The sequence below is a fragment of the Nonomuraea sp. PA05 genome (assembly GCF_008086045.1).
Taxonomy (GTDB): Bacteria; Actinomycetota; Actinomycetes; order Streptosporangiales; family Streptosporangiaceae; genus Nonomuraea; species Nonomuraea monospora.
Window position 1 is genome coordinate 1 of record NZ_VSEY01000051.1, and the last position, 83,147, is coordinate 83,147.

The window sequence follows — 83,147 nt, forward strand, 5'->3', positions numbered from 1 at the left end:
GGGGGGGGGGGGGGGGGGGGGGGGGGGGGGGGGGGGGGGGGGGGGGGGGGGGGGGGGGGGGGGAGGGGGGCGGGGGGGGGGGGGGGGGGGGGGGGTGGGCGGAGGACAGAACGTGGCAGAGCGCCACAGGAAAGGGACGCGAAAGGCGCCTAACGTCCCCGCCTCAGAGACCAGCCACCCCAGAAGTGACAGGAATCACAGCCAACCCCACCCCTCACGGCCAGGAGCTGTCATCATGCGGATCCCCACCATCAGTGAGCAACCGCAAATCAGCCTCGACCATCATGGCCACCAGCTCATCGAACGAAACCCGAGGCTCCCACCCCAACTGCACCCGAGCCTTCTTGGGATCCGCACAAAGCAGATCCACCTCCGCCGGCCGATGCAACGTCTGGTCCGTGACGACGTACCGCTCCCACTCCAGCCCAGCAGCGCTGAAGGCCGCCTCGACGAGTTCCCTGACCGACTTCATCCGCCCGGTCCCGATCACGTAGTCCTCGGGCTTGGCGGCCTGCAGCATCAGGTGCATCGCCTTCACGTAGTCGCCGGCGAACCCCCAGTCGCGCCGCGCCTCCAGGTTCCCCAGCCGCAGCTCGGTGGCGAGCCCCAGCTTGATGCGGGCCACCCCGAGCGCCACCTTCCTGGTGACGAACTCGGCGCCGCGCCGCGGCGACTCGTGGTTGAACAGGATCCCGGACACCGCGTACATCCCGTACGACTCGCGGTAGTTCTGGGTGAGGAAGTGCCCGTAGGCCTTGGCCACGCCGTACGGGGAGCGCGGGTGGAAGGCGGTGCGCTCGTTCTGGGGGGTCTCGCTGACCTGCCCGAACATCTCGGAGGACGAAGCCTGATAAAAGCGGATCTGTCCGCCCGCGTCAGAAGCGCCGCCCGCGTCAGAAGATCCGCTCGCGCCAGAAGAGCCGCCCGCGTTGGAAGAGCCGCTCGCGTTGGAAGAGCGGCCCGCGCCAGAAGAGCCCGGGGAGACGCCTCGCGACACGCCCGAGCACACCCGGATCGCCTCCAGCATGCGCAGCACGCCCATCCCGGTCACCTCGGCCGTGAGCTCCGCCTGCTCCCACGACATGGGCACGAACGAGATCGCCCCCAGGTTGTACACCTCATCCGGCTGCACCCGCTCGACGGCGGAGATCAGCGACCCCTGGTCCAGCAGATCCCCCCGCACCACGCGGACGTCCGTGAGCAGTTTCCGCATCCGGGACACGCGCGGGTTCGCCTGCCCGCGGGCCAGCCCCCAGACCTCGTACCCCTGCTCCAGCAGGTGCTCCGCGAGATAGGAACCGTCCTGGCCGGTGATGCCGGTGATCAGAGCGCGCCTGGCCAAGGGGTCCTCCAACTATCGCCTGCCCTGTCCCTTTGAGACGGGAATGTACAGCTAAGCACCCCGCAAGGACATCAGGCCACATAGAACACGTTCCACCGAACCACGCTCGGTTACAGCAATGTCGCAGTTCGCACGCCCTGCGACGGACATTGTGAACAATTCCAGCCGACCTACCGAATGGTAGCCTTCTCGGACTAAGGTCATCTTTCACGGTACACGCCCGGCTCCGGGCCCTACCGGCGGAGAAAGGGGTGTCCGTGCGGGAGCGAAGGCTGCGGATCGCGCTTCTGTCCTACCGCAGCAAGCCCACCTGTGGCGGTCAGGGGGTCTACCTCCGCCATCTGAGCCGGGAGCTGATCACGCTCGGGCACCACGTCGAGGTGTTCTCCGGCCAGCCCTACCCCGAGCTGGACGAGGGCGTCATCCTCCGGAAGGTGCCCAGCCTCGACCTCTACCGCGACGAAGACCCGTTCAGAACGCCCAAGCTGCACGAATACCGCGACTGGATCGACTGGCTGGAAGTCGGCACCATGTGGACCGCCGGGTTCCCCGAGCCGCTGACGTTCACGCTGCGGGCCCACCGCGAGCTCAAGAAGCGCGTCGGCGACTTCGACGTCGTGCAGGACAACCAGACCCTCGGGTACGGCCTGCTCGGCATCCAGAAGCTGTTCCCCGTGGTCGGCACCATCCACCACCCGATCAGCGTGGACCGCCGCATCGAGCTGGAGGCCGCCAAGGGCGTCAAGAAGCTCACGATGCGCCGCTGGTACGGCTTCGTGAAGATGCAGTCGCGCGTCGCGCCGAAGCTGAGCCCGATCCTGACCGTCAGCGAGTCGTCGCTGGCCGACATCCACCGCGACTTCAACGTCCCGCAGGCCAACATGCGCCTGATCCCGCTCGGCGTGGACACCCGCTACTTCCACCCGCGGCCTGACAAGCCGCGGCGCAGGGGCTCGATCGTGGCCGTGGCCAGCGCCGACTCCCCCATGAAGGGCGTCGCCACGCTGCTGCGCGCGGTCGCGAAGCTGGCCACCGAGCGCGACGTGAACCTGACCGTCGTCAGCAAGCCCACCCCCGGCGGCCCCACCGAGCAGCTCGTGCAGGAGCTGTCGCTGCAGGACCGGGTGCGTTTCGTGCACGGCATCTCCGACGACGAGCTGGGCGAGCTGATCGCCACCTCGGAGATCTCGGTCGTGCCGTCCCTGTACGAGGGCTTCTCGCTGCCCGCCGTCGAGCACATGGCCTGCGCCACGCCGCTGGTCGCCAGCCGTACGGGCGCGCTGCCCGAGGTCGTCGGCGACGCGGCCGTCCAGGTGCCGCCGGGCGACGCCGAGGAGCTGGCCGCGGTGCTGCGCCGGCTGCACGACTCGCCGGAGGAACGCGAGCGGGTCGGCAAGGCCGGCTACGACCGCGTCATGGAGCGCTACACCTGGCACGTCGTGGCCAAGCGAACCGTCGAGGCGTACCACGAGGCCATCGAGAACCACAAGAGGAGAGGCTGACCAGTGCTGACCGTGGACTTCGCCCGGCTTCCCGTCGGCCCGGGCGTGCGCGTGCTCGACCTGGGCTGCGGCGGCGGCAGGCACGCCTTCGAGGTGCTGCGCCGGGGGGCGGACGTGATCGCGTTCGACATGGACCAGTCCGAGCTGGACGGCGTGTCGAACATGTTCGCGGCCATGGACAAGGCGGGCGAGGTGCCCGACGGCGCCACCGGCGAGACCGTCCAGGGCACCGCGCTGGACATGCCGTTCGAGGACGACAGCTTCGACCGGGTGATCGCTGCGGAGGTGCTGGAGCACATCCCCGACGACATGGCGGCCATGCGCGAGATCTTCCGGGTGCTCAAGCCCGGCGGCACCGCGGCCGTGACCGTGCCGAGCTTCCTGCCCGAGCGCATCTGCTGGGCGCTGGACGAGGACTACCACACCGCTCCCGGCGGCCACGTCCGCATCTACACGCTCGCCGAGCTGTCGGCCAAGCTGAAGTCCATCGGCTTCGTGATCGGCCCCCACCACCACGCTCACGGCCTGCACGCGCCGTACTGGTGGATCAAGTGCGCGGTCGGCGTCAACAACGACGACCACCCGCTCGCCAAGGCGTACCACGAGCTGCTGGTGTGGGACATCATGAAGCGCCCCGCCGCCACCAGGATCGCCGAGGCCGTGCTCAACCCGGTCATCGGCAAGAGCGTGGTCCTGTACGTGCGGAAGCCATGATCTCCCGCGAGGAGGTCGTACGGACGGCCGAGAGCATCGCGGCGATCCAGCAGGACGACGGCGGCGTGCCGTGGCCGGAGGGCCACGTGGACGCCTGGAACCACATCGAGTGCCTCATGGCGATGTCCGTGGCGGGCCTGGCCGAGCCGGTCCGCCGCGGCTACGGCTGGCTGGCCCGCCACCAGCGGGCCGACGGCGCCTGGCCGATGAAGCTCGTGGACGGCGTGCCGACGGAGCCGAACGGCGAGACCAACCACGCCGCCTACATCGCGGTCGGCGTGTGGCACCACCACCTCGTCACCGGCGACCGGCGCTTCACCGAGGAGAGCTGGCCGATGGTCAAGGCCGCGCTCGACTTCGTGGCGGGGCTGCAGACCGAGCGGGGCGAGATCGTCTGGGAGCGCGACGCGCACGGCAGGCCGGGGGCGTACGCGCTGCTGACCGGCTGCTCCTCCATCCACCAGGGGCTGCGCTGCGGCGTGCTGCTCGCCGACCACCTGGGCGACCCGCAGCCGCACTGGGAGCTGGCCGCCGACCGGCTGGCCCACGTGCTGTCGGCGCATCCCGAGGCGTTCGCGGACAAGAGCCGCTTCTCCATGGACTGGTACTACCCGGTGCTGGGCGGGGCGGTGCGCGGGGCGCAGGCGTTGGAGCTGCTGGAGCGCGAGTGGCCGACGTTCGTGGTACCGGGTCTCGGCATCCGGTGCGTCTCCGACCAGCCGTGGGTGACGGGGGCGGAGACGTGCGAGCTGGTGCTGGCGCTCGACGCGCTGGGCGACGGCGAGCGGGCGCGCGCGCTCTTCGCCGACATGCAGCACCTGCGGCACGAGGACGGCTCGTACTGGACGGGCTGGCAGTTCGTCAACCGCAAGCACTATCCGCACGAGCGTTCCGGCTACACCGCCGCCGCGGTCGTCCTGGCGGCCGACGCGCTGCTCGGGCTCTCGCCGGGTGGCGGGCTGTTTCGTGACATCGACGGAACCGCGGTGTTCGATCCGGAGGTGTGCGGGTGCGCGGCCGTGCACACTGAGGGCCTCTGAGAGGCCCGTACAACCGCTTTTGCGGGTTCTTTGCCCGTACGGGCCGGTGCGCCGCCGATGGGTCGCTCAGCGGGCTTACTAGCTTCTGAGTGACGTACGAGGCGTCTTCGGGGGAAGCGTGGGCGACACGGGCACACCATCGTTCTTGGACCAGGTCAGGACCGACCCGACACCGGAGCCTGCACTGTCCGGGGCCAGGGGGCTGCGGCGGTTCCTGGCCAAGGATCCGCTGGAGTCCGATCTGGGCCGGCGCCGATTCCGGCACAGGGGCGGAGCCTCGCGGACGGTCTTCATGAAGTCCGAGCGATCGTACGTCTTCGGTTACAACGCGGTGATGTCACGAGAAGTCGAGAAGGTCGAGGCGATCCCGGACGAGCAGCGTCCCTTCGCCTACGAGGGGGCCGCGGCCGCCTGCACGACGCTCGACCTGCTCACCCTGACCCGGGGCCGGCGCCTTCACGAGCTACTGGCCGGCCCCGCCCAACATCACCGCCACGCCGCCTACCTGGGCGCGGGCCGCGCGTACGCGCTGCTGCGGCTGCGCCCGGTGTGGGGCGCGCGGCGGGCGCACCCGCTGCTGCGGTGGCTGGCCGTGGACGGGTTCGGCTTCCAGTGGAGCCTGTCCAGGGCCGATCGCATGGTGGGCGAGCGCACCATGCCCGACCTGCTCACCAGGGCGCACTGCGCGCTGTTCGACCAGGGGCTGGGGCGGCTGCTCTGGTACCACGAGGGTGGCGCGCCCGACGACGTCTCCGCCAGGATCGGCGGCTTTCCCATCCCGCGGCGGGCCGACCTGTGGAGCGGGGTGGGGTTCGCGGCGGCGTACACGGGCGGCGCCGAGGCGGACGAGCTGTGGTGGCTGACCGAGCGGGCGGGCGCCGACGGCTTCCGCGCGTACCTGGCGCAGGGGTGCGCCTTCGCGCTGGCGGCGCGCCTGCGCTCGGGCGAGCTACCCGGCCACGCGGCGCAGGCGGCGCCGATCCTGGCGGGCGCCGGCGCGGAGGAGGCGGCCTCGTGGACCGACCGGGCGCTGATCGCGCTCGGCCACGAGGCGCACACGCACGAGGACTTCCAGAGCTGGCAGTCGCAGACCCGCCGCTCCTGGACCCGCCGCCACCGCTACTAGACGCCCGGCCCGACCCGCTCCAGGACGCGCAGCGAGCCGGCGACCGCCACCTCCTCGAACGCGCCGGACTCCAGCGCCCGCCGGTAGACCCGGTACGGCGCCTGCCCGCCGTGCGCCGGGTCGGGGAAGACGTCGTGGAAGACCAGCGCCCCGCCCGTCGTCACGTGCGGCGCCCAGCCCTCGTAGTCGCGGGTCACGGGCTCCTCGGAGTGGCCGCCGTCGATGAACAGCATGCCCAGCGGCGAGTTCCACAGCTCGGCGACCCGTTCCGACCTGCCGACGATGGCGATCACCTCCTCCTCCAGCCCGGCGTAGGCGATCGTGGCCCGGAAGGTCGGCAGCGAGTCCATCTTGCCGAACCGGGGATCGACCAGGGTCGGGTCGTGGTGCGCCCAGCCGGGCTGGATCTCCTCGGAGCCCCGGTGGTGGTCCACCGTGACGACCACCGACCCGCTCTGGCGGGCGGCGGCGCCGAGGTAGATGGCCGACTTGCCGCAGTAGGTGCCGATCTCGCAGATGGGACCGAGCTTGCCGTACCGGCAGGCCGTCTCGTACAGGGCCAGCCCCTCTTCTGGAGGCATGAACCCCTTGGCGTGTCTCGCCGCGTGAAGCAGCGCTGACGGCATCGTCATAGGCATGCACCCTAGCCGAACCGAATAACATTCCAACCGACTCTTGCAGGGCCGTTCTGCAACCTGTTCTACTTGGCAGCGTGAATCAGCGCGCTCGCATCGCCATGTCGGACGACGAGGTCACCGCCTTCCTGGAGGGCTCGCGCAAGCTGCAGCTCGCGACCATCAACGCGGACGGCACCCCGCACCTCGTGACCATGTTCTACGGCCTCGACGAGGGCCGGATCGCCTTCTGGACCTACGCCAAGGCGCAGAAGACCCGCAACCTGGGCCGCGACCCCCGGGTGAGCTGTCTCGTGGAGGCCGGCGACGACTACAACGAGCTGCGCGGCGTCCTGGTGTACGGCAAGGCCGTGCAGGTGGACGACCGCGACCGGGTCATCGCCGTCGGCCTGGCGATCGCCCGCCGGATGACCCCGGGCGTATCCGACGACCTGCTGCTCCCGTATGTGGAGAAAACAGGGCGCAAGCGGGTTGCGTACGTCGTCGAGCGCACGAAAGTGGTCTCATGGGACCACAGGAGGCTCACATGAAGGTCAAGGTGGACGAGCTGGTCTGCGAGGCCAACGCCGTGTGCATGGGGCTCGCGCCGGAAGTGTTCGAGGTGGACGACGACGACCAGCTTCACATCCTGCTGCCGGAACCACCCCCAGACATGCAGGACCGCGTCCGCCACGCGGTCAGGTCCTGCCCGAAAGCCGCTCTGTCCCTCGAGGAATAGCCCGCAGGCAACGAGGAGGAACCCCCAATGCGCGCCGCGATCCTGCACGCCGTAGGCAACGACAAGCTCGACATCCGCGACGACGTCACCCTGGCCCCCGTCGGCCCGGCCGACGTGCGCGTCCGGATCAGGGCGACGGGCGTCTGCCACTCCGACCTGTCGGCCATGACCGGCGTGCTGCCCCAGCCCGTGCCGCTCATCCTGGGCCACGAGGGCGCGGGTGAGGTGGTCGAGGTGGGCGAGCACGTCACGTCCGTGAAACCGGGCGACCACGTCGTGATCAGCTGGCGCCCGGCCTGCCAGGAGTGCGAGCTGTGCGTGGGCGGCCAGCCGTTCCTGTGCATGAAGTACGTCATCGAGTCCTTCAGCAAGGGCAACTTCCGGCTCGGCGACGGGACGACGGTGTTCGGCATGGCCGGGTGCGGCACCTGGGCCGAGGAGATCGTCGTGCCGTGGCAGGGCGCGATCAAGATCGACGAGGACGTGTCGTGGGAGGCGGCGGCCCTGATCGGCTGCGGCATCACGACCGGCGTCGGCGCCGCGCTCAACACGGCGAAGGTGCGCCCGGGCTCCACCGTCGCGGTGGTCGGCTGCGGCGGCGTCGGCCTGTCCGTCATCCAGGGCGCCCGTGTCTCCGGCGCCAGGACGATCCTCGCGGTGGACCCGCTGGAGTCCAAGCACGAGCTGGCCAGGAAGGTCGGCGCGACCCACGCGGTCACCCCCGACCAGGCCGCCGACGCGCTGAACGAGCTCACGGGCGGCGGCGGCTTCGACTACGCCTTCGAGGTGGTCGGCAAGTCGGCCACGATCCAGAACACCTGGAAGCTGGCCCGCCAGGGCGGCGACGTCATCATCGTCGGCGCGGGCGCGATGGACGACATGGTCTCCATCTCCGCCTTCAGCCTGCTCTTCGAGGGCAAGAACCTGCTGTCCAGCCTGTACGGCGAGGCGGACGTCCGGCACGACTTCCCCTACTTCGCCAAGCTGCACAAGACCGGCCTGCTCGACCTGGAGTCGATGATCAGCGCCCGCATCCGCCTGACCGACCTGAACGACGCCGTGGCGGCGCTCAAGGGCGGCGAGGTGCTGCGCCAGATCGTCCTCATGGACTGACGCACTGGACTGACGTACGAAGGCGGGGCCGCCCCCGGGGGACGGCCCCGCACAAGGTCTTACTCGGTGGAGAAGGCGGCGTCGAAGGACGTCGCCGGCGGGGTGATGGAGTTGAGCTTGCGGATGTAGCCCAGCGCCTCCTTCGCCCCGTCGAGCCGGTCCATCCCGGCGTCCTCCCACTCGATCGAGATCGGCCCCTCGTACCCGATGGAGTTGAGCGCGCGGAAGCAGTCCTCCCACGGCACGTCGCCGCGGCCGGTGGAGACGAAGTCCCAGCCCCTGCGCATGTCGGCCCACGGCAGGTGCGACGACAGGCGGCCCTTGCGCCCGTCGCCGACCCGCATCCGCGTGTCCTTGCAGTCCACGTGGTAGATGCGGTCCTTGAAGTCGAGGATGAACCCGACCGGGTCGAGGTCCTGCCACACCATGTGGGACGGGTCCCAGTTCAGGCCGAACGCGGGCCGGTGGCCGATGGCCTCCAGGGTGCGCACGGTGGTGTGGTAGTCGTAGGCGATCTCGCTCGGGTGCACCTCGTGGGCGAAGCGCACACCCACCTCGTCGAAGACGTCGAGGATGGGGTTCCAGCGGTCGGCGAAGTCCTGGTAGCCGGCCTCCACCATGCTGGCGGGCACCGGCGGGAACATCGCGACCGCGTGCCAGATCGACGAGCCCGTGAAGCCCACCACCGTGTCCACGCCGAGCAGCGCGGCGGCGCGGGCGGTGTTCTTCATGTCCTCGGCCGCGGCCTGGCGCACCGACTCGGGGTCGCCGTTGCCCCAGACGCGCGCCGGGAGGATGGCCTTGTGGCGCTCGTCGATGGGGTGGTCGCAGATCGCCTGGCCGACGAGGTGGTTGGAGATCGTCCACACCTTCAGGCCGTGCTTGTCGAGCTGGGCGCGCTTCTGCTCCACGTACGAGGGGTCCGCCACGGCCTGGGCCACGTCGAAGTGGTCGCCCGAGCAGGCGATCTCCAGGCCGTCGTAGCCCCATTCCGAGGCCAGCCTGCACACCTCCTCGAACGGCAGATCGGCCCACTGTCCGGTGAACAGCGTGACTGGTCGCATCAGTCCTCCACGTTCGTGTAGCGGCTGCCCTCAGCCGCGCTGCGCTCGACCGCCTCCAGCACCCGCTGCACCCGCAGCCCGTCGGCGAACGACGGCGACGGATCGGCGCCGGTGGCGACCGCCTCCAGGAAGTCCTTGATCTCGTGGGTGAAGGTGTGCTCGTAGCCGAGGCCGTGGCCGGGCGGCCACCAGGCGCCGACATACGGGTGGTCGGGCTCGGTGACCAGGATGCGCTCGAAGCCGCCGCCGCCGGCGCTGAGCCACAGCTCGTTCATGGCCTCGAAGTCGAAGGCGAGGCTGCCGAGCGAGCCGTTGATCTCGATGCGCATGGCGTTCTTGCGCCCGTTGGCGAAGCGGGTGGCCTCGAACGAGGCCAGCGCGCCGCCCGACATCCGGCCGATGAACAGGGCCGCGTCGTCCACCGTCACCTCACCCCTGGCGGTGGAGCCGGTCGCGCCGAGGCCGGCCGACTCGGTCGCCAGCGGGCGTTCCTTGATGAACGTCTCGGTCAGCGCCGACACGCCCACCACGTTCTGCCCGGTGACGAACTGGGCGGCGTCGACGATGTGCGCGCCGATGTCGCCGAGGGCCCCTGAGCCCGCCTTGTCCTTCTGCAGCCGCCAGACCAGCGGGAACTCGGGGTCGACGATCCAGTCTTGCAGGTACTGTGCCCGCACGTGCCTGATCTCGCCGAGCCGGCCCTCCTCGACGTACCGGCGGGCGAGCGCGATCGCGGGCACCCGCCGGTAGTTGAAGGCCACCATGCTCTTGCCCTGCGCGGCGGCGGCCGCCGCCACCATGGCCTCGGCCTCGGCGACGGTGTTGGCAAGCGGTTTCTCGCAGATCACGTGCTTGCCGGCCTGCAACGCGGCGATGGCGATCTCCGCGTGGGAGTCACCGGGCGTGCAGATGTCGACGATCTGCACGTCGTCGCGCTTGACCAGCTCTCTCCAGTCCGTCTCGATGTCGGCCCAGCCGAGTTGCGCCGCGGCGGCCTCGGTGCGCTCCTTGGACCGGCCCGCCAGCACCGCCATGCGCGGCGCCAGCGGCAGGTCGAAGAACGCCCCGACGCTGCGCCAGGCCTGGGAGTGGACGCGGCCCATGAAGGCGTAGCCGACCATGCCCACGCCGATGGTGGTTCTGTCTGACATGCAACCCCCGATCAGGATCAGGATTCGAAGCCGAGTGACAGGTACTGCTCGACGTTATCCTTGGTGATGGTCTCGGACGCGAGCGTGATGGACTGCGGAACCTGCCGTTCCACCAAATCACTCATGCCCTTCGACTGTGCTACCAGACGCGCCAGCTTGATCGCTGAGGAGGCCATGGTCGGCGAGTAGGTGACGGTGGCCTTGAGCACCGAGGTGCCCGACTGGATCTCCTTCATCGCGTTCAGCGACCCTGCGCCGCCGACCATGATGAACTCGTTGCGGTTGGCTTCCTTGATCGCGGCCAGCACGCCGACGCCCTGGTCGTCGTCGTGGTTCCACAGCGCGTCGATCTTCTTGTGCGCCTGGAGCAGCGAGGTGGCGACCTCGTTGCCCGTCTCGACGGTGAACTGGGCGTCCTGCTGCGCCGTGACCTTGAACCCGTAGACCTTGAGCGCGTCGGCGAAGCCCTTGCTGCGGTCCTGCGTCAGCGGCAGCGTGGCGATGCCCTGGATCTCGACGATCACCGGGTTGGCCACGCCCTTGGCCTTGAGGTCCTTGCCGATGTAGTGGCCGGCCGCGACGCCCATGCCGTAGTTGTCGCCGCCCACCCAGGTGCGGTAGGCGAGCTTGTCGGGGAAGATCCGGTCCAGGTTGATGACCGGGATGCCCGCCTCGGTGGCCTGCAACGCGACCTGGTTGAGCTGCTGGCCGTCGTTGGGCAGGATGACCAGCGCGTTCACCTTGGCCGCGATCAGCGACTCGACGGCGGAGATCTGCTGGTTGATGTCGTTGGTCGGCTCGACCGGCTTGAACTCGATGTCGGGGTACTGCTTCGCGGTGGCCTCGGCGTTCTTGGCGATGGCCGCGATCCAGCCGTGGTCGGCCGCCGGCGCGGAGAAGCCGATCACCACCTTCGTGCCGGGCTGGTCGTTGCCGCTGGCCGCCGGAGCGGGCGCGGGCGCGGCACTGGTGGGGCTCGCCGCGGGCTCGTTGCTGGTGCAGCCCGCCGCTAACAGCGCGGCTCCGCCGAGTCCGCCGATGAGGAATCCCCGGCGCGCGACGTTGTCACTCATGGTGCTCTCTCCTTCAGATTCCGCCGCTGGAGAAGGACGGCGACGACGATGATCAGGCCCTTGGCGATCAGCTGGTCGCTGGTGTTGAGCCCGTTGAGGATGAACAGGTTGGTGATGAGGGTGAAGATCAGCAGGCCCAGGATGGAGCCCACGATGGTGCCCCGGCCCCCGGTGAGCAGCGTGCCGCCGATGATCACGGCGGCGATGGCGTCGAGCTCGTACAGGTCGCCGTGGGTGGAGGAGCCCGTGGTGGTGCGAGCCATGATCAGGATGGCCGCGATGCCGCAGCACAGGCCCGACAGCGCGTACAGCAGCATCGTGTGCCTGCGTACGTCGATGCCTGCCAGGCGGGCCGCCTCGGGGTTGCCGCCCACCGCGTACGTGCGCCGCCCGAACGTCGTGCGGTTGAGCACGATCCAGCCCAGCACGACGACCAGCGCGAAGATGTAGACCAGCAGCGGGATGCCGAGCCACCGGGTGGTCGAGAGCTCCACGATCGCGGAGTTCTCCGCCTGGATGAGCTGGGTCTTGCGGTCCGACATGCGCTGCGCGAGCCCTCGTGCGGCCACCAGCATGGCCAGCGTGGCGATGAACGGCACCATCCGCCCGTAGGCGATCAGTAATCCGTTGACCAGCCCCGCTCCGGTGCCGACGAGGAGCGCGCAGACGGCCATCACGACCGGCCCGTACGACTGCGTCGCCAGTGTGGTGGCCCACACGCTGGCCAGCGCCATGATCGCGCCGACCGACAGGTCGATGCCGCCTCCGATGATCACGAACGTCATGCCGACCGTGATGACGCCGATCGTGGCCGCCAGCGACAGGATGCTCACCAGGTTGGACGCCGTGAGGAAGTTGTCCGGCCTGGTCACCAGGCCGACGACGACCAGCAGCGCCAGCGCGCCGACCAGGCCGAGGTGCCGCATCTCGCTGACGCCGCGGATCGACGGCAGCGCCGGTGCGGCCTTCGTCGTGGGTCCCCCCATCACGCCGCCCTCCCATTCATGATCATGTCCAGTACGCGGTGCTCGTCCAGCTCGGCCGCCTCCCCCTCGTGAATGACGGACCCCTCGCGCAGCACCAGCACCCGATCGGCGAGGCCGAGCACCTCGGGCACCTCGCTGGAGACCAGCAGCACGCCGATGCCCTGCTCGGCCAGGTCGTGGATGACCGCGTACAGCTCGGCCCTGGCGCCCACGTCCACGCCGCGGGTCGGCTCGTCGAGCAGCAGCAGCTTGCGCCCGCCGAGCAGCCAGCGGGCGAGCACGGCCTTCTGCTGGTTGCCGCCCGACAGGGTCCTGATCGGGCGTTCCGGGTCGGGTGGGCGGATGTCCAGCATCTCCGACAGCCGCTTGGCCTCGGTCCGCTCCCGCTTGCGGTCGAGCCAGCCGAACCTGGCGAAGCCCGGCAGGCTGCCCAGCGTGATGTTGGCGGTGACGCTCTGGTCGAGGAGCAGGGCCTGAGCCTTGCGTTCCTCGGGGGCCAGGCCCATGCCGTTCCTGACGGTGCCGACCACGCCGCGGCGCACCTGGCGGCCGTCCAGCAGCACCTTGCCGCTCGCGGAGCGGGCGCCGTAGACGGCCTCCAGGATCTCCGAGCGGCCCGAGCCGACGAGCCCGGCCAGGCCGACGATCTCGCCCGCCCGCACGGAGAACGAGACGTCCTTGAAGACCCCCGGCGAGGTCAGGGCCTCGACGCGGAGCACCTCCTCGCCGAGCTTGCGCCCGCCCCTGGGCGGGAAGACGTACTCGACGTTGCGGCCCGTCATGAGCGAAACGATTTGCGTCGTCGGCGTGTCACGGGCGGGCAGGCCGACCGCGACCGTGCGGCCGTCCTTGAGCACCGTGACGCGGTCGCCGATCTCGCGGATCTCCTCCAGGCGGTGGGAGATGTAGACGACGGCCACGCCCTGTGCGGTCAGCTCGCGGATGATGCGGAAGAGGTTGGCCACCTCGTCGTGGGCGAGCGCGGCCGAGGGCTCGTCCATGATGATCAGGCGCGCCTCGTGGGAGAGCGCGCGAGCCATCGAGACGACCTGCTTGGCCGCCGGGGACAGCCGCCCCACCTCGGTCGAGGGGCGGATCTCCGGGTGGCCCAGGCGCTCCAGCACCTCGCGGGTGGCGCGCCGGCCCGCGGCCCTGTTCACGAAGCCGAGGCGGGCGTGCTCGTGGCCGAGAAAGATGTTCTCGGCCACGCTGAGCCCGTCGACCAGGTCGAGCTCCTGGTAGATGGTGGCGAAGCCGAGCTTGATGGCGTCGATGGGGCTGCCGGGGCGCACCTCCGTACCGTTGAACGAGATCGTGCCCTCGTCCGGCTGGTGCACTCCGGCCAGCACTTTGATCAAAGTGGATTTGCCGGCGCCGTTCTGGCCGAGCAGGCAGTGCACCTCGCCCGCCTTGACGTCCAGATCGACCCCGTCCAGCGCGCGCACGCCGGGGAACTGTTTGACGATGCCCTTCATGACCAGCATCGGGAGGTCCCTTTCAGGCGTTGACGATGCGGTTGATGTTGTCGGGTGACAGGTAGTGCTCGATGGCGAGGATCCCCGCGCCGAGTGCGGCGGCGTTGATCCCCGTACGACTGGGGGTGATGGACAGGTGGTGCGTGGCCAGCGGGAGCGACCTGCGGTAGACCGTCTCCCTGATGCCGGCCAGCAGGTGCTCGTGCACCCGTGACAGCGCGCCGCCGATCACGATGACCTCGGGGTTGAAGAAGTTGACCAGGCTCGCCAGCACCTCGCCGATGAGCCGGCCCGCCTCCCTGACCAGGCGCAGCGCCTGGGTGTTGCCCGACTGGACGAGCGCCACCACGTCGGCGCCGGTCTCGGCCGCCAGGCCCAGCTCGGTCAGCCGCCGCGCGATGGCGGCGCCGCCGGCCACGGCCTCCAGGCAGGCGCTGTTGCCGCACCGGCAGCCGGCGTCCTCATGGCCGCTGACCCTGATGTGCCCGATGTCGCCGGCCGAGCCCTGCGCGCCCCTGTGCAGCTTGCCCTCGGCCATGATGCCGCAGCCGATGCCGGTGCCGACCTTGACGAACAGCAGGTGCCTGGTGTCGGCGAAGGCGCCCCGGTGCTCGCCCAGCGCCATCACGTTGACGTCGTTGTCCACCAGGACCTCGACGCCCTCGAAGTACTCGGGGACGGGGTAGTCGTTCCAGCCGGGCATGATCGGCGGGTTGTTCGGCCGTCCGGTGGCGAACTCCACCGGCCCCGGCACGCCGATCCCGATGGCCCGCAGGGCGCCGCGAGGCCGCCCCGCCTGGCCGAGCAACCGGTCGAGCCGCTGGTCCACGTGGGCGAGCACCTTCTCCGGGCCCTCACCGATCAGCAGCCCGTCCTCGCACTCGGCCAGCACGTCGCCCGAGATGTCCATGAGGACGACCCGGCAGTGGGTGGCGCCCAGGTCCACGCCCGCGAAGGCGTGGTCCTCGGTGTGCAGGCGGAGCTGGCGCGGTGGGCGCCCGCCGGTGGACTCGCCGCTCTCGGTCTCCTCGACGAGGCCGCGCTCGATCAGCGCGTCCACGCGCTGGGAGATCGTGGATCTGGCCAGGCCGGTGAGCCTCGCCAGATCGGAACGGGTCGTCGCGGAGCCCGCGCTGATCAGCGTCAGCACGTCGCCGGCGGAGCCCGGCTGGGGGGTCATGCCGCGACAATAAGATCACCGAAGAGGCAAATCAAGAGTGAGGATCGACCAAACTCCCCCAACTTCCGCCGAAGATCGAACAAAGCCCGCTTATTACCCCATTTGTCCTAGAACGCGAAAGCGCCGGCCCCCTTCACCCGGGGACCGGCGCGTCACCTTCCGCCGTCCAGGCCGACTAGAGCATGTTCTTCATGGAGTCGGCAGCCGTCAGCACGTACGGCTGCTCGGTCATCACCGACCCCCAGTTCTCCGCGATCGCCTCGGGCGTCAGGTCGTCGGTCTTCCATCCAGGCCCCTCGGCCACGAACACCCGCGCCACCTTGCCGCCCCCGACCGTGAACACCTCGCCGGTGGCCTCGCACGACTCGTGCACGAGGTAGGCGACCAGCGCGCTGACCCGCTCCGGCGTGAACTTGGCCTCGAACTCGGCCGGCAGCAGCGCCTCGGTCATCCTGGTCCAGGCGACGGGCGCGATGGCGTTGGCCTTGATGCCGTTGCGCGCGCCCTCGATGCCGAGCGTCTTGGTCAGGCCGACCAGGCCCATCTTGGCGGTGGAGTAGTTGGCCTGGCCGAAGTTGCCGAACAGGCCGGCGGGGCTGGAGGTGTTGACGATCCGGCCGTAGCCGGCCGCCTTCATCAGCGGGTAGGCGGCCTGGCTGACGAGGTAGGAGCCGCGTACGTGCACGGCCAGCACCGCGTCGAACTCCTCGACCGTCATCTTGCCGAACGACTTGTCGCGCAGGATGCCGGCGTTGTTGACGACGATGTCGACCCTGCCGAACGCGTCCGCGGCGGCCTGCACGACGGCCTTGGCGCCCTCGGGGGTGGCGATGTTGTCGGCGTTGGCCACGGCCTGGCCGCCGTTCTTGACGATGAGGTCGGCCACCTCGGCCGCCGGGCCCGCCGAGGCGCCCGTGCCGTCGAGCGCGCCGCCGAGGTCGTTGACGACGACCTTGGCGCCCCGTTCGGCCAGCAGGAGCGCGTGCGATCTGCCGAGGCCGTGCCCGGCCCCCGTGATGATCGCGACCCTGTCATCGAACCGAAGCATCGAACCTCCCAGGCGAGGAGAACAACATTCTAGTCCTCGCTACGATAACCGCCCTCAGGGCATATGCCACAGGTCCGGCTCGCCCGCCTCCTTGACCACCCGCCCCTTCGCCTCCAGCCAGACCAGGTGCGCCAGCGTCTCGTTGTTGGCCGAGCGCCGCATGAACGACGGGATCGTCTCCCACGGCCGCGACCACGTCAGCCGGGTCGCCACGTCCCAGCAGGCCACCCCGCCGGCCGCGGCCACCACCTGCTCGATCTCGGCCAGCCGCTCGTCGTGGTGCGCCATCACGGAGTCCACCCGCTCGGTCAGCTCCAGGAACCGGTACTCGTGCGCGGGCAGCACCTCCTCCACCTCCAGCTTGCGCACCGCGTCGAGCGAGTCGAGGTAGTCGGCCAGCGGGTTCGGCGGCGACTGGGGGTGCACGGCCACCATGGGCGTGATCTTCGCCAGTACGTGGTCGCCGGAGAACAGCACCTTGCGTTCCGGCGAGACGAAGCACAGGTGACCGGGTGAGTGGCCGGGCGTCCAGATGGCCCGCAGGTCCCAGCCCGGCAGGTCCAGGTCGTCGCCGTCCTCGACCAGGCGGTCCGGCTTGGCCATCGAGACCATGTGCCTGATCCGCATGGAGGCGCCCGCCAGCTCGTCCAGCGACAGGTCGGGCACGCCGCAGCGGCGCAACAGGTCCCGCTCGCGCTGGACGAGGGAGTCGATGGCCTCGTCGTCGTAGCGCTCGCGGACCAGGCGGGCGTCCGCCGGGTGCAGCGCGATCCAGGCGCCCGAGCTCTCCCTGATGCGGCCCGCCAGGCCGTAGTGGTCGGGGTGGATGTGGGTGACCAGGACGCCCTTGACGTCGGTGATCGCGTACCCGGCCACGCCCAGGCCGGCCACCAGGGCGTCGTAGGCCTCGTCGGTGTTCCAGCCCGCGTCGATGATGACCACCCCGCCGGGCAGTTCGAGGACGTAGACGAGCACGTACCGGAGGGGGTTGATGGGGATCGGCACGGGGACGGACCACAGGCCGGGGCGCACCCGTTCGACGTCGGGGTACGCTCCGCCGACCCACGCCTCCCGCTGCGCCGGGTTCGCGGGGGTCACCACAAATTTCGCCACATGCCCGAATATAGTTCTGCGTCCGAATCATGTTCTACTTGGGTCATGAAGCTGAGCCGCGAGATCTCCGACGATGGCCGCTTCGTCCGGCAGCCGAACCGTTTCACGGATCGGCTCGGCCCTCCCGAGCCCGGCCGCTACCGGGTCTACGCGTCCTACGCCTGTCCGTGGGCGCAGCGCGTACTGATCGTCCGAAAGCTGCTGGGCCTGGAAGACCTGCTGGACGTCACGATCGTCGACCCCATCCGCGACGAGAAGGGCTGGCGCGTCCCCGGCGGCGATCCGGAGTACCTGTCGGAGCTGTACCACGCCACCGATCCCGGATACGCGGGCCGCTACACCGTGCCGTGCGTCTGGGACACCCAGGACAAGCGGATCGTCACCAACGACTTCCCCCAGATCACCCTCGATCTGGAGACGTCATGGGGCACTTCGCCCAACCTCTATCCGGAACGCCTGCGCCCCGACATCGACATCATGAACGACCGCCTCTACCACGGGCTCAACAACGCGGTCTACGAGGCGGGCTTCTCCCGTGACCAGCAGGTCTACGAGGAGGCGGTGGCCCGGGTGTTCACCACCCTCGACTTCCTGGAGGTGCGGCTGGCCGAGTCGGAGTTCCTCTTCGACTCGCTCACCGACAGCGACGTGCGCCTCTACACGACGCTGGCCAGGTTCGACTCCGTCTACTACGCGCACTTCAAGTGCTCGGTGCGGCGGCTGACGGACTATCCGGCGCTGTGGGCGTACGCGCGCCGCCTGTACGCCATCCCGGCCTTCCACGAGACCACCGACTTCGACCAGATCAAGCGCCACTACTACGTCACCCAGACCAACATCAACCCGAGCCGGATCGTGCCGGTAGGGCCTGAGCTGGACTGGAGCCTGTAGGCGCCGGCATCCGCACGAACAGCAGGGCAGAGGCCAGCATCACCACGGCGGCGGCACTCCAGGCGGCGGCGAGGCCCGCCTGGGCGGCCAGCGAGCCGAGTGTGAGATTGGCCACGATTCCCCCTGACTGCAGGGACAGCGAGCTCGTCGAGGTGACCGTGGTCCGCTCGGCCGCGGTCACCGCGTTGTGGGTGATCTCCAGGCACAGCACGGCCGTCACCGCGCCGCCGACGAAGAGGCAGACGTAGGCGAGCCCTGCGCTGACCACCCCGGGCGGCCCGTCCAGGCCCGCCGTCGCGGCCAGCGCGCCGATGGAGAGCGCGGTGAGCACGGTGCCCGCGATCGCGCCCCTGGCCGAGCCCCCTGCCAGCCGCGCGGCGCGGGGCGCGAGCGAGCTGCCCAGCGCGCTGCCCGCGAACCCGAGCGCCGCCACCACCGCGTAGACCAGGCTGCCCTCCTCTGCCGTGCCGGCCAGCTCGGCCAGGCGGCCCGGCGTGAGCAGCTCGATGCTCATCAGCACCAGGCCGGACGCGGCGGAGGCGATCATGAGCCTGCGCAGCACGGCGCCGCCCAGCGACAGCCGGACGCCGCCGATCACGGTTGCGGGCACCTCGCGCAGCACGCCCGCCAGCGAGCGGCGCCCGTGGCCGGGCTCTGGCAGCGCGAACACCACCACGATCAGCAGCACCAGCGCCGCCATCGCGCCTGCCAGGGGCGGCGCGGCCAGCGGGAAGATCAGCGACGGGGGCGCCAGGAGCGGCAGCGCGCCGCCCGCCAGCACCCCGAGGCACAGCGCCACGGACTCCATCGCGCCGCCCCTGGCCAGGCCGGGCCGCAGGTCGGCGTCACGGCCCTCGATGCCGTGCAGCGTGTCGACGTACCAGGAGGTGGCGGGGCCGCTGGACAGCGCCCGGGCGACGCCCTTGAACACGCCGCTCAGCATGAACATCCAGAACGTGGTGGACACGCTCATCAGCGCCAGCCCCGCCACGGTGAACGCGGCGGAGGCGGCCAGCACCATGCGCCTGCCGATCACGTCGGCCAGGCCGCCCGTCGGCAGCTCCAGGGTCACGGTCACCACCGAGAACACGGTCACCACCAGACCGATCTCGGCCAGGCCGAGGCCCCGTCCGGTCATCAGCAGGACCATGCTCGCCATCATGAGCCCCGGCGGCAGCCAGGTCAGGAAGCTGACGAGCATGTAACGCCGTAAGGCCGATCGCGCGGTCATGACTCCTCCCTCCGTTTGCGGGGGAAACCCGCCACCCAGACGTTCACGAGCTGGGTGTCGGCCGCACCCTCGTGGCGGGCGGCCAGCTCGCGCAGGATCTCCTCGGTGCGCGTGGCGAACTCAGCCAGCGCCGCAGGTGGCAGCTCGACGAGGTGGTCGCTCGCGCCCGCGGCCTCCACCCATGCGGGCGACCACTCGCTCTCGTCGAACTCCTCGACGATCCGGCCGAAGAGCCCGGCCTGGAGCGTCCGCATGTACTTGACCGTCTCGCGGCCCTCGGGAGTGACGGACATCTCACGGCTGTTCCACGAGGTGTAGCGGTGCCGGGCCCGCCAGCGCCGCTCCCGGCCGTCGCGCTGCTCGGGGTCCTCCTCGATGAAGCCGAACTTGAACAGCTCGCGCAGGTGGTAGCTGGTCGAGCCGGAGCTCTCACCGACGGCGCGGCCCAGCTCGCTGGCGGTCGCGGGGCCGTCGGAGCGCAGCAGCCCGAGCAGCCGGGCCCGCAAGGGGTGGGTGACGGCCCGCAGCACCCGCGGGTCGCTGATCTCGTATTGCTCCTCCACGCCTCCACCGTAGACCACAAAGACAATTTTGCAAAGGATATTTTGCGGTTCTCGCCCTCCCTAGACTGGGGGAATGCTCGACGACATCTGGGTGGACGACTCCGTCCTCGCACTGCGCCCCGACTTCGCGGTGCTCATCGTGACCGCGCACGGCCTGCGCAACGGCCCCACCGACGACCGCTCCCGCGCCTGGCTGGAGGCCGCCTCGGCGGTGGAGGTCCAGACGGACAAGATCGACGCGTGGAAGGACGCCTACAAGGCGTTCGGCGCCAAGCCGCAGCGCACCCGCCCGTCGGTCGACGCCCTGACCCGGCGCATGCCGCTGCCGGAGATCAACCAGGTCGTCGACGCGTACAACTCGATCAGCGTGAAGCACGCGCTGCCCATCGGCGGCGAGGACCTCGACAAGTACGACGGCCCCGCCCGCCTGGTGCGGGCGACCGGCGAGGAGGCATCGGAGGAGGCGCTCGGGCAGCCGGAGCCCGGCGAGGTGATCTGGCGCGACGACATCGGTGTCACCTGCAGGAGATGGAACTGGCGCCAGGTGGTTCGCACCCGTCTCACCGAGGAGACGACCAACGCGATCTTCCTGCTGGAGCGCCTGGAGCCCATGTCGCTGGAGGAGCTGAAGCAGGCCGGCGAGGAGCTTTGCGACCTCCTGTCCGAGTTGTCACCGGAGGTACGCATCGCAAGCCGCTTGGTGTCCGGCGGGAAATAAACCTCATGTCGAGGTGTTGATACCAAAGAGTAATAATTGCTACAGCACCCCGGATTGACGAGGCGGGCGTGACCTCTTTGCGCGGTCCTGAGAGGATCGTTCGAGGCGGCACGGGTCCTTCGGCGCGCGCTGCCAGTCCGGGCGAGTAGCCTTGGACAGGTTCTCTAACATCAACGCCGATCTGCGGAAGAGGGCGATTTCCGCCGTGTCGTCTGAGTCGTCGCGGACAAACCCGCTGGCAAGCTTTGGTCAGAACGAGTGGCTTGTCGACGAGCTGTACCAGAAGTACCTCCAAGATCCAGAGTCTGTCGACAAGGCCTGGTGGAACTTCTTCGCTGACTACAACCCTGATTACGGACCGGGTCGAACCCCGGTAAGGGAGGCGGCGAACGGTACAGTGACCGCCCCCTCCCCCGCACAGGCCCCCAAGGCGCCACCCAAGGCGCCACCCGCGGCCGAGAAGCCGAAGCAGCCCGCCACTCCGGTGCCCAAGGGCGCCGAAGAGGTCAAGCTGCGCGGCGCGGCGGCCCGCACGGCCGCCAACATGGACCTGTCACTCGCGGTCCCGACCGCGACCAGCGTCCGGGCCATCCCGGCCAAGCTGCTCATCGACAACCGCATCGTGATCAACAATCACCTCAAGCGGGGTCGCGGCGGCAAGATCTCCTTCACGCACCTGATCGGCTACGCGATCGTCAAGGCGCTGAAGGCCATGCCGGAGATGAACTACTCCTACGCCGAGATCGACGGCAAGCCGACGCTCGTCAAGCCCGAGCACGTCGGCTTCGGCCTGGCGATCGACGTGCAGAAGAGCAACGGCGAACGCCAGCTCTTGGTGCCCTCGATCAAGGGCGCGGAGGAGATGGACTTCCGGCAGTTCTGGGTGGCCTACGAAGATGTCGTCCGCAAGGCCCGCGCGGGCAAGCTCGGCGTCGACGACTTCTCCGGCACCACGATCTCCCTGACCAACCCCGGCACGATCGGCACCGTGCACTCCGTGCCGCGCCTCATGCCCGGCCAGGGCACGATCATCGGCGTCGGCGCGATGGAATACCCGGCCGAGTACCAGGGGGCCTCCCCCGACACGCTCTCGCGCCTGGCCGTCTCCAAGGTCATGACGCTGACCAGCACCTACGACCACCGGATCATCCAGGGCGCCCAGTCGGGCGACTTCCTGCGCACGATCCACCGGCTGCTGCTCGGCGAGGACGGCTTCTACGACGAGATCTTCGAGGCGCTGCGGATCCCGTACGAGCCGGTCCGCTGGGTGCAGGACATCTCGGCCACCCACGACGACGACGTGGCCAAGTCCGCGCGCGTGATCGAGCTGATCCACGCCTACCGCGTACGCGGCCACCTGATGGCCGAGACCGACCCACTGGAGTACAAGCAGCGCAAGCACCCCGACCTCGACATCCAGTCGCACGGCCTGACGCTGTGGGACCTGGAGCGCGAGTTCGCGACCGGCGGCTTCGGCGGCAAGCCGCTGATGAAGCTGCGCGACATCCTGGGCGTGCTGCGCGACTCCTACTGCCGCACGGTCGGCATCGAGTACATGCACATCCAGAACCCCGAGGAGCGGGCCTGGATCCAGGCGCGGGTGGAGAAGCCGCACAAGTCGCCCGAGCGCGACGAGCAGCTCAACATCCTGTCCCGGCTCAACACCGCCGAGGCGTTCGAGACGTTCCTGCAGACGAAGTTCGTCGGCCAGAAGCGCTTCTCGCTGGAGGGCGGCGAGTCCCTGATCCCGCTGCTCGACTCGGTGATCAGCGACGCCGCCGACGAGGACCTCGACGAGGTCGTCATCGGCATGGCCCACCGCGGCCGGCTCAACGTGCTGGCCAACATCGTGGGCAAGTCCTACGCGCAGATCTTCGGCGAGTTCGAGGGCAACATCGACCCGCGCACGGCGCACGGCTCCGGCGACGTGAAGTACCACCTCGGCGCGACCGGCACGTTCACCGCGCCGAGCGGCAAGACGATCACCGCCTCCGTGGTCGCCAACCCCTCCCACCTGGAGGCGGTCGACCCGGTGCTGGAGGGCGTCGTCCGCGCCAAGCAGGACCTGCTGGAGCGCGGCGAGGAGGGCTTCACCGTCCTGCCCGTGCTCGTCCACGGTGACGCGGCCTTCGCCGGCCAGGGCGTCGTGGCCGAGACGCTCAACCTGTCGCAGCTGCGCGGCTACCGCACCGGCGGCACCGTGCACGTGGTGGTCAACAACCAGGTCGGCTTCACGACCTCGCCCGCCTCGTCCCGCTCCTCGGTCTACGCGACCGACGTGGCGCGGATGATCCAGGCGCCGATCTTCCACGTCAACGGCGACGACCCCGAGGCCGTGGTGCGCGTGGGCGAGCTGGCCTACGAGTACCGCAGGGCGTTCCGCAAGGACGTCGTCATCGACCTCATCTGCTACCGCCGCCGCGGCCACAACGAGGGCGACAACCCCGCCTTCACCCAGCCGCTGATGTACGACCTGATCGACGCCAAGCGCTCCACGCGCAAGCTCTACACCGAGGCGCTGATCGGCCGGGGCGACATCACGGTCGAGGAGGCCGAGCAGGCGCTGCGCGACTACCAGGCCAAGCTGGAGCAGGCGTTCACCGAGACCCGCGAGGCGGCCAAGAAGCCGGCCGAGGCGGCCGCGATGCGGGTGCCCCCGACCGAGGTCGTCAAGTGGTCGCACGACGACACGCCGACCGGCATCACCCACGAGACGCTCAAGCGCATCGTCGACACCCAGCTCAACCTCCCCGACGGCTTCACACCGCACCCGCGCCTGGCGCCGGTGCTGCAGCGCCGCGGCCAGATGGTCGAGCAGGACGCGATCGACTGGGCGATGGGCGAGACGCTGGCCTTCGGCTCGCTGCTGATGGACGGCCACCCGGTGCGCCTGGTCGGCCAGGACTCCCGGCGCGGCACGTTCACCCAGCGGCACGCCGTGCTGGTCGACCGGATGACCGGCGCCGACCACACGCCGCTGAAGACCTTCAACCAGGGCACCACGAAGTTCTACGTCTACGACTCGCTGCTCAGCGAGTTCGCGGCGCTCGGCTTCGAGTACGGCTACAGCGTCGTACGCCCTGACGCGCTGGTCCTCTGGGAGGCGCAGTTCGGCGACTTCGTCAACGGCGCCCAGACGATCATCGACGAGTTCATCTCGTCGGGCGAGCAGAAGTGGGGCCAGAAGTCCTCGGTCGTGCTGCTGCTGCCGCACGGCTACGAGGGCCAGGGCCCCGACCACTCCTCCGCCCGCATCGAGCGGTTCCTCCAGGTCTGCGCGCTCGACAACATGACGGTCGCGCAGCCCACCACCCCGGCCAACTACTTCCACCTGCTGCGCTGGCAGGTGGAGTCGGAGCGGCACAAGCCGCTGGTGGTCTTCACGCCCAAGTCGCTGCTGCGCCACAAGGCGGCCACGTCGAAGTCGTCCGACTTCACCGCGGGCTCCTTCCAGCCGGTGATCGGCGACACGACGGTCGACCCGGCCAAGGTCACCAGGGTCGTGCTGACGTCCGGCAGGCTCTACTACGACCTGGCGCAGCACCGCGACAAGAGCGGTCGCGACGACGTCGCGATCGTCCGGCTCGAGCGCCTGTACCCGTTCCCGTCCGAGGAGCTCGCCGCCGAGCTGTCCCGGTACGGCGACCAGGTGGAGCTGCTCTGGGCGCAGGACGAGCCGGCCAACATGGGCCCGTGGCCGTACCTCACGCTCAAGCTGGCGGAGGACCCGCAGACCCTGAACGGCCGGGCCATCCGGCGTGTCTCGCGCACGCCGAACAGCTCGCCCGCGACCGGTTCGCACAACTCGCACGACACGGAGCTCGAGGAGATCCAGCACCAGATCTTCGGCTGAGCCACCGTTTGTCGAGCCCCCGGTCCGCCCCGCGCGGCGGCCGGGGGCTCACTGCTGCCCGGGCAGGCTAAAGTGCAGGCCGGACGCCTGCCGCAACTGTGAATGGAGAGCGATGTACTTCACCGATCGGGGGATCGAGGAGCTGGTCGAGCGCCGCGGCGAGGAGGAGGTCAGCATGCTGTGGCTGGGCGAGCGGCTGCGCGAGTTCGTCGATCTCCATCCCGAGTTCGAGGTCCCGGTCGAGCGGCTGGCCACCTGGCTGGCGCGGCTCGACGACGATGACGAGGACGACTGACCGCGGGATATAACGCGATACATCTTGAGTTTCCCGCGAACGCGACATATCGTGAATTGAGGAGCTTTGGTGTCGCCATGAGAGAGGCGGGGGAGCATGCAGCAGTGGACGATCGACGAGCCGGGGCAGCTCACGTTCGGTGATGTGGACGCGCTGGACGTGCGCGTCGTCGCCGGACGGCTGGACGTGCTGGCCAGCGACGGCCCGGCCACCCTGGAGATCGCCGAGATCGAGCCGGGGTCACCGCTCACCATCACCTACGACGACGCCACCAGGTCGCTCGTCATCGCCGACCGCGACCTGACCTGGGAGGGCGTACTCGGCTGGCTGCGCCACGACCGGCGCAGGACGGTGCTGTCCATCACCGTGCCCAAGAGCTGCAAGGTCAAGGCGGGCGTGGTGTCCGCCCCCGCCGTGCTGGCCGGGTTCGAGCGGATGACGCACGTCAAGAGCGTCTCCGGAGACGTCGTGCTCGACGGGGTCAGCGGCGAGATCGCCGCCAACACCGTCTCGGGAGCCGTCGAGAGCCGGGCCCTCGACGGCGACCTGTCGTTCATCAGCGTCTCGGGCGACCTGACGGTGGCCGACGGCACCCCGCACCGGCTGAAGGCCAACACCGTCTCCGGCCGCATCACGGCGGATCTCGCGCTGCGACCCACGGGTCACGTCACGTTCAACAGCGTTTCCGGTGACATCCTGGTCAGGCTGCCGGAGAACGTGGAGGCGGACGTCAGCGTCAGGTCCACCGCGGGAAGGCTGGTCAGCGCGTTCGAGGAATTGTCCAACACGAGCAGTCCCGGCGCGAAGTCGCTGTCGGGACGGCTGGGTGGCGGCATGGCCTCGCTGTCGGCCATCACGGTCTCCGGCGCGGTCACGCTGCTCAAGGGGGAGAAGGAATGAGCCCTGTCTTCGGTCACGGCCGGCTCCGGCTGTACCTGCTCAAGCTGCTGGACGAGAGCCCGCGCCACGGATATGAGGTCATCCGGCTGCTCCAGGACCGCTTCCTCGGCGTCTACTCGCCCTCCCCCGGCACGATCTACCCGCGCCTGGCCCGCCTGGAGGAGGAGGGCCTGGTGACGCACGAGGTGGTCGAGGGCAAGAAGGTGTTCTCGATCACAGACAAGGGCCGCGAGGAGCTGAACGCCCGGCTCGACGAGCTCGACGACCTGGAGCAGGAGATCTCCGCCTCCGTCCGCGACATCGCCCGCGAGGTCAAGGAGGACGTCCGCGACACCGTCAAGTCGCTGCGCGACGAGCTGACCCGGATGGCCAAGGACGTGCGGACCGGCGCGGCCGAGGACGGCAAGCGGCTGCGCGACCAGCAGAAGGAAGACCTCAAGCGGCTGCGCGACCAGCAGAAGCGCCAGTGGATGGAGCACGCCTACCACTGGCAGGACGAGGGCGAGCGGCTCACCCACGAGTGGCGCAAGATCTGGTCGCAGGTCTGGTCCACACTGGGCGGCCCGCCGTCCAGCCGGGCCGAGCTGGACGCCGAGCTGGGCGAGCTGCTGGCCGACTTCGTCGCCAAGGCCCGCGAGGAGGCCTCGAACGCCCGGCTGACGACGGAGAAGCTGGCCGAGCTTCGCACGACGCTGGACGAGACCGCCCGCCGCATCCACGACATCCTCGACCGCTGACCGGCCGGGGAGCGCCACCGCCTCCCCGGCCGGATCGCTTTCCCGCACCGTCACGCACCCCCGACGCGGGCACGCGCTCCTACCCGGGCACGCGCTCCTACCCTGACACGCGCTTCTCCAGGCACGCGCTCTCACCCGGGCACGCGCTTCTACACGGGCATGCGCTAACTACGCGGGCATGCGCTATCTACGCGGGCATGCGATCCATCCCGCGGCGGCGCGCCGAGTTCCGCTCGGCCCTGCGGGCCTGGTACGCGATCGGCATGTACCGCAGCCGCTCCGGCAGCCGCGGCGTCAGCATCGCCACCGCGTGCCCGAGATGCCGCAGCCGCCGCTCGTCCCTGGCGGTCCACCGCAGCCCGAGCTTCTCCCGCACCGCGGGCGGCAGGGTGCCGACGGTGACGAAGTAGTTGAACTCGCCCGCGCCGGCCCCCACCGGCGTCCACAACCGCCGCAGCGGTGCGGGCAGCCGGGGCGGCGCCGGGGTGCCGCGCATCACCGACAGCACGTCGAGGGCGGTCGCGTGCGGCTCCAGCCGATCGCCGACCATCTGCTCGAAGTACCGCCAGAACGCCTCGACGTCCTCGGGCATCTCCCGCTCAGGGACCCGCAGGATGGCGCCGAGCTGCCGCGACTCCGCGTAGAGCCGCCGCTCCTGCTCCCGCGTGAACGGGGTGCCGAAGTGCCGGTTGAGCGCGATGAACCGCTCGAACAGCGACAGGTGCACCCATGCCCACGCCTCGCCGTTCAGCGCGTGGTAGTGCCTGCCCTGCTCGTCCACGCCGCTGATGGGTTTGTGCAGCTCCCTGAGCCGCTGCCCCTCGGCGGGGCCGTCCTCGCCGCCGTAGACCCAGAGCTGCACGGAGGTGAGCGTGCGCTCCAGCCGCCCCCACGGGTCGTCCTTGTACGTGGAGTGCTCGGCGACCGCCGCCCCGACAGCCGGATGCATCGTCTGGAGAACCAGCGCGCTGCCGGCCACGAGCAGGTTGCGGTATTCGCCGGCGGTGTCCCAGTGCATCGAACCTGGGCCGAAGGGCTCAACGTCCATGATGACCGCCTCCCGGGTGATACAACCCAATTCCTTTTGTATCACCCGGGAGGGGCGGAAGTAACCCTTCACTTATTCAGGCGGTAAAGACCACCTTGCCGAAGATCTCCCCTGCGGCCATGGCCGCGAAGCCGTCCCGCGCGTCGGCCAGCGGCAACGCCCTGTCGATCACCGGCCGCAGCCCGGTCTGCTCCAGGAACACCGCCAGCCGCGCCAGTTGCTCCCGCGTCCCCATCGTCGTGCCGATCACGGACAACTGGAGGAAGAAGACCCGGTTCAGATCGGCCGGCGGCACCGCGCCGCTGGTGGCGCCGGAGACGACGACGCACCCGCCGGGCTTGAGCGACTTGAGCGAATGGTCCCAGGTGGCCTGCCCGACCGTCTCCATGACCGCGTCCACCCGCTCGGGCAGCCGCGCGCCCGGCTCGAAGACCTGGTCGGCGCCGAGCGCCCGCGCCCGCTCACGCTTCTCCTCCGAGCGGCTGGTCGCCCACACCCGGTACCCGGCGGCCCGGCCGAGCGCGATCAGCGCGGTCGCGACGCCGCCGCCCGCCCCCTGCACCAGCACGGTGGCGCCGGGCTGCAGCCCGGCCTTGTCGAACAACATCCGGTACGCGGTCAGCCAGGCCGTCGGCAGGCAGGCCGCGTGCTCGAAACTCAGCCCGGCGGGCTTGGGCACCAGGTTCCGGCGCGGCACGGCCACCCGCTCGGCGAACGTGCCGTCGTGCACCTCCGACAGCAGTGAGCGCTTGGGATCGAGCGTCTCGTCGGCCCCGCTGCCGATGACGGCGTGCACGATGACCTCGTTACCGTCCTCGTCCACGCCGGCGGCGTCGCAGCCGAGCACGATCGGCAGCCGGTCCTGCCTGATGCCGACGCCCTTGAGCGTCCACAGGTCGTGGTGGTTGAGCGCGGCAGCCCGTACGGTGACGGTCGTCCACCCTTCGGGCACCTTCGGCTCTGGGTGCTCGCCCAGCGTCAGTCCGGCGAGCGGGTTGTCGGGATCGGTCTGTGTGGCGGTTACGGCGAACATGGCCGCACCTTACTCCGGGCGCCCGCCGCCGGACTTCAGCACGCCCGCTCAGCCTCGCCTACTTCATCGTGACCCGGATGCCGGAGATCGCCTTCGTCCGGAACGACGCCGGCCCGGTGGCGGCGACCAGCACGTCCCCCCGGCACACCATCTCGGCCCGCCGTCCCCGCCCTTCGACCACGCCGGGCATCCTGGCCTGCCGCTCACAGCCGGGCGTGGGCACGAGCGCCACCATCTCCCCGGTCGCGCCCCCGAACCACAACTGCGGCCCGATCGGCTCCCCCTGCGCGTGCTCGCCGGGCTCCCCGAGCCGCACCGCGCCCCGGCCGGTCAGGACCAGGTACCCGTCCTTGGTGACGCGGCCCCTGAGGTTCTCGGCCAGCGCCGTGCGCTGCTCGAACGTCAGCCCCTGCCCCCGGTCGTACATCGCCAGCCGCCACGGCCCGAACGCGAACAGCAGCACCTGCCCGTACAGCCCGCTGCCGGCCTGGCGCGGCCACAACGTCACGTGCGGGGCGTAGTTCCGCAGCGCCCGGCCGCCGCGCGTGATCTCCACCTCTCCCCCGTACGGCGCGACGAACTGCCGGAACATCCCGTCCACCCAACCCGCCCTGAACGGCCGCGACCCCATGCCGGCCAGCCCCAGCCCGGCCGGGTACCGCACCTCGGCCCGCGCGCCGTCGGGGAACACCACCTGGATGACCTCGTCGCCGCCCTTCCTCCTGGCGGGCACGGTCAGCAGGTTGGGCGCGCTCTTGACCGTGGTCAGCGACCTGATGGGCGCGGGCGTCCGGTTCGCGGAGGCGGTCTCGGGCTCGGGGTCCCGGCTCACGAGCAGGCCGACAAGCGGAACCAGCAGGAGCGCCAGAACCACCACCAGGCCGACCCACCGGCGGCGGCCGCGCTCGCCTGCCTCGATGACGTCGAACTGGTCAGCCACGACGTTCCTAGCCGAGTAGTGCCGGCTTGCGCCCTTACGTCTCAGTTCAAAGGAGCGGCGTCCGCCGGCGCAAGCCCTGGAACCCGGCGAACTCCGGGTCGCAGGTCACAACTTCGACATGACGTCACCACGTGGCCACATTGACCTTCCCGTCGCTCACGAGCCGCACCCGCTGCCCCACCAGCTCCCGCTCCTCCGCCTCCGCCAGCAACCCGGCCTCTTCCACCACCGCGTAACCCCTGCCCCCGTCCACGTCCACGACCAGGAACCCCTTCTCGGCGGCCCCGTCGCGCCCGTGCGCCACGGTGTACCCGGCCACCACCCCCGCCCCCGCACAGGCCTCCACCAGCGGAACCTCCTTGCCCACGTGCACGGGGGCGGCGTCCCCGAGCCGCCCGCCAGGCTCGCTGGACCACACCGCGTACGTGTGCTTCGTCAGATGCATCCCCACCCCGGTCACCAGCCCGTGCCCCGACTGCGCCCGCAGCAGCCCCGCCATCGTCGCCGTCGAGTGCAGCACGTAGTCGCTGGCCGGCCCGCCCGCGTACGGCAGCCCGCCGGTCACGGTCAGCCCGCGCGGGTCCATCGGGTCGAGCCCGATCGCGTCGCACGCCTGCCGCAGCGCGATCGCGAAACAGCTGTAGACGTCCAGCGCGTTCATGTCGTCCAGCCCGAGCCCGGCCCGCTCGAAGGCGGCCTCGGCGGCCAGCGCCATGGCGGGCGAGGAGCCGAGCTCGGGCCGCGTGGCCACCTCCCAGGTGTCCTCCGCGTACGCCCATCCACGCAGGTAGACCCGCTGGTCCTGGGGCACCCCCAGCCGGTCGGCCAGCTCGGAGCCGGCCAGGATGACGGCCGCGGCCTGGTCCACCTCCAGCACGGCCACCATGTCGCTGGTGTAGGGCCAGCCGACGAAGCGGTCGCCCAGCTCTCCGGCCGTGCGGGCGGTCCTGCGCCAGGCGTGCGGGTTGGCCGCCGCCACCTCGGTCATCGGCGCCATGATGCGGGCCCGCTCGCGCATCTCCTCCTCGATGGTGAGCCCGGCCGCCGCCCGCCGCGCGGTCTCCATGATCGGGTAGGTGTGCACCGGCAGGAACAGCCCGTGCGCGAGCGCGGACGGGTGCGGCGGCCGCTCCCATCCGTAGGGCGGCTTGGGGTCGGCGGCGTGACTCCACGGCACGTGCTCCCCGGCTTTCCTGTACGCCCTGCGCGTGGCGAGCGCCTCGGCCCCGGCGATGAGGGCGCAGTCCAGCTCACCCGCCGCGATCGAGGCCGCCGCGGCGCCGATGAGCAGGTGCGGAGCCGTACCGCCGACCTTGGAGTAGACCCGGTGGCGCGGTGTGGCGCCGAGGCGCTCGGCGAGGCGGCCGACAGGCTCGTCGTACTGCCAGGAGTCGGTCCAGACGAGCTGGATGGAGTCGAGCCGCTCGACGGGCAGCCGCGCGTCGGCGGCGGCCTCCCGCGCCACGGACTCCCAGAGGTCGAGCGGCTCGGGGCCGGGCTGCTCGCGAATGGTGCGCTGTGCGATACCGATGAGGCAGGGGGTGCGAGGGTTCATGCCACAAGTCAACCAGAACATCGCTCGGTTGATAAGGAGTGGCGTTTGATAATTGGCGTTACCGCTGTGACTCAAGAAATTTCATCTGCGCTCCTACCTGCGGAGATGCCAATCTTGAATACATGCGTTTTTGCTATTTCTATAACGGAATGGAACCGGCTCATGCTTTTTCACGTCGTTTCCTGGCCGCCGGATCCCGCCGTTCATTAACGTTCCGATCGTTTTCCTGGCCCACCGGGGCGCAGTACCCCGCTCTGGGCCGCCGAAAGCTGAGAGGAGCTCCATGTATTCCCGAGCAAGGCGCATCGCGATCCCCCTCGCCGGCCTCGTGGCCATCGGGCTGGCGGCGGGAATGGTCAGCGGCGCCGCGGCCAACGCGACGACCGCACCCTCAGACGTCGTCTCCAAGAACTCGGCCACCCCTGCGGAGCAGGCGGTCCAGTTCTGGACGCCGGACCGCGTCAAGGCGGCCAGCGACCACAACGACGGTCTCGACCTGTCCACCAAGGGCGTCAAGGGCAGCAACGACGCCCCTGACGGGCCGGCCGGCTCAGTCCCGCCGATCGGCGCCGAGAAGACCACGGCCAAGAAGAGCAAGCACGTCAACCTGCCGAACACGGTCGGCCGCGTCTTCTTCACGCTGCCGAAGGCCGACCCCCGCGACCCGAGGAACTGGCGTTACTGCTCCGCCAGCTCGGTGCAGAGCAAGTACCGCAACCTCGTGGCGACCTCCGCCCACTGCGTGTACGACACCAAGAAGAACACCTTCTACGACAACTGGATCTTCATCCCGTCGTACTGGGACGGCGACAAGGTCTGGAACGGCAAGGCTCCCTACGGCATCTACGCCGCCAAGACCTTCAACGCGCACGACGACTTCGTCGTCAAGGAGGACTACGACTACGACTACGCGTTCGTCAACGTCTTCAACGGCATCAAGGTCAACTGGGAGAAGGTCAACGGCCGCTGGCAGTGGACCGTCAAGAACGTGGGCCGTCTCGGCGACAACGTCGGCGGCCAGGGCTTCACCTGGAACCGGAGCACCAAGCTGAACGTGTTCTCGTTCGGCTACCCCGCCGGTGAGCACCCCGACGGCGACAAGCCGTACACCGGCCGGACGATGAAGTACTGCTACGGCAAGACCAAGGCGATGCCCGAGGCCAAGAAGTACAACCTCCAGGAGCACGTCGGCTTCAAGTGCTCCTTCACCGCCGGCGCGAGCGGCGGGCCGTTCATCTACAACTACAAGAGCGCGTCGCGCACCGGCTACCTGGTCGGCGTCAACAGCGTCGCGTGGGACACCGACGGCAACGACCGCTACGACCACATCTCTTCGCCGTACTTCAACACCGACACCTACAAGGTCTACAAGGCCGCCGCCAACCGCTGGACCGGCAACTGGCGGTGATCGATCGGCACCCTTGGCCCCGGTTCCCCTGGGAGCCGGGGCCATCCCCTGGGCGGAATGGAGGGGTGCGGGCGAACGTGGCGTACGCCACTGGAACGAACTAATGCGACCGCGAATGGGCTCGAATTCCGAACCCGCATCTCTCTGCTCATCCTGGCTCTGACCTGCGGCTACGCGGCCCGACTAATGATCATTTACGTGTATCCGCGGCGTTCGGCTGACGGTGTCCTTATGGTTCACGATGCACTCTTGATCAGGTAACGAATCTCTATCCAAGCTGCAATACCGTCTGTACATCTGGAAAAATCCACCCTTACGACCCCAAGAAAGGCATTTCATGATCCCCCGAGCCAGGCACTTCGTGGCCGCTGCCCTCAGCAGCGCGCTGCTGATCGTGCCTGCCTTCACGGGGATCGCCCACGCCACGTCCGCCGCCACGTCTGCCTCTGACAGCAAGGTCTACGCCGTCCCCCTCGCCAAGACCCTCGCGGACGTCAAGCGAGTCGCCGACTACTGGCGCCCGGACCGCCTCCAGAAGACCGACCTGTCCACCCCCGCCACGCCCGGCTCCGGCGCAGCCGCCTCGACCACCTCGTCAGGCGCCGCCGCGGGACCCGCCGCCCCAGCCGCCTCCGCCGCTTCCGCTGCTTCCGTCAAGCGGACGGCGAGCACCGCCGGCGTCTCCCCCACGCTGCCGCGTAAGGGCACCGCCGCCAACACCATGGGCAAGGTCTTCTTCCGCTTCGGGGACAAGGAGTACTGGTGCTCCGCCAGCGCGGTCTCGGCCAAGAACCGCAGCGTGGTGGCCACGGCCGGGCACTGCGCGTACGACTCGCGCACGGCCAAGCCCGCCGACTACTGGATCTTCGTCCCGAACCCGGGCCCCGGCGGCAGCGCGCCCGACGGCATCTACGTCGGCGCCTCGATCAGCCTGCACGAGGACTGGTCGGGCAAGGGTGACTACGACTTCGACTACGCGTTCGTGACCGTGCACCGCGGTTTCACCTGGGTCGCCAAGGACGGCGCGTACGTCATGCAGGACGTCGGCCGCCTCCAGGACAACGTGGGCGGCCTCGGCCTGGAGCTGAATAAGAAGCCGGGCACGTACGCGGTCACCGCGTTCGGCTACCCGGCGGGCCAGCAGCCCGACGGGTCACACCCGTACGACGGCAAGACCCTGCAGAAGTGCCGCCCCGGCGCCACCCGCTACACCGTCGCCCCGGGCCGCGACCTCCAGAAGGGCGTCGAGCTGACGCCGTGCGACTTCAGCCCGGGCGCCAGCGGCGGCCCGTGGGTGATCTCCTACGACGAGACCCGCAGGCTCGGCAGCCTGGCCGGCGTCAACAGCCTGACCTGGAACAGGGACGCCAAGGGCCGCTACGACTCGGTGTCGGCCCCGTACTTCGACACGGTCACCGGAGAGGTGTACCGACGCGCCGCGTCGCTCGGCACCATCACAAATGTGACCTAAGTCATAGCAACCATTCGATCACTACGGGTGATCAGCGGCTTCTCTGTAACGACAAGGTCACGGCCAGCTTTGGAACGCTGACAGGACGTACTGGTAATCCGCACGTCCCGAGTCAAACCTGTAGTTTCCGGGCTGTCCGTTTGCTGAGTTTTGAAGGTGCACAAGGCGCCTCATGTCAGCGCAACCTGGAGTTACCTTGAAGCGAATCCTTCTTCCCGCCGGCGGAGCCCTCCTGGCCACCGGTCTGCTCGCCGCCGGCCTGTCCGGCACCGCGCAGGCCGACGGCGACGTCGCCCACGACCCGATGGCCCGCAACAACTCCGACGCCGTCTCCGTCGCCTCCTTCTGGCTGGCCTCGAACGGAGCCGCACTCCGGTCCGCGACCCAGTACACGTGGGACTCCAAGGAAGTTCGGAAGGTCGTCTCCAAGGGCGGCGCCGACCCCGACGGCCGCCCCGGCACCACGGCCCCGACCGGTGAGACGAAGTCGACCGGCAAGGCCCAGAACGTCAACCTGCCCAAGACCATCGGCAAGGTGTTCTTCGTCGACGGCGGCGGCAAGTTCCGCTGGTGCTCGGCCACCTCCATCCAGTCGGCCAACCGCAACCTGGTCGCCACGGCCGGCCACTGCGTCTACGACACCGACAGCAACTCGGCCACCATGGACAACTGGGTCTTCGTCCCCGGTTACTACCAGGGCAAGACGCCGTGGGGCATCTACGTGGGCAAGCAGGCCTTCACCCACTACGACTTCGACACCTACGAGGACTACGACCGCGACTACGCGTTCGTCACCGTCTTCAACGGCATCCAGTTCAACGGCGTCAAGCAGGTGGACCGCAGGGACTACGAGCGCTTCACCGGCCCGAAGCGCTCCTGGGGCGGCCACTACTACATCCTGCTGTCCAAGGACGCGGGCCGCCTCGGCGACAACGTCGGCGGCCAGGGCTTCGCCTGGAACCAGCCCACGGGCAAGCCCGTGCGCGCCTTCGGCTACCCGGCGGCTCCGCACCCCGACGGCAACAAGCCGTACAGCGGCGTGACGCCGAAGCACTGCTACGGCAACACCACCGCCAAGACGGTCGGCGCCTCCTGGCTGAAGATCGAGGAGCACGTCGGCCTCAAGTGCGCCGTGACCCCGGGCTACGACGGCGGCCCATGGCTGCTGAACTACAGCAACGCCAAGCGCTCCGGCTACGTCAACGGCGTCACCAGCACCTTCGCCGACCAGGACGGCAACGACCGGATCGACTACATCACCTCGCCGTACTTCGACGGTGAGACGGCGTCCGTCTACCGGGCCGCCACCGGCGCACCCTCGGGCAAGATCGTCGGCCCGAACGGGGAGCTGTACAAGTAAGCCCTACCAGGGGAACAGCGAGGGCCTCGGTGATCCGGGGCCCTCGCTTGCTGCCCGAAGATCTTTCTTGGTTCAACTGACAGAACGTGTTTGCCTTGTCACCATGGGCGCATGCGTCGCGAAGATCTAACGGACGCCGAGTGGGATCGAGTGGCCTCCCTCCTCCCTCAGCGCGGCCTCCGCCCCGGCCGGACGACCGACGACCGCACCGTTATCAACGGCCTGCTCTACCAGGCCCGCACCGGCGTCCGCTGGCGCTCCCTGCCCGACCGGTACGGCTGCTGGGTCACCATCTACAAACGGCACAGGCGGTGGCTCGCGGACGGCACCTGGCAACGCCTCTCCCTGGCCCTGCACGCCGCCGACCCCACCCCCCGCCACCCCCACAGAGCCGGCCCCGCCGCCCTGGACCTGGTCCGCAGCCACTCGCTCGACTCCCCCAGCCCGGCCCCGGACCCGTCCCCGCACAAGGACGGAGCGGTACTCGCCGGCCTCCAGGCCCTCCTGGGTGGCTCGGTCAAACCCAAGGGACGCTGACCCTCTTCATGGCCCGCCGACACATCGTCGGCGGGTCTTTTCATGCGCCCGCAGGCCCTACAGATGCGAGCTTCCGAGCGAACCTGAAGATCTCCTGTGAGAAACAGGCGAAGTTAGACGGAGTTGGTTCCAATCTGGTTCCTGTGATCTAAGTCATATTCATGCGACTACGCACAGTATTGAACACCTAACGGCACTTTCGTCCCAGCAGCAACTTCCCCTACATACCCAGCGCAAACGTCACGCGGCGATCACGACGCGCAAATGTCTCTGACAGGTCACGGAAAGGTCACGGCGACAGGGGCGCCTACCAGATCACCCAAAGCGGGTTCCACCTGCGGAGATCACCACGCTATGTTCCTTGCTATCCCTTTACTGACGCATGGGACGCAAGTTGCGACCCACGACAGAGCAAGGAGCAGTTCCCTTGAAGCGCATCCTCATCCCCGCCGGTGGCGCCCTCCTGGCCACCGGCCTTCTGGCCGCCGGCCTCGCCGGCACCGCCCAGGCCGACGACACCGTCGCCAAGGACGCCATGGCGGCGACCGCGGCCAACGCGAAGGCCATCGCCTCGTTCTGGGCGGAGAACAACGGTGCTGCCCTCAAGGCCGCTACCGAGTCGAACGTCTGGGACAAGGCTGACGTCGCCAAGCTGCAGAGCAAGGGTGGTTACAGCTCCGACACCAAGCCGGGCTCCACGGCCCCCACTGGTGAAGAGAAGAAGACCACCTCCAAGGTGCAGAACGTCAACATGCCGAAGACCATCGGCAAGGTGTTCTTCATCAACAGCAAGGGCGAGAAGAAGTGGTGCTCCGCCACTTCGATCCAGTCGCAGTACCGCAACCTGGTCGCCACGGCCGGGCACTGCGTCTACGACACGGCCGCCAACACGGACGTCATGTCCAAGTGGGTCTTCGTCCCCGGTTACTACCAGGGCAAGTCCCCCTGGGGCATCTACGTGGGTAAGCAGGCCTTCACCCACTACGACTTCGACGTCTACGAGGACTACGACCGCGACTACGCGTTCGTGACCGTCTACAACGGCGTCAAGCTCGACGGTGGCAAGGCCACCAAGGTCACGATCAACGAGTTCAAGTCGGCTCAGGCCAAGGGTCAGGTCACTGACATCAAGGCCGCCGAGGTCAGCAAGGACGAGTACGAGTCGGCCATCAAGGACCCGACGAAGTTCCCGTACTACGAGATGAAGCCGGGCGAGGCCAAGAAGGTCACCGGCCCCGACTACCCCGGCGCGGTCGTCGACAAGAAGGAAGTGTCGAAGACCGAGTACGAGGCTGCCAAGGCCAAGGGCAACGGCCGCGGCCAGGGCTTCATCTACGGCGACCCGATCGCCGAGAACGTCGACAAGGCCACGTGGGACAAGTACGACGGCCTCGGCGACAAGGGCACCGGCCCGGACAAGTTCGGCAACTACTACATCACGCACTACTACGTGCAGGAGTGGTACGTCCCGGGCAAGGACGCCAAGTACTACCGGATCGACTACTACGTCATCGAGGACTTCGCCAAGGACGCGGGTCGCCTCGGTGACAACGTGGGCGGTCAGGGCTTCGCCTGGAACCAGCCGACCGGCAAGGCCATCCGCGTGTTCGGCTACCCGGCCGCTCCTCACCCCGACGGCAACAAGAACTACACCGGCGTGACTCCGAAGTGGTGCTACGGCACCACCACGAAGAAGCTCGTGGGTTCGGCTGCCAAGAAGATCGAGGAGCACGTCGCCCTCAAGTGCGCCATGACTGAGGGCGCCGACGGTGGCCCGTGGCTGTACAAGTACAGCAACGCCAAGCGTCTCGGCTACGTGAACGGTGTCACCAGCACCTTCAACGACCAGGACAGCAACGGCCGCGTGGACTACATCTCGTCGCCGTACTTCGACGGCGAGACGAACACCGTCTACAAGGCCGCCGCGGCTTCGTGGTCCGGCAAGATTGTCTAAGTGACGCTTAGCGACTGGGCGTAGCCCGATCGCGCAGCTGTTGCGAGCGAAGGGCCCGGCATCCCGCCGGGCCCTTCTGCTTTCCCGCCCCGAACGTGAGGGGCTTTGGACGCATGGGGCGTCCAGACGGTGCCATCAACCCGATGTGATCTGCATCACACACCCTCGCCGAGCCGAAGCAGGGGGACATCTCAACCCCGCCAGTCACACTGACAACTTCCTTATGTTGATCAGGGCAAACGGCATAGAGGCCAGCTTTACTCAGCTCCTGCGCATCAGCCACTTAAACATCACAGAACGATCACGACCGGCTTGTCCCATCTTTTCATCTCAAAGCGGCTACCCGAGTTCAAGATCGACACTGTATGTTCCTGGCTATCCCTTTACTGACGCATGGGACGCAAGAGGCGTTCCACGACAGCGCAAGGAGTTACCTTGAAGCGCATCCTCCTTCCCGCCGGTGGCGCCATTCTGGCCACCGGTCTGCTGGCCGCTGGTCTGGCCACCACCGCCCAGGCCGACGACACCATCTCCCAGGATGTCCTCGCCGCTGAGGCGAAGGCCATCGAGACCCTGGAGTTCTGGACCGCGTCCAACAACCAGGCTCTCAAGGGAGCTGTGGCCTTCAACCCCGACGCCCTCGAGGTCTCTCAGATCAAGAGCGGTGGCGGCTATAGCTCGGACACCAAGCCGGGCTCCACCGCCCCCATCGGCGAGGAGAAGAAGACCACCGTCAAGGTTCAGAACGTGAACCTGCCGAAGACCATCGGTAAGGTTTTCTTCGAGGGCCGCGACGGCAAGCTGTACTGGTGCTCCGGTACCTCGATCCAGTCGCAGTACCGCAACCTGGTCGCCACGGCCGGTCACTGCGTCTACGACATCGCCGGCAACGACGAGGTCGTCTCCCGCTGGGTCTTCGTGCCGGGTTACTACCAGGGCAAGGCTCCTTGGGGCGTCTACGTGGGTAAGCAGGCCTTCACCCACTACGACTTCGACGTGTACGAGGACTTCGACCGCGACTACGCGTTCGTCACCGTCTACGACGGCATCGGTGGGGCTCTCTACCAGCCCACCAAGGTCACGTACGAGGAGTACAAGGCCGCCACCGCCAAGGGCCAGAAGACCGACATCAAGGCGACCGAGGTCGGCAAGGACGAGTACGAGTCGGCCATCAAGGACCCGACCAAGCTCTCCTACTACGACATCAAGCCTGGCACGGCCAAGAAGGTCACCGGCCCGGACCACCCCGGTGCGGTCGTTGACAAGGTCGAGGTCACCAAGGCGAAGTACGAGGCCCAGAAGGCTGCCAACAAGATTGGCAAGGGCACGGACTTCATCTACGGCGACCCGATCACCGAGCAGGTCGACAAGGCCACGTACGACGCGTACAACGGCCTGGGCGTCAAGAGCAAGGACGCCGCTGGGAACTACCTCATCACGCACTACTACCTGCAGACGTGGTACGTCCCCGGCACGGACACCAAGTACTACCGCCTGGACTTCTACGTGGTCCAGCACGCGCTCAAGAGCGTTGGCCGCCTCGGCGACAACGTTGGCGGGCAGGGCTTCGCGTGGAACCAGCCTTCCGGCAAGTACGTCCGCACCTTCGGCTACCCCTACGGCCCGCACCTGGACGGCAACCGTCCGTTCACCGGTGTGACGCCGAAGTGGTGCTACGGCAAGACCTCCAAGAACGCCCTGCTCATCCCGAGCAAGAAGGTCGAGGAGCAGCAGTCGCTGAAGTGCACCGTGACCGCCGGCTACGACGGTGGCCCGTGGCTGTACAAGTACAGCAACGCCAAGCGTCTCGGCTACGTCAACGGTGTCACCAGCCTCATCGCTGACACCGACAAGAACAACCGCTACGACACGATCACCTCGGCGTACTTCGACGGCGAGACCGCTGCCATCTACAAGGCCGCTGCGGCCGTGTGGTCCGGCAAGCTCGTCAAGTAAGTACCTGACTGATCGTGGACGGCGACTTGTTCGGCGTTCAAGAGCAGTAACCAAAGGGCTCGGCATCCAGCCGGGCCCTTTGGCCTTTCTGCCAGAAATCTGGTTTTCGCCCTTACCAGTGTGACTAGTGAGTCGATAGGGTCTTTACACCCTTTTTGACAACTGTGGAGCCTCCCCTTGAAGCGCCTGCTCATCCCCCTCGCCGCCGTCGGCCTGAGCGCCGCCGTACTCGCCTCTCCCGCCGCCGCCGCCCCTGACTGGGCGCAGGACAACCTGCAGCCGAAGCCGGCCGACGCGTACGGTGCCGCATATTTCTGGCTCGACTCCAACGGAGCAGCCCTCCGCAAGGCCACCCAGTACAACATCGACGCCAAGGACGTGCCCAAGCTCGTCAGCTCGGGTGGTTCGAGCAAGTTCGACGGCAAGCCCGGCATGACCGGCCCGACCACCACCGCCAAGGCCACCGCCAGTAAGAACGTCAACCTGCCCAAGACCATCGGCAAGGTGTTCTTCCTGGACAAGGAAGGCAAGTACCGCTGGTGCACGGCCACGTCCATCCAGTCCAGGAACCGCAACCTGGTCGCCACCGCTGGCCACTGCGTCTTCGCCAACGGCAAGGATGACGTCTTCGACAAGTGGATCTTCGTTCCCGGCTACTACCAGGGCAAGGCCCCCTGGGGCGTCTACGTGGGCGCGTACGCGTTCACGACCTACGACCTCGACACCTACGACGACTACGACGGCGACTTCGCGTTCGTGGCCGTGCACAACGGCTTCGCGCTGGCCGGCCAGAAGGAAGTGTCGTTCAACCAGTTCAAGACGTGGGCCGGCGACAGGTGGGTCAAGCCGCGCCAGATCGACGCGGAAGAGTTCCGCAAGTGCCAGATCAACCTCGGTGACTGCTGGTCCGAGGGCGAGGACAAGCCCGCCGACCTGGTCGGCCCCGACCACCCTGAGGCGGTTCTGGAGAAGGTCGAGGTCGCCAAGGCGACCTACGACGAGGCCAAGACCGGCCGGGGCCAGGGCTTCAAGTTCGGCGACCCGATCGTGGAGCACGTGGATAAGGCCACGTGGCAGGCGTACACGGGCCTTGGAGCCAAGGGCACCGGCCCTGACACCTTCGGCAACTACACCATCACCCACTACTACACCCAGAAGTGGGTCAAGCCCGGCACCGCGCGCAAGTACTACGAGGCGCACTACTACGTCGGCATCGCCAAGGACATGGGCCGCCTCGGCGACGTGGTCGGCGGCCAGGGCTTCGCCTGGAACCAGCCCCTCGGCCAGCAGGTGACCGTCTTCGGCTACCCCAGCGCCCCCCACCCCGACGGCGACCGCCCCTTCACCGGCGTCACCCCCAAGTGGTGCTCCGGCAAGACCGGCACGAAGAGCGTCCAGGTCAACACCTTCAAGGTCGAGACCCACCAGACCCTCAAGTGCTCCATGACCTTCGGCGCCGACGGCGGCCCCTGGCTCATGAAGTACAACAACAGCAAGCGCACCGGCTACGTCAACGGCGTCACCAGCCTGTTCGCCGACAACGACGGCAACGACCGGGTCGACACGATCAGCTCGGCCATCTTCGACGGCGAGACCGCCGACGTCTACAACAAGGCGAACTACGCCGAGACGAAGAAGATCGTCGGCCCGAACGGCGAGCTGCTCAAGTAAGTCGACGATGGGCCCGGGCAGCAGTGCCTGGGCCCATCGCAGGGGTCACACGGCGGTCAGCTCGCGAGTACGCTCCCGCAACGCCGCCACCACCCGCTCATGCTTGTACGGCTCCAACCGCCGCCGAAGATCAGCCGCATAGGACCGGGACCGCACGGACTGAAGCTCAGCGGCCAGCGTCAACGCACTGGCCGCCGCCGAACAGGCTTCCTCCAGCTCCCCGCACTGCAACAGCCCGGCGGCCAGCAGTGAGAGGTTGAACATCCGCCCCCGCACGTACCGGGAGTCCATGTCGAGCGACCGCCGCGCCTGCCGGACGACCCGCTCTCCCTCCCCCAGGTCGCGGAAGCAGTGGGCGAACTTGGCGGACAGGTAGGCCTCGTCGAAGTAGCTGAGCCACTTGGGCTCTTCGGCGGGCTTGCGGGCGTCGAAGGCACACTCGGCCTCGTGCAGGGAGTGGCCGCAGGACCGGGCGTCGCCCAGGCCGGCGTGTGCGTGGGCCTCCAGGACGTGCGCGGAGGCGAGGAGGGTCTTGACCCCGGCCGTGCGGGCCGCCATCTGGGCGGCTCTGGCGAGGTCGAGGGCGTGGGCCGGCTGACCCATGTAGATGGCCTGGTGTGCCATGCCGGCCAGGATCTCGCCGCCCAGCGTCTGGTCGTCGGCGCCTCTGGCCAGGCGGAGTGCCTGGATGAGGTAGCGCTGGGCGAGGCCGTGCTGCTCCATGTCGTAGGCCATCCATCCGGCCAGGCGGGTCAGCTCCGCGGCCGCGGCGGCCAGTTGCCTGCCGGTGGATTCGCCGTACGAGCCGTCCTTGAGCAGGGGGGAGACGGCGGTGTCGAGGTACTTGACGACGGACGAGCGGACGCGCCCGCTGCCGAAGCGGTTGTCGAGCTCACCGAACGAGCGGGTGACCTCGTGGATGGCGGCGATGTCGGCGCGGCCCACCCGCCGCGCCCCGGTGCCGCTCGGGCGCCCCTCAGAGGGCGATGTCAGCCAGCGTACGGCTCCAACAGAGCCTGCTCCTATCGCGAACGTCGAGTCGATCAGGAACCTCCGTCTCTCTACATCGGCCCGCCACAGCGCCGTCACGGTCGCGACCCCCTCCTGCCAGGTGTGCGTGAACTCCTGTCCGAGATCGAGGGGTGTGGTGACGGCCGGCATGCCCAGGTCCTCTGACGAGACGGGTCTGCCGAGCCGGAGTGCGAAGATCTCGGCGAGCAGGCACGGCACCGGGTCGCGCGGCCGCTGGCCTCCGATCCAGCGCAGGACGGAGCTGTGGTCGTACTTCAGGCCCGGCGTGCCACGTGCGGCTCCCAGATCGTTGAGGCGCCTGGCCATCCCCTTGTGGGAAAAACCCGCCTCTGCGATGAGCTGCTGCAGCAGTCGATTCGGCTCGCGTTCCATCGCTCTCCTCGTCACAGGAGTCGGCGCCCACATCATTACAGAGAGCTACTGTTATAGCACCTTGCGTAAAGGGATTATGGCAGTTCCCAAAGGTCACCCAAACTCCATCCCACACCCCAGGCCCGTTCTGCGCGTGATCAGGCGGGCCCTGGCTCCTGGACGGGGATCTCAACTACCCACGAAGCGCCCCCATAACCCAAACCTGGCCCGGGGCAGCAAAAAAGGGGCGGGCGAGGGCCGGAAAGGCCGCTCGCCCGCCCTGTGACGCCTAGACGCGGGCCACGCCGTCAGCCCGCGCCTGGGCCGCCACAGCGGCCGTCACGGCGGGCGCGACGCGCTCGTCGAAGGGGCTCGGGATGATGTACGTGGCCGTGAGGTCGTCGCCGACCACGCCGGCCAGCGCGTTGGCCGCGGCCACCTTCATGTTCTCGGTGATCGCGGTTGCCCGCACGTCGAGGGCCCCCCGGAACACCCCGGGGAAGGCCAGCACGTTGTTGATCTGGTTGGGGAAGTCGCTGCGCCCGGTGGCCACGACCTTGACGTGCTTGGCGGCCACGTCGGGGTGCACCTCGGGCGTCGGGTTGGACAGGGCGAACACGATGCCGTCGGGCGACATGGACGCGATCGCCTGCTCCGACACCGTCGATCCGGACAGCCCGAGGAACAGGTCGGCGCCCTCCAGGGCCTCCTCCGTGGAGCCGGTGTGCTTGCTCCGGTTGGTGTCGCGGGCCAGCGCCTGCTTGACCGGGTTGAGTCCCTCCCTGCCCTCGTAGATCATGCCCTTGGAGTCGGAGACCGCGATGTCGCCGATGCCCGCTTCGAGGAGGATGCGGGTGACGGCGACGCCTGACGCGCCCGCGCCGGCCACCACGGCCCGCAGGTCGCCCAGCTCGCGGCCGGTCAGGCGGGCGGCGTTCTTCAGCGCCGCCAGCGCGACGATCGCGGTGCCGTGCTGGTCGTCGTGGAAGACGGGGATGTCGAGCAGGTCACGCAGCCGGCTCTCGATCTCGAAGCAGCGGGGGGCGCTGATGTCCTCGAGGTTGATGCCGCCGAACGAGGGCGCCAGGCGCACCACGGTCTCGACGAGCCCGTCGACGTCGGTGCAGTCGAGGCAGAGGGGCACGGCGTCGACGCCGGCGAACTCCTTGAACAGCAGCGCCTTGCCCTCCATCACGGGCATGGCGGCGGAGGGGCCGATGTCGCCGAGGCCGAGCACCGCGGTGCCGTCGGAGACGACGGCGACCACGTTGGAGACCCAGGTGTAGTCGTCGGCCAGCGCGGGCTGGTCGGCGATGGCGGTGCAGACCCGGGCGACGCCGGGCGTGTACGCGAGCGACAGGTCGTCGGCGTCGCGGACGGGAACGGTGGAGCGGATCTCGATCTTGCCTCCCCTGTGCAGGGCGAAGGCCGGATCGAGGTCGGGTGTTTCGACGGAAGCAGAAGCGGGCGTGGCAGCCACAGCGACCCCTGTAGTCATCGGTAGCGGAAGAAACCTTCGGCGGACGAGCGCGAGCGGGCTGGCTTCGGTAGCTGCCAGGATCCCCTCGCCATCGTCTGGTGAGGGGGTTCGGGGGTCACCCGTCTCCCCATAGTGCCACATGGTGAGATGGTGTTCGGTGTCAGTGATGACGCCGTTCTGTTGACGCATCGTTAAACGCCGGGTGACAGCCTGGGGTGAAACCCCATTTAAACTGCACAAAACGCAAGTTTCGTGGCATTTCACATCGAGGAGGCCGTACATGGCCCTCAGACCCCTGGGCCGCCGTGGGTACGCCGCCGGCGCGCTCGCTTTGACGGCTGCTCTCGCGCTGACCGCGTGCGGCAGTGACACGGGTTCCGGCTCCACCAGCGCCAGCGCCTCCGCGGGCGCCGGCGGCGGCGTCAAGGTGGTGCAGCCCGGCAAGCTCACGGTCTGCACCAACATTCCGTACGAGCCGTTCCAGTTCAAGGACGACAGCGGCAAGATCGTCGGGTTCGACGTGGACATCGTCGACCTCGCCGCGAAGAAGCTGGGCCTGACCCAGAACATCGTGGACATCGACTTCGCCGTCATCAAGAGTGGCGCCGCCATGGCCGCGGGCAAGTGCGACGTCGCCGCCGCGGGCATGACGATCACCGACGAGCGCAAGCAGAACATCGACTTCTCCGAGCCCTACTTCGACGCCACGCAGGCCCTGCTGGCCAAGAAGGGCACCGGCGCCACCTCGCTGGAGGACGTCAAGGCCAAGGGGCTCAAGCTCGGCGCGCAGGCCAGCACCACCGGCCTCGACTACGTCAAGAAGCAGGGCTTCGACCCCACCGAGTACGCCGACTCCGCCAAGGAGCTGCTGGCCCTCCAGGCCGGCCAGGCCGACGTGATCGTCCAGGACCTGCCCGTCGTCCTCACCTGGCTGAAGAAGCCCGACGTCGCGGCCAAGTTCGAGATGATCGGCAGCCTCGACACCGGCGAGCAGTACGGCATCGGCCTGAAGAAGGGCGCCGACCCGACGCTGCTGAAGACGATCAACGAGGAGATCGCCAAGGCCAAGCAGGACGGCACCTACGAGAAGATCTACGTGAAGTGGTTCGGCAAGAAGCCCGGCGAGCTGGGCTGATCCATGGCCGACCAGCCGAAGACGGCTGAGCCTGGGCGCTCAAGGCTCAGCCCTCGGAAGAAGCAGCGGATCAGCCGGGGCATCCAGTACGTCGTACTGGCCGCGGCGCTCGTCGCCGTCGTACTGTACGCCGACTGGCCCAGCCTCGCGCAGAACTTCGCCAAGATCGACGTGGCGAAGGAGGCGCTGCCCGAGCTCTTCACCATCGCGCTGCGCAACACGATCATCTACACGGTGGGCGGGTTCGTCTTCGCGTTCGTGCTGGGCCTGGTGCTGGCGCTCATGCGGATCTCGCAGGTTCGCCCGTACCGCTGGATCTCGATCATCTACATCGAGATCTTCCGCGGGCTGCCCGCACTGCTGATCTTCCTGCTGATCGTTTTCCTGCCGCTGGCGCTGCCGGGCTTCGAGGTGCCCGGCGGCACGTACGGGCAGGGCATACTCGGGCTCGGCCTGGTCGGCGCGGCCTACCAGGCGGAGATCTTCAGGGCCGGCCTCCAGGCCGTGCCCAAGGGGCAGACGGAGGCCGCCAGGTCGCTCGGCATGTCGGCCACCCGCGCTCAGATCACCGTGGTCATCCCGCAGGCCATCCGGATGGTCATCCCGCCGACCACGAACCAGTTCGTGGCGCTGCTCAAGGACTCGTCGCTGGTGCTGTTCCTCGGCGTGTCCGGCGAGTACGTCGAGCTGGCCAAGTTCGGCAACGACCTGGCCTCCCAGTACGCCAACGCCACGCCCATCATGGTCGCCGGCATCACGTACCTGATCGTGACCATCCCGCTGGGCTACCTCGCGTCCCGGCTTGAGGGGCGCAAGGGGAGGACCCGATGACGACCCACGCCATCGAGCTGCGTGACCTGCACAAGCACTTCGGCAAGAACGAGGTGCTCAAGGGCATCGACATGACGGTGGACCCGGGCCAGGTGGTCTGCGTCATCGGCCCGTCGGGCTCGGGCAAGTCCACCCTGCTGCGCTGCGTGAACCTGCTGGAGACGCCCACCAGGGGCAAGGTGTTCGTGGAGGGCGTCGAGGTCACCGACCCCGACGTGGACATCGACGCCGTACGCCGCCGTATCGGCATGGTCTTCCAGCAGTTCAACCTGTTCCCGCACATGACGGCGCTGGAGAACGTCATGATCGCCCAGCAGCGGGTGCTGAAGCGGAGCAAGCGGGAGGCGGAGGTCGTCGCCCGCGACAACCTCGACAAGGTCGGCGTGGGCGCCAAGTGCGACTCCCTGCCGGGCCAGCTCTCCGGCGGCCAGCAGCAGCGCGTCGCCATCGCCAGGGCGCTGGCCATGAACCCCAGCCTGATGCTCTTCGACGAGCCCACCTCGGCACTCGACCCCGAGCTGGTCGGTGACGTGCTCACCGTCATGCGCAAGCTGGCGGAGGAGGGCATGACCATGCTCGTGGTCACCCACGAGATGGGGTTCGCGCGGCAGGTGGCGGATCGGGTGGTGTTCATGGACGGTGGCGTGGTCGTCGAGGACGGCGCTCCCGCGCAGGTCATCGGCGACCCCCAGCAGGAGCGCACCCGCACGTTCCTGCACCGCGTCCTGCACCCCGAGGACTGACCGTCCGGGACGGCGCGGCTGGGCACGTCCAGAGACCACCTCCCAGCCGCGCCGCCTCTCACCGGAACGACACCCCTCCTTCTGCTGTAATAGACCAGCATGGACCTCACCTCTTACGCCGAGTGGGCGGTCCGGCTGGCCAACGACCCTGACCCGCCGCCCGAGCTGACCCGCCTGCGCGACGAGCTGGCCGCCGTGTTCGACGCCGCCGGCGACGAGCGTGCCGTGGCCGAGCGGCTGAACGCCCTCCTGGTGCGCTATCCCGTACGCCCCCAGCTCTCCGACCACGACGGCCGCCAGTGGCACCTCCACCTGGCCGAGGACCCCGCCGCGACCGCCGTCATGGGCCTGGCCGCGGTCGTCGCCGAGCTGGGCGTGGACCGCCTCGGACGCTGCCGTGAGCCGCGCTGCGGCCTGGCCTTCCTCGACACCTCCTCCAACCGCTCCCGCCGCTACTGCTCGCCCCGCTGCGCGAGCCGCGCCAACGTCGCCGCCTTCCGCGCCCGCCGCAGGAACGGCGCCTGAGCGCCGAGGACGGAGAACACCGAGGACGGAGAACACCGCCACCCAGAACGAGGCTAGCGGCGGCGCAGGAGCGGCCAGTAGCGCAGCACCACACGCCCCACGATGTCGTTCACGGGCCCGAAGTCCCAGCTGTCCCGCCGCCCGCTGGCCCGCTGGTTGTCGCTCTCCAGCCACCACCCGTCGGCCCCGTGCCACTGCGCCCGTTTGACGATGAGCCGAGCGGGATCGCCTGGCAGCCTCGCCACCACGAGGTCGCCGGGGTGCACGGCGGCGCCCCGGCGCACGAGAAGCCAGTCTCCTGGCACCAGCGCGGGCCGCATCGAATCCCCTTCGACACGCACTCTCATCGTCGTTGACCCCCTACTCCGCAGGCATTGGGACCCGAGTAAGGTCGTTGAAGGACCAAGCTGATTCAGCATCCAGGAAGGATTTTCTGATGCTCGCACGACTGCTACGACCCAAGCATGTCGCTTCCGCACACTGCGACCTGCCCTGTGGGGTCTACGACCCCGCTCAGGCCCGTATCGAGGCCGAGTCGGTCAAGGCGATCATGGAGAAGTACGCGGCGAACGAGGACCCGGTCTTCCGCGCCCGCGCCATCAAGATCAAGGAGGAGCGGGCCGAGCTGGTCAAGCACCACCTCTGGGTGCTGTGGACCGACTACTTCAAGCCGCCGCACCTCGAGCAGTACCCTCAGCTCCACCAGCTCTTCTGGGACGCCACGAAGCTCGCTGGCGCCGCGGGTGCCAAGGGCACCGTGGAGGTCGCCAAGGCGGAGGACCTGCTGGGCAAGATCGACGAAATCTCCAAGATCTTCTGGGAGACCAAGGCCGCCTAAAACGGCACATAGGGCTCTGTGCGGTTACCAACCGCACAGAGCCTTTTCCGTAGATGGCGAGTCTGATTCATCCAAGCACCTCTGAAGGGCGGTAAGTTGCAGTCAGCGTCGGATTCGCGAGGAGGAACGTGACCGAGGAAACCGAGACGCGCGCGGAGGGCGTGGCAGGCATCCGTGACGTGGTGAGCATCAGGCTCCCCGCGGCGAGTGCCTACTTGTCTGTGCTGCGTACGGCTACCGCCGGCCTGGCGGCGCGGCTTGACTTCACCCTGGACGAGATCGAGGACCTGCGGATCGCGGTCGACGAGGCCTGCGCCATGCTTCTCAACGAAGCTGTGCCGGGCACCGACCTCACCGCCGAGTTCGAGCTCACCGGGCAGGAGATGCAGGTCAGGGTCGAAGTGGCGACCGTCGGCAGCTCCGCGCCCAAGCGTGACGACTTCGCCTGGATGGTGCTGACCGCCCTGGCCGACGACGTCGACGCGGTGACCGACTCCCCCGATCGCATGGCGATCGTCCTGCGTAAGCGCCGAGGCGCGGCCCGGAGTACGGCAGGGCCGGCGTGACGGAAAGGACTGGAGCCATGGCCACCAGCGAACACGCCGTGCCCGACAGGGTGCGCGCCCGCATGCTCTTCGCCGAGCTGGCCGAGCTGGGCCCCGAGGAGCCGCGCCGCCAGCGCATCAGGGATGAGCTGGTCGAGCTTCACCTTCCCCTGGTCGAATACCTGGCTCGCCGCTTCCGCAACAGGGGCGAGTGGCTCGACGACCTCACCCAGGTCGCCACCATCGGGTTGATCAAATCCATCGACCGGTTCGACCTGAACCGGGGCGTGGAGTTCTCCACCTACGCCACGCCCACGATCGTGGGCGAGATCAAGCGGCACTTCCGCGACAAGGGCTGGGCGGTCCGCGTGCCGCGCAGGCTGCAGGAGCTGAAGCTGTCGCTGACCAAGGCGATAAGCGATCTGTCCCAGCGGGAGGGGCGCGCCCCGACCGTGGCGGAGCTGGCCTCCTACCTCAAGATGACCGAGGAGGAGGTGCTCGAAGGGCTCGAATCGGCGAACGCGTACTCCACCGTCTCGCTGGATGCGCCCGACTCGGGAGACGACGACGCCCCGGCGGTGTCCGACTCGCTCGGCATCGTGGACGAGTCGCTGGAGGGCGTCGAGTACCGCGAGTCGCTCAAGCCGCTGCTCGAACGGCTGCCGCCGCGCGAGAAGCGCATCCTGCTGCTGCGCTTCTTCGGCAACATGACGCAGTCGCAGATCGCCACCGAGCTGGGCATCTCGCAGATGCACGTCTCGCGTCTGCTCGCCCGCACGCTGGCGCAGCTGCGCGAGGGTCTGACCGCCGACGACTGAGGCCCCGGGCTTCCGCGCGTCGCCACCCCTCCCGGGCCGGCGCGCGAACACGGGCCAGCGCGAACACGGGCCAGCGCGAACACGGGCCAGCGCGAACACGGGCCAGCGCGAACACGGGCCAGCGCGAACACGGGCCTGACGCGTGGACGAACGAGGACGGGTTTAACGGCGTGGAGCGTCCGTCGCCTGGTCGTCGCCGTAGAGCGCCCGCGTGGTGGGCGGGGACAGCAGCGTCACGAGCCCCGCCAGGGCCACGACGATCAGCGGGATCCCGAGCTGCGGCAGCCCCGAGGTGATGAGCGTGCCGCCGATGGGCACGAGGAAGATCTGGGTCAGCACGGCCGGCGACCGCCCCCACCGCTCGGTCCTGAACAGCCCGCCGTACGCCACCCACAGCAGACCGGCCCCGATGAGCAGGCCGAAGACCGCTTCCGCGAGGGCGGTGGTGATGTCGTCAGGCGCCCCGGTGAGGGTCTCCACCGCGACGTAGACGCCGAGTCCGAGCGCGACCAGCCCTTCGAGGGCGACGACCCCGGCGGCGATCAGCAGGGTAAGCGGGCGACCGTTCACGTCCGTACCTTACCTCTCGGGCAGGACGGGGCGGAAAATAGGACGTTCGGCCGATAAGTCGGACAAGGCCACCGGCTACGCTGGCGTCATGCGCGCAATGCTGCTGGTCAACCCCAAGGCCACGACCACGAACGCCCGCACCCGGGACGTGCTCATCCGCGCACTCGGCGCGGCGGTCGACCTCTCCGTCGAGGAGACCCGCTACCGCGGTCACGCCGCCTCCCTGGCGGCCACCGCGCGGTCCAAGGGCTACGACGTGGTCGCGGTGCTCGGCGGCGATGGAACGATCAACGAGACCGTCAACGGCCTGCTGAACCCGGTCAACGGCGAGGACCCCGCGTACGGCGACGACCCGAGCGCCGGCCGCCCCGGCCTGATCGTCATCCCTGGCGGCAGCGCGAACGTCTTCGCCCGCGCGCTGGGCCTGCCGAACGACCCCACGGAGTCCACCGGCCAGGTGCTGGAGGCGCTCAGGGAGGACCGGCGCAGGACCGTGGGTTTGGGCCAGGCCCTTTGGGAGGGGCAGAGCCGCTACTTCACCTTCTGCTCGGGGATGGGCTACGACGCAGAGGTTGTACGGGCCGTGGAGGGCCTGCGGGGCACCGGGCGTAAGGCTACCCCTGCACGGTATGTGAACACGGCTCTGAGGCACTATCTGGCCACGGACAAGCGCCATCCCGCGATGACCGTGACCGGCCCCGGCATCCCGTCCGCCGGAGGGGTGTTCATGGCGATCGTCTCCAACACCTCACCATGGACGTACGTGGGCAGCAAGCCGGTCCGCCCCACCCCGTGGGCGAGCTTCGAGACGGGCCTCGATCTCCTCGGGATGCGGCGCATGGGGCCGATGACGCTGGCGAAAGTGATCAGGCACATCCTCACGGAGAGTGACATCCTTCCGTCCGGCCGGCACCTCGTCCAGATGCACGACGAGGCCGAGATCACGCTCACCGCCGACCGCCCCGTGGCCTTCCAGCTGGACGGCGACTACCTGGGAGAACGCGAAACCGTAACATTCCGGTCTACACCGAACGCGTTACAAGTTCTGGTCTAGCCGGTTACATTCGGTCATTGTGTGACGCATCCGACATCCATAACCACCAAAACTTCCCGCCAACCCCCTTGCGTGCACTCTGCGTGGCTGACAGGCTCATTCATGACGTCGGAACGTAGGACCTTTAAACACCCCAGGGTCCTCCGATGATCAGCGGGCGACCCCGGTCCTCACAGGATCCGGGTAATTGTTCGCGCGAGTTAGTGAAACTCTTCACAAAGTAGTAGCCGCACGGAGCCGACCAGAGGCTCCATCTACTAAGGAGTGGACGCATGGACTGGCGCCACCGAGCTGCCTGCCGTGACGTGGACCCCGAGCTGTTCTTCCCGATCGGCAACACCGGCCCGGCACTCATGCAGATCGAGGAGGCCAAGCAGGTCTGTCGTTCCTGCTCGGCCGTCGAGGCCTGTCTGAAGTGGGCGCTGGAGTCCGGCCAGGACGCCGGCGTCTGGGGCGGGCTGAGCGAGGACGAGCGCCGCGCGCTCAAGCGCCGCTCCGCCCGGGCCCGCGCCCGCGCCACCGCCTGACGATTCCCGCACGGAAGACGGCCCGCGACGCAGCAGCGGCGCCGTCGTTCAGCAAGCACTGACGACCTGGCTGAGCGGGACACCTAGCCGGCCGGGAGCGGGATCGACAGCACGACCTCCGTGCCGCCTTCCAGGCGCGGCTCGATGGTGAGCCGCCCGGACAACTCCCCCTCGACCAGCGTACGCACGATCTGCAGCCCCAGACTGGTGGAGCTGTCGAGGTCGAAGCCGCTGGGCAGGCCACGCCCGTCGTCCCAGACGGTCACGTTGAGCCGCTCGTGCGCCGACTCGACCACCACCTGCAGCCGCTTGGGCCGGCCGTGTTGCAGCGCGTTCTGCAACAGCTCGGTCAGCGCCATGGCCAGCGGTGTGGCGATGAGCGAGGGCAGCACCCCGAACGCCCCCGCGCGGCGCGGCGTGACGGCCACCTCCGGCGACGACACCTCGCCCGCCATCGCGATGACCCGATCGGCGATCTCGTCGAAGTCGACGAACTCCTCCGGCGCGTGCGACAGCGTCTCGTGCACGATCGCGATCGATCCGACCCTGCGCACCGCCTCCTCCAGCGCCTCCCGCCCCTCGGGCACCTGCAGCCGTCTGGCCTGGAGCCGCAGCAGTGCGGCCACGGTCTGCAGGTTGTTCTTGACCCGGTGGTGGATCTCGCGGATCGTGGCGTCCTTCGTCATCAGCTCGCGCTCGCGCCGCCGCAGCTCCGTGACGTCCCTGATGAGCACCAGCGCGCCGATGCGGCCGCCGCCGACGATCAGCGGGATGGCCCTGAGCTGCACGATCGTGCCGCCCGACTCGACCTCGGTCTCCTTCGCCGCGCGCCCGCTGGCCACGATCATCAGGTCTTCGTTGATCGGCTCGTCCGAGTAGCACAGCGTCGCGGTGACCCGGCCCAGCTCGGCGCCGACCAGGTCGGCGTGCAGGCCGAGCCGGCGGTAGGCGGACAGCGCGTTCGGGGACGCGTACGTCACGCGCCCGGCCCTGTCGAGCCGCAGCAGGCCGTCGCCGACGCGCGGCGAGCGCACCAGGATCGGCTCCTCGCCGGAGAACGGGAAGCGCCCCTCCGCCACCATCTGCGCCAGGTCGGAGGCGCTCTGCAGGTAGGTCAGCTCCAGGCGGGACGGCGTGCGCGCCGAGGACAGGTTCGTGGAGCGCTGGATGACCGCCAGGAAGCGGCCCTCGCCGCCCTCGACCGCCCGGCGCACGGGGATGGTCTCCTCGCGCACGGGCACGCCGGTGGACCAGTCGGGGTCGCCCTCGCGGCAGATGCGGCGCTCGTTCCAGGCCGTGTCGATGAGGTTGCGCTCGCCCTTGGCCGCCACGGTGCCGACGATGTCGTCGTGGTAGACGGTGGGGCCGGTCGTCGGGCGCATCTGGGCGATCGCGATCCAGCCGCTCTCCCCCAGCAGCGGCGCCCACAGGATGAGGTCGGCGAACGACAGGTCGGCCAGCAGCTGCCAGTCGGAGACGAGCGAGTGCAGCCAGTCGAGGTCCGCCTCGTCGAGCGCTGTGTGGCGGGCTACGAGGTCGCTGAGAGTCGGCACGAGTGCATCATGCGTGCTTTCCCCCGCAACAACCAAACCGACTCCCGGTGGGAGCGAGCAGGGTTGAGCAGATAGCGGACGAGCAGGCAGAGTTCCCGCCAGCGGGGGCATAACACCATACGGTGGAGGGTCAATCTCATATTGTGAGAACCGTCACATGGCCGAAACAGCCGGATCCCAGGATGGGGCGGTGCACGTCGAGCCGGAGGTGATCCACACGGGCAGGTGGTTCTCCCGCGACACGGCGCGTGAACCGGCCTCGGTTACGATCGCGCGCGCCGCTGTGGATATCCTTCACAATCAACCTGAGCTGCCCGGATCCGCGTGTGCTCACACCCGTACGCGCCCGGAGCCCGTGGGCCGCTCCTGCCCGTGGTTGACCGCTCGGGCCGAAGTGAGTTCCGATGATCTCGCGGTGATCAGACACGCCCTCACCGCCGTGGCAGAAGTGAAGGTGAGAGCGTGACAGACGACAGCCCCCGCGTTCCGAAGTACTACGACGTCAAACGGGCCCTGCTCGAGCTCACCAAGACGCTCCCCCCGGGCACGGCCCTGCCTCCTGAACGCACGCTGGCCGTGCGGTTCGAGACCTCCCGCACCACCGTCAGGCAGGCGCTGACCGAACTGGTCGTCGAGGGACGGCTGCTGCGCATCCAGGGCAAGGGCACGTTCGTGGCGCAGCCCAAGGTCGCCCAGGTGCTGCAGCTCACCTCCTACATCGGGGATCTGCGCACGGCGGGCCTGGAGCCGGACACCAAGATACTGGAGATCGGCTACATCACCGCGGACGAGGCGCTCGCGCGGCGCCTGGCCATCAACCCGGGCGGCCGCGTGCTGCGCATCCACCGCCTCAGGCTCGCCAACGGCGAGCCGGTCTCGATAGACACCACCCACCTGTCCGCGCGCCGCTTCCCCCGCCTGCGGCGCGAGCTGGAGGTGCACGCGTCCCTGTACGAGACGCTGCACAACGCCTACAACGTCCGGCTGACCGACGCCGAAGAGATCATCGAGACCGTCCTGGCCACCCCCTACGACGCCAAGGCACTCGGCGTGGACGTCGGCCTGCCGATGCTCCTGCTCACCCGGCACGCCTTCGACGCCGACGGCAACCCCGTCGAGTGGGCGCAGTCGCTCTACCGGGGCGACCGGTACAAGTTCGTCACCCGCCTGCGCCGCCCATGAGCGTCCTCGTCGTCACGGGCACAGGCACCGGCGTGGGCAAGACGGTCGTGACGGCGGCGGTGAGCGCGCTGGCGCTGGGCCGCGGGTCCGCGGCGGCGGTGGTCAAGCCCGCGCAGACCGGCCTGGCCGACGGCGAGCCGGGCGACGTGGACGAGGTCATCCGGCTGTCGGGCGTCACCACCACGTTCGAGCTGGCCCGCTTCCCCGGCCCGCTGCCGCCCGCCGCGGCGGCCAGGGCGGCGGGAGCGCCGCCCGTGTCGCTGTCCACGGCCGCCGGGCTGGTGCGGGAGCTGGCCGAGAGCAACAGGCTCGTCGTCGTGGACGGCACCGGCGGGCTGCTCGACCGCTACGACGAGGAGGGCGGCACCCTCGCCGACCTCGCCCGCGCCCTGCGCGCCCAGGTCCTCGTGGTGGTGCGGCCCGGCCGCGACACCGTCAACCACACCGCGCTCACCCTTGAGTCGCTCGCCCACCACGGCCTCGACCTGGCCGGGATCGTCATCGGACGCTGGCCGGCCGCGCCGGGGCCCGCCGAGCGCCGCGGCGTACCGGATCTGGAGATGCTGGCGGCCAGGCCGCTGGCTGGAGTGCTGCCCGAGGGGATGGGCGGCCTGCGCGGGCGCCGGGAGTTCGCCGAGGCGGCGCGCGCGGGGCTGGGCGTCACGCTGGGCGGCGCGTTCGACCCCGCCGCGTTCAAACAAGGCTGGGGCTGACCCCGGCCGTCAGGCAAGGGTGGGGCTAACCCCACCACGCACCGGCACACCAGACCCATTTCGCGTCCTCGCCACCGGTCAATACCGTTGGGGCATGAAAGTCCCCCGTCCCTGGTCGGCGCGGGCCTGGCTGGACACGGCCCACGTGATGATCGGGTTCCCGGTCGCCGTGCTGCTCGGCGGGCTCACGCTGCTGCTGGCCGTGGTGCCGCCGCTGCTGTGGCGGGCCCTGCCGTGGTTCACCAGGGTGCAGCGCTCGCGGTTGCTCGCCTTCCAGGGCGTGCGCATCCCGCCCGTGCCCTCCCCCGCCGGCTGGCGCGACGCGATGACGTGGCGGCAGATCGGCTACCACCTGCTGTCGCCGGTGGTGGGGGTGGCCGGCGCCGCGCTGGTGGCGCTCGCGTGGGGCGGGGCGGTGGTGGGGCTGATGTCGTTCCTGCCGCCGAGGGTCCAGGACCCGCCGCTGGAGTTCATGTTCGACCTGCGGGACGACCGGGTCGTGGTGGTCTTCACGGTGGTGGGGGTGGGCCTGCTGCTGCTCGCGCCCCTGCTGGCTCGCGGCATGGCCTCGTTCGACCTGTCGGTGGCCCGTACGCTGCTCGGGCCCAGCCGTACGGAGCTGGGCCAGCGCATCGAGACGCTGACGGAGAGCCGCGCCGGCGTGATCGACGCGGCCGACGCCGAGCGCCGCAGGATCGAGCGCGACCTGCACGACGGCGCCCAGCAGCGGCTCGTCTCCCTGGCCATGAACCTGGGCCTGGCCAGGGCCACGCTGACCGACCTGCCGGAGCCGGCCCGCGAGGCCATCGAGCAGGCCCACGAGGAGGCCAAGCAGGCGCTCAAGGAGCTGCGCGACTTCGTTCGCGGCCTGCATCCGGCCGTGCTCAACGACCAGGGCCTGGACGCGGCGCTGTCGGGCGTGGCGGCCCGCGCGCCCTTCCCCGTCAAGCTGCGCGTCGACATCGAGCGGCGCACCACGCCGACCATCGAGGCGGTGGCGTTCTTCACCGTGTCGGAGGCGCTGACCAACATCGCCAAGCACGCGGCGGCCACCAGGGCCGAGGTGAGCGTGCGGCGCGAGCGTGACCGCCTGCACGTGCTCGTCCACGACGACGGGTGCGGCGGTGCCAGGATGGACGGCGGAACAGGGCTGCGCGGCCTGGCCCAGCGCATCGACTCCGTGGACGGGACGCTACGGCTGTCCAGCCCGCTGGGCGGACCGACGACGATCGAGGTGGAGCTGCCGTGCGAGTAGTGCTCGCAGAGGATTCCGTGCTGCTGAGGGAGGGCCTGATCCGGCTCCTGGCCGCCGCGGGCATGGAGGTGGTGGCGGCCGTGGACGAGGCGGAGGGCCTGCTGCGGGCCGCCGAGGAGCACAAACCGGAACTGGTCGTCACCGACGTCAGGATGCCGCCCACGCACACCGACGAGGGGCTGCGGGCCGCGCTCGTGCTGCGCCGCCAGCAGCCGGGCCTGGCCGTGCTGGTGCTGTCGCAGTACGTCGAGGAGCGCTACGCCGCCCAGCTCCTCGCCTCCGCCTCGGCCGGCGGTGTCGGCTACCTGCTCAAGGACCGGGTGGCGGACGTGACCGAGTTCATCGACGCGCTGCGCAGGGTGGCCTCCGGCGGCACCGCCCTCGACCCGGAGGTCGTCGCCCAGCTCCTGCTGCGCGGCAACAGCGACCCCCTGGAACGGCTCACACCGCGCGAGCACGAGGTGCTCAGGCTGATGGCCGAGGGCCGCTCCAACGCGGGCATCGGGCAGTCCCTGGTGCTCAGCGAGGGCGCCGTGGGCAAGCACATCGGCAACATCTTCACCAAGCTCGACCTGCCGCCCGCCGAGGGCGACCACCGGCGGGTGCTCGCCGTCCTGCAGTTCCTCAAGATCCGGAGCTCGCCATGAGGGCCCTCTGGCTGACCGCCGGCGCCGTGGCCACCGTGGTCGCGCTCACCATCGCCACGGTGGGCCTCTGGTACGGCTTCGCCAGGGCCAGGACCCCCACGGACGTCACCATGAGATCCATCCCCTTCGACGGCGCTCAGGTGCGTATCCAGGCGGGCAAGGGCCAGGTGAGCCTGACCGTCCTGCCGGGCCAGGCCGGTGAGCTGCTCATCCAGCGGGCGCTGCGCTGGTCGCGCGACCGCCCCACGATCACCGAGGACTGGGACGCCGCCTCGGCCACGCTGCGGCTCGACGCGGTGTGTCCCGGCTCCGACCAGCCCAGGGGCCCGCTCTGCAAGGCCGACTACATCGTGACCGTGCCGCCCGAGACCGTGCTCGAAGCCCGCACCTCAGGCGGCGAGCTCTCGGCGGGCGAGCTGTTCGGCGACCTGCGCCTGACCACCGTGTCCGGCAACGTCCGCGTCAGCGCCCTGTCCGGCGACCTGTGGGTGCGGACCGGCACGGGCCAGGTGGACGGCGATCGCCTGCGCAGCGACCGTGCCGACGTGGAGGTCGGCTCGGGCGACGTGCGGCTGGACTTCCAGAGCGCGCCGTCCGACGTCAAGGCGGTCGTGCGCACCTCGGGCGACGTCAACCTGTCGGTGCCGCCGAGCCTGTACGACGTCACCGCCGACGGCGCCAACACCACCATCGGCGTCAGGAGGGCGGGAAACGCGTCAAGAAAGATCACCGCAAAGGCCCCCGACGGCGTCGTCACCGTGTGTTGCCGATGAAGGACTGTTTACCTCTGTGACTGGTTGGTAAGTTCCCGGCATGGAGTCTGCGAAGCACGCCGGTGACGCCGCCGTCGCCGTGTCCAAGGCCTATGGTGTCGAGACCATGTTCACCCTGTCGGGAGGGCACGTCTTCCCGCTCTACGACGGCGCGGTGCACGAGGGCATGCGCATCCTCGACGTACGCCACGAGCAGAGCGCGGTCTTCGCCGCCGAGGCGACCGCCAGGCTGACCAGGAAACCGGGCCTGGCCGTGCTGACCGCCGGCCCCGGCATCACCAACGGCGTCAGCGGCGTCGCGACCGCCCACTTCAACGGCTCCCCCGTGGTCGTGCTGGGCGGCCGGGCCCCGCAGTCCCGCTGGGGCAGCGGCGCCCTCCAGGAGATGGACCACCCGCCGCTGCTCGACCCGATCACCAAGCTCGCGTTCACCGCGTCCGGCGCCGACTCCGTCGGCCAGGACGTCGAGGTCGCCTTCCGCACGGCGGTCGCGCCCCACCGCGGCCCTGTGTTCCTCGACTTCTACATGGACCACCTGTTCGCCCCCTCACCGCTGCACGAGGTGAGCACGCAGTCGCCGTCGCCGCTGGAGCCCGACGCCGACGACCTGGCGGGCATCGCGCGGCTGCTGGCCGAGGCGGAGCGGCCGGTCCTGGTGTACGGCTCCGACGTGTGGATGGACCGCGCCGAGGAGGCCGCCCGCGACTTCGCCGAGACGTGGCGGCTGCCGGTCATCCCCAACGGCCAGGGCCGCGGCATCCTGCCCTCCGGCCACGAGCTGCTCGCCACCCGGGCCCGCGGCCTCGCCTTCGCCCAGGCCGACCTGGTGATCGTGGTGGGCACGCCGCTCGACTTCCGCCTCGGCTACGGCTGGTTCGGCGGCAAGGACGGCGCGCCGCTGGCCAAGGTCGTGCACATCGCCGACGCGCCCTCGCAGCTCGCCACCCACATGCAGCCGGCCGCGTCCGCCGCGGGCGACCTGTCCGTGGTGTTCTGGAGCCTCGGCACGGCCTGCGGCGACGCCGGGGTCAAGCCCGACGCGTACGCGTCGTGGGTGTCGAAGCTGTCGGAGGCCGCCGCGGCGGCCATCGCGGGGGACGCCGAGCTGCTGTCCTCGGAGTCCGACCCGATCCACCCCATGCGCGTCTACGGCGAGCTGAACAGGGTCCTCGACGACGACGCCGTGGTGATCGGCGACGGCGGCGACTTCGTCTCCTACGCCGGCAAGTACGTCGAGCCGAAGCAGCCGGGCAACTGGCTCGACCCGGGCCCGTACGGCTGCCTGGGCACCGGCCTGGGCTACTCCATCGCCGCCCGCCTGGCCAGGCCGTCCTCGCAGGTGGTGCTGCTGCTCGGCGACGGCGCCGCGGGCTTCTCGCTGATGGACGTGGACACCCTCGTCCGCCACAACCTGCCGGTCGTGATGGTCTGCGGCAACAACGGCATGTGGGGCCTGGAGAAGCACCCCATGCAGATGCTGTACGGCTACGACGTGGCGGCGGAGCTGCAGCCGCAGTGCCGCTACGACCAGGTCGTGACCGCGCTCGGCGGGGGCGGCGAGCTGGTGACCAAGCCGTCGGAGATCGGGCCCGCGCTGCGCAGGGCGTTCGACTCGGGCGTGCCGTACCTGGTCAACATCGCCACCGACCCGCAGATCGCCTACCCCCGCAACACGACAGGGGTGTGAGCGGCGGCCCCTACGACTTCTTCGGCGTGGGGGTCGGCGTCGGGGTGGGCGTGGGCGAGGCGTCCTCGGGGCAGACGCTGTCGACGACGACCAGCGTGACGGTGGTGCCCTTGGTCACCGGCTTGCCCGCGCCCGGCGTGGTCGCCTTGACCCTGCCGCAGCGCATGCCGTCGGTGGTGGTGGTCTGGTCCTCAGGGTTGGACAGCAGGCCGGCCGCCTCCACCATGCTCACCGCGTCCGGGTAGCGCTTGCCGATCACGTTCGGCATCAGCACCTTGTTGGTGGACACGGTGGGGGTGGGCGACTTCGAGACCGACGGGGTGGAGGAGGGCGTGCTCGACGGCGTCTTCGTCGGCTCCTCGGTCTCCTCGGGAGCCTGGGTGGGCGGCCTCGACGTCCTGACGGTGGGGGGCCTGGTCGTCTCCCTCGTCGGCTCGGGCTCCTCGGGCTTCGACGTGGTGGGCCTGGGCGGCTTGGTGGTCTCCGGATCGGCGGCGTTGGTCATGGTGGTCGTCGGCTCCGGTGAGCCGAGGGGCATGCCCGTCAGCGCGACCGCGGTGGCGCCCGCGCCGAGCACGACCGCCGCCGCGATGCCCGCGATCAGCCCTGTCCTGCGCGGTGCCTTGGCCGCGCGGCGGCTCCCGCCGCGCCGGTCGGAGACCGCCGTGTCCTCGTGCGCCATCCTGGCGCCCGTCTGGTACGGGTTCGGGTCGTGCTGGCCGGGCTGCTGGAACTGACCCGTCTGCTGGTACTGCTGGCCGGTCTGGGCGTACTGCTGGCCCGTCTGCGGGTACTGCTGCTGCTGTTGCGGGGCCTGCTGGTACTGCTGCGATGCCTGCTGCTGCGGCGCCTGGGCCATGGTGGAGCCGGTGGCCAGCTCGGGGACGGCGGGCGTCTGGCCGCTGGCGATGGCCCTGGCTGCCTCGCTCATCGCGCGTGCGCTGGGGTAGCGCCTGGCCGGGTCCTTCGACAGGGCGATCTCGACCAGCGTGCGCACCGGCTGGGGGATGTCCTGGGGCAGCGGCGGCGGGGCCTCGCGGATGTGCTTGAGCGCGATCGTGACCGCGCTGTCGCCGTCGAAGGGCCGCTGGCCGACCAGGCACTCGTAGGCGACCACGCCGAGCGCGTAGATGTCCACGGCGGGCGTCACGGGGGCGCCCTCGGCCTGCTCGGGGGCGCAGTAGGCGGCGGTGCCGAGCACCATGCCGGCGTCGGTGAGCCGGCTGGCGATGTCGGAGCGGGCGATGCCGAAGTCGGTGAGGACGAGTGTGCCGTCGCGCTGCACGAGCAGGTTGCCCGGCTTGACGTCGCGGTGCACGATGCCCTGGTCGTGCACGGCCTGAAGGGCCGAGGCGGCCTGCGCGATGAGCTCCATGGCCGCCTGCGGCGGGATGCGCCCCAGCCTGGCCAGCAGGCGGTCGAGCGGCTCGCCGTCGACGAACTTCATCACCAGGTAGACGGTGTCGCCGCTGACGCCGTAGTCGTAGACGTCCACCACGCCGGAGTGGTTGATCGTGGCCATCGCCCGCGCTTCCCCCTGGAAGCGTGCGACGAACCCGGGGTCCTCCATGCGGCCTGGGAGCAGCACTTTGACGGCGACGGTGCGCGCGAGCACGACGTCCTCGCCTCGCCACACCTCGCCCATGCCACCGGCACCGATGCGGGTATCCAGCCGATACCGCCCCGCCAGTGTCGTCCCTTGGGCCACCATGATTCCCCCGCTACCCCCTACTTCCGTAACCCTCTTACCTCGCCCACCCCGCGGACCTCCAACAAAGCGAAGTTTTGTCGCGGTGAGGTAACACAGTGGTCACGGAACTCAGAGAGTGTACGACTCACCTGACCCACATGCCACTCAAATGCCTCAAGCCGTACAAAGCCTATCCTGGGGCCTTACGACCTCACTTGTCCGCGTTTCCGGTAACTCAGCGGCCTCATGAGAGGCTCGTGACATGACGCTCACGCCTGGTCTCCGTGCCCAACTGCTCATCATGGTCGAGATGGAGGACACCGCGAAGCGGATCGGCAGCGGCGACGTGCCCGTGCTGGCCACGCCCCGGTTGCTCGCGCTGGCGGAGGCGGCGACCGTACGCGCCGTCGAGCGGCACCTCGCGCCCGGCGAGACCTCCGTCGGCACCCGGGTCGAGCTCGAACACCTGGCCGCCAGCCCGCTCGGCGCCCACGTCCAGGTCGGCGTGGAGCTGACCGAGGTGGACGGGCGGCGGCTGGTCTTCGCGTTCGAGGCGCACGACAAGCACACCGTGGTCGGCAAGGGCACCATCGAGCGCGTCGTGGTCGATCGCGCCAAGTTCCTCGCCCGCGCTACTCGATGACGGCGATCAGGTCGCCCTCCTGGACGGTGTCGCCCTCGGCGACCCCGACCCGCGCCACCACGCCGCTCTCCTCGCAGAGCACGGGGATCTCCATCTTCATGGACTCCAGGATGACCAGCGTGTCGCCTTCGGAGACGGTGTCGCCCGCCTGGACGACCACCTTCCTGACACCGGCCACCATCTCGGCAAGCACCTCAGCCACCGGGACTCCCCTCGTTTCACACGCGGCCGCGGTCGATCACCCGGCCCAGCGCCTCGACCGCATGAGGATCGTACGCGCTGCCCGACGACAGCCGGATGCGCTCCAGCGCGGCCCCGCCGCGGTCGCGGTCGGTCGAGGGGCCCACCAGGTCGTCGTAGGCGTTGGCGACCTTGATGATGCGGCTCGACAGCGGCGGGTCGTCGGTGATCGGGTCGCACTGCCTGCTGACCACCTCGGCCACCCGGTCGAGCACGCCCGTCTGCCTGATCACCTCCGCGCCCAGCTCGGCGATGCGACGGGCCTGCTCGGGGTCGGTCAGCACGGTCGCGCCGCCGGGGATCGGGTCGCGCAGCGAGAGCTGGCCGATGTCGTGCATCAGCGCGGCGTACTCCAGCTCCAGCAGCTCGGGCTCGGCCATGCCCAGCTCCCTGCCGATCGCCACGGCCAGGCGGCTCACCCGGCGTGAGTGCCCCGGCTCGACGTAGCCGCCCACCTCGGTGACCCGCGACAGCGCGCGGACGGTCTGCAGGTAGGTGGCCCTGATGCCGGCGTACTTGCGGAAGGCCACCTGCGTGACCAGCAGCGGCGCCGCGAACACCAGCAGCGCCACCAGGTCCATGCTGTGCGTGGCCAGGGCGAGCAGCACGCCCGACGAGGCCACGGCGGCGCCCAGCGGGAAGGCCATGTTGATCTCGTCGCGCACGGCCACCCTGAACGCCGTGCGCACCTGCTCGGCGCGCAGCAGCGCGGCGACCAGCACGTCGATCAGCAGGGTGATCCCTATGAGGGTGACCATCACCACCAGCGCCGGCCACCACGTGCTGGTCGGCGGCTTCGTCATCTCGTACAGCGGGGTCGCCAGCGGCCGGAAGGCGAAGGCCAGCAGCGCGCCGGTGAGCAGCCGCCTGGCCATCGCGTCGAGGCGCGGCGGGCGGCCCACCGCCAGGTGCGGGAGCGCCCCCGCCGTCATGCCCACCGCGATCACGGCCACGACCTGCAGCGCCGAGTGCTCCAGCGGGGTCTGGCTGAGGTCGAGCAGCAGCGTGTAGCCGAGCGCGGCGGCGGCGCCGATCGGCGCGACCTCCCTGTTGCCCGGCATGGTGAGCCTGGCCAGCTCGCCGACCGCGATCAGCGCGCCGAACCCGACCGCGATCTCCGGCCGCTCCAGCCCGACCGCCGCCGTGTGCGCCACGCCCGCCAGCGCGACCAGGCCCGCCGCGCAGATGAGCAGGAGCTGGCCTGAGTCGAGGCGGCGCAGGACCGTGTTGAGCGAGCGGCCCGAGGCGCGCCTGACGCGCTCTGTGGTGATCATGACCCGGTCACGACCTGGATGGGCATAGTCGGGTCGTCGTGGTCCTTGATCGTCGCCTCCGCGGCGTCGGGCGGCGGCTGGTCGACCCGGCGCGGCGGCTGCCACGGCTCGCGCTCCAGCGCGCGGATGAAGGCCGCCACCATCACCGGGTCGAAGTGCGTGCCCGCGCTCTTGCGCAGCTCCTCCACGGCCTCGGGGACGGGCCGGGCGCCGCGGTAGGAACGGTCGGAGGTCATCGAGTCGAACGCGTCGGCCACCGCGATCACCTTGGCGAACTCGGGGATCTCGTCGCCCGCCAGCCCCATCGGGTAGCCGGTGCCGTCGTGCTTCTCGTGGTGGTGCATGATCCCGGCGTACGCCTCGTCCAGGAAGCCGATGCCCCGCACGATCTCCAGCCCGCGCATCGGGTGGAGCTGGATGGCGGCGAACTCCTCCTCGGTCAGCGGCCCGTCCTTCTGCAGGACCTTGGTGGGCACGCCGAGCTTGCCGACGTCGTGCAGCATGCCCGCGTAGCGGATGGCGCGCACGCGCTCCAGGCCCATGCCGACCTCCTGGGCGATCATGGAGGAGGCGTGCGAGACGCGCGTGCAGTGGCCCCTGGTGTAGTAGTCCTTCGTCTCCACGGCCTGGCAGAGGGCGGCGATCGTGGCGTCGTACGAGCGCTGCTGCGCGTGGTACTGCCCGAACGCCCACCGCGCCACGAACAGCGGCAGCAGCACCAGCACCGCCGAGATCGACGCCACCGTGGCCCACAGGCCCGCCACCAGCAGCCCGAACGTCCCGTAACCCAGATAGGACAGCAGGAACTGCGCCATGCCGCGCATCGGCACCTCGGTGGCCCGCACCTGGGTGGCCAGCCCGACCATGGTGAGCGTGAGCGCGATGTTGAGCGGCACGAAGACGGCCGTGGCGGCGGCGTACGGGCCGATCAGGTCGTCGAAGGCGTTCACCTCCGGCACGCCCACCTGGCCCTGCAGCGCCCGGTAGACCTGCCCGGCCACGAAGCCGCAGATGGCGAACTGCGCGCCGTTGAAGAGCCGTTTGATCAGCGGCAGCCCCGGCCGCACGCTGAGCACGGCGGTCATGCCGACCAGCGCCGCGCCCTCGGGGCCGAGCAGCACCACGGCGGCGAGCGAGGCGGAGAAGCTCACCGACACCGCGAACTGCTCCACGTTCAGCAGCGTCGGCATCGACTCGCACACCAGGAACAGCAGGGCGAGCACCAGGAGGATGTCGAGGTCGTCGGTGGCCACGGGCGCACCGGAGACGACCACGCCGCGTACGACGAGAGCGGCCGCCGCGGCGATCACGGCGACCAGATAGACCCTTGCGGGCCACGGCAGTTCACGCATTGCGGCCCCCCACGGCGGTCAGGTCCAGGACACCCCAGGAGGAACCGCTCCACCGATCATCATGATCACCGGGGTGATCAGCACGATGGCCGTGAGCAGCCGGGCGACCGTAACCTTGGACATCCACATGCCTCCACGTCGACTTGTGGACCTACGCTACAGAACATGCGGTGGCCGCAAGGGCGGAGTCGGAAATCGCAAGCAAAGCGTAATCAAGCCACTACGTGGCGCGACGGCCGGCGGCCCACTCGACGGTCTTCTTCACCCCGGTCGACAGGTCGGTGCGCGGCTGCCAGCCGAGACCCTCGTGCGCGGGCACCGGATCGACCGCCATCGCCGGCAGGTCGCCCAGGCGCGGCGGCGCGAAGCCGGGCTTGTCCTGCGCGCCGGCCGCGTCGGCGATCAGCGAGTGCAGCCGCCGGTCGGCCGTCTGGATGCCGGTGCCGAGATTGAAACGGCGGCCGTTGCCGTCGGACCCGCACGCCCTGACGAAGCCGTCCACCACGTCGCCGACGTAGACGTAGTCGCGGGTCTGGGTGCCGTCGCCGTACAGGACCGTGGGCGTGCCCGCGAGCAGGGCGTCGGTGAAGATGGCCACCACGCCCGCCTCGCCCTCGGGCGACTGGCGCGGGCCGTACACGTTCGACAGGACCAGCGTGGTGTACTCGATGCCGTACAGCGCGCGGAAGGTGGCGAGGTAGATCTCGCCGCTGAGCTTGGAGGCGGCGTACGGCGAGCGCGGGTCGGTGGCCGCGTCGCCGGGCACCGGGATCGTCGCGGGCCGGCCGTAGACGGCCACCGAGGAGGCGAACACCACCTTGCGTGTGCGCCCCTCGTGCGCGGCGTTCAGCACGGCCGCCGTGCCCTCGACGTTCAGCCTGGCGTCGTGCGCCGGGTCGGTCACGCTCTTGCGGACGCTGATCTGGGCCGCCAGGTGGCAGACGACCTCCGGCTGCAGCGCGGCCATCAGCCCGACCAGCGCCGGATCCCTGATGTCCAGCTCGTGCAGCCGGAACCGGTCGCTGCGCGCGGCCTCCAGCAGGTTGTCACGCGAGCCGGACGACAGATCGTCCACGACGTGCACCTCGTGCCCGTCGGCCAGGAGGCGATCGACGAGATTCGAACCGATGAAGCCGGCACCCCCGGTGACCAGAACGCGCATGGAGGAGATCCTAGTCCGCCAGCTCGGACCTCACCTGCGCGATCCGCGCCAGCACCTTCGAACGCAGGTCCGCCGGGACCGGGTCACAACCGCAGTGCTTGTGCACCAGAGCCTTGATCGCCTTGTCGAGGTCGTACTCCTTCAGGCACGGGCTGCACTCGTCGAGGTGCACGCGGATCTCCGCGACGTCTCCCTCGGTCAGCTCACCGTCGAGGTAGGTGTACACCTTGTCGAGGACCTCGCGACAGTCGGTGTCGTGCGGGTTGCCACAGCTCATTTCGATCCCTCCGCCGGGACCAGGCCACGCTCGCGAGCATAGTCCTCAAGGAGGCCCCGGAGCTGCCTGCGTCCTCTGTGCAGCCTCGACATAACGGTGCCGATCGGAGTGCCCATGATGTCGGCGATCTCCTTGTAAGGAAAGCCTTCGACGTCAGCCAGGTAGACGGCGATCCTGAACTCCTCGGGCAGAGCGGCCAGCGCCTGCTTGATGTCACCGTCGGGCAGGTGCTCCAGCGCCTCCACCTCGGCGGACTTCAACCCGCTTGAGGTGTGCGACTCGGCGCGCGCGAGCTGCCAGTCCTCGATCTCCTCGGTGCCCGACTGCTTCGGCTCCCGCTGCTTCTTGCGGTAGCTGTTGATGAAGGTGTTGGTCAGGATGCGGTAGAGCCACGCCTTGAGGTTCGTGCCCTGCTGGAACTGGTGGAACGACGCGAACGCCTTGGCGAAGGTCTCCTGAAGCAGGTCCTCCGCGTCCGCGGGATTTCGGGTCATCCGGAGCGCGGCGGAGTAGAGCTGCTCGAGATACGGCATGACGTCGCGCTCGAATCGCTCGCTTCGCTGCTCCAGCGTCTCCGCGCCTGTCGCGGGCACCGGACCCACCCCCCTAAGATCACCGGTGGCCGGCTGTGGCGGAACACCGTACTCAGGGGAGGATACCCGCTGGCCCGCGACCACCCGGTCAGCGGGCTGGGGTTCTACCAATGTGAGCATGCTCGTCGCAACACGCCCGCGCCCTTGTCTGTTCCCGCAAGATAGAAGGTACGAAGGACCCGGTGCGGGGAACGTCATACGTACCGGCTGGTAGCCCTTTTTCCGGAACCCAGGAGTCGCGTGTGCTGCCCATTCCGGCCGAGGAACTGAACGGCTCAGGGACGCTCGGGCCGTACTGGACCTTCTACCGCGCCGTCGCCGCCGAACAACTCAACCGATGGCTCCCCGGCGAACCCTCCGTGATCCTCGATCTCTCCGGCGGCCGCGGCAAGTGGTCCGGCCAGGCCGCCAGACTGGGGCACCGGGTGATCGAGGTGCTCGACTTCCGCCGGACCCCCGACGGGCTGTCCCGGCTGCGCGACGCCGACAGGGTCCGCCACGTACGCGCCGACGATCTGGCCTTCCTCCCCGACGCGAGCGTCGACGCGGTGCTCGCGGAGGAACGCGTCATGTCGATCGAGCTGATGGCCGAGTCCGCCATGAGCGACGTGGCCAGGGTGCTGCGGCCCGGCGGCCGGGCGCTCGTCTGCGTCGACTCGCTGGTGCTCGGCATGGCGATCCTGGCCGAGCAGGAGCAGTGGCAGCACCTGCGGCAGACCGGCGAGGTCATGCTCGTGCCCTGGCCCGACGGCAGCATCACGCGCTGCTTCAGCAGCGGGCAGTTGCGCGAGCTGCTGATCGGGGCGGGGCTGGAGGTCGAGTGGATGCGCCCGCGCACCGTGCTGTCGCCGTCGACCGTCGACCACGTGCTGAGCTCCGACGCGCGGGCGCTCAACTACCTGGTGCGCACCGAGCTCGAAGCCCAGCCCAACGACGACGACACGGTGGGCATCCACCTGGTCGCCAGCGCCCGCCGTCCCTCCTAGGTGCTCCTAGGACGGCCCGCCGTGGTCACCGCGCCGCCGTTCTTCGTGTTCGGCGGCGTGCGTCCTGCCGCGGGCCGGTACGTCTTCAGCGGCGGCGCTCCTGCTTGCCCTGGCACTGCACGCAGCGCGCGGCCTCCGGACGGGCCTCCAACCGCCCCTCCGGCACCGGCCTGGCGCAGTCGACGCACCTGCCGTACACGCCTTCGTCGATGCGCTTGATCGCCTCCATGATCGCCTGGCGTTGGGAGGTGGCCACGGTCAGCATGGCCTGGGCACGGTCGGCGTCGGTCAGGTCAGAGCCGGCGTCCGCCGCGGAGTGCTCACGCACGGCGACGGGGTCGCCCTGGAGGACCCCGATCGAACGATCCAGTTCCGCGAGCATTTCTTCCAGCCGCTCACGAGCGGTCGTGACGTCCACGAATCCGCACCTCCGGGAGAATGAGGGCAACCCGCGGCTAGGACTCCCCGGATGTCCCGCCCGGTGCATTTAGGGGGCATTTCTGGCGGTGACATCGAGTAAACGGATGCATCGCTTTCCTCACCGGATGCCCACTAACCGTGCTTCTTACACCTTCAGAAAAGCGCGGTTTCCTCCTCCTCGGGGAGAGGTTTGATGAGGTCCGGGCCATTGTTCCGGACGTTGTTGACATCCGTGGACACCGCGTACGCGGTCAGCCGCCCCGGCTCCGCCGGCACCAGCAACCGCCCCGCCTGCTCGGTGTCGGTGAGCTTGGGGTCGAGCCACTCCGACCAGTGATCGCGGTCGATCATCATGGGCATCCTGTCGTGGATGCGGCCGAGCTGGTCCTCCGCGTTCGTGGTGATGACGGTGCAGCTCACCAGCCACTTCTGCGGATCGTCGTCGTCGCGCGACGGGTCCTTCCAGAACTCGTACAAGCCGGCCATCGCCAGCACCCCGCCGTCGGCCGGGTGGATGAAGTACGGCTGCTTCTTCTTCTTTTCGCCCTCCACGGGCATCCACTCGAAGTAGCCGTCGGCCGGCAGCAGGCACCTGCGCTTGGCGAACGCCTGCCGGAACGACGGCTTCTCGGCCAGCGTCTCGGCCCTGGCGTTGATCAGCCGCGAGCCGATCGACGGGTCCTTGGCCCACGGCGGCACCAGGCCCCACTTCACGATCCTGAGCTGCCGCACTCCCCGCTCGGCCTCCTTGGGCACGCGGCTCAGCACGGCGTAGACGTTCTTGGTGGGCGCGACGTTGTAGTCGGCCCCGAGCTCCTTGTCGGGCTCGCCGTCCTGCTCGACCTGGAACTCCTCGAGCAGCTCATGCTTCTTGCGCGCCGAGGCGTATCTACCGCACATGACCCCACACTGCCACGTGACGGCCCCACCCGCATGCCAGCCTCGTCGTCCACAGCCTGTGACCCCTTCCCCGCCCCGGCCAGTAGTCTTTGACCATGCCCGCTCCGCACTGGCCCGCGCCGACGGCGACCACCCCGGTCACCGCCACCGTCCCGCTGCCCGGCTCCAAATCGGTGACCAACCGCGCGCTCCTCCTCGCCGCGCTCGCCGACGGCCCCGGTGTCGTGCGCCAGGCGCTGCGCAGCCGCGACGCGGACCTCATGGTGGCGGCGCTGCGAGCCCTCGGCACGACGCTGGAGCCCATGCGGGAGTCCTCGGCGGGCGTCGACTGGCAGGTGACCCCGGGCCCGATCCGCGGCGGCGCGCACGTGGACGTCGGCCTGGCCGGCACGGTGATGCGGTTCGTGCCCCCGGTGGCCGCCCTGGCCGACGGCCCCGTCTCCTTCGACGGCGACCCGCACGCCCGCAAGCGCCCCATGGGCCCCATCCTCGACGCCCTGCGCTCGCTCGGGGTCAGGATCGACAACGACGCGCTGCCGTTCACGATCAGCGGGCCGCCGGCGGGCGGCGAGGTCACGCTCGACGCGTCCGGGTCGTCGCAGTTCGTCTCGGGCCTGCTGCTGGCGGCGGCGCGCTTCGAGAAGGGCATCACGATCCGCCACGTGGGCCCGCCGGTGCCCTCACTGCCGCACATCGAGATGACCGTGGAGATGCTCAGGGCGGTGGGCGTCCGGGTCGATGCCGGCGAGCGCGACGTGTGGCGGGTGGAGCCCGGCCCGATCGCGGCCAGGGACATGACGGTGGAGCCCGACCTGTCCAACGCGGCCCCGTTCCTGGCGGCGGCTCTGGTGACGGGCGGCACGGTCACGATCCCCGCCTGGCCGCTGCACACCACGCAGGCGGGCGACGCCCTGCGCGACCTGCTCACCACCATGGGCGCCACGGTCACCCGCACCCCCGGCTCGGCGGGGTCCGAGGCCGGTCCCGCGAAGCCCGGCGTTTCCGTCGTGACGGGGCCCGGCACCACCGACCTGGTGGTCACGGGCACGGGCCGGATCTCCGGCATCGACACCGACCTGCGCGACGTCGGCGAGCTGACCCCGACGATCGCCGCCCTGGCGGCGCTGGCCTCGACCCCGAGCCGCATCCGTGGCGTCGCCCACCTGCGCGGCCACGAGACCGACCGCCTCGCCGCACTCGCCACCGAGATCAACCGCCTCGGGGGCGACGCGGAGGAGACCGACGACGGCCTGATCATCCGCCCCCGCCCGCTGCACGGCGGCACCTTCCACAGCTACGACGACCACCGCATGGCCACGGCCGGCGCGGTGATCGGCCTGGCGGTGCCGCAGGTGCTGGTGGAGAACATCGCGACGACCGCCAAGACCCTGCCGGAGTTCGTCCCGATGTGGACGGCGATGCTGGAATCCCGATGACCGGCGAGGCCCAGACCCCGCTGACCGGTGGTGCCGCGAGCCCGATGACCACCACGACGGCAGCCGCCCGGCACCGTCTCCCGGCGGCTGGTTTCGCCCGGGGCACGTCGGGCACTTCGGAGGAGGGCGGCACGTGACAGCGCGCTGCCCGCATGGCGACCGACAGATCCACCAGCACGACACCGCCTCCCGTCCAGGCCCGGGTGGCGTCCGCAGCATTCACACCGGCTACACAGACACTCATACGGTGAGCACCGCCCGCACGTGCCGTCCCTTCGCGAGCTCCGTGCGGCGGAGTCACGCGGGCTGCCCCTCGCCCGTCGGCGGCACAGGTGAGCCGAGCCGACGCGACAGGCCCGCCTCGCGGCACAGCCGTCACCACCACACGCAGGCAGCACGATCACCACGACCACCACAAGGACAGAGGGGAAGCGAGCGCATGGGAGCGGACCGCTGAGAAAGCGGGAATACGACGAGGACGACGTACGGGTCAGGCCGGGCAAGGGTTCCCGCCCCAGGACCCGCATTCGTCCTGCGCACGAGGACGCCGTGGAAGGGTTCGTGGTGGCGGTCGACCGTGGCCGCTACACGACGCTGGTCGAGCCGGAACGCCCGAAGGGGTCGGCCCAGAAACGCAAGCCGCCGCAACGCCGGCTCGTGGTCGCCATGAAGGCGCGCGAGCTGGGCCGTAAGGGCATCGTCGTGGGCGACAGGGTGGCTCTGGTGGGAGACGTCTCCGGCCGCCCCGACACGCTGGCCAGGGTCGTACGCGTGGAGCCGCGCACGTCGATGCTGCGCCGCTCGGCCGACGACACGGACGACACCGACGGCATCGAACGCCCGGTCGTGGCCAACGCCGACCAGCTCGTCATCGTCACCGCCCTGGCGGACCCGCCGCCGCGCCCCCGCATGATCGACCGGATCCTCGTGGCGGCGTTCGACGCCGAGATCGACACCCTGCTCTGCCTCACCAAGTCCGACCTCGCGCCGCCCGACGAGCTGGTGGCGCTCTACGAGCCGCTGGGCGTGCAGCACGTGGTGGTCCACAAGGGCGGCTCGCTGGACGAGCTGCGCGACCACCTGGCCGGCCGCATCAGCGTCCTGGTGGGGCATTCGGGCGTCGGCAAGTCGACGCTCGTCAACGCCCTCGTGCCCGACGCCAACCGCGCGGTCTCGCACGTCAACGCCGTCACCGGCCGTGGCCGCCACACCTCCACCTCGGCCGTGGCCCTTGAGCTGCCGGAGGGCGGCTGGATCATCGACACGCCCGGCGTGCGGAGCTTCGGCCTGGCGCACGTGTCGGTGGAGACGGTGCTGGCGGCCTTCCCCGACCTGGTCGAGGGCACGGTCGACTGTCCCAAGGGGTGCGTGCACCTGGATGAGGACTGCGCGCTGGACGCGTGGGTGGCGGCGGGCAAGGCCGATCCCGCGCGGCTGGAGTCGCTGCGCCGTCTGCTCGCCAGCCGCGAGGGCACCCCGGACGACCCGTCGGGGTCGCGTCGTGAGGGCGCCCAGGACGAGTCGGCAGTTCGGAGCGACGACACCGACGACGACACGCCCGGGCCCGACTACGACGACGACGACACCACAGATGACGACGCCACAGACGACGACACCGACGACACGTCACCGCCCCACGGCGAGCCCGTCCAGCACGACGCCTCCTGACCCCGGCCCGCCGCCCCTGACGCCCGCCGCCGGAGCGCTGCGGACGGGGCCGCTCCGGGCCGGGGGCGGCGTCCCTCAACCCACAGGTCGATGAGGCCGCAGCGTCCACGTGACGGTCAGCGCGGACACCACGACACCATCCCCGTTGGTGATCTCCACCCCCACGTCGAACACCGGCCGCTCCCCCGCGTCCAACGCCGCCACGATCTCCTCCCGCACCCCCGTCAAACGAGCCTCAGCCCGAACGTCCCCCACCGCCACCTTCCGGTACTCGATGGTGGCCGTGGTGGGCAACGGCACGGCCCGTTCGAGCTGATCCCCCAGCGCCGACAGCACAGCGGCCCCCGACGCGGACTCGGCGAGCGTGAAGAGCACCCCCGCGTGCGGCCCCGACACGTGGTTCCTGAATTCCGGACGGTCCGGTACGCGACAGACCGCGCGCCCATCAGCCACCGATTCGAAGACGATCCCCAGAGTCCGGGCAAACGGAACTGTATCCAGCAGCAAGTCACCGACATCTACCGACATACCGCACATGCTACTGGCCAGTAACTGGAACGCGAGTTACCAGAAAAGGGGCGTTAGTGACTGATGTTCTGTATACCCGACACGGTAGCGTGGGCGATCGTGCAGGGTTATAACGATGATCTTCGCCTCGCGCATGTCATGGCGGACGCCGCCGATGACCTGACCATGCGGCGGTTCAAGGCGGTCGACCTCAAGGTCGAGACCAAGCCCGATCTGACGCCGGTCAGCGACGCCGACCGCGCGGTGGAGGAGGCCATCCGGGGCACGTTGCGCCGTGCCAGACCCCGCGACGCGGTGGTGGGCGAGGAGTTCGGCAAGACCGGCTGGGGCGCCCGGTCGTGGATCATCGACCCCATCGACGGCACCAAGAACTACGTGCGCGGCGTGCCGGTCTGGGCCACGCTGATCGCGCTCATGGAGTACGGCAAGGTCGTGGTCGGGCTGGTGTCGGCGCCCGCCCTCGGCCGGCGGTGGTGGGCGGCGACCGAGGGCGGCGCGTGGACGGGCAAGAGCTTGACGAAGGCGTCCCGGATGCGGGTGTCGTCGGTGTCCGCGCTGGAGGACGCCTCGTTCTCGTACTCGAGCTTCGGCGGCTGGGAGAAGCGCGGCAAGCTCGACAACTTCCTCGACCTGAGCCGCGCCTGCTGGCGCACCCGCGCCTACGGCGACTTCTGGTCGCACATGATGGTCGCCGAGGGCTCGGCGGACCTGTCGGCCGAGCCGGAGCTGTCCCCCTGGGACATGGCCGCGCTCACCGTGATCGTCGAGGAGGCCGGCGGCGTCTGGACCGACACCGCCGGGGTGAAGGGCCTGGAGGGCGGCAGCCTCGTGTGCACGAACGGCGTCCTGCACGACGAGGTGATCAACCGCCTCAACGGCACCTCGATCAGAAGCTAGCCACGGGGCCGCAGCAGGCCCGCCCGCGACCGGATGGCCTCGGTCGCGGCGTTCAGCTCCCGTTCATCCTTGATGGTCACGTTCCCCTCGTACGTGACCCCGCTCGGCGGATCGTCGTGCCCGAGCGGGTCGGCGTCCCAGAAGTTGCCCCGGAAGACGACGTCCTCCAGCGGCGGCCCCACATGCAGGACGGACGTGTTGTCGGCGCGCATGACGACGTTCTCCTCGACCGTCACGCCGCTGGCCCCGTAGTCGAGGTAGAGCCCGAAGTTGTACGGCGTGCGCGTGTCCATGATCACGTTCCCCCGCACCTCGGCCCCCTCCCCCTGCGGCCCGCTCAGGTACACCCCGCCCCCGTCGGCCAGCACCTGCATGGTGTCCACGGTGAGGTTGCGCAGGATGCGGATGCCCTCGCCCGTCCCGGCGACGATGCCGCAGTGCGGCACCTCGCGCACCTCGTTGTGCGCGACGACGCAGCCCCGCGTGCCGGTGACGGCGATCCCCGGCGACCCGCTGAACTCCAGCCCGATCCGCCGCACCCGGTTGTCCTCCAGGGTGGTCGCCCGGCCGCCGGACACCACGATGGCGCCGGCGGACAGCGTGTCGAACTCGCAGCCGCGCACGGCCAGCCCTTCGCCCCCGGAAACCCCCAGCCCGGACGCTCCTAGCCGGGTGAACCGGCAGCCCTCGACCACCGCCCCCACCGTGTCCTCGAACCGCACACAAGCCGGGATCGTGACGGAAGCCTGAGGAAACGTCACGCTCGCGCCCTCTCCCAGGACGGCCGTCTCGACCCCGCCGCCCTCGTAGTAGCCGCTCCCGTGGTAGTGCACGAACCCCTCGGGACGCCCCGGCCGCGACCACGTGGCGTCGGCGAACACCAGCCCCTTGAACGCCACCTCCCGCACCCCCGCCACCCGCACCAGCGTCTCCAGGACCGGCGCGATCACGACCGTGCGCGCGGGATCCTCACCGGGCAGCGGCAGGTACATCAGCACGTGATCTCCTGGCCGCGACCGGTCGAGCACGAACGTGCCGGGCTCACGCAGGAAGGCCGGATCGTTCTCGATCGCCGTCGGCAGCCCGGGCCCGCGCGAGGTGTTGCCCTCCCACGTGGAGTTGTACAGCTCGATGGCCCACCCGAACCCCGGCTCGGCCATCGTGATCACCGTCCTGCCCCCATCGTCCGAGGCCCCGGCCATCGCCAGCCGCGCCTCCGTCCACGGGTAGACGCCCCGGTGGACGAACTCGGCGTCCCGCCACCCGAGCGGCTCCGCGCTGTCCGTGACGTATCCGGTCGCGGTCGCCTCCGCCGCCCCTGGCAGCCCGGGGATGGCCGCGCGGGCGGCCCGGCGGCCGTCCACGTAGAGCTGGCGGAACTCCAGGTCGCCGACCCCGGCCAGCCAGACGCCGTCCCGCTCCCGCCACCCCGTGATCGGCTTCCCGCCGCTCACCACCGCCTCCTCCTGCTCGGCGGTCCCGTAGCCGTACGCCTCGTAGACCGTCCCCGAGTCGGCCTCCGTGAGCTCGAACGGCCGGGTCAGCGCGTGCACGCCGCCCCTCAGCCGTACGACGACGTCGCCGGCGACCTCGCGGGCCGCGGACCGGGCACGCTCCAGCGTCAGGAACGGACGCGTCGCGGAGCCCTCCCAGGAGTCGTCGCCCTCGGGAGACACATGGAACATTCTCAGCCACCTCCACTTGTATATGCCGTACACGGAGGAGTACACCATAAACTGTGGAGCATGCCAATGAGCCAGGATCCCGTCGAATTGCTGTGGCGGCAGCAGGAGGAGCCCGAGCCGCGGCCAGGCCTGAACGTGGGCAGGATCGTGCGGGCCGCGGTCGAGCTGGCCGACGCCGAGGGGCTGGAGGGCCTGTCCATGCGCAAGGTCGCCGACCGGCTCGGCTTCACGACCATGTCGCTCTACCGGCACGTGCCCGGCCGCGACCAGCTCGTCGATCTGATGAGCGACGAGGTGATGGGCGAGCACCCGCCGGCGCCGCCGGCGGAGGAAGGGTGGCGAGCCAGGCTGGAGGCGATCGCCAGGCAGGCGTGGGAGATCCGCAAGCGCCATCCCTGGCTGGCCGAGGTGCGCGGCACCCGCCACCTGCCTGGCCCGCGCGGCGTCGCCCACTACGACGACATGCTCGCCACGCTGACGGGCACCGCGCTCAGGCCGTCCGAGGTGATCGCGACCATCGGCCTGCTCGGCCGGTTCGTGGACGCGGAGGCGCTGGTGCTGGTGGAGAGGCAGCGCGAGGAGCGCCGCAGCGGGGTGTCCGAGGAGGAGTGGTGGGGCGGCCGCGACAGCCTGTACGAACGCCTCGACCGCTACTCCGCGATCACGCACCTGTGGGAGTCCGGCGGCTGGCACCATCCGGAGGACTCCTTCGAGTTCGGCCTGCGCCGCCTCCTGGACGGCATCGAGACCCTCATCCAAGAGCGTGACGAAACCCGTGACGAAACATGCCCGGAGTGCGGCAAGGCGCTGGAGCCCGCCGCCACGCCAGGCCGTCCCCGCGTGTACTGCTCACGCGCGTGCCAGCAACGCGCCTACCGCAAGCGCGCGACGACCTGAAGCACAGGTCAGAGCGCCAGCACCCGCCGTACCGCCCCCATCAGACTCTCCCGATAACCCGCGCCGTACAGCACCACATGCACCAGCAGCGGGTGAAGCTGGTGCAGCGGCACCCGCTCCCGCCACCCCTCCGCCAACGGCCACTCCTCCCGATAAGCCCCCATCACCCGATCCAGATACGGCAACCCGAACAACTGCAACATCGCCAGATCCGTCTCCCGATGCCCCCCGTGCGCGGCCGGATCGATCAGCACCCCGCCGCCACCGGCCCACAGCACGTTCCCGCTCCACAGATCCCCATGAATGCGCGCGACCGGCTCAGCGGGCCCCGCCACCTCCCTGATCCGCCCCACGGCCCGCTCCACCAGCGCCACGTCGGCGGCAGGCAACCCGGCGAGCCGCAGGAACGGCAACACCCGCCGTTCACCGTAGAAGGCGGGCCAGTCGTCGCACGGCGAGTTGTCCATCGGCAGCTCGGCGATGAACCCCGCCCACGGCGCACCGAACGCGGGCGCCCCGGCCCGGTGCAGCCGCGCCAGCGACCGCCCGAACCGCTCGGCAGCCGCGGCCTCGGGCCGCTCCTGGCGTACCCAGGACAGCACGAGCCGGTCGGGCCGCACCTCGATCACCTCGGGCACCGCGGCGGCCTCACCCAGCCAGCGCAGCCCCGCGGCCTCGGAGGCGAACAGCTCCGAGGCGGCGTCGCCGCTCTTGGCGAACACCTCACGCCCGTCGTCCAGCACGCCCCGCCGCAACCGGCGGCCGTGCGACGAGCCGAGCTCCTCAGTGAATCTCATCGAGCGCGCCGGAGACATGCTTGGCGACGCCCTCGGCCGCGGCCTCGACGAGCCCCAGCACCTCCTCGAACCCCTCCCGGCCCCCGTAGTACGGATCGGGCACCTCGGCCCCTTCCGGCGCCGCCGGGTCGAACGAGCGGAACAGCCGCACCTCCACCCCGGCGGACGCCAGCCGGCGCAGGTTGGACAGGTTGTCCCTGTCCATGGCGAGGACGAGGTCGTAGCGGTCGAACCAGTCTTTGGTGAACTGCCGGGCCCGGTGCGTGGACCCGTCGTAACCGTGATCGGCGAGGATCTCCAGCGCCCGTTCGTCCATCGGATCGCCCACGTGCCACCCGCCCGTCCCGGCGCTCTCGACGACGACACGCTCGGCCAGGCCGCGGTCGGCGAGCGTCTGACGGAGGACCACCTCCGCCATCGGCGATCGGCAGATGTTCCCCATGCACACCACGCATACGCGATAAGTCATAGCACCCATCATGAGGGTGACCTGGTGCGTTCACCGAACGTTCACCCTCGATAGGGGGTCTGAGTCACCTTCGCTGCATACCTTCATGGCGACTAAGGACCAAGTGGGAGGAACCCAACCGTGAAGTATGCAGGCCGGCTCGCCGCCGTCGCCGTCGTCGGCGCGCTCTCGCTCGCTGCGTGCGGCACAGACAACAACACCGGCGCTACCGGGAGCACCAGCTCCGCCAGCGCCAGCGCACCCGCCGCGGGCAACGACAACGGTGGCCTGAGTGGCACGATCAACGCCGCGGGCTCCTCGGCCCAGGCCAACGCGATCACCGAGTGGACGAAGAACTTCACGGCCACGAACCCTGGTGTCACCCTGAACTACCAGCCCAGCGGCTCGGGCGCGGGCGTGCAGGCGTTCATCCAGGGCACGGTGTCCTTCGCCGGCTCCGACTCGGCGCTGAAGGAGGACGAGCCCACCCAGGCCAACGCCCGGTGCAAGACCGGCAACGCCATCAACATCCCGATGGTGACCGGCCCGGTCGCGGTCGTCTACAACCTGCCCGGTGTCGAGGGCCTGCAGCTGTCGCCCAAGACGCTCGGCGGCATCTTCAACAGCACCATCACCAAGTGGGACGACGCCGCCATCAAGGCCGACAACCCCGACGCTACGCTGCCCTCCACGCCGATCCAGGCCTTCCACCGCTCGGACGAGTCGGGCACCAGCGACAACTTCACGAAGTTCCTCAAGGCCACCGCCGAGTGGCCGTACGAGCCCGCCAAGGCGTGGCCGGCCGAGGCCAAGGGCCAGGGTTCCAAGGGCTCCGACGGCATCGCCTCCTCCGTCAAGGACACCGAGGGCGCGATCAGCTACGTCGAGCTCTCCTACGCCGAGAACTCCTCGCTGCAGAAGGCCAAGGTCGCCAACGGCGCCGGCGAGTTCGTCGAGCTCACCCCGGAGAGCGCGGCCAAGACGGTCGAGACCGCCGAGGTCAAGGGCACCGGCAACGACCTCGCCCTGTCGATCGACTACGCCACCAAGACCGCGGGCGCCTACCCGATCGTCCTGGTGACCTACGAGATCACCTGCGAGAAGGGCCTGCCGGCCGAGGAGGCCAAGGTCGTCAAGTCCTTCCTCCAGTACACCTCCAGCGACGAGGGCCAGGCGGCGCTCAAGGAGCTGGGCTACGCCCCGCTCTCGGGCGGTCTGCTGACCAAGGTCCGGACCGCGGTCGAGGCGATCTCCTAATCCCCGATGGCGACCAACGTACAGACCCGTGACGGCGGGCCGGCCACGAGCCGGTCCGCCTCGCGGCGCAGCCGCGGTGAAGCGCCTTTCCGTTTCCTGTCGACCGCGGCCGGAGTCACCCTGCTGGCGATCATGGCGGCCATCGCCGTGTTCCTCATCAGCGAGGCGATCCCGGCCCTTCAGGCGAACAAGGCCAACTTCTTCTCCGAGCTGACCTGGGAGCCCAACGCCAGCCGCGAGTTCGGCATCGCCGCCCTGGCGTTCGGCACCGTGCTCAGCTCACTGCTCGCGCTGATCATCGCGACCCCGATCGCGGTCGGCGTGGCCCTGTTCATCTCCCACTACGCGCCGCGCAAGCTGGCCGCCTCGCTCGGCTACCTGATCGACCTGCTCGCCGCCGTGCCCAGCGTGGTGTACGGCCTGTGGGGCGTGGCGTTCCTGGTGCCGCTGCTCCGCACCCCGTCGCAGTGGCTCAACGAGAACCTCGGCTGGTTCCCGCTGTTCGCCGGCGACGGCATCATCGGCGGCAAGACCATGCTCGCCGGCGCGATCGTGCTGGCCATCATGATCCTGCCGATCATCGCGGCCATCTCGCGCGAGGTGTTCCTCCAGGCGCCGAAGATGAACGAGGAAGCGGCGCTCGCGCTCGGCGCGACCCGCTGGGAAATGATCAGGATGGCCGTGCTGCCGTTCGGCCGCCCCGGCGTCATCAGCGCCGCCATGCTCGGCCTCGGCCGCGCCATGGGCGAGACCATCGCGGTCGCGCTGATCTTCCCCGCCACGTTCGAGATCAGCTTCGAGATCCTCACCCCGAACGCCAACAGCATCGCGGCGAACATCGCCAACGGCTTCGCCGAGGCCAACGACATCGGCCGGGGCGCGCTGATCGCGTCCGGTCTGGTGCTGTTCGTCATCACGCTGCTGGTCAACATGGCCGCTCGGTTTGTGATCAACCGTCGTAAGGAGTACGCGAGGGCCGGCGCATGACCACGATCCAACACATCTCCACCGGCCGCCGCATCAAGGACCGGGTCGTCCAGGGCCTGGTCTATCTGGCGTTCGCGCTGGCCGTGGTGCCCCTCGTCTCCGTGCTCTGGCTGGTCATCTCGAACGGCCTGGAGCGCTTCGACCTGGACTTCCTGACGCACTCCATGAACGGCATCGGAGCCAGGGACGCCAACGGCGGCGCGTACCACGCCATCATCGGCACACTCCAGCAGGTGCTGCTGGCCTCCGTCATCTCGGTGCCCATCGGCCTGCTCACCGCCATCTACCTGGTCGAGTACGGCCGCAACGGCCGGCTCAGCCGCTCGATCAGCTTCTTCGTGGACGTCATGACCGGCGTCCCTTCCGTCGTTGCGGGCCTGTTCATCCTCGCGTTCTGGATCCTCTTCCTCGGCTTCGACTACTCCGGCTGGGCGGGCGCGATGGCGCTGTCCATCCTGATGATGCCGACGGTCGTGCGATCCGCCGAGGAGATGCTCCGCCTGGTGCCGGGCGACCTGCGTGAGGCGTCGTACGCGCTGGGCGTGCCGAAGTGGCGCACCATCGTCAAGGTCGTGCTGCCGACCGCGTTCACCGGCATCGTCACCGGCGTCATGCTGGCCGTGGCCCGCGTCGCCGGCGAGACGGCGCCGCTGCTGATGACGGTGTTCTTCACCAACTCCATCAACAACGACCCGTTCACCGGGCCGCAGATGGGCCTTCCGCTCTTCGTCTTCGACCAGGCGGCCCGTCCAAACGACACCGCCATCGACCGGGCGTGGACCGGAGCACTCACGCTCATCCTGATCGTCATGCTGCTCAACCTGGTGGCGCGCCTGATCGCCTGGTGGCGCTCGCCTGCCAAGGGCCGATAGGGGGAAACCGCCACAATGTCCAAGCAGATCCAGGTCTCGGGGCTGGACGCGTACTACGGGTCGCACAAGGCGATCGAGGACGTGTCCATGACCATCGAGCCCCGCTCGATCACCGCCTTCATCGGCCCTTCCGGGTGCGGCAAGTCGACCTTCCTGCGCACGCTCAACCGCATGCACGAGGTCATCCCCGGCGCGCGTGTGGAGGGCAAGGTGCTGCTCGACGGCGAGGACCTCTACGCCCCCACCGTGGAGCCCGTGTCCGTGCGCCGCTCGATCGGCATGGTCTTCCAGCGCCCCAACCCGTTCCCGACGATGTCGATCTACGAGAACGTGGCCGCCGGCCTCCGCCTCAACCGGGGCCGCATCGCCAAGTCCGAGATGGACGGCATCGTCGAGACCTCCCTCAAGGGCGCCAACCTCTGGAACGAGGTCAAGGACCGCCTCAGCAAGCCCGGCGCCGGCCTGTCCGGCGGTCAGCAGCAGCGTCTGTGCATCGCCCGCGCCATCGCGGTGCAGCCGGAGGTCCTGCTGATGGACGAGCCGTGCTCGGCCCTCGACCCGATCTCCACGCTGGCCATCGAGGACCTGATGGCCAAGCTGAAGGACCAGTACACGATCGTCATCGTCACCCACAACATGCAGCAGGCCGCCCGCGTCAGCGACAGGACGGCGTTCTTCAACCTGGCCGCGCAGGGGCAACCGGGCAAGGTCGTGGAAATGGACGAGACGTCCCGCATGTTCACCAACCCGACGCAGAAGGCGACCGAGGACTACATCACGGGGCGCTTCGGCTGATGACCCGACAGCAGGCGGCATCCACGATGAACGGGGACACGAGGACCAAGCCCGTACTGCTCATCGCCGACCCCGACGACTCCGTCGTGGACGACGTGGCCACGGCCCTCGAACGCGAGGGCGTGGCCGTGACCGGGGCCCCTGACGGCGCGCAGGGGCTGCTGCAGGCGGGCGCCCTCCAGCCGGACGTGGTTCTCGTCTCGGCCACGCTGCCGGTCATCGACGCGGTCGAGTTCGTCCGCGCCGTACGTCGGGCCCGGGCCGTGCCCGTGCTGCTCGGCGTCGGCGAGGGGCACGCCGAGCAGGCCGTACGCGCGCTCGCGGCCGGCGCCGCCGCCTGCGTGGCCAGGCCCTACAGGGTGCCTGAGCTGCTGCCGTTCATCCAGGCGGCCTCGCCCGAGTCCCGTAAGGTGCTCGCCGTGGGCGGGGTCGAGCTGGACGTACAGGCCTATCAGGTACGCGTGGCCGGGCGGGCCGTGCACCTGCCGTTGCGCGAGTTCGAGCTCCTGCAGTATCTGATGCGCAACGCCGACCGCACGGTCACCCGCGAGCAGATCATGCGCCACGTCTGGCACGCCGCCGCCAACACCTCGACGAACACCATCGCGGTGCACGTCAAGCGGCTGCGGGCGCGCCTGGGCGACGAGGACGACCAGCTCATCCAGACCGTGCGCGGCGTGGGCTACCGGCTCGTCACGCCCGGCATCGCCGGAAGTCACGCATGATCCGCTCAGCCACGCCTTCGACCGTCGCGATGCCGTACCCCACCTCAGGGCTGCCCTCGGTGAGTACGGCAACGGCGTAGTCGCGCCCGTCACTTCTGATCAGCCCGACGCTGATCGTGGCCCAGAGCTTGTTCGAGACGCGCTTGAGCCAGCCGTTCTTCAGCGCCACCCGTTCGCCTCGGCACGCGGCGGCGCTGATACCCCAGTCCTGGCCGTCCACGACGGCGCCCATGAGCCTGAGCACCTGCTCGCGTTCCGCTGCCTTGAGCGGGCTCTTCCCTGACACCAGCGCCTGCATGAGCCGCACCTGGTCGTCCACTGACGTCTCCGTGATGCCCCAGCAGTACAGGTCGACGCAGCTCCCCGGCACGCCCCTGGTGTGCTTCAACCCGAACGCCTTCCCCGCCGCGCTGAACCCCGCCGCGCCCCCGATCCGCAACCACAGCCGGTCGGCCGCGTGGTTGTCGCTGTAGCGGATCATCTGCTCGGCATCGCGCCGTACCTCCGCGGGAAGCCTCTTCCACGGCGTACGCGACAACAGCGCCATGAGGATCTGCACCTTGGCCGCGCTGGCCGTGATGAGCCGTTCGCCCGCGTGATACCGGTAGACCCGCCCGGTCTCCAGCTCCTTCACCATCGCCGTGACCGTCCCCTGCCGACCGGCCAGGTAGCCGTCGAGCCGCTTGGAGATCCGCTTGGCCGGCACCTCGGCCACCGGCTCCCTGACGAGGCGCTCCTCGGCCAGCCGCAGGCCCGGCACGGCCGCGGCCTGGCGCACCGTGGACGCCGCCACGGGAGAAGGCACAGCGGCGGCGCCGACCTCGGCCGGCTCCTGCTTCTTGGCCGCCAGCAGCGGCGCGAGCAGGGCCAGCACGATGATCAGCCGTGGTATCGCTCTCGCCCCGACCGCGATCACTGCAGCATTATCACGAAAGATCGTGAGCCACCGCTAGCCGCG

80 protein-coding genes and 1 pseudogene are annotated in these 83,147 nt (G+C 69.6%); 46 read left to right on the plus strand and 35 right to left on the minus strand.

Going from position 1 to position 83,147, the window contains the following annotated elements; genetic code table 11:
* Positions 1-214: 214 nt before the first annotated feature.
* Positions 215-1,342: a GDP-mannose 4,6-dehydratase gene (locus FXF51_RS51030; protein ID WP_148442090.1), complete on the minus strand. Its 1,128-nt coding sequence runs from the start codon at positions 1,340-1,342 to the stop codon at positions 215-217.
* Between the two features lie 251 nt (positions 1,343-1,593).
* Between FXF51_RS51030 and FXF51_RS51035 the strand changes: the two genes are divergently transcribed.
* From FXF51_RS51035 to FXF51_RS51050, 4 genes are all read left to right on the plus strand, one after another.
* Positions 1,594-2,844: a glycosyltransferase family 4 protein gene (locus tag FXF51_RS51035; RefSeq protein WP_148442091.1), complete on the plus strand. Its 1,251-nt coding sequence runs from the start codon at positions 1,594-1,596 to the stop codon at positions 2,842-2,844.
* Positions 2,845-2,847: 3 nt separating this feature from the next.
* Positions 2,848-3,558: a class I SAM-dependent methyltransferase gene (locus FXF51_RS51040; protein ID WP_187415023.1), complete on the plus strand. Its 711-nt coding sequence runs from the start codon at positions 2,848-2,850 to the stop codon at positions 3,556-3,558.
* Positions 3,555-4,598, plus strand: coding sequence for a prenyltransferase (locus tag FXF51_RS51045; protein ID WP_148442092.1), 1,044 nt, complete (start codon positions 3,555-3,557; stop codon positions 4,596-4,598). The genes FXF51_RS51040 and FXF51_RS51045 overlap by 4 nt, the downstream gene beginning before the upstream one ends.
* Positions 4,599-4,716: 118 nt before the next feature.
* Positions 4,717-5,724, plus strand: a complete 1,008-nt coding sequence (locus tag FXF51_RS51050; RefSeq protein WP_262380434.1) for a DUF1702 family protein — start codon at positions 4,717-4,719, stop codon at positions 5,722-5,724.
* On the opposite strand, the gene FXF51_RS51055 is transcribed toward FXF51_RS51050, so the two are convergent.
* Positions 5,721-6,362, minus strand: a complete 642-nt coding sequence (locus tag FXF51_RS51055) for a class I SAM-dependent methyltransferase (protein ID WP_148442094.1) — start codon at positions 6,360-6,362, stop codon at positions 5,721-5,723. The genes FXF51_RS51050 and FXF51_RS51055 overlap by 4 nt on opposite strands.
* Positions 6,363-6,436: 74 nt before the next feature.
* Between FXF51_RS51055 and FXF51_RS51060 the strand changes: the two genes are divergently transcribed.
* Genes FXF51_RS51060 through FXF51_RS51070 form a run of 3 tightly spaced genes read left to right on the plus strand, consistent with a single transcriptional unit; the run spans position 6,437 to position 8,190 of the window.
* Positions 6,437-6,889, plus strand: a complete 453-nt coding sequence (locus FXF51_RS51060) for a pyridoxamine 5'-phosphate oxidase family protein (protein ID WP_148442095.1) — start codon at positions 6,437-6,439, stop codon at positions 6,887-6,889.
* Positions 6,886-7,077, plus strand: coding sequence for a ferredoxin (locus tag FXF51_RS51065; protein ID WP_148442096.1), 192 nt, complete (start codon positions 6,886-6,888; stop codon positions 7,075-7,077). The genes FXF51_RS51060 and FXF51_RS51065 overlap by 4 nt, the downstream gene beginning before the upstream one ends.
* A gap of 27 nt (positions 7,078-7,104) precedes the next feature.
* Entirely contained in the window at positions 7,105-8,190 is a 1,086-nt protein-coding gene (locus FXF51_RS51070) for a Zn-dependent alcohol dehydrogenase (RefSeq protein ID WP_148442097.1), read from the plus strand.
* 59 nt (positions 8,191-8,249) lie between these two features.
* Here FXF51_RS51070 and FXF51_RS51075 read toward each other — a convergent pair whose 3' ends face one another.
* From FXF51_RS51075 to FXF51_RS51110, 8 genes are all read right to left on the minus strand, one after another.
* Positions 8,250-9,257: a sugar phosphate isomerase/epimerase family protein gene (locus FXF51_RS51075; protein ID WP_148442098.1), complete on the minus strand. Its 1,008-nt coding sequence runs from the start codon at positions 9,255-9,257 to the stop codon at positions 8,250-8,252.
* Positions 9,254-10,405: a Gfo/Idh/MocA family protein gene (locus FXF51_RS51080; protein WP_148442099.1), complete on the minus strand. Its 1,152-nt coding sequence runs from the start codon at positions 10,403-10,405 to the stop codon at positions 9,254-9,256. Before FXF51_RS51080 ends, FXF51_RS51075 begins: the two co-directional genes overlap by 4 nt.
* 17 nt (positions 10,406-10,422) lie before the next feature.
* Complete coding sequence (locus FXF51_RS51085; RefSeq protein WP_148442100.1) at positions 10,423-11,478, minus strand: ABC transporter substrate-binding protein; 1,056 nt, start codon at positions 11,476-11,478, stop codon at positions 10,423-10,425.
* Positions 11,475-12,464: an ABC transporter permease gene (locus tag FXF51_RS51090; protein WP_148442163.1), complete on the minus strand. Its 990-nt coding sequence runs from the start codon at positions 12,462-12,464 to the stop codon at positions 11,475-11,477. Before FXF51_RS51090 ends, FXF51_RS51085 begins: the two co-directional genes overlap by 4 nt.
* Positions 12,464-13,948 (minus strand): sugar ABC transporter ATP-binding protein, encoded by a 1,485-nt coding sequence (locus FXF51_RS51095; RefSeq protein WP_148442101.1) that lies wholly within the window; start codon positions 13,946-13,948, stop codon positions 12,464-12,466. Before FXF51_RS51095 ends, FXF51_RS51090 begins: the two co-directional genes overlap by 1 nt.
* Before the next feature lie 13 nt (positions 13,949-13,961).
* Entirely contained in the window at positions 13,962-15,119 is a 1,158-nt protein-coding gene (locus FXF51_RS51100; protein ID WP_148442102.1) for an ROK family transcriptional regulator, read from the minus strand.
* Positions 15,120-15,294: 175 nt separating this feature from the next.
* Complete coding sequence (locus tag FXF51_RS51105; protein WP_148442103.1) at positions 15,295-16,167, minus strand: SDR family oxidoreductase; 873 nt, start codon at positions 16,165-16,167, stop codon at positions 15,295-15,297.
* Positions 16,168-16,221: 54 nt separating this feature from the next.
* Positions 16,222-17,280 carry an MBL fold metallo-hydrolase gene (locus FXF51_RS51110; RefSeq protein WP_262380435.1) on the minus strand — a complete coding sequence of 353 codons (1,059 nt, stop codon included), beginning with the start codon at positions 17,278-17,280 and terminating at the stop codon, positions 16,222-16,224.
* A gap of 45 nt (positions 17,281-17,325) precedes the next feature.
* Here FXF51_RS51110 and FXF51_RS51115 point away from each other — a divergent pair, with 45 nt between their 5' ends.
* Positions 17,326-18,171, plus strand: coding sequence for a glutathione S-transferase family protein (locus FXF51_RS51115; protein ID WP_148442104.1), 846 nt, complete (start codon positions 17,326-17,328; stop codon positions 18,169-18,171).
* Here the strand turns inward: FXF51_RS51115 and FXF51_RS51120 are convergent.
* On the minus strand, positions 18,119-19,402 hold the full coding sequence (locus tag FXF51_RS51120) for an MFS transporter (RefSeq protein ID WP_148442105.1): 1,284 nt from the start codon (positions 19,400-19,402) through the stop codon (positions 18,119-18,121). The two genes, FXF51_RS51115 and FXF51_RS51120, sit on opposite strands and share 53 nt — an antisense overlap.
* Positions 19,399-19,965 (minus strand): winged helix-turn-helix domain-containing protein, encoded by a 567-nt coding sequence (locus FXF51_RS51125; RefSeq protein WP_262380436.1) that lies wholly within the window; start codon positions 19,963-19,965, stop codon positions 19,399-19,401. The genes FXF51_RS51120 and FXF51_RS51125 overlap by 4 nt, the downstream gene beginning before the upstream one ends.
* A 73-nt stretch (positions 19,966-20,038) precedes the next feature.
* Between FXF51_RS51125 and FXF51_RS51130 the strand changes: the two genes are divergently transcribed.
* From FXF51_RS51130 to FXF51_RS51150, 5 genes are all read left to right on the plus strand, one after another.
* Positions 20,039-20,683 carry a B3/4 domain-containing protein gene (locus tag FXF51_RS51130; protein ID WP_148442107.1) on the plus strand — a complete coding sequence of 215 codons (645 nt, stop codon included), beginning with the start codon at positions 20,039-20,041 and terminating at the stop codon, positions 20,681-20,683.
* 205 nt (positions 20,684-20,888) lie between these two features.
* A complete protein-coding gene (locus FXF51_RS51135; RefSeq protein ID WP_148442108.1) occupies positions 20,889-24,536 on the plus strand; it encodes a multifunctional oxoglutarate decarboxylase/oxoglutarate dehydrogenase thiamine pyrophosphate-binding subunit/dihydrolipoyllysine-residue succinyltransferase subunit in 3,648 nt (1,215 codons plus the stop codon).
* Positions 24,537-24,648: 112 nt separating this feature from the next.
* Positions 24,649-24,831 carry a DUF6104 family protein gene (locus FXF51_RS51140; protein WP_148442109.1) on the plus strand — a complete coding sequence of 61 codons (183 nt, stop codon included), beginning with the start codon at positions 24,649-24,651 and terminating at the stop codon, positions 24,829-24,831.
* Positions 24,832-24,927: 96 nt separating this feature from the next.
* Positions 24,928-25,731: a DUF4097 family beta strand repeat-containing protein gene (locus FXF51_RS51145; protein WP_148442110.1), complete on the plus strand. Its 804-nt coding sequence runs from the start codon at positions 24,928-24,930 to the stop codon at positions 25,729-25,731.
* Positions 25,728-26,468 carry a PadR family transcriptional regulator gene (locus tag FXF51_RS51150; protein ID WP_148442111.1) on the plus strand — a complete coding sequence of 247 codons (741 nt, stop codon included), beginning with the start codon at positions 25,728-25,730 and terminating at the stop codon, positions 26,466-26,468. The genes FXF51_RS51145 and FXF51_RS51150 overlap by 4 nt, the downstream gene beginning before the upstream one ends.
* Before the next feature lie 187 nt (positions 26,469-26,655).
* On the opposite strand, the gene FXF51_RS51155 is transcribed toward FXF51_RS51150, so the two are convergent.
* The 4 genes from FXF51_RS51155 to FXF51_RS51170 form a co-directional block, all read right to left on the minus strand.
* Positions 26,656-27,516, minus strand: a complete 861-nt coding sequence (locus FXF51_RS51155; RefSeq protein WP_148442112.1) for an oxygenase MpaB family protein — start codon at positions 27,514-27,516, stop codon at positions 26,656-26,658.
* 76 nt (positions 27,517-27,592) lie between these two features.
* Positions 27,593-28,549, minus strand: a complete 957-nt coding sequence (locus FXF51_RS51160) for a zinc-binding dehydrogenase (protein WP_148442113.1) — start codon at positions 28,547-28,549, stop codon at positions 27,593-27,595.
* A 58-nt stretch (positions 28,550-28,607) separates the two neighbouring features.
* Positions 28,608-29,489 (minus strand): hypothetical protein, encoded by an 882-nt coding sequence (locus FXF51_RS51165; protein ID WP_148442114.1) that lies wholly within the window; start codon positions 29,487-29,489, stop codon positions 28,608-28,610.
* Between the two features lie 124 nt (positions 29,490-29,613).
* Positions 29,614-31,044 (minus strand): acetyl-CoA synthetase, encoded by a 1,431-nt coding sequence (locus FXF51_RS51170; RefSeq protein WP_148442115.1) that lies wholly within the window; start codon positions 31,042-31,044, stop codon positions 29,614-29,616.
* Positions 31,045-31,327: 283 nt separating this feature from the next.
* Here FXF51_RS51170 and FXF51_RS51175 point away from each other — a divergent pair, with 283 nt between their 5' ends.
* The 7 genes from FXF51_RS51175 to FXF51_RS51205 all read left to right on the plus strand — a co-directional run bounded on the left by FXF51_RS51175 (position 31,328) and on the right by FXF51_RS51205 (position 41,401).
* Positions 31,328-32,452, plus strand: coding sequence for a trypsin-like serine peptidase (locus FXF51_RS51175; RefSeq protein ID WP_148442116.1), 1,125 nt, complete (start codon positions 31,328-31,330; stop codon positions 32,450-32,452).
* 337 nt (positions 32,453-32,789) lie between these two features.
* Positions 32,790-33,923, plus strand: coding sequence for a trypsin-like serine peptidase (locus tag FXF51_RS51180; RefSeq protein WP_148442117.1), 1,134 nt, complete (start codon positions 32,790-32,792; stop codon positions 33,921-33,923).
* Between the two features lie 196 nt (positions 33,924-34,119).
* The gene (locus FXF51_RS51185) at positions 34,120-35,283 is read left to right on the plus strand and encodes a trypsin-like serine peptidase (protein WP_148442118.1); all 1,164 of its coding nucleotides are present in this window, start codon (positions 34,120-34,122) and stop codon (positions 35,281-35,283) included.
* A 111-nt stretch (positions 35,284-35,394) separates the two neighbouring features.
* Positions 35,395-35,820: a transposase gene (locus FXF51_RS51190; protein ID WP_148442119.1), complete on the plus strand. Its 426-nt coding sequence runs from the start codon at positions 35,395-35,397 to the stop codon at positions 35,818-35,820.
* A gap of 427 nt (positions 35,821-36,247) precedes the next feature.
* Complete coding sequence (locus tag FXF51_RS51195) at positions 36,248-37,774, plus strand: trypsin-like serine peptidase (protein WP_148442120.1); 1,527 nt, start codon at positions 36,248-36,250, stop codon at positions 37,772-37,774.
* Positions 37,775-38,209: 435 nt separating this feature from the next.
* On the plus strand, positions 38,210-39,730 hold the full coding sequence (locus tag FXF51_RS51200) for a trypsin-like serine peptidase (protein WP_148442121.1): 1,521 nt from the start codon (positions 38,210-38,212) through the stop codon (positions 39,728-39,730).
* A gap of 177 nt (positions 39,731-39,907) precedes the next feature.
* On the plus strand, positions 39,908-41,401 hold the full coding sequence (locus tag FXF51_RS51205) for a trypsin-like serine peptidase (RefSeq protein ID WP_148442122.1): 1,494 nt from the start codon (positions 39,908-39,910) through the stop codon (positions 41,399-41,401).
* 45 nt (positions 41,402-41,446) lie between these two features.
* On the opposite strand, the gene FXF51_RS51210 is transcribed toward FXF51_RS51205, so the two are convergent.
* Complete coding sequence (locus FXF51_RS51210; RefSeq protein WP_148442123.1) at positions 41,447-42,805, minus strand: hypothetical protein; 1,359 nt, start codon at positions 42,803-42,805, stop codon at positions 41,447-41,449.
* A 268-nt stretch (positions 42,806-43,073) separates the two neighbouring features.
* Entirely contained in the window at positions 43,074-44,282 is a 1,209-nt protein-coding gene (locus FXF51_RS51215; RefSeq protein ID WP_148442124.1) for an NADP-dependent malic enzyme, read from the minus strand.
* Between the two features lie 262 nt (positions 44,283-44,544).
* Here FXF51_RS51215 and FXF51_RS51220 point away from each other — a divergent pair, with 262 nt between their 5' ends.
* The 4 genes from FXF51_RS51220 (at position 44,545) to FXF51_RS51235 (ending at position 47,498) form a co-directional block, all read left to right on the plus strand.
* Positions 44,545-45,399 (plus strand): ABC transporter substrate-binding protein, encoded by an 855-nt coding sequence (locus FXF51_RS51220; RefSeq protein ID WP_148442125.1) that lies wholly within the window; start codon positions 44,545-44,547, stop codon positions 45,397-45,399.
* Positions 45,400-45,402: 3 nt separating this feature from the next.
* Entirely contained in the window at positions 45,403-46,230 is an 828-nt protein-coding gene (locus FXF51_RS51225) for an amino acid ABC transporter permease (protein ID WP_148442126.1), read from the plus strand.
* Positions 46,227-46,973 (plus strand): amino acid ABC transporter ATP-binding protein, encoded by a 747-nt coding sequence (locus FXF51_RS51230; protein ID WP_148442127.1) that lies wholly within the window; start codon positions 46,227-46,229, stop codon positions 46,971-46,973. The genes FXF51_RS51225 and FXF51_RS51230 overlap by 4 nt, the downstream gene beginning before the upstream one ends.
* Before the next feature lie 99 nt (positions 46,974-47,072).
* A complete protein-coding gene (locus FXF51_RS51235) occupies positions 47,073-47,498 on the plus strand; it encodes a CGNR zinc finger domain-containing protein (protein WP_148442128.1) in 426 nt (141 codons plus the stop codon).
* Positions 47,499-47,551: 53 nt separating this feature from the next.
* Here the strand turns inward: FXF51_RS51235 and FXF51_RS51240 are convergent, their stop codons facing one another.
* Entirely contained in the window at positions 47,552-47,917 is a 366-nt protein-coding gene (locus FXF51_RS51240; RefSeq protein ID WP_222871837.1) for a S24 family peptidase, read from the minus strand.
* A 17-nt stretch (positions 47,918-47,934) separates the two neighbouring features.
* On the opposite strand from FXF51_RS51240, the gene sodN reads away from it, so the two are divergent.
* From sodN to FXF51_RS51255, 3 genes are all read left to right on the plus strand, one after another.
* Entirely contained in the window at positions 47,935-48,336 is a 402-nt protein-coding gene (gene sodN, locus FXF51_RS51245) for a superoxide dismutase, Ni (protein ID WP_148442130.1), read from the plus strand.
* 128 nt (positions 48,337-48,464) lie between these two features.
* Positions 48,465-48,902, plus strand: coding sequence for an anti-sigma factor (locus FXF51_RS51250; protein WP_148442131.1), 438 nt, complete (start codon positions 48,465-48,467; stop codon positions 48,900-48,902).
* Positions 48,903-48,919: 17 nt separating this feature from the next.
* Entirely contained in the window at positions 48,920-49,699 is a 780-nt protein-coding gene (locus FXF51_RS51255; protein WP_171074665.1) for an RNA polymerase sigma factor SigF, read from the plus strand.
* 162 nt (positions 49,700-49,861) lie between these two features.
* Here FXF51_RS51255 and FXF51_RS51260 read toward each other — a convergent pair whose 3' ends face one another.
* On the minus strand, positions 49,862-50,269 hold the full coding sequence (locus FXF51_RS51260; protein WP_148442132.1) for a hypothetical protein: 408 nt from the start codon (positions 50,267-50,269) through the stop codon (positions 49,862-49,864).
* Between the two features lie 88 nt (positions 50,270-50,357).
* Between FXF51_RS51260 and FXF51_RS51265 the strand changes: the two genes are divergently transcribed.
* Together FXF51_RS51265 and FXF51_RS51270 are read left to right on the plus strand one after the other, a co-directional pair.
* Positions 50,358-51,323, plus strand: coding sequence for a diacylglycerol/lipid kinase family protein (locus tag FXF51_RS51265; RefSeq protein WP_148442133.1), 966 nt, complete (start codon positions 50,358-50,360; stop codon positions 51,321-51,323).
* Between the two features lie 272 nt (positions 51,324-51,595).
* Positions 51,596-51,850 (plus strand): WhiB family transcriptional regulator, encoded by a 255-nt coding sequence (locus tag FXF51_RS51270; RefSeq protein ID WP_148442134.1) that lies wholly within the window; start codon positions 51,596-51,598, stop codon positions 51,848-51,850.
* Positions 51,851-51,933: 83 nt separating this feature from the next.
* On the opposite strand, the gene FXF51_RS51275 is transcribed toward FXF51_RS51270, so the two are convergent.
* Positions 51,934-53,403, minus strand: a complete 1,470-nt coding sequence (locus FXF51_RS51275) for a PAS domain-containing sensor histidine kinase (protein ID WP_148442135.1) — start codon at positions 53,401-53,403, stop codon at positions 51,934-51,936.
* 462 nt (positions 53,404-53,865) lie between these two features.
* Here FXF51_RS51275 and FXF51_RS51280 point away from each other — a divergent pair, with 462 nt between their 5' ends.
* From FXF51_RS51280 to FXF51_RS51305, 6 genes are all read left to right on the plus strand, one after another.
* Complete coding sequence (locus FXF51_RS51280; RefSeq protein WP_148442136.1) at positions 53,866-54,585, plus strand: GntR family transcriptional regulator; 720 nt, start codon at positions 53,866-53,868, stop codon at positions 54,583-54,585.
* Positions 54,582-55,298 (plus strand): dethiobiotin synthase, encoded by a 717-nt coding sequence (bioD, locus tag FXF51_RS51285; protein WP_148442137.1) that lies wholly within the window; start codon positions 54,582-54,584, stop codon positions 55,296-55,298. Before FXF51_RS51280 ends, bioD begins: the two co-directional genes overlap by 4 nt.
* 94 nt (positions 55,299-55,392) lie before the next feature.
* Positions 55,393-56,553 (plus strand): sensor histidine kinase, encoded by a 1,161-nt coding sequence (locus FXF51_RS51290; protein ID WP_148442138.1) that lies wholly within the window; start codon positions 55,393-55,395, stop codon positions 56,551-56,553.
* On the plus strand, positions 56,544-57,200 hold the full coding sequence (locus FXF51_RS51295; RefSeq protein WP_148442139.1) for a response regulator transcription factor: 657 nt from the start codon (positions 56,544-56,546) through the stop codon (positions 57,198-57,200). The genes FXF51_RS51290 and FXF51_RS51295 overlap by 10 nt, the downstream gene beginning before the upstream one ends.
* Positions 57,197-57,973 (plus strand): DUF4097 family beta strand repeat-containing protein, encoded by a 777-nt coding sequence (locus FXF51_RS51300; protein ID WP_148442140.1) that lies wholly within the window; start codon positions 57,197-57,199, stop codon positions 57,971-57,973. The genes FXF51_RS51295 and FXF51_RS51300 overlap by 4 nt, the downstream gene beginning before the upstream one ends.
* A gap of 40 nt (positions 57,974-58,013) precedes the next feature.
* Positions 58,014-59,660: an acetolactate synthase gene (locus FXF51_RS51305; protein ID WP_148442141.1), complete on the plus strand. Its 1,647-nt coding sequence runs from the start codon at positions 58,014-58,016 to the stop codon at positions 59,658-59,660.
* A gap of 10 nt (positions 59,661-59,670) precedes the next feature.
* Here the strand turns inward: FXF51_RS51305 and FXF51_RS51310 are convergent, their stop codons facing one another.
* Positions 59,671-61,371, minus strand: a complete 1,701-nt coding sequence (locus tag FXF51_RS51310) for a serine/threonine-protein kinase (protein WP_148442142.1) — start codon at positions 61,369-61,371, stop codon at positions 59,671-59,673.
* Between the two features lie 241 nt (positions 61,372-61,612).
* Here FXF51_RS51310 and FXF51_RS51315 point away from each other — a divergent pair, with 241 nt between their 5' ends.
* Positions 61,613-61,993: a thioesterase family protein gene (locus FXF51_RS51315; protein WP_187415025.1), complete on the plus strand. Its 381-nt coding sequence runs from the start codon at positions 61,613-61,615 to the stop codon at positions 61,991-61,993.
* On the opposite strand, the gene FXF51_RS51320 is transcribed toward FXF51_RS51315, so the two are convergent.
* The 6 genes from FXF51_RS51320 to FXF51_RS51345 all read right to left on the minus strand — a co-directional run bounded on the left by FXF51_RS51320 (position 61,983) and on the right by FXF51_RS51345 (position 66,900).
* Positions 61,983-62,195 carry a biotin/lipoyl-binding carrier protein gene (locus tag FXF51_RS51320; RefSeq protein ID WP_148442143.1) on the minus strand — a complete coding sequence of 71 codons (213 nt, stop codon included), beginning with the start codon at positions 62,193-62,195 and terminating at the stop codon, positions 61,983-61,985. The two genes, FXF51_RS51315 and FXF51_RS51320, sit on opposite strands and share 11 nt — an antisense overlap.
* A 16-nt stretch (positions 62,196-62,211) precedes the next feature.
* Complete coding sequence (locus FXF51_RS51325) at positions 62,212-63,507, minus strand: HD-GYP domain-containing protein (RefSeq protein WP_148442144.1); 1,296 nt, start codon at positions 63,505-63,507, stop codon at positions 62,212-62,214.
* Positions 63,504-64,859, minus strand: a complete 1,356-nt coding sequence (locus tag FXF51_RS51330; RefSeq protein ID WP_148442145.1) for an HD-GYP domain-containing protein — start codon at positions 64,857-64,859, stop codon at positions 63,504-63,506. Before FXF51_RS51330 ends, FXF51_RS51325 begins: the two co-directional genes overlap by 4 nt.
* Before the next feature lie 220 nt (positions 64,860-65,079).
* A complete protein-coding gene (locus FXF51_RS51335) occupies positions 65,080-66,021 on the minus strand; it encodes an NAD-dependent epimerase/dehydratase family protein (RefSeq protein ID WP_148442146.1) in 942 nt (313 codons plus the stop codon).
* Between the two features lie 10 nt (positions 66,022-66,031).
* A complete protein-coding gene (gene rsrA / locus FXF51_RS51340) occupies positions 66,032-66,298 on the minus strand; it encodes a mycothiol system anti-sigma-R factor (RefSeq protein WP_148442147.1) in 267 nt (88 codons plus the stop codon).
* Positions 66,295-66,900, minus strand: a complete 606-nt coding sequence (locus FXF51_RS51345) for a sigma-70 family RNA polymerase sigma factor (protein WP_043624264.1) — start codon at positions 66,898-66,900, stop codon at positions 66,295-66,297. The genes rsrA and FXF51_RS51345 overlap by 4 nt, the downstream gene beginning before the upstream one ends.
* 233 nt (positions 66,901-67,133) lie before the next feature.
* Between FXF51_RS51345 and FXF51_RS51350 the strand changes: the two genes are divergently transcribed.
* Complete coding sequence (locus tag FXF51_RS51350) at positions 67,134-67,877, plus strand: class I SAM-dependent methyltransferase (RefSeq protein WP_148442148.1); 744 nt, start codon at positions 67,134-67,136, stop codon at positions 67,875-67,877.
* A gap of 85 nt (positions 67,878-67,962) precedes the next feature.
* Here the strand turns inward: FXF51_RS51350 and FXF51_RS51355 are convergent, their stop codons facing one another.
* Entirely contained in the window at positions 67,963-68,295 is a 333-nt protein-coding gene (locus FXF51_RS51355; RefSeq protein WP_148442149.1) for a TraR/DksA family transcriptional regulator, read from the minus strand.
* A gap of 155 nt (positions 68,296-68,450) precedes the next feature.
* Positions 68,451-69,197, minus strand: coding sequence for an SOS response-associated peptidase (locus FXF51_RS51360; RefSeq protein WP_148442150.1), 747 nt, complete (start codon positions 69,195-69,197; stop codon positions 68,451-68,453).
* A 95-nt stretch (positions 69,198-69,292) separates the two neighbouring features.
* Between FXF51_RS51360 and aroA the strand changes: the two genes are divergently transcribed.
* Positions 69,293-70,633 (plus strand): 3-phosphoshikimate 1-carboxyvinyltransferase, encoded by a 1,341-nt coding sequence (aroA, locus tag FXF51_RS51365; RefSeq protein ID WP_148442151.1) that lies wholly within the window; start codon positions 69,293-69,295, stop codon positions 70,631-70,633.
* 453 nt (positions 70,634-71,086) lie between these two features.
* Positions 71,087-72,118, plus strand: a pseudogene (gene rsgA / locus FXF51_RS51370) (ribosome small subunit-dependent GTPase A); the annotation flags it as partial.
* A 258-nt stretch (positions 72,119-72,376) separates the two neighbouring features.
* Here rsgA and FXF51_RS51375 read toward each other — a convergent pair.
* Positions 72,377-72,838: a DUF4442 domain-containing protein gene (locus tag FXF51_RS51375; RefSeq protein WP_222871838.1), complete on the minus strand. Its 462-nt coding sequence runs from the start codon at positions 72,836-72,838 to the stop codon at positions 72,377-72,379.
* Positions 72,839-72,928: 90 nt separating this feature from the next.
* Between FXF51_RS51375 and hisN the strand changes: the two genes are divergently transcribed.
* Positions 72,929-73,726, plus strand: a complete 798-nt coding sequence (hisN, locus tag FXF51_RS51380; protein WP_148442153.1) for a histidinol-phosphatase — start codon at positions 72,929-72,931, stop codon at positions 73,724-73,726.
* Here hisN and FXF51_RS51385 read toward each other — a convergent pair.
* Positions 73,723-75,411, minus strand: a complete 1,689-nt coding sequence (locus FXF51_RS51385; RefSeq protein WP_222871839.1) for a right-handed parallel beta-helix repeat-containing protein — start codon at positions 75,409-75,411, stop codon at positions 73,723-73,725. The genes hisN and FXF51_RS51385 overlap by 4 nt on opposite strands.
* A 66-nt stretch (positions 75,412-75,477) precedes the next feature.
* Between FXF51_RS51385 and FXF51_RS51390 the strand changes: the two genes are divergently transcribed.
* Positions 75,478-76,308: a TetR/AcrR family transcriptional regulator gene (locus tag FXF51_RS51390; protein ID WP_222871840.1), complete on the plus strand. Its 831-nt coding sequence runs from the start codon at positions 75,478-75,480 to the stop codon at positions 76,306-76,308.
* A gap of 8 nt (positions 76,309-76,316) precedes the next feature.
* Here the strand turns inward: FXF51_RS51390 and FXF51_RS51395 are convergent, their stop codons facing one another.
* Positions 76,317-77,105, minus strand: coding sequence for a fructosamine kinase family protein (locus tag FXF51_RS51395; RefSeq protein WP_148442155.1), 789 nt, complete (start codon positions 77,103-77,105; stop codon positions 76,317-76,319).
* Complete coding sequence (locus FXF51_RS51400) at positions 77,092-77,574, minus strand: low molecular weight protein-tyrosine-phosphatase (RefSeq protein WP_148442156.1); 483 nt, start codon at positions 77,572-77,574, stop codon at positions 77,092-77,094. The genes FXF51_RS51395 and FXF51_RS51400 overlap by 14 nt, the downstream gene beginning before the upstream one ends.
* Before the next feature lie 120 nt (positions 77,575-77,694).
* On the opposite strand from FXF51_RS51400, the gene pstS reads away from it, so the two are divergent.
* From pstS to FXF51_RS51425, 5 genes are read left to right on the plus strand one after another with little or no spacing between them, the layout of a single operon-like run.
* Entirely contained in the window at positions 77,695-78,810 is a 1,116-nt protein-coding gene (pstS, locus tag FXF51_RS51405) for a phosphate ABC transporter substrate-binding protein PstS (RefSeq protein ID WP_148442157.1), read from the plus strand.
* 6 nt (positions 78,811-78,816) lie between these two features.
* Entirely contained in the window at positions 78,817-79,797 is a 981-nt protein-coding gene (gene pstC / locus FXF51_RS51410) for a phosphate ABC transporter permease subunit PstC (protein ID WP_148442158.1), read from the plus strand.
* Positions 79,794-80,669, plus strand: coding sequence for a phosphate ABC transporter permease PstA (gene pstA, locus FXF51_RS51415; protein WP_148442159.1), 876 nt, complete (start codon positions 79,794-79,796; stop codon positions 80,667-80,669). The genes pstC and pstA overlap by 4 nt, the downstream gene beginning before the upstream one ends.
* A 15-nt stretch (positions 80,670-80,684) precedes the next feature.
* Positions 80,685-81,464 (plus strand): phosphate ABC transporter ATP-binding protein PstB, encoded by a 780-nt coding sequence (pstB, locus tag FXF51_RS51420; RefSeq protein WP_148442160.1) that lies wholly within the window; start codon positions 80,685-80,687, stop codon positions 81,462-81,464.
* Positions 81,465-81,490: 26 nt separating this feature from the next.
* Positions 81,491-82,189, plus strand: coding sequence for a winged-helix domain-containing protein (locus tag FXF51_RS51425; protein ID WP_262380438.1), 699 nt, complete (start codon positions 81,491-81,493; stop codon positions 82,187-82,189).
* On the opposite strand, the gene FXF51_RS51430 is transcribed toward FXF51_RS51425, so the two are convergent.
* Entirely contained in the window at positions 82,158-83,105 is a 948-nt protein-coding gene (locus FXF51_RS51430; protein WP_262380439.1) for a class A beta-lactamase-related serine hydrolase, read from the minus strand. The genes FXF51_RS51425 and FXF51_RS51430 overlap by 32 nt on opposite strands.
* Positions 83,106-83,147 lie beyond the last annotated feature (42 nt).

Bases quoted from the DNA above. Each gene is read 5' to 3' on its own strand.
- FXF51_RS51315 (WP_187415025.1), top strand. From the start codon at position 61,613: ATGACGCTCACGCCTGGTCTCCGTGCCCAACTGCTCATCATGGTCGAG.
- FXF51_RS51360 (WP_148442150.1), bottom strand. From the start codon at position 69,197: ATGTGCGGTAGATACGCCTCGGCGCGCAAGAAGCATGAGCTGCTCGAG.
- FXF51_RS51160 (WP_148442113.1), bottom strand. From the start codon at position 28,549: ATGTTCGCCGTAACCGCCACACAGACCGATCCCGACAACCCGCTCGCC.
- FXF51_RS51390 (WP_222871840.1), top strand. From the start codon at position 75,478: ATGAGCCAGGATCCCGTCGAATTGCTGTGGCGGCAGCAGGAGGAGCCC.
- FXF51_RS51055 (WP_148442094.1), bottom strand. From the start codon at position 6,362: ATGCCTATGACGATGCCGTCAGCGCTGCTTCACGCGGCGAGACACGCC.
- FXF51_RS51130 (WP_148442107.1), top strand. From the start codon at position 20,039: ATGCTCGACGACATCTGGGTGGACGACTCCGTCCTCGCACTGCGCCCC.
- FXF51_RS51150 (WP_148442111.1), top strand. From the start codon at position 25,728: ATGAGCCCTGTCTTCGGTCACGGCCGGCTCCGGCTGTACCTGCTCAAG.
- bioD (WP_148442137.1), top strand. From the start codon at position 54,582: ATGAGCGTCCTCGTCGTCACGGGCACAGGCACCGGCGTGGGCAAGACG.
- FXF51_RS51300 (WP_148442140.1), top strand. From the start codon at position 57,197: ATGAGGGCCCTCTGGCTGACCGCCGGCGCCGTGGCCACCGTGGTCGCG.
- FXF51_RS51240 (WP_222871837.1), bottom strand. From the start codon at position 47,917: ATGCTGAATCAGCTTGGTCCTTCAACGACCTTACTCGGGTCCCAATGC.
- pstB (WP_148442160.1), top strand. From the start codon at position 80,685: ATGTCCAAGCAGATCCAGGTCTCGGGGCTGGACGCGTACTACGGGTCG.
- FXF51_RS51175 (WP_148442116.1), top strand. From the start codon at position 31,328: ATGTATTCCCGAGCAAGGCGCATCGCGATCCCCCTCGCCGGCCTCGTG.
- FXF51_RS51095 (WP_148442101.1), bottom strand. From the start codon at position 13,948: ATGCTGGTCATGAAGGGCATCGTCAAACAGTTCCCCGGCGTGCGCGCG.
- FXF51_RS51385 (WP_222871839.1), bottom strand. From the start codon at position 75,411: ATGTTCCATGTGTCTCCCGAGGGCGACGACTCCTGGGAGGGCTCCGCG.
- FXF51_RS51255 (WP_171074665.1), top strand. From the start codon at position 48,920: ATGGCCACCAGCGAACACGCCGTGCCCGACAGGGTGCGCGCCCGCATG.
- FXF51_RS51210 (WP_148442123.1), bottom strand. From the start codon at position 42,805: ATGGAACGCGAGCCGAATCGACTGCTGCAGCAGCTCATCGCAGAGGCG.
- FXF51_RS51180 (WP_148442117.1), top strand. From the start codon at position 32,790: ATGATCCCCCGAGCCAGGCACTTCGTGGCCGCTGCCCTCAGCAGCGCG.
- FXF51_RS51085 (WP_148442100.1), bottom strand. From the start codon at position 11,478: ATGAGTGACAACGTCGCGCGCCGGGGATTCCTCATCGGCGGACTCGGC.
- FXF51_RS51145 (WP_148442110.1), top strand. From the start codon at position 24,928: ATGCAGCAGTGGACGATCGACGAGCCGGGGCAGCTCACGTTCGGTGAT.
- FXF51_RS51070 (WP_148442097.1), top strand. From the start codon at position 7,105: ATGCGCGCCGCGATCCTGCACGCCGTAGGCAACGACAAGCTCGACATC.
- FXF51_RS51310 (WP_148442142.1), bottom strand. From the start codon at position 61,371: ATGGTGGCCCAAGGGACGACACTGGCGGGGCGGTATCGGCTGGATACC.
- FXF51_RS51425 (WP_262380438.1), top strand. From the start codon at position 81,491: ATGAACGGGGACACGAGGACCAAGCCCGTACTGCTCATCGCCGACCCC.
- aroA (WP_148442151.1), top strand. From the start codon at position 69,293: ATGCCCGCTCCGCACTGGCCCGCGCCGACGGCGACCACCCCGGTCACC.
- FXF51_RS51080 (WP_148442099.1), bottom strand. From the start codon at position 10,405: ATGTCAGACAGAACCACCATCGGCGTGGGCATGGTCGGCTACGCCTTC.
- FXF51_RS51265 (WP_148442133.1), top strand. From the start codon at position 50,358: ATGCGCGCAATGCTGCTGGTCAACCCCAAGGCCACGACCACGAACGCC.
- FXF51_RS51090 (WP_148442163.1), bottom strand. From the start codon at position 12,464: ATGGGGGGACCCACGACGAAGGCCGCACCGGCGCTGCCGTCGATCCGC.
- FXF51_RS51335 (WP_148442146.1), bottom strand. From the start codon at position 66,021: ATGCGCGTTCTGGTCACCGGGGGTGCCGGCTTCATCGGTTCGAATCTC.
- FXF51_RS51170 (WP_148442115.1), bottom strand. From the start codon at position 31,044: ATGAACCCTCGCACCCCCTGCCTCATCGGTATCGCACAGCGCACCATT.
- FXF51_RS51400 (WP_148442156.1), bottom strand. From the start codon at position 77,574: ATGACTTATCGCGTATGCGTGGTGTGCATGGGGAACATCTGCCGATCG.
- FXF51_RS51120 (WP_148442105.1), bottom strand. From the start codon at position 19,402: ATGACCGCGCGATCGGCCTTACGGCGTTACATGCTCGTCAGCTTCCTG.
- FXF51_RS51235 (WP_148442128.1), top strand. From the start codon at position 47,073: ATGGACCTCACCTCTTACGCCGAGTGGGCGGTCCGGCTGGCCAACGAC.
- FXF51_RS51190 (WP_148442119.1), top strand. From the start codon at position 35,395: ATGCGTCGCGAAGATCTAACGGACGCCGAGTGGGATCGAGTGGCCTCC.
- FXF51_RS51230 (WP_148442127.1), top strand. From the start codon at position 46,227: ATGACGACCCACGCCATCGAGCTGCGTGACCTGCACAAGCACTTCGGC.
- FXF51_RS51325 (WP_148442144.1), bottom strand. From the start codon at position 63,507: ATGATCACCACAGAGCGCGTCAGGCGCGCCTCGGGCCGCTCGCTCAAC.
- pstC (WP_148442158.1), top strand. From the start codon at position 78,817: ATGGCGACCAACGTACAGACCCGTGACGGCGGGCCGGCCACGAGCCGG.
- FXF51_RS51290 (WP_148442138.1), top strand. From the start codon at position 55,393: ATGAAAGTCCCCCGTCCCTGGTCGGCGCGGGCCTGGCTGGACACGGCC.
- FXF51_RS51105 (WP_148442103.1), bottom strand. From the start codon at position 16,167: ATGCTTCGGTTCGATGACAGGGTCGCGATCATCACGGGGGCCGGGCAC.
- FXF51_RS51065 (WP_148442096.1), top strand. From the start codon at position 6,886: ATGAAGGTCAAGGTGGACGAGCTGGTCTGCGAGGCCAACGCCGTGTGC.
- FXF51_RS51220 (WP_148442125.1), top strand. From the start codon at position 44,545: ATGGCCCTCAGACCCCTGGGCCGCCGTGGGTACGCCGCCGGCGCGCTC.
- FXF51_RS51330 (WP_148442145.1), bottom strand. From the start codon at position 64,859: ATGCGTGAACTGCCGTGGCCCGCAAGGGTCTATCTGGTCGCCGTGATC.
- FXF51_RS51115 (WP_148442104.1), top strand. From the start codon at position 17,326: ATGAAGCTGAGCCGCGAGATCTCCGACGATGGCCGCTTCGTCCGGCAG.
- pstA (WP_148442159.1), top strand. From the start codon at position 79,794: ATGACCACGATCCAACACATCTCCACCGGCCGCCGCATCAAGGACCGG.
- FXF51_RS51100 (WP_148442102.1), bottom strand. From the start codon at position 15,119: ATGACCCCCCAGCCGGGCTCCGCCGGCGACGTGCTGACGCTGATCAGC.
- FXF51_RS51395 (WP_148442155.1), bottom strand. From the start codon at position 77,105: ATGAGATTCACTGAGGAGCTCGGCTCGTCGCACGGCCGCCGGTTGCGG.
- rsrA (WP_148442147.1), bottom strand. From the start codon at position 66,298: ATGAGCTGTGGCAACCCGCACGACACCGACTGTCGCGAGGTCCTCGAC.
- FXF51_RS51305 (WP_148442141.1), top strand. From the start codon at position 58,014: ATGGAGTCTGCGAAGCACGCCGGTGACGCCGCCGTCGCCGTGTCCAAG.
- FXF51_RS51270 (WP_148442134.1), top strand. From the start codon at position 51,596: ATGGACTGGCGCCACCGAGCTGCCTGCCGTGACGTGGACCCCGAGCTG.
- FXF51_RS51155 (WP_148442112.1), bottom strand. From the start codon at position 27,516: ATGGACGTTGAGCCCTTCGGCCCAGGTTCGATGCACTGGGACACCGCC.
- FXF51_RS51045 (WP_148442092.1), top strand. From the start codon at position 3,555: ATGATCTCCCGCGAGGAGGTCGTACGGACGGCCGAGAGCATCGCGGCG.
- sodN (WP_148442130.1), top strand. From the start codon at position 47,935: ATGCTCGCACGACTGCTACGACCCAAGCATGTCGCTTCCGCACACTGC.
- FXF51_RS51215 (WP_148442124.1), bottom strand. From the start codon at position 44,282: ATGACTACAGGGGTCGCTGTGGCTGCCACGCCCGCTTCTGCTTCCGTC.
- FXF51_RS51140 (WP_148442109.1), top strand. From the start codon at position 24,649: ATGTACTTCACCGATCGGGGGATCGAGGAGCTGGTCGAGCGCCGCGGC.
- FXF51_RS51375 (WP_222871838.1), bottom strand. From the start codon at position 72,838: ATGTGCGGTATGTCGGTAGATGTCGGTGACTTGCTGCTGGATACAGTT.
- FXF51_RS51225 (WP_148442126.1), top strand. From the start codon at position 45,403: ATGGCCGACCAGCCGAAGACGGCTGAGCCTGGGCGCTCAAGGCTCAGC.